Source organism: Sporosarcina sp. NCCP-2331 (assembly GCF_023707945.1).
GTDB lineage: Bacteria > Bacillota > Bacilli > Bacillales_A > Planococcaceae > Sporosarcina > Sporosarcina cascadiensis.
Genome location: NZ_BRCD01000009.1, coordinates 1 through 115,343 on the forward strand (window position 1 = coordinate 1; position 115,343 = coordinate 115,343).

Here is a 115,343-nt window from a genome sequence, read left to right on the forward strand (position 1 = left end):
AGAAGAATGGAGAGGGTAAGAAAATGAAAATTCTCAAAAACTTGCTGGTTTTTGCACTGGTCATAATCGTTGGAGGTGTTTTAACAGGGTGTGGTAATGAAGCTTCTGGTAAAGGGGATCAAGAAGCTGTTGAAATTCGTATTGCGAATGACAGCGGCACCGAACATCCGGTAAATAAGGCATTAGCTGAATTCAAAAAATCGGTAGAAGAAAAAAGTGAAGGCAAAATAAAAGTGAAAGTCTTCCCGGCTGCACAGCTGGGAACTGTGACAGATGCTATGGAACAAACTCGCCGTGGAGATATTGACATGAGCTTTGGAGCTTCTACTCTCTTTGCGCAATCAATACCGGAATTTGCTATATGGGAAAGCTTTTATTTATTTGATGATGCAGCACACGCTCATAGAGTATTCGACGGGGAGGCTGGGAAGAAGCTATTAGAGCCTCTTGAAGCAAAAGGACTTACGGGTCTTGGTTTTATGGAAATCGGCTTCAGAAACTTCTCCAATAATAAGCGGCCGATCGAAAAAATGGAAGATCTTAAAGGTTTAAAAATTAGAGGATATAGTCCTATTCAAATTAAAGGATGGGAGTCGCTTGGCGTTTCGTTGACAAACCTGGCTTGGCCGGAAGTATTCACTTCTCTCCAACAAAATTTGATTGACGGTCAAGAAAGTGCGACCACAAGTTTCTACGAGATGAAGTTTTTTGAGGCACAAAAGTATTGGTCTTTAACAAATCATATTTATACAGACTTCCTATGGTATGCCAACAAACACTTCATGGATGGTTTATCGAAAGAAGATCGTCAGCTAATTGAAGAAGAAGTAAAAGTAGCTATTAATCACGAAAGAGAGCTAATAGCTGAAGATGAAGAAAAAACATTAGGTTTGTTGAAAGATGCAGGAATTAATATTAATGAAGTCTCTCTTGAAGAGAGACATAAAATGGGTGAGGTTATGAACGCAGCTGTTAAAAAAGATATTATCGATAAAACAGGACAAGAACTTTATGACTTTGTCATGGAACAAGTAGAAGCAGAAAGAAAATAAAGAATGAGGTGAAATGATGGCATGAGAATCTCGTTTTCACATGGCATCATTTTTTATTGACGATTGGAGGAGTTGAATAGAATGAGTACTGCTTATAGATGGCTGGACAGAAACTTTGAGCCAATTGTCATGGCTCTGCTGTTTTATGTAATGACAACCATTGTTACACTACAAGTTATTTTAAGATTTGCATTTAATTCAGGTTTTTCGTGGGCTGAAGAATTGGCGAGGTTTTTATTTGTCTGGCTCATGTATTTTAGTATTTCATATGCAACTCGTAATAATAGTCATATTAAAATCACTTTCTTAGTAGACAAGTTGAGTGAAAAGGCGAGTAAAATAATTGCAGTTGCAGTAGATATTTTATTCATGGTATTTGCTGTTATTGTTTTCATCGCAGCATGGAATATTTGCCAGTCCATCTCTGAATTTCAAGATAAAGCAGTATCGATGAATGTTTCAATGAATATTTTATATGGCGCCGGACTTGTAGGATTTGCGTTAATGATTATTCGGTTGATACAGGTGCTCATTTGGAAAGTATCCAATTTTTCTGCCCCTATGGATCGTTTTACGAATGAAGGCGGTCTCTATTCAGGCGCAAATGAAGTAATGTTTTCCCCGAAAGAACAACCGGAGAATAATGGAGGAGAACAGCAATGACGATACTCTTATTATTTGGCAGTTTTATTTTATTTCTATGCCTCTCTGTTCCCATTGCGATTGCTATTGGCCTGGCGTCGACAGTAACGATTCTGGCTGTTCAGCCTGTCAGTATGGAAGCTTTTACGCAAACAATGATGCAATCACTTAATTCGTTTCCGTTGATGGCAGTACCGCTCTTTACGTTTGCGGGTGACATCATGGGGAAGGGCGGGATCTCTCGCAGACTCCTTAATGTGTCCAGTGTGTTTTTTGGCCGCATGACGGGTGGACTTGGGGTGATTTCTATTGTGACCTGCCTATTCTTTGCTGCTATTTCAGGGACAGGTTCAGCAACGGTTGCGGCAATTGGCTTAATCATGATACCTGCTATGGTGGCGAGAAATTATGATAAGACATTTGCGGCTTCATTAGTCGCTACAGCCGGCACGGTCGGTGTATTAATTCCCCCCAGTATACCGATGATTATTTATGCGGTCGCAGCAGGTGTGTCTGTTACTGGTATGTTCAGTGCGGGTGTAGGACCGGGCGTATTAGTCGGGTTAGCTTTAATTATATACGTTCTTTATTATGCCAGGAAAAATGATTATAAAGGAGACGAGCGTACCTATACTTTAAAAGAAGCGCTCGGAATTTTTGTAAATGCGATTCCAGCATTATTAATACCTGTCATTATTTTGGGTGGGATCTATGGCGGAATATTTACGCCAACAGAAGCAGCCGCCATTGCTTGTTTTTATGGGATTATCGTAAGTGTATTTCTATATAAAGAAGTGAAAATTAAAGATCTTCCTCAAATTGCTTTCCGTGCGTGCTTGCTCTGTGCTCCGGTAATTATTATTATTGGAATCTCATCAGGTTTCGGATTGATTCTCACGATTACTGAAGTTCCAACAGCCATTGCAGACTTCATCTTAAGCATATCAGCGAATAAAATCGTTATATTACTTCTAATTAATATTTTATTGTTAATTGTAGGTACTTTTATGGAGACCAATGCAGCAATCATTATTTTAACACCAATATTATTGCCGATCGTTACGACATTAGGTGTGAATCCAATTCATTTTGGTTTAATTATGATCTTGAACTTGGCTATCGGGTTCATCACTCCTCCTCTGGGTGCGAATTTATTTATGGCAGCCCAGATTAGTAATACCAAGTTTGAGTTGTTAATGAAAGCTATTATTCCTTGGATCATCGTAATGATTATTGTGTTATTGCTAGTTACTTATATCCCGGCGATCTCTTTATTTTTACCTAAACTGCTCAATATTCCGGTTTGATTTTTTATACTGACTTAAAGATATGAAATCATCATGCCAATAGGACAGCATAGAATTTTATGCTGTCCTATTTTTATTCAGTTTTCTTTAGGCATTCAGACTTGCATGTTTTGCCTCGACGAGAGGGCCGCCGTTTTTTAAGTACTTTTCTACGCCCTCAGCTGCACGGTAGCCAAGCGCTCCAATCGTAGCCGTCGGGTGATGACCTGCAAACTGTGGAAAAGCGGAACCGCCGACAACGAACAGGTTTTCCATATCCCACATCTGCAAATAATTATTAACGGCAGAGGTGGCAGGATCAGCTCCCATTATGACACCGCCGGCATAGTGGCCGCCGTCGTACACGTGGTCAAACTGTTCAGGGTAGGAATCGGGGTCTATAATATCCGCACCCATTTCTTTCATGATTTCTGTACATTTTTCGATGCCGAACTTCGCGATATTGCGATCTTGGTCAGTATACTGGAACGTCACACGAAGCAGCGGATCTCCATACTCATCTTTATAGGTAGGATCCAAATCTAAATAATTGAACCACCACGACATAATGGCAGGTGTGTACCAGACCCGCAAATTGCGGTATGCATAGTGTATAGAGTTTTTCTTGAACTCGGGTCCCCATTTGGGTGTACCGTCGGGAACATGGTTGCTTGCAATGGCTGCATCTCCGTATTGACGGATCTCAATACCACCTCCGTTAATGAAATCCAAATCTGTGTGATCAAAATTGTCGCCTGCAAAATCACTCATAGCAGCACCTAATGCACCGGCTCCCATGTACAAATTAAACTTTTTATCTTCGAAATAGCCTCTTGCTCCCTGAAACGTAATATTCGTCTGTGCGTTAAAATTACGTCCTATTGTGCCTTTGCGCGTTTTGGGGTCGTATTGCTGACCGATTTCCGACAGCATCAAGAGGCGGTTATTGGAAAACGAGAAGGCGGCCAGGACGACGACATCAGCTGGCTGTTCAAATTCTTCTCCTGTACGGGTATCGGTATATAGCACACCTGTCGCTTTCCCGCCACTATGCAGAACGCGGCGCACTTGGGAATTTGTCCGAATTTCACAGTTATTCGTTTTCAGTGCGGTTGGAATTACTGTCGCCAGCGGATCCGATTTCGCACTGAAATCACAGCCGTATTGCGTACAATAGGAACAAAACATACAAGCATTCATCGCTTCACCGTCAGGGTTTGTATAAGCCTGTGACAGGTTTCCTGCGGCAACTTGATATGGATGGTAGCCCATTTTCTTTGTTGTATCCTTAAATAAACGCAGGGCGGGTGATTCTTTCAGTGGCGGATTCGGATAGTCACTTGAACGTTTGTCACCCAGTGGATCGGGCTCGCCAGAAATACCGGCTGTCTTTTCCCAACGGTCATAATACGGTTCCATTTCATCATAAGTGATACCCCAATCTTGAATCGTCATGCCCTCAGGTATCTTATTTTTTCCGTAACGTTCGATCGTTTTCGAACGAATTTCAAAGTCATACGCTCTCCAGCGGTAAGTGGCCCCTGCCCAGTGAACACTTCCGCCGCCCAAATCCGTTCCTGCCATCATTTCTTTACGTGTGCGGACAGGCAACGCTGTTTCGTCCATCGTAACTCGGGATGTAATCGTTTCGCGAGAAAGATTTTGCATTAATTCGTAACGGTTTGTATAGCGAAGTTCGTCTTTAACCCCGATATAATCGGACCGTTCCTGTTTTTTTCCTCGTTCTAACAGCACAACTTTATGACCGGCTTTTGCCATTTCAGCGGAGACAATACCACCTGCCCAGCCGCTGCCGACTACGACAACATTTACTTTTTCTAATTTCTTTACCATAGAGATTCCTCCTTCTTAGTGTCCTTGATAACTGCGCAAACTTTCCGGTTTCATCACAATAAAGTCTTTCTTATCAATACCATCCGTATAGCCCATACGGGGACCGGGAAATTCCTTCATCCGCCAGGCTTCCATATTGCGATTGCCGCCGTATACCGGGTCTGCGTAAGTCCCTTCAATTGTCGTCTGTAAGAGAAGGTTAAAGAATGTCTCAGAAGATACGCCATTCATCTTGCCTTTCCCTTCATTAAAAAGCTGAAGAATTTCATCTTGCTGTGAAGCCTCTAATTTTCTGAAGTTGGTCTCAAATTTTTCTTGTGCCGTCTGTTCAAGGGCCCGAAGTCCTTCCGTGAAAATCTCTGCTCTTGTCATAGGAGTTTGATATCTTGGTGTAGGGGCAGGCACTTGCGTCTCTGCGTTAGGTCCCTGTTCATCCTGTTGACGATCTTTATCTTCATAATTCGCTTTCTCAGCATTCTGCGGGAACGGACCGCGCATATACTCTTTCGCATTCGTGCCCCATTCGCCGGAAAGTTGGCGGTCGATAAAGTAGGGAACGCCCAGTTCAATTGCACCGGGGCCCAGATCATCTTTCGGGAAGATTCGTTCAGTAGCAGCAGACAGGATTTCAAAATCTTCACTGCGGCTGAAGAACGTCCGCGCTTCCAGTAAGTTTTCTGTTGATGCTTCATTCCCTGTAGTTGGCTTTTTAACCTGGTTAGTTACCAATCCGCCCAGTAATGAACCACCTACTAAACCGCCGGCTACCAAACCGGTATTCTTCATAAAGTTCCGGCGGCTCATTCCTTTTTGTTCCGTTTCAGGCTGTTGTGGTCCTGTCACTTATATCTCCTCCTCATGAATGTCGGGTTACACAATTTTTCCAATCAACTAGGAGTCATCTTGTGGTGATTTAGCTGAAACTATACCTGTAAGTTGAAATTTATACAGAAAAAAACCCCGGGCTGTCCAGGAATGTCTGGAAAGCTCGGGGATTACTTATTTACGTAAAAAATGTTTATTTTGTAGTATCTGTGCTGTCAGGTGTACCTGTATCGCCAGTTGTGCCTGTGTCACCAGTCGTGCCGTCTGTTTCAGCGTCATCGTTCATATCTACATCCAAATCCACATCGTCATTAGGTGTTGTATCAGCAGGCTGGTCGATATCTACATCATCATTATTGTCAATAACCGGATCGTCATTATCGTCACCGCAAGCACCCAGTACGCCTATAGACAATATTGCCGCTGCGCCTACTTTTAGTAAGTTGTTGTTTTTTAATTTTGTAAGATCCATGAAAGATCTCCTCCTCTGGTTGAGTAATTGCTATTCGCTTCTAGACTAACAATAGCCGAATTCAGTGATTGTAAACCTGTTAGAAGGAAAATGGGACATAGGTATGATAGTTCATAAACAGGAAAATGAAACCGATGTAGTTTATGTCTTGTCTTAAGGATGAGAAAGAAAAGGCGGTGAGATGTTGGAGAATTCGCAAGGTGAAGCGGAGAAGTGGCTGCGGAATTTGATGGATAGGTATGGGAATCGACTGACCGTTCTGTGGAGTGAGAAGGAAGACAAGGAGTCTCGGGACATGGTGAACGACAGTAAAGAGGAAGTCTACGCGTATTTCCGCCATTTTAATGAAGGAGTCTTTCATCGGACGGGAAAAATTGAAGGAACTGTTGAATTCGAAGCTGCTGAAAAACGGGATGTGCGGAGTATATTTAATTTGATTCAAAATAAAAACGGTATCTGGTAAGTTGCGTTTATGCCGATACAATAAAGGTGCCTTGGAATCAATGTTTTATATATTCAAGAAGGGATTGTGGCAAACAGTGATGAACTAGGTGTAAATGGTGCAATTAAATTTATAAAAAAGAGGTGCAGTATGCCAATCATTCAAGTGCAAGTTTTAGAAGGAAGAAACGTAGACCAGATCAAAGGATTAATTGTCGATATCACGGAAGCGGCTGTCAATAATCTGGACGTGAGACATGAACAGGTCCGAGTGGTCGTAACAGAAATACCTGATACAAATTGGGGAGCAGGCGGATCGACAATGAAAGAGATCAAGGCGAGACGCCAATTATAAAAATGTGAAAAAAGCGAACTGTCCATCGGGCGGTCCGCTTTTTTACTTATAAATATAATCCGTCCGCATACATGGCGGTTAAAGTATTAGCGATTTCATCAATCGAAGCCGTATTGGTTTGGTTTACAACTTCCCATTGATAGTTTTCATTGGCAAAGAACCAGAAGCGTGCAACTAAATTCGCCTGGAGGTCCGTCCGAGCCAGTCCGTACGATTGCGAATACGAAATGTCTCTCGTAATATAATGAATATTTGCCTCGCGTATTTCGTTCCACTTCGAGTTCACAGCTGAAGACAGACCGATTGCTTCCGAAAATACTCTCATGATTTGATGATTTTCATGCGCCATATTCAAAAACATATGAACTTGCTGATGAATCAAACCTTTCGCTTCCTGTTTAGTAATAGGAGTGAACGGCATGTTCGCCATGTCAAGAAACTGTTGCATTACGTCTTCTATCAGCATGATTAGAATATCATCTTTCCCGCTGAAATGTACGTACGCTGTGCCGTATCCCGTCTTTGCTTTTTTGATGATTTGTGTAATGGTTGTTTTTTCAAAACCATTTTCATAGAAAAGTTCTTTAGATGCTTCAAGCAAGCGTTTCCTAGTCGCGATGGATCTCAAACTACGCCCATCCGTAACTTCCTCTCGTTGCATCAGACAGCCCCTCCTTCACTTCGGGATTTGTACTCATTGTATCGTATAGTAATTCTTCCGACAATGGAGCAATGAATTCATTTTAAATCAACTTAACCGAAAAAGAAGATATTGACACAGTGTCAACTACATACTAATATTAAGTAAATTCTGATTATTGGAGGCGCATACATTTATGGATAACAAAGGTGTAATCACTAGAGAGAAAGCTAGAGAGTTTGATGCACAAGACGAGTTTCAACAGTATCGCGAGGAATTCTTTTTGCAGCCAGGTCAAATTTATATGGATGGTAATTCGCTTGGACTGATGTCAAAGCGGGCAGAAGGGAAAGTATTAGAGCTCATGGATTCATGGAGGACTCTGGCAATTCAAGGCTGGACAAAAGGAACCCATCCTTGGTTTTACCTCCCTGAAAAGTTAAGTGAAATGTGCGCACCCCTCATCGGCGCGGACAGCAAAGAAGTGATGATCTGCGGATCGACAACGAGCAATATTCATCAAGTCATCTCTACGTTTTACAAGCCGGATGGAAACAAGACAAAGATTGTGGCTGATGAATTGACATTTCCTTCAGATATTTATGCGCTTCAAAGTCAAATTAAACTGCAGGAATACGACCCGGATGAACATTTGGTTCGTGTGAAGAGCCGGGATGGGAAAATGATCGAAGAGGAAGATATCATTGCTGCCATGACGGATGATGTAGCTCTTGTTTTCTTGCCGACTGTATTGTATCGAAGCGGACAATTACTAGATATCGAACGGTTGACGAAGGAAGCACACAATCGAGGAATTCAAATTGGTTTCGATGCTTGCCACTCTATCGGGGCGGTATCCCACCAATTTAGTGATTGGGGTGTGGACTTTGCCGTCTGGTGTAATTATAAATATTTGAATGGCGGCCCGGGATCTGTAGCAGGTCTATACGTAAACAAAAAGCATTTTGGCATCACCCCCGGACTGACAGGCTGGTACAGTTCCAAGAAAGATACACAATTTGATATGAGCCATACATTGGATGTGGAAGAGTCAGCTGGCGCATTCCAAGTCGGAACGTCACATATTTTAAGTTTAGCTCCGCTCATCGCTTCGTTCGAACTTTTTGCCGAAGCGGATATTAAAAAGATACGAACAAAATCTCTCCATATCACCCGCTTCATGATGGAATTAATTGACCAAGAATTAGATGGGTTGGGCTATTCAATCGGTAATCCAACAGACGATGATCGCCGCGGCGGACATATTTGTTTGGAACATGATGAAGCAATTCGAATTTGCAAAGCATTGGTTGAAGAGGGAATCATTCCAGATAACCGTCCGCCAAATATTATCAGACTAGCACCTATTGCTTTTTATACCTCATATGAAGAAGTCTTCGACACAGTGCAAATTCTTAAGAAAATTGTACTTGAAAAACGATATGAACAATATGGGAAAGAACGTAATGTCGTGTCATAAAAGAAGATGAGGGGGAAAAGGGATGGGTAAAAAAGAAGCAGATTTTCAAGATATCATTGAACGGGAGAAGGGCCTGAACCGCAGTTTAACTACAGGTCAGCTGGCAATGATTGCGATTGGAGGAGCAATAGGGACGGGGTTGTTTCTTGGAAGCGGTTTAGCCATTGGTTTGGCGGGACCCAGTGTAATTGTGAGTTATGCAATCGGTGCTTTAATTGCGCTGCTGTTGATGGGATGTCTCTCTGAAATGACAGTGGCCCATCCAGTGACAGGCTCATTCGGGGCCTATGCAGAAAAGTATATTAATCCATGGGCTGGATTCTCTGTACGTTATTCTTATTGGTTCAGTTTAGTATGTGCCATTGGAACGGAAGTCACGGCTGTAGCAGTATACATGAAGTATTGGTTTCCGACAGTACCGGCTATCGTTTGGATTCTGCTGTTTGCGGCAATTTTGATGTATGTGAATGCCACTACCGTTAAGATGTTCGGAATTGTGGAATATTGGTTTTCTTTTATCAAAGTCGTGGCTATCACAGGTTTCATTATCTTAGCTGCCTACGTCATAGTAGGAGCGGATGCGACTTCTTCCATTGGAATTCATAACTATACAGCCGATGGCGGATTCTTACCGAATGGTTTTTATGGCATGTGGATTGCGGTCTTTATCTCGCTTTTCAGCTACTTAAGCATTGAAATGATTGCGGTGAGTGCCGGTGAGGCAAAAGATCCCGAAAAAGCGGTTCCTATTGCTTTGCGTTCCGCAGTTGTTCGTTTGATTGTTTTTTACTTAATCACTCTTTCGTTGATGCTGATGATTGTTCCCTGGAATATGGCGGGTGCCGATAAAAGCCCTTTCGTTAAGGTTATGGAAATCGTCAATATACCCGGGGCTGCAGCTATCATGAACTTCGTAGTATTAATTGCGGCATTGTCGGCTATGAACAGTCAGCTATATATCTCTACAAGAATGATGTTTTCTTTATCGCGGGGCGGATATGCTCCTAAAACTTTAGGAAAGCTGAATAAGAAGTCTGTACCATCCAGAGCATTGCTAGTATCAGTAATTGGTATTGTGTTCGCGACATTCTTTACGGTCGTGAAACCGGACACTGCATTCGTCACCATGATTTCATTATCAAGTTTCGGGGCAATGTTTGCCTGGTTTATGATTTTTGTCACTCATCTATTTTTCCGAAAAAGATGGGATGAATCGAATGGGAGAAAATTGCCAGTTCGGATGATCGGCTATCCATACCTCACTATTTTTGGGGCATTATTGCTGGCCGGTGTTGTATTGTCGACCTGGTTCTCTCCTGACTTCAAAGCCACTCTTCTGTTAGGATTCCCATGGTTGCTGTTCATCACGATTTGCTACTTTATCTGGAAACGCACGATAGGTAAACGAAAGCTCGAAAATCCAGAGCTTGATGAAAAGGCTGAGTCTTGATGTGGAAAATAGAATAAAAGGTCTATCTCCTAAATGAAAAGCCCAACTTAATCCCAAGATATAACTTGATTGAAAAAAGTAAATCAAGTTATATTTTTTCCTGATAAAATCGCTAACTTGATAATTTGCTAATTATTGAAAAAGTTTCATAATGTGAAATTTGGAGCTTGTTATATAGGGAATACCCTCGTATACTTCTAATTACTACTTAAATATGACAAATTGTAATACAGCGAGCTATAGAATTTACCAAACAGGAATACCGCTGACAGATTGACAAATGGAAATTATTTCACTTTTTATTGAAAGCGTTTACACGTTAGGTTTCTAATCAAGATTGCATCCAGCCGGAGAGGAGAAAAAAACGTGATAGAATCTGTTAAAAAGGCATGCTATATTATCAGTTGTTTTTCCAGTGAGGAACCAGTTCTGGGGAATGCAGAGATTGCAGGAAAACTGGGGATGAGTCCTAGTACGACCCATCATTTAATCAGTACATTATGCAATGAAGGTGTATTGATGAGGGACCAGGATAGACGATACCGTTTAGGATGGAAGTTGCTGGAATGGAATAACAATGTAATGTTTCAACAAGATATATATGATAAGGCTATTCCTCTTGTCAAAGACTTGATTAGCAGATTTACGGGCACTGCTCATATCGGGATGTTCGATAAAGGAGAAGTAGTGTTTGTTTTAAAAATCTCTTCTCAGGCAGCGTCACCTATTCACACATATATCGGTTCGCGAAAACCCGCGTATGCAACTAGTACAGGAAAAGTATTGCTGGCTTACAATAATAGCTATCTAAAAGAGACTATCGAAAGAGGACTATCATCGCAAACTCCCAATACAATTACAGATATAGATAAGTTAAAGGAAGATCTGCAAAATGTAAGAGAACTGGGCTATTCTATAAGTAATAATGAGAATACTACGGGCACTTATGCAATTGCTGCACCTATTCTATCATATTCAGGCAAGACTATCGCTGCTGTGAATCTAGCGGGCCCAGTTTCCTATATGCAAGGAAGCGACCAGCAAATGATTCGACGAAGTGTGATTAAGACGGCTGACTCCATATCCAAAGAACTAGGATATATAGAAGTGTAATGTAATGTATTTCAGTAGAAGTAATGGTGAAGGGAGGGGAACAGGAATAGATAGGTGTACTTATTTAATTGCAAAAGAAGAGAGTAAATTTTTAGAATGAATTTACGGAATATTGGGATTAGTTTAAGAAAAAAAGGGGGAGTTTTTAATGACGAAAAAAAGTGGATTTTACTTTTTTATCATGACAATCGTAACAGCATTGTTTTTAAGTGCATGTGGCGATGATACGGATGAGGCTAAAGCAGAAGATACAGGTAAAGCAGGAGATGCAGGCCAGACGTATAACTTTAAACTTGCGCATATTGCGCCGCCTGATCACATTTGGAATGAAACCGCTGAAAAATTTGGCGAGGAATTAGAAAAACGCTCAGACGGGCGGATGAAGCTTGAATTATATCCAGGTGGACAGCTCGGTGGCGAGCCTGACATGGTTCAACAGTTGGAGACCGGTTCATTGGATTTTGGATTTATTACAACTGCTTTCCTGACTTCAAGATCAGAAGCGTTCAGTGCATGGTTTGCACCTTATCTGTTCGATTCTTATGAAGCGGCATTCGAAGCGAAAGATTCAGATATTGCAAAGAAGCTCTTGGCTACACTCGATGACCAAGGCTTACGAGCGAAGAATTATTTCTTCTCCGGAAATCGTACGATGATGTTCAGAGAAAAAGTAGAATCACCTGCAGATATCAAAGGACTTACTTTGCGTGTAACTCCAAGTCCCGCATTACAAGACTGGTATCGATTGTTAGGTGCTAACCCGGAGTCTATTTCATTGCCGGACGTATATCAAGCAGCGCAAACAGGGGTAATTGATGGCATGGAGATGGACTTAGATGCAGCGGTCACATCGAATTTCAATGAAGTAACCGGTTTTGGTGCACTGACAAATCATATGGTATGGCCTTCGGTCATGATTGCAAGCGGTAAGAAGTTTGATGCAATGCCTGAAGAGGACCAAAAGATTATTGAGGAGGCAATGGCTGCGGCTTCAGAATACGGAACAATGAAACGTGCTTCTCTAGAGGAAGAATATATGGATACTTTGAAAGATAGGGGAATGGAATTATATGAAATGGACGAGTCTTTGTTCGATCCATACAAAGAAGAATATGATGAGCAATATAAAGCCAAGGATCCATTAATCAAAGAATTTATTGAAACGTTCCGTAAATAGGGGGAATGCGCAGTATGAACAAGCTGAGCAACTGGATAGAAACACTTGAAAAATTTATGGCAATGATCTTGATTGCTGCGATGACAATCATTATTGCGGCTGCCGTATTGTTCCGTTACTTTTTAAACGCCCCTATATTTTGGGCAAGTGAAGCAAGTATTTTCATAATGGCATGGGTTACATTTATCGGGGGGAGTTTGGGACTTAAATATAAGTCCCAGGCTTCTGTTACCTTTTTGGTAGATCGACTATCAGATAAGGGGAAAAGATACTTAGAAATAATTTCTTATATAATTATTCTAGTGTTTATTGGAATCTTACTATATTTGAGTTATCAATGGCTGGGGTCCGTTTCCAACCAAACCTCATCTTCTATGCGAATTCCTATGTGGATACCATATGCTTCGGTCCCGGTAGGTCTGAGTTTCGCATTTATTCATTTATTGACTCACCTGGTGAATTTGTTTAAGACACGGCAGCAAGGGGGACAAACGACATGATGTTTGTTGTCATTTTACTATTTTTGCTGTTTCTAGTGATTGGTATACCGATTTCGCTAGTATTGGCGATTACATCCCTGAGCTATTTGCTTCTTTCCAATATGACAACACTTATGAGCTCGGCGCCTCAAAAGATGTTTTCGGGAATCGATAATTTCGGACTTTTAGCCATCCCGCTATTTATGTTGGCGGGAGAGTTAATGAATGGCGGGGGAATTACGACACGGCTCGTATCATTTGCAAAAGTGCTGATTGGTCATTATCGTGGAGGTTTAGCATATGTAACGGTTATTGCAAATATGTTCTTGGCGTCGATATTAGGATCTGCCAATGCGCAGGCTGCCATGATGAGTAAGGTTATGGTGCCTGAAATGGAAAAGGAAGGTTATCGTCGAGATTTCTCTGCAGCGATTACGCTTGCTTCTTCTATAGTGGCTCCGGTCATTCCGCCAAGTATGTTATTTATCATTTATGGTACTTTGACAGGCGCCTCCATTGCTGATTTGTTTATGGCTGGTGTGATCCCTGGTATATTGCTTGGGGTTGGTTTTATTATCGTAATTGGATTCATGAACCACAAACAACAATTTCCCAGAAGTGAGAAAGCGACGTTTCAAATGATCGTCAAATCATTTTTGCGGGTACTGCCTGCCATGTTAATTCCTTTTACTATCATTTTCGGTATTTTAGGCGGTGTCTTCACACCAACTGAGTCAGCGGCTATCGCATGTGTCATTGCGTTCATTATAGGGCTGGCATACCGAGAATTAAAGTTAAAAAGTATGCCAGAAATCTTGGTGAATACGGTTGTCAATACAGCAACGATTTCGTTCTTAATCGTCACAGCCAATTTATTCGGTTTCATTATAGCGTATGAGCAAATACCTCAAATGGTGGCAAACTCTATGCTTGGATTGTCAGAAAATCCATTAGTCTTTTTGCTGCTGGTTAATATTTTCTTATTACTGATTGGTACCGTCTTAGACGGCATTGCGGCATTGATTATTTTAATCCCTGTCATGCTGCCATTGCTTGCTACATATCAGATCGATCCTGTACATTTCGGAGTAATTGTATGCATCAACTTAACTATTGGTCTACTAACACCACCGGTAGGAACAGGGTTATTCATCGTTTCTTCTATAGCTAAGGTGAAATTCGAAGATCTCATAAAAGCCATTATGCCATTCTTAGCAATGGCGATCCTCGTGTTGCTCATACTGACGTATTGGGAAGATGCTGCGTTATGGATTCCAAGCCTATATAAAGACTGAAAACGTTTAGAGAGTTCTCTAAACGTTTTTTAAAATTAAAAAATTTTCATTAAATATTCTCACTATTTCATATAGTGAAATATGAAGATGGTGACAAAATGATGGATTAGGTATATTACAGATAAGTTAATTGAAGTGAAGACGAGAAGAGCTGAAAAGCTTCCTAATTAATTTCTCATAAGTTTTTTAAAAGGATGAAATGAAAGGGCTTACAAGTCTTCATGTATCAAGGAAGAAACCACCATCATACTATCAACATATAGGAGGAATACACAATGGGTATTAGAACAGGTGAAGATTACATTAAAGCAGTCAAATCACGTCAGCCGGAAGTATATTTAGGAGGTCGCCGCATTACTAACTTAGCGGATGAGCCTGTTTTCAAGCAACCTATTAAAGAAATGGCCAGACTATATGATTTACAGCATGATCCGAAGTACCAGGAAGAAATTACACATGTGTGTGAGGAAACAGGCGAGAGAGTAAACAATGCGTTTCTAATGCCTAAAAGCGGAGAGGATCTACAGGCGCGCAGAAGATTGTTTGAAGTGTGGGCAGAAGCGACTTTTGGTCTGATGGGACGTACTCCCGATTTCTTATCGACTGTAGTGACAGCAATGGCGGGTAACGATTGGTTCTTCAGACAGTATGGAGAGCGATGGGGAGATAATATTGTGAACTACTATAAATATATACGTGACAATGATTTATTCTTGACTCATGCTATTATTAATCCGCAGAATGACCGCAGTAAAGCTTCCAATGAACAACAAGACGAGTTTACGCATTTAGGCGTTGTGCGCGAAACAGAAGAAGGCTTAATTGTTCGCGGATCTAAGATGTTAGCAACACTTGCTCCTGTGACAGATGAAGTAATTATTTATTCGTATCCAAGTTTCAAGCCTGGTGATGAAAAATATGCAATCTCATTTGCTGTTCCTATCGACACACCAGGACTTCGTATGTATTGCCGAGAAGAAACACAAAATGGTATGCGTTCTGCCTGGGATCATCCGCTTGCCAGCCGTTTTGAAGAAATGGATGCAGTGCTTGTGTTTCACGATGTGCTTGTGCCGTGGGATCGCGTATTCATCAATCAAAATGTAGAAGCTGGAAACTTATTATATCCTAAAACAGGGATCAACTTGCAACCTTCCCATCAGTCAGCTGTACGCGGCTTAACGAAGATTTCATTTGCAACGGAAGTTACATGTGCAGTTGCAGATGCTGTGGGGGTCGATGGATTCCTGAACGTGCAAAACCAATTGTCAGAACTGATTCAAGGGGTCGAAACTATTCGTGCTCTAGTACGTGTTGCCGAGCAAGAGTATGTTATAACGCCTTATGGAGAAGCGCTTCCTGCAATTGTGCCGTTAGAAACAATTCGAGGAATTTTGCCGACACTATATCCGCGTGCAATGGAAATTCTGCAGACTATTGGAGCAGGCGGATTGTTGATGTCGCCAACAGGAGCAGACTTTGCAAATCCTGAAACAGCCGAAGACATGGCTAAATACTATGGTGGACGTTCAGGTGTATCGGCTGAACAGCGCGTGCGTCTATTTAAGCTAGCTTGGGACCTGTGCGGAGAAGCATTCGGTCAGCGCCTTGTTCAATATGAGCGCTATTATTCCGGAGATCCGGTTCGTAAATTGGGTATGTTCTATAATACACATAAGCGCAATAATCCAACATATGAAATGGTGGACAAAGCATTGAAAGATTCTTTGGAAATGACGAAAGATACAGTAGTCAACTAATTTAAGCAGAAATGAAAAAAGCATTATCAGGTAAGCAGATTTTACTTTGATAATGCTTTTTCATCTATTGTTTAACACGACAGTTATTAGAAGAATGTCAATTCAGTAGTTAGATCCGGTGAAGTACAAATGAGCTTATGCTATACTTTCTATGGATTGATATAAAAAGAATTATTTTTAGGGAGAGATAATGATGAATAAAGAAGAAAAACAACAAGTATTTAAAGACATCATGGGGAATTATCCGACAGGGGTAACAATTGTCACGACCACAACAGGAGATGGGGTGCCGGTCGGATTGACGGTTAACTCATTCGCGTCTGTTTCTCTGGACCCGCTTATGCTGCTATGGTCAATTGATCATAGAGTCTCTTCGTTAAAAGAGTTTACTGAAGGAGGAAAGTTTGCTGTGCATGTCTTAGCGGGGGAACAATCCGAACTTTGCAAAACATTTGCGAGCAGCCATGAAGACCGTTTCAGCACTTGCGGATGGCACCAGTCGGAAAATGGTCTGCCTATCATCGACGGCGCCTTTGGTGTGTTTGAATGTAAGACATTCAAAGCGATTGAAGCAGGAGATCATACCGTATTAATTGGGGAAGTTGTGGACTTAAAAGTGGATAGCTCAAAAGATCCTATGCTGTATCACCGCAGAGTGTTTGGTTCGATACCGGCGGAGTTTTATTCGGTGAAATAAATACGTTAATAAGTAATCCTGTTCAAGAACTTAAAAGGCTCTACGTCGAAAACTGTTCTTGACTAAAAAGAGTATAAAAACCACGCATGTTGATTCAAAAATTATACAAGTCGGCTGTGATAGATTTTCTGTTGCTATTTCAGTATCTCTCTAATATACATCTCGGCGACCTCTTCAGGAATTACAGATAGCAGACTCGTAATGACACGGACGACCTTGCCCACGTAGTCGTGGGACTGGACGACGCGATGCCGTTTTTGTGGTACTCCCAACGTGCAGGTGAAATCGACTGTCACGCTGCCTTGAAGCAATTCTTCCGGTTCAGTTGAATGTTGTCCTTTAATTTACAAATGCGTGGTTTAACTCCACCGTCTTTAGACGGTATCAGCTTTTAGCCTTGCCTTTATTTGTCCATACTTTACAAGAGGTGAGAAGTATGGACGGGTACAGAAAAAGCAGTCATGTTGTATTTGACATCAAGTATCATGTGATCTGGGTGACAAAATACCGATACAAAGTGCTTCATGGTCCAATCGCAGTTCGAACGAGAGAATTGATCAGACAAGGCTGCGAGGCAAGAGGGATTACCATTTTGCAAGGAAGCGTTGGAATGGACCACATCCATTTGTTGTTGTCTTGCCCTCCCAGTATGGCACCCAGTAAGATGTTACCGTATTTGAAAGGTAGATCTTCCCGATTGCTGCAGGATGAATTTCCAGAATTAAAGAAACGATATTGGGGCCAGCACTTATGGGCAAGAGGCTATTTTTGTGCGACCGTAGGAACGGTAACGGAAGTAATCATTCGGAATTATATTGCGAATCAGTTCAACGAGGGAACAGACGAGATGTTCAAGATTGACGAATGAGTCTAGTCTAGATTCAAGTATGCTTAAGCTTAGGAGCTATGAGCAGGGCTTTAGCCTGTCATACGACTTTAGTCGTCGACATTCATGTCAAAATCTACCTGCTTTAGCAGGTGGTTGTTTAAGCAAAATACGAAGTCCAAGGCATTTTCCAGATAGTCATCGTCCTTGTCAATTGAGAAATAAGTCCGGTCGCCCATAAGAATAAACGTGGGACTTCCAGTTCCTTTCCGATCGGACCATCATGTTTTAAGCTGGTCGCTTCCACAACTCTAACAGGCATTCCCGTGTCGTTCGTAAAACTGACGTGCATCTTGATTCCTGGCAGTTCTCAGTGATGCAGGTCCCAAGGTAAACAGGTTTGTGGTGAAATTAGTGAAGAGAAGCGACTTTGGTACTTTTAATTTCTTATGGGTATATCGGTTCGACTTGCCGATGATCACTTCCAACACTCGCTTCATGATAGGGGAATCGAATGTCTTAGTATGCTTGGAAGGATAGGAATTGTCCTCCAGCACTCTCGCTTCGGTCAGCCGCATGCCGCATACATTTCCACTTGTCCGCTGTCGAACGAATCAGATAGGAAAGCAATATGGAAACCGTGCATTTATGGGTTTTTTCCTCATAATGAAATTCTTCAAGGAGTACTTTTTAGTACCTCCATAAAGCAAGTTTTATATCAACGTCCGAAGCCGGATATTCTTCACCATAAGAGATGCCTAGTTTTGTAAATGTTGGTGTGGTAACTTATTTTTTACAAAAACATCTCTTTTTTTATTTATTTAATTGGAGTAACTTGGTTAATCAACACGCATGGTACACCCCAATACTAATCGCATTACCGGGAATTACTCGAATTATCTTGCTGCTTTGAAGGGACCTTTGGAGGGGTATTTAAATAAAAAAGGAAGTCCTCCTAATGTAAACGAGCACATTAACTCAGCCTTCTATTTGCACTTTAATTCAGAAGGAAATCTGCGCTATCGTGCTTATTTGTGCACGTACTTTCAGATTATGCAAATACCTTCCACGATATTTCAGCATTATTGGGATGAAAAATGCCCCTAAAAAGGGGCGTCTCTAGACATATAGCGTGATAAATGGAGCCTTACCCGATACACTTCTTTCATATGAAGAATAAAGACCACCTCACCAATCAAAATAACACTCCAATCTTCATCATCTGAATCCACTTCTTTATAGAGACAGGCGGAATAATAATGTTCTTTTATCCGCAGTTCGAATGGGTACCCTTGCTCAAGCCAGTAAGACTGCTGCCCAATCCAGACACGCCATTCGTCTAGTCGATGATCATACACCATAATCCCGAGCTTCATGTCAGACCACCATCCTCAATGGCCAATTGGACAATCTCCTCATCAACCTGCTCTTTCTTCAATTGATAACCGAACAATAGGCTATTAACCGTCAGTATATTGATGGCCCTAGGCCATCCTTGGGAACGCAGGGCGATAGCTTCTATAGCGCTTTCTGTAAATATCGGCATTTTAGCACCAGCCAAATCCATATGGTGCTCTATGTAGCGTGTCACTTCCTCCCTCGTTAACGCCTGAATCTCATAGTTCATAATGAAGCGTTGAGCGAGTGGACGATGGTGATTGAGTTTCAATCGCGTCTTTAGATGGGGCAAGCCTGATAAGACCAGAATGAAGGGATTTGTTGAATCCATCTGAAAGTTAAACAAGAGCGCGATATCCTGAAGAAACGCATCTTTTGCCATGTGCATCTCATCTAAAATAAAGACCGGGGTGATCTTGCGCTCTGCTGCCATTCGCTCGATCCCTTGTTGCATTTGCCGAAACAAATCTACTTTACGGAACTTCGGTTCCTCACCCAACCCATAGGCTAGCCCGCGATAGAAATCCATGACCCCACCTGTCGATAGCGGGAAGTAGATGACGTGATATAGGGCTGGATGTAATGATTCTTTAAATGACCGCAAAGTGAACGTCTTACCCACCCCGGGGTCTCCGATCAGAAGACCGATGCCCTTTGACTTTTTCAGATAGTCCAATCCACGAAGTGCCTCCTGATGGTTGGTTGATGGAAACGCATCCGTTGAAACAATATCTTTAGAAAAGGGATTCTGCGCCAACGAATAGAAAGACTTATACATCCGTATCGCCCCCTTTATCTGCTAAGGATAAGGAAAATGGCGAACGGACACGTTTCACATGGGCGTTATCCTCCTTATTGACAAGGATTGCTTCGGCTACTCTTTTGTCCTCTTCATAGATATAGACACCTTTCTCATCTATTCTGATATCAATAGAATACCCGATAAAGCGATGGGGTACTTCATAGAGTTTTCGATTCAATGTAATGGTGCTGTCGGCCCTTACTTTCCGTTGCTCTCGCTTCAGAAAGAGGGTATCCAGCAGGGTAACGTCCTCTAAAAAGGTCAATTGCTCTAATTGGGCTGAATAGACTTCATGCGGGGTTTTCCCGTCAAGAGAGGCATGCACCTTTCTGTGGTAATCCTCTTCCAACCAACGCCAGAATCGCCCATTCAATTCTTCCACAGTCTTCACGGGATATGTTTTCAGTAAGGGATAAAACCGGGTTTGCGCCGTTTTAAAAAACCGTTCAATTTTCCCCTTGCTCTGAGGGGCGTAAGGCTGTGTGTGGGCTAATGTGATACCTAATTGAGCGCAAGAGTATTGTAAGGTTTCCGAACGATAGATTTTTCCATTGTCCGCGTAGATGACCCGTGGTTTCCCTCTTCTAATCAACGCTTCTTTTGTGACCACCCGTAATCCATCGAACTTCTCTGACGTAAAGAATTGCCCGTAGGACACAAGCCGGGAACAGTCATCAATGTAGGCGATGAGGAAGGTCTTCACACTTTTGCCTTCACCGGACAGATAAGGGCCATGTGACAAGTCAGCCTGCCAGAGTGTATTGACTGTGTCATGGGCAAAGCGCTTTCGTTCAGGTGTCGCTAGAATGCTCTTCCCTGTAAGGTTGTGTTTTTTTAACAACCGGTTTATAGTGGAGTATGATATTTGATGTTTGTTTATCTCTCCACGCTCAATCAGTTGTTCGTAGAAGGCACTGACCGGCATGTGGAGAGATTTTTTTCGTATTTCCAAGATTTGCTCCAAATCATCGGGCGATAATCTTCTCGAAGTCCCTCTGTCGGCCCGTTTTTTCGGTTTTAATGCATCAAATCCATGTCGACGGTAATAGAGCAGCCATTCCTGCACGGTTTTTCCTGCGACTCGGCGATCTCCATAATAAGGAACGGAGTGAACTTTCCCTTCCACCTCACTTAAATAGGTTCTGACGTCTACTTGTTCATTCAATAGTGGCTCAATCAGTCCATACCGAAATAAAGCCACTTCATTTCGTACGTTTTCATTCATGGAATCTTCCTCCTTTTAATAGAAGGACGACCGGTCATCCATGACCTCTATTCTACTTTTGTCCTCATCGACTGGCTATGAAAAAGTTATGTGGGAACGCAATGAGTAATTTTCTCATGAAAATATGCTACAATTAATTTGCCATGAAATATGTTGATAAGTGACCCCAGGTCCTTCGCAAGAAGGAGGATTTGCCAAAATCCAGGATCATTTTCACGTGTTTTGTGGCTTCTTTCTGTCTATCGTTAGAAACACCCATCTGGAAACCATTTTGTACGAAAAAACTATGTATCCAGTTCCCAGTGGTAAGAAACCGTCGTAGATGGAATCGTATCAGCTGCCGCCCTCCATTCACTTCCTCCTTCGCAAGCATGCGGCCAACCCGGCCGATAATCGTATGTACAGTATGTTGGAAATACGGAATCAAAAAATCTGGCAGGATGGAGATGCTTATCTTACATACCAGACATTTCAAACGGCAGATTGGAATCCTAACTGTCAGCACCTCGGTGATCCCGTAACGCCAATAATAGCCATTCCGATGAATATTCCCGTGCCCTGTATTTTGAAAAATCATAGTGCAGAGTTTTGCAACGAGAAGTACACAATGTTGCAACTTGACATGGAGCCTCTGTGAGCATGATTCTCACGCCACGAAACCAGCCACAACAAGGGCTGGCTGTGCCGAGACAGGCTACCATGCTCACCTCTCCATGTAAAGTTGCAACGCCTAATTTGAGTGCAATACTATGTACTTTCATTTTGCACTATACATGCCCCATGCTTTTGCAGTTAGGACACTCGTTAAGTACTGGAAATTCGTTTGTTATGCTCCTGTCCGCATACTCTTGTAAATCAATTCCAAAGTTATGTGATATCAACGTAAAAAACTCCCCTTTGTTAATATGCAAAGAATTTAGCACATTATCTCAGAAGAGTACAGCCATTGACCTGGAGGATTTTGAACAAATCAATTGTTTTTAAGAGGGAACAAAGTGGTCGTTTACACTCCTAACTGTGTATGAAATTGGTTAGGGGGCTTTTTTGTGTTTTACAATTAATTTATTATGTGAAATGCGACCGTTTCAAAATAACAAGCTATGTTAATCCAATGGGATAGGTCATAAAAAGCCAAACTGTAAAATAGTTAACGGCGGTAATTTAATTCAATGTTAAGATTCAATCAAAGGCTGGCAATCAGTCATAAACTAAAATTCATAGAGGGAGTGTGCTGTATGAAATATATTAGCTTCAGTTATCGGAATATTGCAAGTTTTGGTGTATTAACGGATGTTGGTGTCATTGATTTAAAAAAGAAATTTAATAACGAATACAATGACTTAAAGTCGTTCTTAGAGGGGAATCGAGCAGAAGAATTAGAAATTAACACAAAGATTGCAGACTATAAATTGGATGAGATTAACTTATTACCAGTTATCCCAAATCCCACAAAAATTGTTTGTGTTGGTCTGAATTATCATGAGCATGTTAAGGAAGTGGGCCGCGAAAAATCCGGATATCCCATTATCTTCTTAAGGGTACCAGACTCACAAGTGGGCCATCAGGAAGAAATTCTTCTACCGAAAGAATCCAATGATCTTGATTACGAGGGAGAAATTGCAATAGTAATCGGTAAGAAAGGAAGACGCATAAAGGAAACAGATGCTTATGATTATATTGCTGGATACTCTTGTTATAATGATGGATCTATTCGAGACTGGCAGCTTCGTACTGATCAGTGGGGACCTGGTAAAAACTTTGATAAAACAGGAGCTTTTGGACCCTGGATGGTCTCTAGAGACGAGATTAAAGATGGGGAAGCTCTCACTTTGGAAACGAGAGTAAATGGGGAAGTAAGGCAAAAAACGACCACAAATTTGCTGATCTTCCCAATACCAAAATTAATTTCTTTTATTTCTACATTTACAACCCTTAATCCTGGGGATGTAATTGTCACGGGTACACCAGGAGGAGTAGCTCTCAAACGCGACCCGCAAGTCTTTTTGAAGGAGGGAGATGTTGTAGAAATTGAGGTTAGCAAAATCGGAACCCTACTTAATAAAGTGAAAGCGGAAGTTGTTTCAACCAGCCATGCCATATAAGGAATATAAGCTGTGGCATGCAAAGCCCCGTTTTTAAACTAATCCGGAGAAAATAGGAGGAGGATTTATTATGATTAAACCCAGCAAACTTGGATATGCTGATCTGGCAGCTAGAGATATTGATGCTATGGAACATTATTATACCGAAATAATTGGTCTTACATTAACAGAGAAAGGAGAGGATGGAAGAAGGTATTTCAGTACGGGACTTGACCATCATAATATTATTTTAACCCCTGCAGATAAAAGTAATTTGGTAGGTATGGGTTTTCAAATGGGGCCTGATGTATCACTGCACAAATTAAAAGAGGCAATCGAACAAGAAGGAATTGATGTTCAACTAAAAAATGATGCACAACCAGGAATTCCTGAAATGCTAGAATTGAAAGATCCTGATGGTTTCCTTGTTCAACTTTACAATGAAATCAGTATGCCTGCACCACGATTTAAAAAACACGGAATTGTTCCAAATAAATTAGGGCATTTAGCATTAGGTGCAATGGATGCCGTAAAGACAGCGAAGTTCTATGAGCAGATATTGAAGTTCCGATATACAGACCGGATTGCTGATCGAGCAAATTTTATGACATGTAACAGGGACCATCATGTACTGAACGTCTCTAATCTTGGCAAGCATATTGGAAAGCCTAACTTGTACCATATTGCGTTTGAACTTAGAGATGCTAGCCATCAGTATGACAGTCTTGATCTCTTAGCGAAAAATAATATTCAAATTCTATGGGGACCTACCCGCCACACGGCAGGGCACAATATAGCGGCTTATCACCACGATCCAGATGGCAACCTTGTTGAACTGTTTATTGATATGGATCAATTGATACCTGAGCTTGACTACTTCGAACCTCGTCCATGGCATGAGGACTTTCCGCTGAAAGCCAGATGTTGGGATGATAATGTCGCATGGGGAACGAGATTTGAACAAACATTGTTTGATTATTCATTGAAGAAGTTTGAGGAAGTTTCAAAATGATTTATTAATAATACTATCAATACAAATGGTGTGCTCGTTTTGATTGTAATAGGTGAACTTGCTTCTTTGACAAGAGTAAAATACCTCAAAGGGTGGCAGAGATAATACTAGTTGTGAATATTCTCATTATCAATATACTTTTATTTATTCCAAGGATATTTTTCAATACCATGGTTATTCTGATTACTGTCATTCCAATATTCTCTCGAACTGTAGTGGCATAAGGATATGATCCCGTCTGGTTTGGAATCATGGTGACAATCAACACAGAAATAGAAGCAGTTACTCCGCCAGTTGGCTTTAACTTATTTGGAATGAAATCTGTAATGTCAGAGGTGAAAATATCTTAGGTTATCTTAGGTTCGCCTTTATTTATTAGGCCATTAGTTGTCAGATTGATTTTAATTATTTTGATTCCTGAAATCGCTTTGTATTTACCTTCATTGAAAATGGGCTGAGTATCCCATCAATAGTCTAGGAGGATTAAATGAATCTCTTATTAATATCTAAGTCATTGACGGAAAATAAAATTTCACCTGTGGAATTAATTAAACCCTGATTATTCATCAATTAATAGAGAATCCCACTCCAAAGTGTATATATCGGCTTTAGAGTGGGATTCTCTTTTCACCTAAAAGATGAAAAAAGAATCCAATTCTGATATGGTTATTGCGACTAAACAAAAACACCACAGAAAGGATTATTATGATGCCTACTTTAACGCAAAACGTCCTACATTTCAACCGTTCGATTAAATTATCCAATGACGGAGGAGAACTTTTCTCCGACACTGGCAACGTGATCTTCCGGGAGTTCGATGAGAAATTGGGGTTCTCCCAAACCATCGCAAATCATCTTCAGCTCGCCGATGAACGCGCGTTCTGCATCCATGAAAACGACGAACAGATGTAAACGAGCACTTTGTTCCCTCTTAAAAACAATTGATTTGTTCAAAAATCTCCAGGTCAATGGCTGTACTCTTCTGAGATAATGTGCTAAATTCTTTACATATTAACAAGGTGGAGTTTTTTATGTTGATATCACATAAGTTTGGAATTGATTTACCAAAGTATGCGGACAGGAGCATAACAAACGAATTTCCAGTACTAGGGGTTTAATGAACAACTTACAATCCCATACAAATAAAGGATTTGACGCCCTTATTATCGAAATAAGTGCATACTTGAAAAAATAAAAACAACTACTGAACCGCCTAGGAGGACATGTCATGTATGAACATAACGCAAACCAAATGATCTTGCCACACGAATTCTTTTTGCCGTTCGGAGGGCACTTGAACCCGGATAAACGTTAGGTTCGCATGGCCTCTGTCATTCCTTGGACCGACTTGGAGCAAGCATATCTGGAGACGCTTGGCGATCCTAATCAGGGGAGTAAGGCATACACGGTGCAACTTGCACTTGGCGCGCTGATCATCAAGGGACGGCTTGGCTTAAGTGATGAAGAAACCGTGGAAGCGATTACGGAAAATCCCTATATGCATTATTTGATTGGACTGCACGCTTTTCAGGAAACACCGCCGTTCCATGCTTCTTCACTGACCCATTTCCGCAAGCGTTTCAACACAGTTCTCGTGAGTCAACTGAATGAATCCATCACAGCAGCCCATGGGAACCCGGCGGATCCCAAGGATTCAGATGACTCAGATGATGATGGGCCGAAGGGCGGAAATGAAAGCACAGAAACGAAGCCCGAGTCTTCGCACCCTAAAGAGGATGCTCCTGTCTACAAACAAGGGAAACTACTGATCGATACCACTTGCGCCCCTTCCGATATTGCGTATCCGACAGATATCGGTCTCTTAAATCAGGCAAGGGAAAACTCGAAACGATGATTGATACGTTACATGCAGAACGCCCTCCTGGCTCAAAAAAACGCGTACCTATCGCCGGAAAGCACGGAAGGAATATCTCGCCTTATCCAAGTAGCGGAAACCTGGTTAAGAAAAAATCCAAGCCGGTCTAATAAAGTGTACCCTTTGTAAAGGACAATTTCAAAAAATTCTAGGCTGTTTGTTGAAGCTGTTGTCTGTATTTTGCAGGCGGCAGCTTTTTCAAATTTTATTGACCTCGATAATGATTGTAGTACGTCATATAACTCTTAATCTCTCGTCTCACTTCTTCTAATGTCTCGCAATCTTTTATATTGGTTTCATCCTTGAAGTGACCAAAAAATGATTCCTGAGGGGCGTTATCCCAAAAGTTTCCCCTACGTGACATCGATCCCTAACCCCATTTTCTTTACAGCTGCCTGATATCTGGGATTCGTATAATGGAATCCTTGATCCGAATGTATAAAGGTATTTGTCAGTAAATGACGGTGTTTCTTTTGTTTCTGAAGGGTATTCATGGCGACATCGAGGCCTAAAGAAGAAAAGATTTCATAGGCTAATATCTTCATTCGTTTGGGCGTCTTTAATCATTAATCGTTGACAAGTAAGCGCGTTTTCCATTTCCATACGTCAAATAGGTGATATCGGTCAATAATACCTTTCCAGCTACCCCCTTGCTTACACTCGCGTTGTAACGTGTTTTCACAAGTGCGATGCTCTTTCGTTGCCTTCGCCATACGCCGTGCCGGATTGGCCTTGCGGATCGGACAGATGATCTCAGATTTCTTCATAATACGGCGAATACGTTTTAGGTTGTACGTGATGCCATACTGACTTTGAAGTGTCATTTTAATTTGGCGTGCCCCTTTTTTTCTTCCTCGAAAATGATAGGCCCGTAAAATGATTTCCTTTACGGCTTCATCTGCCTGTTCTTGTGTTGCGCGTCCCTGTTTAGATTTCTCTTCAAAGTGCTTATAATAGCCTGAACGGGAGACCTCCATGATTGCGCATAAGTAGCTCACCAAACGTGCTAAGTTATATTTTCGGATGGTGGAATGGATAAGTTCATATTTCAGCACCGTTTGGATTGTGATTTCTTTTTCATCATCTGCCTTTCGAGTAGATCGAGCTTTTTTAACAGTTCATTCTCCGCTTGTAATAAGCGATTCTTCGCTTCCAACCGTTCAATTTTTTCTTCTGTTGTTAGATCACGTTCTATTGAGCGACCTGAATTGGTCTTTCTTGTATCCTGTAAGCCCTCTACACCACTTTTTCGGTAGGCGGCACGCCAGCGCTTTCCTGAAGATCTCACCCGTTTTATCCCGATTAAATCAGCATCTAAGCCGGCCTCCTCGAAAATCTCCCGTGGCAGTCTCCCTTTTTCATTCTTCGCAATAAAATGACGTTTAAATTCGTCGGTATACGTGATGGATTTGTCACTAACTGCCTGTACGTTGGGATTGCATTGTAATTGTTCTTGTTCTCTTGTGGTAAACAATCGTTCAGTCATCTTCATCCGCTCCCACATCGTTTTTTCTTATTATAAACAAAAGTACCCTATAGGATAGACTTTTTTCAAAGTGTCTATCGTTTAGGGTACATTTTATAAAAGGACAGCTTTCCTATGTCCCAAACGGTCTTCGATAGAACGGCTATCGCTTCCCAAAAGGATGGTTTGCTAACGGAACAGCTCCTGGATGACCAGCAGGTCTTTGTACTGTGTTCGTGTCAGCTGATCGGGTCCTACTTCATTCGACAGGTCCTTCACGTACTTTAGGTTCCGGCTATCTATTATAAGAAAGATTTATCGTGCAGCAATGTAAATATTTCCACCATTTAACAGGCCTTTACAATTACCTTCAACTGCGCTTTACCAATGTAGTGGTAGATGGAAAAGTAATATGATTTAATTCTAACAGCTCGTCACTATTTTGTGTGCAATCCGCCACCCTCCCAAACAATAGTCTATGTAACGGAATAACCCTTTGCCGGAATTTTTTAATTGAAATTGAAGCAATTGTAGTAAGGAATGATTACAATGTTGTCTAAGTTAATAGTAGTGGGACGAAGGTGCCTGTCCATCATTGGATATTCACCAGTTTTGATTAAGATACGGGATCTTCATCTAGATAAAGCATAAGTTTATTTATATCTAGGATAAATATATAACCTTGACGATGTTCAATCATCCTCTTTTCTTTCCACTCATTAATTACTTTATACACGGTAATTCTAGATGTCCCGATAAAGCGTGCAAGTGTGATTTGACTAATCTTTATTTTCGTTTCTCCTTTTTGTCTGTGCAGCTTGTACAAAAAGTGTGCAAGTCGATACTCAGCAGGTGCATTTAGAATGGTGGTAGCTTCGGCCAATAGCCGTACTTTCATTATCAACGAATCCATAAAGATGCTTGCTGCCTCGGGAAGATCCAAACACAACTGGTTAAATTCATCTTTCGAGAAAAAGTAAAGTGTTGAAGGGGCTGTGGTGACTGCGGTAGTAAAATAAGGATTCTTATAAAATCCCTGTTCACCCAACAGTCTTCCAGGTATTACATAATCGATATCCCTTTCATTTCCTTGGCTAGACAACAAACTAATCTTCACTTCTCCTTTTGAAAGATAATAAAATCCTTCACCAATCTCTCCTTGGTGAAACAATGTCGTATTTTTCTCAAACTTTCTTTTTAGTCCATAACCTTCTAAGATAAAATTTTCCCAACTATGTTTTTGATTGAACATTGTCTCCCACCTCTGCTTATAGTAAAAATTAAAAGTGAATTATAGACTGTATTCACTTTTATATTATCATATAATACTGATATTTCAATATTGTCTAACACTATCTTAGATTGTAAGAGGGACGGGCTTTTGTTTGATATTCATATCTCAAGCATGGCAAAAGAATGTTTGTGAAGCGGAATACGATAATCTATGAGCAAAGCACAATCGGAAAAGAAGTTTATATATTTGTTGAGGCGAAGATTAAAATCAGCACATAGATGTATTTAAACAGTAAAGAAAGGATTATTGAAATTCTAGGGAATGGACAAGTTTTTGGTGAACAGATACTACTTACAAAGAAAAGAGGGAAGCTACGCATAGAAAATCCTGTATATTTAAAGGTATAAGTAAGTAATTTCTTTTAGTGTAAGAGATAAGGCAAGTATATTAGCACAGAGAGAATAGGAAAGTTTAGAAAACGTTAACGAGTTAACGGAATACATAGACAATTTAATATAAGATAAGGATGTGGAGGGAAAAAGGCTTAAGAATTATAAAGCCTTAATTTTAATGATGACTTAATAACGATTTTTTTGAGGGGAGAGAATTGAATGGCTATAATTGAATAAAATTGAGCGCATTGACGCTTTTAATGAAAAATACTGTGGCATACCAATTCTTTAAGGCAAATCATTTCAAATTATAATCAGGTTATCGCATCTTAAGGCACAGTGTCTCAATGAACCTGAAATATCTGGTTTTGATTAATGAACAAAGTTTTTGGTTAAGCAAGATAAGAAGTTAACAATGAACTTTTTTGTCAAAACAATTCGGAGGTGTGAAGAACTTGTCCAATGAAACCTTACATGAAGAAGATGGAAGAAGTGGAATGCCGGTAAAAGCCGTTGTAGCAGCAACATTTGGAACTATTATCGAATGGTATGACTTTTTTTTATACGCCACCGCCGCCGCGTTAATTTTTCCTAAGCTTTTTTTCCCTGAATCCGATCCATATATTGCTACAATATTATCTTTTACTACTTTAGCAACCGGATTCCTTGCGCGTCCTTTAGGGGCCATCATCTTTGGGCATTTTGGTGACCGTATAGGAAGAAAAACTGCATTGGTAATCACACTTTGGATAATAGGCATCAGTAGTACTATTATTGGATTACTCCCGACTTACGAAACTATTGGAATTTGGGCTGCAATAGCATTGGTTACTATGCGAATATTCCAGGGGATAGGTGTAGGTGGAGAATGGGCTGGGGCTGTCTTATTATCTATGGAATGGGGAAGCCGAAAGAAAAGAGGATTTACCGCTAGTATGCCCAATGCAGGCGTAGGAGGAGGTATGCTGTTATCCTCTGTAGTAGTGGCGTTATGTATGTATTTCACAGGAGATAATTTTTATGTTTGGGGTTGGAGAATTCCATTTATATTAAGTTTTGTTCTATTAATAGCAGGAGTAATTATCCGTAGTAAGATTACAGAAACGCCATCATTTCAGCGTGTCACTGATGGAAATCAAGTGGCAAAGGCTCCAGTTTTGGAGGTGCTTAAGCTATATCCGAAGCAGGTTTTATTTGTAGGGATGGCAAAGTTCTCCGAACATGTTCCTCACGCGATATTTGCTACTTACATGATTACCTACGTTACAGGTAATTTTAATATTGAATCTAGCTATATGGTTAATGTAATCGCTGTCGGAAGTTTTCTTTCGATTTTTGGTATTCCCTTATTTGGACATCTTGCCGATAAGTTTGGCATTAAAAGGATGTACATTATGGGGATTGCAGTAAGCTTTATATGGGCATTTCCTTATATAGGGTTAATTTATACAGAGATACCTATTTTAATTTTGCTTGCTACTATTATTTTTAACATGGCACACAATATACAAGCTGGGGCTCAACCAGCACTAGTGGCTCAAGCCTTTCCAGCACATCTTCGTTATAGTGGAGCCGCATTGGGAACTCAGGTTGCTGCGGTTTTTGCGGGAGGTATAGCTCCGTTGGTCTGTACCTATCTTATTCACACGACTGGAACACTTTACTCTATTGGAGCCTATATAGTGATTTCAGCGATGATCGGTGCAACAGGTACTATTTTACTTAAAAACCTATCAAGTACAGCAGATACAATTGAAAAGAAAGAGATAGAGAAATCGAAGGGATCTATAAGCATCATGTAAATGGTATGAAGATTAAAAAACTGCTGTCTCAAGTTTCATAAATCAGTGAATAAATTGGAGGGAATATGTTGGGACACTCACTAAGCGACAAGGCATGTATTATAGGTGTCGGTGAAACAGAATTTGTTAGGGGAACAGATAAACCTTTAGCTAGACTTTGTATTGAGGCATCACTTAATGCGTGTAAGGATGCCGGAATTCATCCATCGGAGATTGATGGTGTCATATCTCCTTGGAAATTCAATATTCGCCACGAGGAATTTGTTCATGGATTAGGAATGAAGGAACTTAAATTTAGTGGCCGCTTTGAATTGGGAGGGGCGAGTTGTATAGCTGCAATACAAAGTGCAGCTTTGGCAGTTGCCGCCGGTGTTGCGGATTTTATTCTTGTGGCTACTGGACAAAGAGGTTATTCGTCAGGCCCGAGAACAGGTGCAGGAGAATCAAGCATTTTAGATTTAAACAATGAATTTATGCCCAATGTCGAATATCGCGAAAACTTGGAATACCCTTATGGTTTAAGTGTTCCGTTACACTATTACTCGCTTCATGCGAATAGATGGATACATGAATATAATCCTGATCCAACTGGTATGCAGATTGTGGCGATGACCTGTAGGGAGCATGCACAATTGAATGAGAAAGCTTATATGAAAGGGCGTCCGATGACAGAAAAGGACTACCAAAACTCACCTATGCTTGTGGATCCATTTCGTCTTTTTGACTGTTCTTTAGAAACTGATGGGGCAGGAGCGGTAATTGTAACCTCACAAAAAAATGCCCATCGTTTTAAAAAACCAATATATATTGGAGGAATTGCTGAGGGACATCCGACTTATCCTGATGATTTGGCAACTAGACCCGACATACTGGATATGGGTATCACTCATGCTGCTCCGCGTGCATTCGATATGGCTGGCGTAAGTCATGATGACATTGATTTTGCAGAAATCTACGACTGTTTTACCTTTGTTCTACTAAGACAAATTGAGGAAATGGGATTTTGCTCACGCGGGGAAGCACCAGAGTTTGTTAAAAATGGACGCATAAAATTGGGCGGGAAATTGCCAGTAAATACACATGGTGGATTACTATCACAAGCACATGTTGTTGGGATTAATCATGTAGTCGAGGCTGTATACCAGTTAAGAGGTGAAGCAGGGGAAGCACAGGTTAAGGATGCCAAAATTGGTTTAGTAACAGGCTATGGAGATCTCAGTGATGGTTCTATTGCTATTTTACACAATTAAAACATATTACAAGTCATGTGGAAGGGAGTTTTAACATGGATACTACCGGAGTTTTATATCGACCAATACCAACAAGTCATAATGATAGGGATTGGGATTTATTTGCCCCTTTTTGGGAAGCAACCCGGAGCGGGAAGTTGGTAGTACAAGAATGTACTGTAACCAAAAAGAAGGTTTGGCCCCCCAGATTTGTCTCACCACATTCCCCAGGTGCTGATCTTGTATGGGTACCTATTGAGGGAAAGGGGAAGGTCTATACATTTAACATTGTTTATAGAGGTTTTCTTACCTATTTTGATGAGAAGGTACCCTATGCGATGGTTGTAGTTGAGTTAGAAGAAGGTGTGAGAATGTTAGGCAATGCAGTTGGAATGGATCCTACTAAGGTCCATTGTAATATGGAAATGGAAGCGGTTTTCGAAAAAGTTGATGATGAGATATTGGTGAATTGGAAACCTGTTGAAAGGGGTTAATATGTTATGAATAACGAGAAAGAAGTACTTAATGGAATTCGCGTTTTAGATTTTACATGGAGTGTTTCCGGTTCCACAACAGCAAGGATTCTAGGATCTCTAGGTGCTGAGGTGATAAAAGTCGAATGGCCGAAAAATCCAGATTTTATGCGTTTCTCTATGTATGCTGAGGGAGATAAACCAGGACTTAATAATGGGGCTTTCTTTAATAATTTAAATGCAGGTAAAAAGAGTTTGACTCTTAATGTTAAATCAAAACGTGGAATGGAAATTGTTCACGAATTACTAAAAAAATCAGATGTTGTATTAGAAAATTTTAGTGCAGAAGTTTTTGAAAAGTGGGGGCTGGATTATAAATCTTTGGAAAAAATCTCCCCGGGAATTATTTATATGAGTATATCCGGATTGGGACACACGGGTCGGAAAAAAATGTACGGAACCTGGGGGCCGACAGCTGCGGGTTTAAATGGTATGACGTTCATTTCTGGACTCCCCAAAACTCATCCAGCTGGCTGGGGATACTCGATAATGGATGTTGTAGCAGGCTATGCCGGTGCTTTTAGTGTGTTAACTGCTCTCTATCATAAAAAAAGAACAAATAAAGGTCAATATATAGATATTTCCCAAGTAGAAGCGGGATTACCTCTGGCCGGTGCCAACCTATTGGATTTTACCGTGAATCAAAGATCGTCGAAAAGACCCGGATTTCCCCCTGGTAATCGCGCCATTACTTCTATCGAATCACCTGAAAACAACTATCGAGGAAAAGTTGGCTGCCCTCACAACAGTTACCGCTGTAAAGGTGGAGGAGATAATGACTGGTGTACAATTGCAATTTTTTCCGACAAGGAATGGAATGTTTTTAAAAACGCTATTGGAAACCCGGAATGGGCAAAGAATGCAAAGTATGATAGTTTTGAAGGCCGATTAAGAAATCAAGATGAACTTGACCGGAATATCGAGCTATTTACAATTGAAAGTAACAAATACGAAGTAATGGAACTTCTTCAAAGTAGAGGGATATCATGTGGAGCTGTACAAATGAATGAAGATTTAATGGAAAAAGATCCTCAACTAAAGGTACGTAGCTTGTTTGAGAGGCTTAGTCATCCATTACTGGGTGAACGAAACTTTGTAGGTATCCCAATAAAAATGTCAGAAACGCAACCCTATTTGCATAAATCAGCACCTTTAATGGGAGAAGATAATGGATATGTACTAAGTGAAGTTCTTGGTTATAGTAATGACGAAATAAATGACCTGGAGGACAATGGTATTTTATGGCCTAAAGATATGCCGAAGGATGAATTTAAAGAAGTCAGATCATTATGGTAAGGAGGATGATGTTTTATGAAAAGAGCGTTAGAGGGCATCAAAGTCTTAGAAATTGGAGATCAATTAACTCAGTTTACAGGTAAAATGCTGGCGGATATGGGAGCGGAAGTTATAAAGGTGGAACCCCCTAATGGAGTTGAAGCGCGGCAAATAGGTCCTTTTTATAACGATGAACAAGACCCTAATAAAAGCCTTTACTTTTGGCATTACAATACATCAAAAAAGTCTATAATTCTTGACCTTACTAAAGAATCAGACAGAGAAAAGTATATTAATTTATTACCTCAATTTGATGTGGTACTAGAAGATTTCATGCCTGGCACATTAAAAGAATGGGGGCTTGATTTTGATACGTTATCTAGTAAGTATCCGGCATTAATTATTTGTTCAATTACACCGTTTGGGCAAACAGGACCGTGGAGTCAATATAAAATGTGTGACATTACCCAATTAGCCCTAGGAGGAGTAATGGCTGTGAATGGCTATGATGATGTGGAAGGAGCGCCACCAATTGCTCCAACAGGAGGGCAAGCAGCCAACATGGCCGCAAATTTTGCTGCTATAGGAATTGTAAGCGCTTTATTCCATAGAGATTTTGGACAGGGGCAGGGACAACACTTAGATATTTCTGTTCATGATTGTGTAACCGTCTCGACTGAAATGTCCATTCCCTATTGGGAATACCAAAAAGCACATGTGAAACGTCATACAGCCCGCCACGCTTTGCCAAATAAATCGAGCAGATGGATTTTTAAATGTAAAGATGATCGCTATATTCTTTGCTTGAATACTTATCTGGATGAAAAACGCTGGAGAGAAATAGTCAAGTGGCTTGCTTCAAAAGGGATGGAGGGGAAATTAAGTGATGAAAGATATGTAGATGATAATTTCCGTGCAACAAAAATGAATACCATCTGCGACGTATTAGAAGAATTTTGCTTAATTCATGAGTCGGAATATATTTTTCATTACGCGCAAAGTATTAATTTGCCATGGGCTGTGATTCGGGCTCCTGAAGAAATGCTGCAAGATCCTCATTTGACTGAGGATCGCAAAGCTTTTGTGAATGTTGAGCATCCAGAATTAAAGGAGACATTTCAGTACCCGGGAGCCCCTTATAATTTTAATAAGACTCCATGGGAGATTTCATCGAGACCGCCTATGCTAGGTGAGCATAATGAAGAAATAGAAAATCAATATGCGAGTGACAAAGTTTTAATAAAGAATCATGAATAATAAACTGTGTTATAAATAATCAAAGACTAAAATCTAAATTTAAACTCCACATTAAAAAACTGCCTAATTTGATACATACCCCGAATCTTGGACACTTTAAAACAAAAATCCTGATTCGGGGTCTTTGTATGTTCTCATACTTAAACCCTGTTTATTATCGACTTCAAGAATTATAACGAAAAATTAATAAATCAGTGGGATAAATTCCAATGTAAGCGTTATATTTTTTGGTAGTTGAAAGAAATAATAGCGTGATATGTTAATAGTTTAACGGAATGGTCGGGAGAGGCTAGGTTAGAATGGTTTTGTAGGTAAAAATGATCCTATTAAAAGGAAGCTATAAGGAGAGTGTAAAACTTATGAGTATATCAGACATAACCATTATGGAAACTAGTAAAGAACAAGAAGCAATGGCAAAGAACGATTATACAACAGGGACTGCTTTTTTAGAAGCTTTACAAGAAGCAGGTGTTTCTTATATTTTTGCTAATTTGGGTAGTGATCACCCATCACTGATTGAGAGTTTGGCACAAGCACAAAAAGAGAATAAAAAACTCCCGAAATTAATTATTTGCCCACATGAAATGGTGGCGATGAGTGCAGCGCACGGCTACGCGCAAATTACAGGGGAACCACAGGCGGTGATTGTTCATGTTGAATGCGGAACGCAAAATATTGGCGGAGCTATTCATAACGCATTTAAAGGAAGAGTACCCGTGCTTGTATTCGCCGGTGCGTCCCCTTATACACAGGAAAACGAATTGACGGGAAGCCGAAACGAATTTATTCACTGGATCCAAGACGTATTTGATCAGCGAGGTATTATGCGAGGATACTCAAAATACGATAATGAGATTCGCACTGGTAAAAATGTTAAGCAACTCGTTCACCGTGCACTCCAATTTGCGAAAAGTGATCCGCCGGGACCTGTATATCTGATGGGACCACGTGAAGTGATGGAAGAAAAGACTGAACCAATTACAATCAATCAAGCCCTTTGGGAACCAATTTCCCCTAGCGCGATTCCGCCAAGTAGTATTGCGGAACTAGTAGAGGATTTAGTAAAAGCCAAAAACCCACTAGTCATTACATCGTATTTGGGAAGAAATCCGGAAGCGGTTAAGGATCTAGTTCAATTAAGTAAACGCTTAGCCATTCCTGTAATAGAATCTGTATCGAATGCGATGAATTTTCCAGCCGATAATCCAATGCATTGGGGTCACCAATGGAATACGGCGGGACAAAATGAGCTATTGGCAAAGGCAGACTTTGTTCTTGTTTTGGATAGTGATATACCGTGGATACCTATGAAAAATAAACCCGCTGATGACGCGACAGTATATTATATTGATATGGATCCACTAAAAGAAGAAATGCCCCTATGGTATATTCCTTCGAAGCGTTTCTTTAAAGCGGATACACAAGTGGCATTAGAACAAATAAATAATTACCTAGATGGCACGAGTCAAGTAAATGAAGAAATGATCGCAAAACGTTGGAAGAAAAACTCTGAAATCCATGTGCAACAAAGTGAAAAGAACTATCAATTAGAAAAAGTGACCGAAGATGTAATTACTCCAGAATATCTAACTGCTTGTGTTAGGGAAATTATCGATGAAGATACGATTGTATTAAATGAAGGCATATCCAACTTCCAGACCATTTGTACTCATATTGGCACAAAAAATCCCGGGACACTACATGGGAGTGGGGCAGGCTCGTTGGGTTGGAACGGTGGAGCGGCTATCGGTATGAAGTTAGCTAACCCTGATAAGACAGTTGTGAGTCTGACTGGAGATGGTTCTTTCCTCTTCAGTATTCCTTCTGTCGTTCATTGGATGGCTAAAAGATATAATACACCCTTCTTGACTGTCATTTATAATAACTCGGGTTGGAAATCCCCGAAACTCTCTACATTGGGTGTTCATCCTAACGGTGTGGCGAATGCAATGGATCAATTCCATGTGAACTTTGATCCACCGGCAGACTTGGCAAAAATTGCTGAAGCTGCAGGAAATGCGCACGCACAGACAGTGAAAAAACCTTCCGAGTTGAAGAGCGCTTTACGGAAAGCCATCGGGGCTGTAAAAGAAGGACGTACTGCTGTAGTGGATGTCTATATCCCGTCTGTTTAATTGAAGTGTTAATAGATTATATTATAAATAAACTTTTAATTTTGAAAATATGTTAATAGATTAACAGGAAAATTGAGAAGTTTCGTATAATATAAGTATATACCAATGATTTCGCTCTTCTATAATTTCTGTAATGGCTTCTTAAACTACTTTTTGGGGGTAATATGATGAATATCCAGTCACAGGAAGTAAATAAAATGCTCGATCCTCCGTTGGAATTGTTAAGTAAAATGCTCGATAGTGTTGTAAATGATTCTATTATGGTGATTGATTTGACCCAAGTGCTAAATGAGAAAACGCCAGTCATTGATCTCCCTGAACCATTTATAAATACGAGCCGTTTTCAAATGAAACAGCTATCTAAATATGATGAAACAGGGCCTGTATGTTATTGGAACGACCTGACGTTAGGAGAACATTGCGGTACGCATTTTGATGCACCGAACCATTGGTTTTCGGGAAAAGAAAATGATAGTATCGACACGATCCCAACAAAGAACATGGTTGGCGAAGCACGAGTCATTAATATAAAAGAGAAATGTAAGAGGAATCCTAACTATTGCTTAACGGTGGAAGACATAAAGGAATATGAGGAAGAGCATGGTGAAATACCAAGACATTCTTGGGTACTACTCCATACGGGATGGGCAGAATATATAAATGACCATAAGTTTTTAAATATAAATAAAGAAGGCTTATCAAACACTCCAGGTTTTACGCCCGAAGCTTCCAGGTTCCTTGCTACTGACCGGGATATTCTGGGGGTTGGTGTGGAAACTGTAGGAACGGATGCGGGTATAGCCCAGACATTTGATCCTCCTTTTCCTAGCCATCACTATATGCATGAAGCCAATAAATATGGCTTGGCACAGTTAACAAACTTGGACAAACTCCCACCCAAAGGAGCTATCCTTATCGCAACCCCTTTAAAGATAATGAATGGGAGCGGGAGTCCAGTTAGAGCGATTGCGTTAGTAGGAAACAACTGAAGAGATTGTAAATGGTAAATAGGTGTTTTCATTAGTTATCTATGCAACGCAAATGGGATAAAAAAATTGATGGGGGAGATTTATATGAAAACGATTAGCAAAAGTAGTACGACCATTAAATTTGAAACGCAATATGGTCCTTTTATTGATGGTGAATTTGTAGAATCATCAAATGGATATATCGACTCTATTAATCCTGCAACTGGCGAGCTATTGTCCAGAATAGCAAGAGGTGGAAAAACAGAGGTTGACGAAGCCGTCAGATCTGCCAATATTGCATTTGAAAGCTGGTCTCAAGTATCTGTCGAAGAACGTTCGGCATATCTTCATAAAATCGCGGATGCATTGGAGGAAAACAAGGAACGGTTTTGTATGATCGATTGCCTTGATACAGGTCGTCCAATTCACGAACTTTCCATGGATTACGGTATTGCTATTAGTCAATTTCGATATTTCGCTTCGGCAATTTTAATGTTCGAGGGTACTTCAAGGCCTATTACAAACGGTCAACTGATCGTACAAAAAGATCCCTTAGGTGTATGTGCTCAAATCATTCCTTGGAATGTACCTATGATTATGGTATCTTTCAAACTTGCTCCAGCCCTTGCTGCGGGAAATACTATCGTGATGAAACCTGCTGAAGATGCAAGTTTATCCACATTAGAACTTGCAAAGATTCTGAAAGATATTTTGCCAAAAGGTGTTGTCAATTTTGTCCCAGGTTATGGTATTGAAGCTGGAGAAGCACTCATGAATCATTCTGATATCCATAAATTATCCTTCACAGGCAGTGTAGGTGTGGGTCGTCTAATTGGTAAAACAGCAGGTGAAAGGCTTATGCCGGTCACGCTTGAATTAGGTGGGAAATCTCCACATATTGTTTTTCCGGACGTGGATATTGATAGCGCCGTTGAAAATGTTACATTTGGTTACTGTTCCTTTAATGGGCAAAGTTGTATTCTAGGCTCCCGTTTATTTATTCACGATGATATTTATGACGAGTTTATAGAAAAGTTGGTAAAAAGAGCAAAAGAAGTCAAAGTGGGTGACCCGACGGATCCATCCACAAGAGTTAGCTCGCTTATCAATGAAAAACAAGGAAAAAGAGTATTGGGTTATATTGAGATCGCTAAAGAGGAAGGCGCTAAATTGTTGGTAGGAGGAAATCGCATAACTGTTCCTGGCAACGAACATGGGTATTTTATTGAACCAACTATTTTCGAAGCGACAAACCATATGAGAATTTCGCAAGAAGAAATCTTCGGACCAGTTCTTACTGTAATGCGATGGAATGATATCGATACGGTCATCAAAGAGGCAAATGATGTAGAGTTCGGGTTGGCTGCGGGTATCATGACAAAGGATTTCAAAGCTGCAATTGCGACTGCCCAAAAGCTACAAGCCGGCAGTGTCTGGATTAATCAATACTTTAACTTCCAAACAGGTGCTCCATTTGGAGGCTTTAAAAATAGCGGTTTAGGAAGAGAATATGGTAAAGAGGCACTGGATGAGTATACGCAAGTTAAAACGATTGCAGCAAATTTCGATCCACCACCAACAGGTTTTTATAGCTAATTTCACTTGATCGGTGATATAGTTTATATAATGAAAAGGGGAAACTGTGTGATTTGTTTCCCCTTTTTTGATTATATAAAATCACTAGCGTCGCATTAAAACTAAATACAAATTGATAGAAAACGTAATACTCTGTAATTAAAGCCAAGCACAAAAAAATCCTTTATAATGGTGGGCAGGTAGTAACCTATCAAAATCCAAAATAAGGGACTCACACATGGATAAGATTGACACGAAAAACAGCATTTGAGCAATGGGCTGCCCCTATTTCCAACGAATTATTTGAAGATCAGGTAAAAGCCCATTGTCTGGACTACTATACAAAAAATTTGTATATGGCTTCGTTTACAAAATTACTATTATATGCACAACTTCATTAAACAGAAAGTGCCATCAGTGATAGTGTCTTTTCGGGAGAACTGCAAGAAGCCACGAGTTTGGATTCCATTAGTTTCTCCCAACTAGGAAGAAGTTTGCATCAAATTCCTACGGATTTCTTTACAACGTCTTTGAAAATTATTGATTCGAGTACTTTGCCATTGAATCTGAACAATCACCGTTGGGAGACATTCCGTAAAACCAAATCAGGCATCAAACTGCATCTGAGACTCGTTTTCATGGAAGATGAACGATTCGATCGGATGAGGGATATTTCTTCGCGTCCCGTTTGCGTAAGAATGCGGTGGTACGCCCACTCGAGCGCTTTGAACTGCCAGAGAATTCATCAGTGCAATCCGACGGAATGGTGGTCAGCGGTACTTCACAGAACCGTTCTGAAAATGTGTTTCGTCTCCTTCAGGTGCCTGATTCCAAAGAGAATCAATTAAACCTGCTCACTAATTAATTTTATTTGTCCGCAGATGAAATTGCCGAACTGTACAAGTCTCGTCGGGCCATCGAACTGTTCTTCAAATGTATGGAACGGCATTTGAATATCAAGAAGTTCTATGGTCAAAGTCAGCAGGGGGTACATAATCAAGTATACGCCGCTATGATTGTATATTGCTTGAACGTACCCGCGCAGTTAAGGACAAACAGTAAGCGAACGTATTTACCGATCAGTCGTTATCTGAAGGCATCCTTATGGAAATCAGCACATATATGGCTCCGTAAAATCGAAGGAAAAAGCGTAACGTAACGTTAATGGTTTGTTTCTGTTGCCCTAGTCAAAAGGTATGGTAAAAAGTGGATGTTTACTACCTGTATACTGGTGTTTTCGTTTTTTTTTTTTTTAGCCAGAATTAATAGTCGGAATAATGAATACAAAATTAAGCAACGCTAGTGATATAAAATGATCTAAAGATTAATACTTCACAAGTAATCAATTAAGTCTTTCCTTTAGATTCCTTTACATTCCTTTTGATTTGATAGAACTATTGAAAAAACACCTCGTTCACACTATCATTCTTAGGCCAGTTCCACAGCCCTTCAGTTAAATTATACTTTGAACCGTAGGGTAGCAGGAAAACGAGCTCTAGCTGACTGTTTTTCTCCAAGAAGGGTTTGAACACTTTGGTATGATGCGGGCATTATTAAGAATGACCACAATAGTGCTTGCCGAATTGACCTCTAGATATAAGATCTTTAAGGAATCTCTGGAATGCCTGGGCGTCCGCTGTCTTCTTTCGGTGATGGGGATGTAACCAGTAATACCGCCATCTTTATACGCATGCCAGAAGACTGAAGAGAAAAAATCTTTCCAGATAAAGCTTGATAAAATGAGTCGTTTATACATCTGCTTATTCGATGCTTTACGCATGCCTTCAACATGTTTAATTTTGCGCACTTTATTCTTGGAGAGATCATCCTTTTCTTGTTGTTTATCCAACCTATACCAGAAAAGGATAAGTTGGATTAGTTGTTTATCCTATATATAACTAGGATTCAGGACCTGACATGGTATAAAAAGTACAAGAGGGAGGGGCTTTTGTGGATAATATATATCTCAAGCATGGCAGAAGAATGTTTGTGAAGCGGAATACGGTGATCTATGAGCAAGGAACTACCGGAAACGAAGTTTATATATTGGTTGAAGGAAAGATTAAAATCAGCATGGATGTATTTAACAGAAAGGAAAGAATTATTGAAATTCTAGGGAATGGACAAGTTTTTGGTGAACAGATATTGGATCAAAGTTCTTATTTTTCATCTGCTTGTACTTTGGAAAACTCTGTAATATACCAATTTGATTACAGTAAGTATCGGGAGTTGATGATAAAAGATAAATCTTTCCAAGACCTGTTTTATAACTCCATGATTACTAAATTAAAACATTTGGGAAATATCATCCAATTGAAATCACTCTCAGCAGAAGAACAGTTAGCCAATTCCCTTTTGGAAATCAGTTGTAAGTACAATAGTAATGAAATTCCTCTCAATCAACAACAGCTGTCCAACTACACTGGACTAACACGAATTACGATTTATAAAATCATAAAGGAATGGCAGGAGTGTAATCTACTTACAAAGAAAAGAGGGAAGCTGTGCATAGAAAACTCTGCATATTTACAGAGTTATGTAAGCGTTTTCCTGTAGTGCTAGAAATAAGATAAGTATAATTAGCGCAGAGAGAATAATAAAGTTCAGAAAATGTTAAAGAGTTATCAGAGCATATAGACAGCTGAATGTAAGATAAGGATGTGGAGGGAAAAGGCTTAAGAATTTATGGCTCTTCACCAAAACATGTGCTTGACTAGTCGCCATACACAATCCATTCGAGATTGCACTCCAGTAAAATTGTCTCTTTATAATGCACTGGATTGCGTGTGAAAAAGTGGCGACGTTGTAAAGATTTAATCAAATTATTTTTCTCTTCCACCGCTGCGTTGGTGAAGCGCAATTGATGGTAATTACAGATTTCAGCATGCCAATTCTTCATGGTTTTCAGGCAGTCTTGGATTGCTGGATGGTCAATCACTTCTCCTTGTTGGAGCCATTGCGTATATCCAGTCAGTGCTTGTTTATACGACGAACTACAGTCATACCAGTCAATGAACGCCTCTTTCCACTGATAGACTTGACGTAAAGTCGAGTCGTATGGTAAGAGCCTTTCCAGTATCCTCATTTCTTCACTCGTCAGCTGGTCGTTGCGTTTACCGAGAATTCGAAAGTGCTTTTTTAACTCCTTTTTCGCGAGGGGAGCCAAATCTTTTTGAAGAGATATTCGAACGAATTGCAGCGCGTCGGTGACATAACGGTTGACATGGAAACGATCTGAAATCCGAATCGCTTCGGAAAAACAGGTCTTCGCAAAGGTATGGTTGGCTTTCGCAAGGTCCATGACAATAGCCTTTGGAGCCAACGCGCAAAGGGATGGCTGCGCGTGGAAATACGTTTCCAATTCGTTGAGGGTGCGTCCTGGAATGATGTCTAAGAATGTACTGTTCCGTAAGTCGTGTAAACCTGTATTATACGTATGCCCTTTTCGAATTGCGAAATCATCTATTCCTAGCACGAGATTCTGACACTGCTCTGCCTTCTCTTGGCATGCTTGTTGAACAAGTGCGGCAGCAGTTGTTTTCCACATATGTATGACACGTGCCACAGTAGAGGCGGGTATTTCCGTCACGCATGCGGTATGGGTAATCGTCGAGCGAATCGCTTGTTTCGGCAATGTGGCTTCGAACGCTTTTGTATTGCGCTTTTTCGGGGCAACGAAGGCGTAATCCCAAACAAAAGAAGCCATACATTCTTTACAGGAAAGACGAATCGCGGGCAACTTCAAATACACATGGCAGCCAAATGCATCCAAATGACGAACCATTCGTGTGTAGCTCGTACCCCGTCGGATGGTGCAGCTCGAAGTACAGATAGGGCAAGGCTGCAGGTGGTCCACAGGAATAGCTTCAATAAAAACTTGACCTTCTACTTTTTCAGTTGTAACAATTTTTAACTGTGGTAAATCCCACAAATTTCCAGGATCATAATGCTTTAACTTTAATGGCGACTTACTATTTTGATTTGATAGATCCTTTGAAAAAGTACATTGTTCACAACATCATTCTTCAGCCGATCTCACAGCACTTCAGTTAGATTAGGCTTCGGGTGTAGGGTAGCGGGAAAACGAACTTCTGCTGAATGTTTTACTCCAAGAAGGGTTGAAACGGCGGCTTTAATATCTTTGTGCTAAAGTCGGTTCTACCAGATGCTGAGTTATCAGACACTTTAAAAGGCTCTATCATATTTATGGATCCATTAGTTATTGGTTTGATTTTATTTATTCTGTTTTCAGAAATTGTTCTTTACTTACAAGAAATAAGAAATAAGAAATAAGAAAGGGAAGAGTCTTCGGCTCGTGCTGTTCCCGCAGGAAGAGCCGGAACGAAGAACGGCTTCTGCGATTAAAGCGCAGCGTTATGAGCACATCTTTGCATTTCGCCGCCTTCCACTTAATCAACTTAGCATTGCGTAAATTTGCTGTCTATGCTGCAAACTTAACTCATCATATATAGAAGAGAAATTCTGACTATTTCACATGGTGAAATAGAGATGTGGAACGATGTATGCGTTTTCATTTATAATGATAATACAGCTAGTAATGAAAGAGAGGGTGTTGTGTTTGGTGTACTTCTAAACTCTGAAGGGACAAAAACATATTCATTGTCTAGCAAGAAAAAATAAAAACTAAAATAATGGAGGGTTTCAAATGACAACTTCAACAATCAAAACTTTAAAGGCGTTCAACCTATTACAGTGGATCGAGGACAATAAAGATGCGCTGCAGCCACCAGTCAACAACAAGGTTTTATGGGAAGATTCAGAATTTATTTGTATGATTTTAGGTGGGCCAAACAGACGGCGCGATTTTCATGTGGACCCTTCTGAAGAATTTTTCTATCAAATAAAAGGCAGCTGCTTTGTTGAAGTGATCAACTTTGAAGGCAAACGTGAAGTAGTGGAAGTGAAAGAGGGGGAAGTATTCATGCTTCCAGCTATGATGCCGCACTCCCCGCACCGTATTGCTGATACGTACGGACTTGTAATTGAGCGTAAACGCGATCAAGGTGAACTGGAAGATTTTGTTTGGTTCTGTGAAAACTGTGACCAAGAGATGCATAAAAAGACTATTCAACTAACTGATATTGGAACACAGGTTAAAGCGGCAATCGAAGAGTTCAACGGCAGTGAAGAATTACGTACATGTAATCATTGCGGTCACGTAATGTCTGAAGAAGTAGGGTTGTGGAAATGAGAGTAGACTTCCATACACATATCATTCCTGAAGATATTCCTGACTTTGTGGAAAAGTTTGGCGGCGGACGCTGGCCGACTTTAGAAAAAACATGTTCTTGTGGAGCCAATATTATGGTGGAAGGTAAAGTCTTCCGTGAAGTGACAGATCAAGTGTGGAGTCCTGAAAAACGTATTGAAGACATGGATGCGGAAGGCGTGGACATTCAAGTCTTGTCTCCAATCCCTGTGACATTTTCTTATTGGGCAGATGGCAAACAAGCTGAAGAAATGTCAAAAATCCAAAATGACTTTATCGCAAAGACGGTTAAACAGTATCCAGATCGTTTTATCGGTTTGGGAACGGTCCCTTTGCAAGACGTGGAAGTATCCATTCGTGAAATGGAAAGATGCGTTAAGGAGCTTGGATTGAAAGGCATAGAAATCGGAACCAATATCAATGGAAAGAACTTGGACGATCCTGATTTCACGAAGTTCTTTGAAATGGCAGAAAAGTGGGAAGTTCCTTTGTTCGTACATCCATGGGAAACACTGGGCGGGGAAAGAATGCCGCGTCATAATTTCATGTATACAGTAGGAATGCCAAGTGAGACGGCGTTGGCTGCTGCGAGCTTGATCAACGGAGGCGTAATGGAAAAGTTTCCGAAGCTGAAAGTTTGCTTTGCACACGGCGGGGGCTCCTTCCCGTATATCTTGCCGCGGTTAGACCAAGGCTGGAAGGTTTGGCCGCATTTGAGACAGACGAAAGAACTGCCTAGCTTTTATGCAAAGAACTTTTACTTTGATTCTTTGAATTATGATCCGTTAAATCTTAATTTTATGATAGATCGCTTTGGTCATGAAAAAATTGTGATGGGCTCTGACTATCCGTTCCTGCTGCGGGAAATACCGCCGGGTAAAGTGGTTGATGACACGGTGAATCTATCTGATGAACAAAGAAAAGCGATTCTTGGTGGAAATGCATTGGAGTTCCTCAACATATCTGTAAAGGAAGAGATGAAAAAATGACGCCTGAAGAAAAATTGAAAGAGTTAGGATTGGAACTGCCTCCATTACGTCCTTCACATGGAGACTATGTACGATGCGTACGAACGGGAAACTTATTATTCACTGCCGGACAGGGCGTAGATCAGTACCACGGAAAACTGGGAAGAGACCTGACTGTCGAAGAAGGATATTTGGCAGCCCAGCAATCGATGTTGAACTTAATCAGTGTAGTGAAAGAAGAAATTGGTGAACTCAGCAAAGTGAAGCAATTCGTGAAAGTTCTAGGCATGGTCAACAGCACAGAAGATTTCACGGATCAGCCGAAAGTGATGAACGGTGCTTCTGACTTAATCGGCAAAGTGTTTGGTGAAAAAGGAAAGCATGGACGGTCGGCAGTTGGAATGTCGCAGCTCCCTAACAATACTGCAATAGAAATTGAGATGATCATCGAGATTGAAGACTAGGAGGAATACCGTGGCCAAAGAATTAGTAGCGGACAACACGACTGTCCAGGATGCTAAACTATTTATTGACGGACAATATGTAGATGCAATTTCAGGAGAAACATTTGATACGATCAATCCGGCAACCAACCAAAAACTTGCTACAGTCGCCAAGGGCGGAGAAGAAGATGCCAACCGTGCGATCGAGGCGGCACACAAAGCATTCACAAGTGGAATCTGGAGTAATATGCCGGTTGAAAAACGTTCAGAAATCCTTTGCCGTATGGCAGATTTGATTCTTGAAAATGTGGAAGAACTTGCGTATGTAGAGACATTGGATGTCGGAAAACCAATTCGTGAAAGCCGTGAGTTCGATATTCCGCGTGCCGCATCTAACTTCCGGTTCTTTGCTGAAATGGCGAAATATATGGTGCACGAGCATTATGACATGGCAAACCATATGTCCTATGTACAATATGCTCCGGCAGGTGTAACAAGTTTGATTATTCCTTGGAATCTACCGTTCATGCAAATGACGTGGAAAGCATCCGCTGCACTCGCGGCCGGAAATACAGTCGTCATCAAACCGGCCTCTGATACACCATTAAGTGCAGTATTGCTTGGGAAGATTGCGAATGAAGCCGGTTTACCTCCAGGTGTTCTGAACATTATTACAGGTCCGGGAAGTACAGTTGGAACTGTTATGGCGAAGCATCCATATGTTCAGCGAATTTCATTTGTTGGCGAATCAGAGACAGGGAAGACCGTTATGCGTAATGCTGCGGAAAACCTGACACCAGTTTCATTGGAATTAGGCGGGAAGTCAGCAAATATCGTATTTGAAGATGCGGATTTGGATGAAGCGGTCGAAGGATCGATCGAAGCGATCTTCCGTAACCAAGGCGAAATTTGTCTGGCAGGTTCACGAATTCTGGTTCAAGAAGGAATCTACGAAAAGTTCCTTGAAAAGTTTGTGGCAGCAGTGAAAAACATTAAAGTCGGCGATCCGACAGACGAGTCTACAGATATGGGAGCGCTTGTTTCAAGAAGTCATTTGAAAGAAGTTGCGGACTATGTCCAAATCGGACTGGATGAGGGAGCCAAACTTGCTTACGGCGGTAAATTGGTAGAAGCTTTGCCTGAAGGCAACTTTTATGAGCCGACAGTACTATATGATGTAAATAATAAAATGCGTGTCGCACAAGAAGAGATTTTCGGGCCGGTACCTGTCATCATTCCTTTCAAGACAGAAGAAGAAGCGATTGATATTGCTAATGACTCTATCTATGGATTAGCTGGAGTGGTTTGGACGAATGATCTTCGACGCGGCCAGCGTGTAACGTCTCAAGTACACTCAGGCTTACTATGGGTAAACTGCTGGTACGTCCGTGATCTGCGTACTCCATTTGGAGGAGCAAAAGCAAGTGGAATTGGAAGAGAAGGCGGCCGCCACAGCTTTGATTTTTACACAGAGGCGAAGACTATTACAATTAAAAAATAAAACGAACAGCGAAAGGTGGCATTGCGCCCGCCTTTTGTTGTTTTCGAGCAGGAGGAGGAAGTACCTTGTCTACTAAAATTGAAGAGTATGCATCAGAACTATTAGAAGCTGAAAAAACACGCGAAGGGATTGCCCCTTTGACGGAAAGAGACAGCTCGTTAACAGTGGAAGATGCTTATTATATACAGCTGGAAATGGTGAAGCAGAAATTGTCTGAAGGAAGGACGATCATCGGCAAAAAAGTAGGTCTTACAAGTGCAGCGATGCAAAAAATGCTGAATGTTGATGAGCCGGATTACGGTCATCTTTATGATGATATGGAATTGAGAAATGAAGCGGTAGTCAAAGTGGATTCAATGTTGGCGCCAAAAGTTGAAGCGGAAATAGGTTTTGTATTGTCTGAAGATTTAGCTGGACCTAATGTAACGTTTCTGGACGTCATGATGGCTACGAAATATGTTGTGCCGACGATTGAAATCATAGACAGCCGGGTAGCTGATTGGAAAATTAAATTAATTGATACAGTTGCAGATAATGGATCGAGCGCAAAAGTGGTGGTCGGTGATAAGCAATCTACGTTGGAAATGCTGGATTTGCGAACAAATAGTATGGTGCTCTATAAAAATGACGAGCTGATTGCAACAGGCGCAGGAGCTGCAGCGCTTGGTCATCCCGCACATGCTGTTGCCTGGCTTGCGAATAAACTGCATGAATTCGGCATTTCATTGAAAAAAGATGAATTGATTTTACCCGGAGCGCTGTCAGGAGCAGTTGTAGTGGAAGCAGGAGACACGATTAAGGCGGATTTCGGTCCTGTCGGTGCTGTCACTGTACACTTTGAATAAATACTACGCTGGTAGGAAGGGAGTATGACGATGGAAAAAATAAAAGCAGCCATCATCGGTTCCGGGAATATCGGAACTGATTTAATGTACAAACTGGAACGCAGTGATGTTATAGAGTTAACAGCTGTTATTGGAATTGAGCCAGAATCTGATGGACTGAAGAGGGCGAAAGAGAGAGGTTATCAAACATTCTCTACTGGAATTCAAGCAATTACCGACAATCCTGAAATGGCAGACATCGTGTTTGATGCAACTTCTGCCAAAGCTCATCTTCATCATGCGGAAGTACTGAAGAGCTTAGGGAAGCTGGCAATCGATTTAACACCTGCAGCCATTGGACCTTTCTTTTCGCCGGCTGTAAGCAATGGAGAAAATGCAGGTGAGCTGGATAACGTCAACATGATTACGTGTGGCGGACAGGCGACGATACCCATTGTGAATGCCATCAATAAGGTAGCGGATGTTACATATGGAGAAATCGTAGCGACTATCTCGAGTTTGAGCGCCGGTCCCGGGACACGCGCGAACATTGATGAATTTACGATTACTACACGCAGAGGAATTGAAGAAGTCGGCGGAGCGGATAAAGGGAAGGCATTGATTATCTTAAATCCTGCTGATCCGCCCATCTTAATGCGAGATACGATTTATTGTGAAGTGAAGAATATGGATGAAAAAGCGATTCAGGAATCCATTGAAAATATGGTGGCAAAAGTGAAAGAGTATGTGCCTGGATATCGTTTAAAGCAAGCACCGCTATTCGAAGGGAATGTCGTCACCGTTTTTGTAGAAGTGGAAGGGGCCGGCGATTACTTCCCCGAGTACGCGGGGAACCTTGATATCATGACAGCGGCAGCTACGCGTGTAGCGGAAGATTTTGCCCGGTCGATGCAGGAGAAAAAGTCGCTCATCTAATGAAGAGGAAGGAGTAACGCACATGACAAAGAAACCAATTAAAATTACAGAAGTTTGCTTACGCGATGGAAGTCATACGGTAGCGCATCAATTTACCGTCGAACAAGTACGAAATGTTACCCGAGCTTTAAATGATGCGGGTATGCATTATATAGAAGTAAGTCATGGAGACGGCCTTGGAGGCTCTACTGTCCAGTATGGAAAGTCCTTAGTCAATGAAATGGAATTAATTGAAGCTGCAGTTGATGAATGTACGGATTCAAAAGTAGCAGTCTTGCTTATTCCGGGTATCGGCACGATGAGTGAACTGAAACAAGCACATAAATTGGGCGCGGGTCTTGTGCGGGTAGCAACTCACTCAACGGAAGCGGATGTATCTGCACAGCATATCAGTCAGGCACGTGAACTTGGAATGGAAGCTTTAGGATTTCTGATGATGGCGCATTCGGTGCCTGTAGATAAATTAGTGGAGCAAGCGAAACTGATGGAGAGTTATGGAGCGCAAGCCGTTTATGTAACCGATTCAGCTGGCGCACTGCTGCCTCATCAAGTGAGTGAACGAATTAAAGCGCTGCGCGGCTCGTTGGATATCGAAGTCGGTTTCCATGCACATAATAATTTATCATTGGCTGTCGCGAACACATTGGCCGCTATTGAAGAGGGAGCCACCCGTATTGACGGCGCGGTACGCTGTCTGGGGGCGGGAGCCGGCAATACGCAGACGGAAGTTTTGCTGGCGGTAATGGACCGCATGGGTATGGACGTAGGGATTGATCTTTACAAAATGATGGATTTAGCTGAGGATATTGTCGGACCGCTGATTCCAGGTACACAGGAAATTAAGAAGGGCAGTCTGGTGCTTGGCTATGCCGGTGTATACTCGAGCTTCTTATTGCATTCGGAACGGGCAGCAGCCAGATTTGGTCTGGATCCTCGTGACATCTTAATGGAACTGGGAAGAATGAAAGTGGTCGGCGGACAGGAAGATATGATTCTGGATGTGGCCGCTGAATTGGCAAAGAAGGAGAAAGCGGGGGTATCACTATGACAGTACTGACTGATCGTGAAAAAGAAATTGTAGACTATTTATATACAGCAGAGCGTGATGCCCGGGAGGTTGTGAAGGTCACGGATAAATATCCTGAGCTGACAATTGAAGAAGCATATGTAATCCAAGATCGTTTGTTGGAACATCGTCTGTCTGAAAATAATACGAAGCATGTTGGTGTAAAACTTGGTCTTACGAGTAAGGCAAAGCAAGTCATGATGGGGGTTGACCAGGCAATTTATGGTTATCTTCATGCAGATATGCTGGCAACGGAATGGGAGCCGGTCAAATACTCCGAATTGATTCATCCGAAAGTAGAACCTGAAATCGCCTTTTTATTGGGTGAGGATTTAGAGGGCGAAAATATCACTGCGGATGATGTGATCAAGGCTACGAAATATGTGGCACCTGCACTGGAAGTAATCGACAGCAGATATAAGGATTTTAAATTCACATTAGTGGATGTGATAGCTGATAACTGTTCGTCCATTCGTTTTGTTGTCGGCAGTAAGTGGATTTCACCGGAATCCATTGATTTAGGTGGTATTGGAATGGTCATGTCCAAAAATGGCAGAGTGGAGCAAACGGGTTCAAGTGCTGCTGTACTCGGTCACCCTGCTGAAGCAATTGCCTGGTCAGTCAAAGAGCTGAGCAAGCGCGGAAAAGGATTAAAGAAAGGTGACATCGTACTAAGTGGAGCGATGTCTGAAGCAATTTCATTTGAATCGGGTGATTCTGTTGTTGCGCAGTTTGATGGATTAGGCAGTGTTTCAATGTTTTGTAAGTGAGTGATAAAAGGAGAGTGCGCTGATTGCCAGCCCTCTCTTTTTCATTATAAAAGTTAAAAGAGATGATTGGCATGGCGAGTGTGAATTCAAAAGGACAAACATTGCAGACAGCTTGGAAAATGCTGATCTGGCTATTGGTTGCTCAAGTTATGGTGTCATTTGTCGGCCGAAGTCTGGCGCCTTTGACGATATTAATCGGTAAAGATTTATCTCTTTCCCATACACAGATTGGATTGTTGCCGGCTGCTCTTTTTCTGGGACAGTCATTGGCTGCGATTCCATCAGGGTTATTGGCAGACCGCTTGGGATCAAAGAAGCAATTATTTGGAACCGTGTTCTTACTTGGAATCAGTTTTATTCTTATAACGCTTACAACTCACTTTTACTTATTGCTGTTTGCTGTAGTGGTCGGCGGGGGTGCGTATGCTGCGATGCATCCTACAACGAATAGGGGAATTCTTTATTGGTTTCCGCAGCACAGCAGGGGTACAGCAATGGGCATTAAACAAATGGGAATTACAGCAGGTTCTGCATTGGCTGCGCTATTATTATTGCCTGCAGCTAAAGAAATTGGCTGGCGGCCGGCGTTATTCATCAGCTGCTTAGTTTTACTGGCTGTGGGCGCATTAGTAGCATACTACTATCAAGACTCAGCGCAGTCTATAACCAAAAAATCTACTCTGTCGAATAAAAGTGAATTCTGGAAAGATCTTCGAATGGTTTTGAATAATAGACAGGTTCTTTTATTGAGTATCAGTGCGATGGGTTTGCAGGGGGCGCAATTATGCCTCACGACGTACATCATCTTGTTTGCTTTCGAAAAGTTAGAGATGACACTTGTTTTAGCGGGGCTTTTACTCGTATTGGCTGAAGTGGGAGGCTCTATTGGCAGAGTCGCGTGGGGGGCAATCAGTGACCGGTTCTTTGCCGGTAACCGAATGATCATCATGTTCTTTGTTACGATTCTGACAGGGATTTGTGCAATAATTTTTGCGATGCTTCTTCCTGCTACGCCGTTATTAGCCGTTCTAATCACAGTCTTCATCTTTGGTTTTTCCGTATCCGGTTATAACGGTGTTTGGATGACGATCATAGTGGAACTGGTTCAGAAAGAAAAGTCCGGGCTTGCTACCGGTGTCACTGTAACAATCAGCTCATGGGGTGTATTGATCATTCCTCCGCTATTCGGATATATTGTAGACACTAGCGGGACCTTCACATATGGCTGGCTGTATGTGGCTGTATTAATGATGGTTGTCGTTCTCGTACTCAAACAAACAACCAGTCAGCAACAAATGAAAGGAGGAGATAAACATGTCGACTGAAGAATTGGTTCACTTACCGGATTCGGCATTCATTCATCTATGCCGTCAAAAATACAAGGTGACAAACAGGGTGCATAGAATGATGGATTTGTTCTTTTGCAACTATGGTATGGAAGGCAGAACTGAAAGGCGCAGACACCTAATCTCCTTTCTGGAATACAATAGAATTAAATATAGTAATGATCATGAGTGCGTGGAGTCAGACTTGGAAATCCTGACAGAAGAATTGGAAGAGTATTTAGAGGATTCTTTTGTAGTGATGTATATGAGGGAAAGGGCATTTTCTATTTAAGTGCACCAGAGTGGTTTGAAGCTGTAAGCCGACGCGCAATCTATCAGGGGTACGGAGAAAAACCGCCACTTTTCAAGTGGCGGTTTAATTGTGTAATATCTGCTCTAATCATTTGCGCCGCGCCGTCTGGCAGATTCCGCATAGGCAGAAGAACGGAACCGCAAAACTGGATCTTCGCTGCATTCCAAGCCAGGCGTGGTAACTGTTGGATCAAATACCAGCTTCTCTGCATTGTCTGGACGAAGAGAGAGGAGTGTCAGGACGCCTGCTTCAATCTTTCTTCGGTTGCTGGGCCAGGCGATTGCCGGATTATCAACCGGATCTCCGGATTCTGCAAGCTGAATGAGCAGCCGGAATTGAATAAGCTCTCCAGACTGAACTTTTTTGATAAGAGTGCTTTCCATATCTGTTCCCTCCATATTGCTTTCATTAGAAGTCACAGGCTGCCATTCAAATCGTACGGCCTGTTTTTGCTGTCTTTCATTAATTAGGTAATAAGTGTGGAGGGCATAGTAATGAAGCGTTTCAAAGTTTTTAAAAGGTTTCAACTTTCTAAGAATGGTTGCGAACGCCCTGTAATCTGCGTCATGCAATAGAAAATCCAAACGTTTTGACCAATCGCTTTTGTCACGTTCAAAAGTCTGCAACAAATTTATGAATTCTTCTGGTGTTTCGCTGATAAAGACAGGTATATTGGCCATCGTCAAATTTGTAAAGGTATTAGCAGTTAACTGAAAGCGGACTGCCATGCCTTTTATCGGATTCATTTTTTTATGTGGATTAGGTTTTGTGGAACTGTGGGAAAAGCGTACGATTGCAGAGACTTCTTTTTGCTGTAAATGTGCTGCTGTTGTAAAAGGTTCCGCAGCCCCGGTAGGCTGGAATTTTGCGTCAAAAGCTAAACCGACTGCATGTGCCCGGCGCAAATTGTTTTTTACCTGAAATGCTGATTCAATGGTGTTGATCGCACCAATTGCAGACAGTGGATTATGATCCTGCATTCTCATCGCTCCTTTATATATCAACATACCCTGATGTGAAAAAAATAATCGGTTAAAAAATCGAGAAATGGGGAATATAAGCTGTAGAACATTCAGAATGGAGGAAAATCAATGAAACGGCTTTTTATTACCCTTATTTTAATTATGGCTTTAAGTCTGGCGGCCTGCGGTTCCGATGAAAAAACGCCGAACAGCAATGAAGGAACGAACAGTAATTCGTCAAACCAGACTGAACAGACAGATGGCACAATGGACACCGGTGAACAATCGGATGCGGCTGCTGATCAGGGCGGCACTTCCGGTACTGCAACAGATTCGGGTACTCAAGCTGATACGAACAAAGATCAAATGCAGGCAGATATGGATCAGCTTACATTTAGAGAAATTGATATAGAAATTTCATATGGAAAAGACAGCGAATATGAAGCGGAAATTGACCAGGACGATGGACAGCCAATTGAAGCTAAAGTAGAAGATGAAGTAAATGGTATGTACTTAAAAGGTCAGGAAGCATTTGATGATTTATATCCAAAAGTGAAACAGCTTGATTTGACGAAAGACAGCCCTAAAGAAGAAACGATCAATCAAGTATTGAAAGCATTTGATCTGAAAGATGATTATGAAAAGTTTGAAGTTGAAATTAAATTCAACGATGGGAGTAAATTGGATATTGAGGATCGAAAATAAAAGACGAGCAGCGTTCTCCTTAGAGGCGCTGCTTTTCTTATATTCAAATATAATAAATAATCAATGCGATGAGCATAAGTACAAATGAGGGAAGTCCCGCCAGGAAAAACCAAGCGGGGCTTGCTGGCAGGGTTTCCGAAAAGGGCCGCATGGACTCAATGGCTTCTTTTTGCCCCTTGCGTGCCAGAACCTTCCGTGTACTTTGCATAAAGAAATCAAAGAAGCCCGTACGGATAATATACATAACAGCACCAATAAACAGCGTGAGAAAGCTGATGAAAAAAGAGGTGTTGATATAATTGAGCAAGGACAACTTATCAAAGAATACCCAAATAGAAACAAAAATTACTATTTGGGTGATAAAAAAAACAATAATAGTAGATTTCATATAAATCCTTCTTTTCTTCTTTAATTACATATCTAGCTTCTATCATACAAGAATAAACGTAATAAATATAGAATTTACGCAGAAACTTTAAAATTAAGATAATTTCATTGTTAGCGTTTACATCTATAAATTTTTCTTGTATAATGAAATAGCTAGTTCTTCAAACAAACATAAAGGGGAGGTCAATGATTTGAAGAGTAAAAAGTGGTTTTTACTAATGGCACTGACATTGGTGCTGAGTATGTTCCTGGCAGCTTGCGGCGGAGACAAAAAAGAAGAAGACAAGCCTGCAGCAGAGCCGGATAAAGATGAGGGAAAGACAGAGAAACCAGCAGAAGAGGCTGGCGAGCCGGACGCTGAACAAGTATTGTACTTGGAAGAGTCCGCAGCAATTCCGTCTGTTGACTCAGCTATAGTTGAAGATCAAGTTGGGTTTAACGTGTTGAACAACATTAACGAAGGTCTTTACCGTTTGAACCAAGATAATATTGCAGAACCTGCAATGGCAGCTGAAGAAGCTGAAGTAAGTGAAGATGGTTTAACTTATACATTTAAACTTCGTGATGCAAAATGGTCAGATGATACTCCTGTAACAGCAGATGATTTCGTATATGCTTGGCAGCGTGCAATCGATCCGGCAACTGGTTCACCTTATGGACCATTCATGATGTCTGGCGTAGTGAAAAACGCGACAGAAATCTCTGAAGAAAAAATGGAAGTGTCTGAGCTAGGAGTTAAAGCTGTAGACGAAAAGACATTTGAAGTATCGCTAGAACGCCCAGTGCCTTATTTCTTATCTCTAATGTCATTCGGAACTTTCTATCCGTTAAAAGAAGAGTTCGTAACATCTAAAGGTGATGCGTATGCAACAAACTCTGAAGGACTTCTATCAAATGGACCATTTGTTCTAACTGATTGGGATGGAACAGGCGACAGCTGGACATATAAGAAAAATGAACACTATTGGGATGCAGAAACTGTGAAGCTTGGAGAAATTCATGTTAACGTTGTAAAGGATCCTGCAACAGGTGTTAAGCTTTATCAAGATGGAAAGTTGGATTGGACGAGAGTATCTGGTGACCTTGCTATGCAGTATCGCGATGATCCAGAAGCAGTAATCCAACCTGAAACTTCTGTATTCTACTTTAAATTCAACCAAGAAAAAGGTGGAGAAAAAACTCCTCTTGCAAATGTAAACATTCGTAAAGCAATAGCGAAGTCTTTTGAAAAAGAAGACATGGTCGACGTGGTAATCGCTAACGGTTCACTAGCTGCAAATTACTTGGTACCTACCGAGTTTGCATTTGATGAAAATGAAAAAGATTTCCGTGATTTAAGTGGTAACCATCTTGAGTACAATGTAGAAGAAGCACAAGAACATTGGAAAAAAGGGTTGGAAGAGTTAGGCGTGGACTCTCTTAAACTAGAAATTTTAGGTGGCGACACTGAACTTTCTAAGAAAATGGACGAGTACTTTAAGTCTCAACTTGAAGGAAACCTGGAAGGCCTTACTATCTCTTTGAAAGAAGTACCGTTTGCAGTACGTCTAGAGTTGGATACTAATCAGGACTATGATATCCAAGTATCTGGATGGGGACCTGACTTCCAAGATCCAATTTCATTCTTGGATCTATTCGTAACTGATGGAACTAACAACTTGATGTCTTACTCTAACCCGGAGTATGATAAGTTAATCGAAGACTCAAAAGGCGATCTTGCACTTGAGCCTGAAGCACGATATGAAGCATTCGCAAAAGCTGAAAAGATTCTCCTTGAAGAAGATGCAGCGATTGCACCAATTTATCAACGTAGTCTGGTAATTTTACAAAAACCATACTATAAAGGCTTAGTTTCCCACCCGTTTGGTGCTGACTATAGCTACAAGTGGGCTTATATCTCAGGTAAATAATAAGCTTTGTAAGTTTCATATGGGAGAGTATATGGGAGATTTTTATTCCATATACTCTCTTTTTAGTAACGAACAATAGTTGTAATATTTTTAAGATAGTTTCTATTGAAAATACACCAAATATTTGGTTGCATATAAAGTAATAAACCCCTGGAGGTGTGATACAACATGGTTAAGTATATTGGAAAACGTATAGTATATATGTTCATAACGTTGATTTTAATTGCTACGGCCTCTTTCTTCCTGATGCAGACATTGCCAGGTTCGCCCATTGCTTCTTACAGCAAGCTGAATGATACACAAAAAGCGATTGTTGAGAAGAAGTACGGGATTGATAAGCCAAAGCCTGTTCAATATGCAATATATATGAAAAATTTAGCAAAAGGTGATTTAGGCACATCCTTTGCATTTAAAGGGAAAAGCGTGAATGATCTACTCGCTTCAAGACTGAAACCTTCATTAATCTTGGGAGCGCAAGCGATGGTCTTTGGGACTCTCGTCGGTATCCTTTTAGGTATGCTTGCTGCACTGAAGCAAAATACTTTTTGGGATTACGGAAGCACCTTTGTTGCGATACTCGGTATCTCCATTCCATCTTTTGTTTTCGCTGCTTTGTTGCAATATTGGATTGCTGCTGAATGGCACTTATTACCGGTGGGTCTGTGGAATGACGGATGGAAATCAAGTGTCCTGCCATCGCTTGCACTCGCTATGGGACCGCTTGCCCTATCGGCACGGTTTATACGGACTGAGATGATAGAAGTGTTGAGTTCAGATTATATTACATTGGCAAAGGCGAAAGGTGCAAGCGGTTTTGATATTGCATTTAAACATGCACTCAGAAATGCTTTAATTCCTTTAATTACAGTGCTCGGGCCATTGGCTGCAGGACTGGTTACAGGATCGCTTGTTGTTGAACAGATCTTTGCTATTCCAGGAATAGGGGAACAGTTTGTATCGTCCATCATGGTAAGTGACCATGCGACAATTATGGGGACGACGTTAATGTTCTCGGCGTTTCTGATTTTTATTATTTTCATCGTGGATATTTTATACGGAGTCATCGACCCTCGTATCCGCTTGTCAGGAGGTAAGTGATAATGCGTAATGAATTCGAACATGAAGAGCTTCCTCAAGAGGATTTTGAGCGGATTACGATTGACAGTGATCAGGCAGAACGGATTGAAAAACCGAGTCTGAGTTTCTGGCAGGATGCATGGCTGCGTCTTAGAAAAAATAAAGCTGCGATTGTCAGCATGGTGGTACTTGTTCTTTTAATCATTATGGCGCTGATCGGTCCGTATTTGAATGGACATGCAGGGGATACACAAAATCTTCGGCATGCCAACTTGCCGCCTAAAGTGCCTGGCATTGAAAATATGGGTATCATGGACGGGGTAGGAAATTTAGCCGGAAAAAAAGTGGATTTATATGAAATGAAAAAAGTGGACGAATACTATTGGTTCGGTACAGACGGACTCGGACGTGACTTGTTTACGCGTCTATGGGAAGGTACACAGATATCTCTGTTCATCGCGTTCGTCGCGGCTGCCATTGATATGGTAGTGGGTGTTGCGTACGGTGGAATCTCAGGCTACTTCGGCGGCCGGACGGATGACATCATGCAGCGGGTCGTCGAGATATTGATCGGAATTCCGACCCTGATTGTGGTTATTCTGATGATCATGATTATGGACCCGGGAATTACCGCAATCATTATTGCGATTTCCATAACCGGATGGATAGGAATGTCACGGATCGTACGTGCGCAGACTTTGAAATATAAGTCACAGGAATTTGTTCTTGCATCACGGACATTGGGTTCGAAAGACGGCAAGATCATTACCAAACACTTATTGCCGAATATGCTCGGGATTATTATCATCAACACAATGTTTACGATTCCGAATGCGATTTTCTTTGAAGCATTTTTGAGCTTCATCGGGATTGGACTTCAGCCGCCTGCTGCTTCACTCGGTACACTGATCAATGATGGCTTTAAAGTGATGGAACACCAGCCGTATGTTTTGTTGTTCCCGGCCCTTGTCATCAGTATTTTAATGATTGCCTTTAACTTGATAGGTGACGGACTGCGCGATGCACTTGATCCAAAAATGAAAGACTAAGAGGAGGAGAGCAAGTTGACAAAGATTTTACAAGTGAAAGACCTCGAGCTTTCCTTCCATACTTTCGGAGGAGAAGTGAAAGCGATCCGCGGCGTGAATTTTGATTTGAATAAAGGGGAAACACTCGCCATCGTGGGAGAGTCGGGTTCAGGGAAATCCGTAACGACGAAATCCATTATGCGTTTGCTTCCCGCGCACAGTGCTGAATATAAAAATGGGGAAATTCTGTTTGAAGGAAAAGACTTAACGAAAGTTTCCGAGAAGGCGATGCAGAAAATACGTGGAAAAGATATTTCGATGATTTTCCAGGATCCGATGACTTCACTGAATCCGACGATGACGATCGGCAAGCAGATCATGGAGCCGATCCTTAAACATCAGAATATGAATAAATCGCAGGCTCGTGAACAAGCGATCAATCTGCTAAATCTGGTGGGCATACCGAACGCGGAAAGCCGTTATAAAATGTATCCGCACCAGTTCTCGGGCGGTCAGCGTCAGCGGATCGTTATTGCAATCGCTCTTGCCTGCAATCCGAAAATCTTGATCGCAGATGAGCCTACGACTGCACTAGACGTAACGATACAAGCACAAATTTTGGAACTAATGAAAGAAATCCAGAAGAAAATTGACACAAGTATTATCTTCATCACACATGACCTCGGGGTAGTGGCAAACGTTGCTGACCGTGTAGCTGTCATGTATGGCGGAAAAATCGTAGAAATCGGAACGGTGGATGAAATCTTCTATAATCCGCAGCACCCGTATACATGGGGCTTGCTCAGCTCGATGCCGTCTATGGATCTGGCGGATCAGAAGCTGTATGCGATCCCGGGTACTCCGCCTGATCTGCTGAATCCGCCGGCAGGGGACGCGTTCGCATTGCGCAGCGAGTATGCGATGAAGATTGATATGGAACGCCAGCCGCCATTCTTCCGGGTAAGTGACACGCATTATGCGGCGACATGGCTGCTGCATCCTCAGGCACCGCAAGTCGAACCGCCGGCGGTTATTATCGAACGGATGAAAACTTTCCCGGGCAGCCGCTATTATGTCGATCAGACAGGAGGGAATGTGTGATGACAGACCATTTAATTGAAGTGAAAAATCTTAAACAGTATTTTAACGCTGGCAAGGCTTCAGAAGTCAAAGCGATTGATGATATCAGCTTCTCCATTAAGCGCGGTGAAACATTCGGTCTCGTTGGTGAATCGGGTTGCGGCAAGTCTACTACAGGCCGGACGATGATCCGTCTGTACGATGCGACGGCAGGCCAGGTTCTATATGACGGTGTGGATGTTCATGCACCAAAGAGCCAGAAGGAAACTCATGCGTTGAACCGTAAAATGCAGATGATATTCCAAGACCCTTATGCTTCACTGAATCCGCGTATGAAAGTAATGGATATTATTGCGGAAGGGCTTGATATTCACGGTCTGGTGAAATCGAAGAAAGAGCGCAGGGAACGTGTCATCGAACTGCTCCAGACAGTCGGATTGAATCGTGAACACGCAGAACGCTATCCGCACGAATTTTCAGGCGGTCAGCGTCAGCGTATCGGTATTGCACGTGCGTTAGCGGTAGATCCTGAATTCATCATTGCGGATGAACCAATCTCTGCCCTGGACGTGTCGATACAAGCGCAAGTTGTCAACTTGCTGAAAGAACTTCAGGAAGAAAAAGGCTTGACCTATTTATTTATTGCCCACGATTTATCGATGGTCAAGTATATCTCTGACCGAATCGGCGTGATGTATTTCGGGAAGTTGGTGGAAATGGCCCCGGCAGATGAATTGTATCGGAATCCGATGCATGCCTATACAAAATCCCTGCTGTCCGCAATTCCGCTTCCTGACCCGATCTATGAACGTTCTCGTGTACGGCATCCATATAATCCAAAAGATCATCAATATGGTCCGGATGAAAAAGTCGAATTCCGCGAGATCGCACCTGAACATTTTGTGCTGTGTTCAGAAAAAGAGTTCGTGGCAATGCAGGCAGCACGCGTCTGAATATAAAATAGAAGCCCTCTGCAAATGAGGGCTTTTTCTCATTAATCTATTTTTGACTGCTGTCTCGCTAAATTACGAACTATTCAAATTTATTATACAAAACATAGTGAACTATGCTAGGATAAATGAAAGATTGTAACCTTAAGTGAGGGCGTGATCTATATCAGAAATTTATCAGATTCAGTACAGAGACAATTAATGCAGGAAATGCTTGACGGCAGCAGGGTTTCTGCGATAGTAACCGATCCTGCACAGACAGATAACCCTATCATTTTCACTAACCGTACATTTGAGAATATGACGGGATATACTCAGGAAGAAGCGCTTGGACGCAACTGTCGTTTCCTTCAGGGAGAGGAGACAGATCATTCGTCTGTCATGAAGATTAGAAAAGCGATCGCAGAAAGAGTACCTATCACATTAGTAGTGAAAAACTATAAAAAGAACGGTACACTTTTTTGGAACAGATTGAGCATTCGTCCAGTTATGATAGAAGGAGCACGCTATTTTATCGGAACACAGACAGATGTTTCTGTTCAGTACAGACAGATAGAAGAGCTCCAGTGTAAAGATACTGAAATTGAACGGCTGATGCTGCCGATCATGATGATTGATGATAAACTGGCTGCGGTTTCGCTTGTTGGCCAGATGAATGAAGAACGATTCAGCTTATTGATTGAGAAGCTGAGTGGGTTTGTCCATGTAAATGAAGTGGATCATATGATGCTGGATATTACAGGGCTGGATTGGCAGGAAGGGACACCGATTGATCGTTTACTGGAGATTCAGCAAATATTGGAACTGATGGGAAGCTGTCTCTATATAACAGGAGTCTCACCAAAACTTGCCCGCAATCTTGCGATGAATAAAAATCCAAGCCAGGTTATCAAGACATTCTCCAGCATTCAGCAAGCTATTTACTATATTCGGGTTAAGAACGGAAAGTAAAATAAGCCTTCAGCGCAAACTTGTAACGCTGCGCTGAAGGCTCTTTTTACATATGAAGCTGTGCTTTTACTTCTTTAAGCTGTTCAATATGCCGTAATTCATGGTAGCCTACAAATGGAATCCACTGTTTGAGATTCATCTCGCCGAATACAGGATGCGGATAAGACTTAACCTCGAGCTGTTCTTCCGGTGTACTCTCAGACAAATGACGCAGCGCTTCGTGGGTGGCCGATAATTTGGCCTTTAATTCCTCAAGCGTTGCAAAATCTTCAGTGGGCACTGCAAAATCCGGTGCCTCCACTTTAGTGGAACGGTTGACGGTCAGTTCAATAGGTTTATCTTGAGCCAAGTTTTGTTTGTCTGAAGCGAGCTGTGATTGAATTGTCTTGGTCACTGCGCCTTCCATCAGGTAGAGGTGCTGCAGCAGCTGTTTGATGGACCATCTGTCTTCTGCGGGCTTTTGATTGATTTGCTCATCGGATAGCTCATTGACTTGTTTGTATAACTCTTCTCGTGCTCGATCATTGATATTCATCTATATCACTCCTTTAAAAAAGGATACCATTTAGTATGTGAAAATACTTCTTTGGACTATCAGGAAGGCGGAGTAAATATGAAAATTCATTCACCGAAAGTTTCAGAACAATTAACACCGGCAACGTGGCAGGACCTTTGGAGTGAGGAAGATCCATTTTTGCAAAATCGTATTATTATCGATTCAAGTTTGGATGGTGAGACACTGGAACGTGTTCAATTAACAAATATCATCGTAAGAAATTGCAGTTTCCAGCATGCGTCTCTTCCCGATCTGTTCATAACGGACGTGCGTTTCGAGAATTGTGATTTTTCAAATGCAGATTTAAGTGGCGTCAGCATTCACAGGGCCAGCTTTCGTAATTGCAAGATGCTGGGCGTGAACTTTACCGATTCACGTTTCACGGATGTATCATTTCAAGAATGCATCGGAAATCTGTGTGCTTTTGTTCATGCAAAGTGGGAGCGTGTATTGTTCGAGAAGTGTCAGCTGAAAGACGTGGACTTTTTTGATTGTAAATTAAAAAATACAAAGTTCGCGGGCTGTAATCTGGATCAGGCCAGTTTTGACAGTACACCATTAAAGAAAGTAGAAATCAGAACGTCTGAATTTGAAAGCATGACTGTATCAATGAAGGACTTGGAAGGCTGCATCGTCTCCGTACCGCAGGCTGTGCAATTTGCAGCGATGATTGGGCTGGATATCCGGGATGAATGACTGGACGGCTTTAAGCTGTCCAGTTAAGACTTATTCTGTTTCATGGCAACCGCTGCAAGTATAGAAAATATGATGGCAACGGCTGCTAAATAGAGAATACTGAACAGCGATGAAGTAAGGGAGCCGCTTATTTCATAAAATACCCCCATGTCTAATAGAAATTCTTGCTTGGCGGACACTGATGCTCCGGCGAATGCTTCAGCTATTGGCTGCTCCATTAGAATTTGCCGGAATAACGCAGCTGAATGGGATGTGGGGAATAACGTAATGATGGTTTGTAAGTATGCCGGGAGATGTCCGATGGGAATATAGATACCTGCAAGAAATCCAAGCAGTGTTCCAATTACCGTACTGGCTGCAGCGAAAGCTGTAACCGTTCTGAAAAAAGAGACGAGCAGTAAGATCATGGAACTGCTTGTAATCACCGATAAACTGATCACTCCAATTACCTGAACAAATTGAAATATGGTCAGCATTTCTTCCCCATTTAGAAAAAAGACGATATTTGCAATGAAAAGAACGAGCAGAGACATGAAGAAACCGATAACAATAGAACTCATGACATAGCCGCCGAAAAGTGATGACCTTTTAATTGGAGAAGCATAGAAGTCCAGATAGGCGTCTGTAGCGCGATCTTCTACCATAACCCCGAGGGCACCCAATGTTGTAGTAACGGAAGTGACAGCTAAAATTCCGGCGAAAATCCATGACAGCAGCAGCCACTTTTTAGCAGGGAAATCGGGAAGTCCGTCTGCGATTAAGTTACCGAGAAATGTTCCGTACAGCACGACAAGAATGATGACGGCAAGCAGGGAAAAGAATAACGCACTTTTATCGCGAAAATATAGCAGTAAATTACGCTTCGCAAAAATCATCATTTTCCGTTCCATCCTTTCCGTTATGGATTTGAATAAACACATCATCCAGACTGGACTGCTGCACTTCAAATGAAGCAATCAGCTGCTCATATTTTGCTAATAAAGCAATTGCTTCCGTTGTTCTTTCCAGTTGAATCAGGAAAGCACCGTGATCATCACTAAAGACTTGCCGGTCTGCCTGTAACTGTCTGCGGAATTGCGCATGATCTTTTGCCGTGATCATTAATCGATCGACTGAGTACTGTGCTTTCAATTGGTTAGGTGTTCCTTTCGCTATAATTTCTCCTTCTTTCATGACGACCACAAAATTTGAGTTAGCTGCTTCTTCAATATAATGTGTAGTTAAAAAGACTGTCATATTGGTCTCTCGCTGCAAATTCAGGATCGTATTCCATATCTGCTTACGATTCTGCGGATCAAGACCTGTCGTCGGCTCATCCAGCAGCAGAATTTTTGGCTGATGCAGCAGGGCTCTTGCAATATCGACCCTTCGCTTCTGTCCTCCAGATAACTTCCCATAGCGCCGTTTCATAAGCGAAAAGATATCGACAGTTTCAGCAGCACGGACGATGGCTTCATGCCTTTCCATTTTATTCATCTTATACAAACGGGCACGGCAGTCTAAATTCTCCTGGACTGTCAGTAAAGGGTCTAACAGACTTTGCTGAAACACAATGCCAATTTCATTACGTATCGCTTCGTCCTCCTTTCCGACCAGCAAGCCGTTGATCTTCACTTCTCCAGCATCGTGTTTCAAAAGAGTCAGCAAGATAGAGATGGTGGTAGACTTGCCTGCCCCGTTGGTGCCGAGAAAAGAGAACAGGCTGCCTTCCTCCACAAAAAAACTGACATCTTTCACTGCATCCACAGCGCCGTACGATTTGTATAAGCGATGCACTTCAATAATTTTAGACATTCGAATCCCTCCGTCTTTGACTGGCGATTGCCTGGTTAATTGCTTTTTCAGCCATTTTGTTATTCATATAGATCATCAGGATGACAAATGAGTAGGCAAATATCCCGCACAGCGCAACAGTTCCAACATAAAAAGCTGTGAAAGGATACATATGAAAAATCGCACCGGCAAGTATCAGTACCGCAAGAACACAGATCAGTTCAATCAAATGAACAACCAACGGCTGATCGACGGGGAGTTTATGGGACAGGAAGATCAGCAAAGTAATAAGACAGGAATTGATGAATAAATAGCTGGCGGTTTCCTCTGTCAGTGGCGGGAAGATGCCGAGCAGCCTGAACAGAAAATAAAACAGCGAGCTGAAAGTAAAGGCGAAACATGCTGCGCCCAGATAGATTATTATGCGGTTCATTCATGCCACCTCATCCTAAAAAATGTTTTCGAAAAGATTTTACATAATGCCGATTTATAATAGCTTTTTCACCGTTTATTAGGTAGGCTTCGAACCGGCCGTTGAGCAAAGCTTTTACACTCTCAATCTTTGCTATATTAACGATAAAGTTTTTACTGATTCTCATAAATCTCATTTCTTTCAGCTGCTCTTCAAGTTCATATAATTTCTTGCTGCTCTCAAAGACGTCATCATCTGTATAAAGAAAAACTGTATCATTCACTGACTCCATATAAAGCAGCTGATCAGAAACCAACGGATAAGTGACACCATCCTTCTTTCCATAAATAGAGTGCATCATTTGGTTAATCTGCTGGACCAAGGGCGACACGCGTTCATCTTCTTCAGGGCAATTAATGATTATTTCGATATCCGTAAAATCGTTTGATTCATTTACTTTCAGCCTAATCTTAATCACCTCGATGTTTTAATCTTTGAAGAATCGTATCATTTCCTATGATGAAGAACAATACAATCCGGGTGTCCTGCATTTTGACACGGGTAACTTGCATACAAGGCAAAATTTATATTTTTATTGTTGAATTGTTCTAATTAATCTATATTGACTTTCTATTCCATCAAACGTAACATTAGTATAATGGAAGATACATAGGAGGAAACGAACATGACAAATGAACTTCAACAGGCGATTCAGCTTCTGAAACAGAAACAATGGGTGGATTTGACACATACATTTGGCCCGGAGTCACCACATTTTTCTGCCTTTGATGCAGCGGAATTTACAACGTTATTTAATCATGACGATGGATTCTTCGCGCAGAGCTTTAAATTCGCAGGTCAGTATGGAACACATATAGATGCACCCATCCATTTTGTGCGAGATACGCGTTTTCTGGATGAACTCGAACTGAAAGAATTAGTATTGCCGCTAGTCGTCATGGATTTCTCAAAAGAAGCGGAGAATGATCATGATTTCACAGTGAACATCGAGCATATCAAATCATTTGAGGAGCGGCACGGACGCATAGAAGCAGATACATTCGTCGCTTTGCGCACGGATTGGAGCAAACGCTGGCCGGATAATGAAAAGTTTTGCAATAAAGATGCAGAAGGAAATAACCGGATACCCGGCTGGGGCTTGGAAGCACTGGAATTCCTATTTAATGAACGTAAAATCCGGGCAGTCGGACATGAAACATTCGATACGGATTCTGCTGCAGATTTTCAAAAACACCAGGCACTTCGCGGAGAATACTATGTACTGGAGCAAGATACATACCAGGTCGAATTAATGACGAATTTAGATCAGCTGCCTGCTAAAGGAGCAGTCATCTTTAACATTATGCCGAAGCCTGAAAAAGCGTCTGGCTTTCCGGTACGGTCATTCGCGATCTTACCGTAAAGGGAAAAGGAGGATGCGGTATGTTCACACATCAAGTAACAGAAGAGATTTCATTGAAGTTATTAGTGCATAAAGATGCTGAAGAATTATTTGCACTGGTAAACGCGTCGAGAGAAAACTTGCGGGAATGGCTGCCGTGGGTGGACTCCATGACTGATTCAGAACAGTATGGCCCGATTATTGAAGCCTGGCTTCAGCAATTTGCCGAAGAGGATGGTTTTCAGGCGGGTATTTTATATAATGGAAAACTTGCAGGAATGGCTGGTTTCCATTCAGTGAATTATGCGAACCGGCAGACGAGTATCGGGTACTGGCTTGCAGAAACATATCAAGGCAAAGGGATCATGACTGCAGTCGTCAGGGCACTATTGGATTATGCATTCGAAGAATACGATTGTCACCGTGTAGAAATCAAGTGCGGCACAGACAATGAAAAGAGCAGAGCGATTCCAGAGAGACTGGGATTCATGGAAGAAGGAGTCATTCGTGACGGTGAATTTCTCTATGATCACTTTCATGATCTGATCCTCTACAGCATGCTTGCAGAGGATTGGCAGCAACGTAAAACAGCAGAATAGATAGGAAGTAATTATTGCGGTATCCTGTAACTAAGGATACCGTTTTTGCATGTTAAATTAGGCTGCAGCGAAACGTTTTGGATGGGAGTGCAGGAGTATGCTTACTGCTCAAGAAATCGAGAAAGAATTGACAGCAAAACATCGCCTGGAAACCGCAACATTTGGAATGGGCTGCTTTTGGGGCCCTGAGTCCTTGTTTGGCAGTTTACCGGGTGTTTTTCGGACAAGAACCGGTTATACAGGAGGTACAACCCCGTCTCCAACATACCGGACGTTAGGTGATCATACCGAAACAGTGGAAATTGATTTTGATCCGGATATCATTTCATTTGAAGAAGTACTGATGTATTTTTGGCGCCATCATTATCCGAACCGGGACGAATATAAAGGACGTCAATATTTATCTTCATTGCGCTACCATAATGAGCAGCAGCTGGAAGTCATTGATCAGGTGAAGAAAGTCATGGAGGCAAAGCTTGGGGACCCGATTGAAACTGAAGTTACGAAGCTGGACCGGTTTTATTTAGCGGAAGAGCGTCATCAGAAATATTATCTGAAGCGCTATCCGGGCGTGCTCGATCAATTGGCTGAAATATATCCGGCAGCTTCCCGATTAACTGATTCAATATTCGCTGCAAGACTGAATGGATTTGTCAAAGGGTATGGCACGAAAGAACAGATAATGAACGAAATAAAACAGTGGAAAATCACTGAAGAATCGCGTGGACATTTGATTCGGCAGTTTCTTCAGCTGAAGTGGTAAGATAAGTTTGAATTTGCACTTTTTCTTCTTGTAACTTCCCGAACTGCTTGCTATGATGTTCAAATATCAACCTAGATTGGACGTAGGAGAGAGTATTATGAAAAAGGAATCTATCACGCTGGGACTGCTGCTGACGAATTTACTGATCGCGTTTTTAGGGATCGGTCTGGTAATTCCAGTAATGCCTACGCTAATGAATGAATTGCATATATCAGGTAAGGTAGTCGGATATATGGTCGCGATTTTTGCGATGGCTCAGCTGCTTGTCTCACCTGTTTCAGGGCGCTGGGTCGATACAGTCGGACGGAAAAAGATGATTGTCATCGGCTTGATAATTTTTAGTGCATCAGAGTTTTTGTTTGGAATTGGACAGACGCTGCCTGTGTTGTTCGTGTCGCGAATTCTGGGAGGCATCAGTGCTGCTTTTATCATGCCCGCAGTCACGGCTTTCATTGCCGACATCACGACAATGGAGACGCGGTCGAAGGCGCTTGGTTTTATGTCGGCAGCCATTTCTACCGGGTTTATTATCGGACCGGGTATCGGAGGGTTTCTAGCGGACTTTGGCACCAGGGTGCCATTCTTTTTCGCAGGAGGACTTGCACTGTTCGCTGCAATTTTTTCGCTGCTGATGCTGCGGGAGCCTGCACGGTATCAAGAGGCTGTAGCGGAGGATGAAGAGAAGCCGGGGATCAAGCGGATATTTGCACGCCGTTATTTTATTGTATTCGTCATCATATTAATCCTGTCTTTTGGTCTGGCTTCATTCGAATCAATCTTCAGCTTGTTTGTAGATCATAAATTCGGTTTCACGCCTAAAGATATAGCGATTATAATCACAGGCGGCGGGCTCGTGGGGGCACTTGCACAAGTTTTGCTGTTTGATAAACTGGCGAGATTGATAGGAGAGAAACGACTGATCTTCTTCTGTCTCGTTTTTTCAGCAGCCTTGGTTTTCATCACAACCTTTGTGCAAAGTTATTTTGCAGTTCTCGCCGTGACAATCATTATCTTTGTAGGCTTTGATTTAATTCGCCCTGCTGCTACCTCCTACTTATCGAAAATTGCAGGAAATGAACAAGGGTTTGTCGGCGGGATGAATTCAATGTTCACCAGTATCGGAAATGTGTTCGGACCGGTAATTGGCGGAGCGCTGTTTGACGTGGATGTCGACTATCCATTTTATTTCGGGGCATTTGTCCTGCTGATCGGTGTCGGATTGAATTATTTATGGATTAAACGGACACCTGCCTACAACCCGAATATTTAAGAGACAACTCAGGAGTGATGATAAGTGACGACAATTGGATTCATACGGCATGGACAGACAGCTTGGAATAAGGAAGGAAGGGTGCAGGGAAGCTCAAACGTTCCATTAAATGAGGAAGGTATAGAGTCGGCAGAAAAACTGGCGAATCGTCTGGCAGATCAGCAGTGGGATATGATTTTCACAAGTCCGATGAATCGTGCAAAACATACAGCAAAATTGATTGCCTCTCGAATGCCGGATGTGTCAGTCGAAGAAGATAGCCGCGTGCGGGAAAGAAGCAGCGGGCTCATTGAAGGAACCACAGAACAAGAACGTGTGCAGAAGTGGGGACCCGGCTGGCGTGGGCTTGATATGCAGTTTGAGTCTGCAGAGAGCGTGATTGCCAGAGGGCTTGACTTTGTCGAAGAACAGACCAACATCAATCCAGATAAAAGAATTCTTGTTGTAAGTCACGGCAGTTTTATTAAGCGAATGATTGCGGTGTTATTGGAAGATGAACAATATGCAGTGACGATTGAAAATACATCGCTGACTGTAATAGAAGTGGAAAATAAAACATGTACGCTGCTGAATTGTACAGCGCATTTAACGGGAGGAGCTAATGGAGATTGAGTATGAATTGACGGAAGAAGATGTAGTTGCTTTTAATTTATATCATGTGAAAAATACCAAAGTCGGAAAAAATTCATTGCAGTGGCAGCGGTATATTTCCCCCTTGATCTTTTTATTGTTTGCTTATTTCCTGTCGTTATTTACAGATATGGCAAAGGGGCCGTTGTTTGCAACGTTTGCAGTGACAGCAATTGCATGGGTAATTTTATATCCGAAGTATTTCTACTTCCATATAACAAGGCAGGTAAGAAAGATGCTGAAGGAAGGGAAGAACGACGGATTAGTTGGTGAGCACAAGATGAAGCTGAATAAAGCGGGAGTAAGAGACACCACGTCCGTTGGTGAAACGAACATTCAATGGCCTGGTGTAAAGCGATTAATTGAAGACGCTGATTACATTTATATGTACACGAGTACTGTCAGTGCCTATATTTTACCTAAACGTGACCTGTATTCTGTTGAAGGTTTGAAATCATACATAGAGAAACGTTTGGAGAAAAACTGATTATTTCCCCAAACGGCGATATTTTAAGAATGAAATACTGCAATAATTCTTGCAAATAAACAATTTTACAGTTGAAACGGCGGTCTTCTTGATTGCGTTGCTTTAACGTCTTGAAAACATTCCGTAACAAGCACTCAATGAGTCGTGTATTTGTCTTAGTGAGCCCGGGAAATCACATGAGTCGTCAGGATACCATTTATCGTTTGTTTATGTCTGGTTTCATTTCACGTAAGCCGATCCTCATTGCGGCAATTGCGCTGGTGACATTTAAAATTACTGCAATCCCTAAAAACAGCCACTTCACTATATCAGGAAGGTCCAGCATGATTGCTAGAATCAAAAATGTAAAACCGACTGCCAGCATGACTAAATAGATAGCTAATTTCTTCGGCAATGCGACTCCACCTCTCTTATTTTGTCCCCTTATTGTAGCATGAAAAACTAAATGATTTTTCATGAGCAAGGTTTTAATATTCTTACTTAGGGAATAATACACACAAAATAACAGACAGGAGTGCAACTAATGACAAAAAGCTATGCGGACCAATCAGGAAATCAAAATGAGAAGGATAAAATGCCGTCTGAAGTAGCAAATGATGCGGCAAGAGAAGCAGAAAAACAAGTAGATGAGATAAAGAAAGAAGCCAGGGAAGAAGTAAAGAAGCAAAATAAGGAATAAAGACAAAAAGCGATTATTTCCCCGGAAATAATCGCTTTTTTTACATTGCTTATTCATTGAATAAATGATGCAGCATCCGGTCTTTATCATCAAAAAACTGTTTCATGATTTGATAATGACTCGTTTCTTCCAAGGTGGTGATTTGCGCACCTGCCTCCGTAAATTCAACAATTTTTGCTTCTGGATAAGCCAATAAAATCGGCGAATGTGTAGCGATAATGAATTGGGAGCCTTCACTTGCCAAATCATGAATGCGGCTCAGCATGGCAAGCTGGCGCATTGGTGAGAGCGCAGCCTCGGGCTCATCCAATAAGTAGACTCCGTTCCCTCTGAACCGGTGAACGAAAGTTGCCCAAAAAGATTCCCCATGGGATTGTTCATGCAAAGATACGCCGCCGAAGCCGTCAATAATTCGCGGACTTGGTCCGGGCGCACTGTCCAGCTCCTCGATTGTTGTCGCCAAGTTATAGAAAGTCTCGGCACGCAGGAAAAACCCGTCAGTCGGCCGGCTTACTCCTTTGATCATCGTAATATATTCCTCGAGCACAGAATGCGAATCATAGGTGGAAAAATTAAAGTTCAAAGAACCGCCTTCCGGATTAAATCCAGCAGCGACGGCCGCACCTTCCAGCAGTGTTGACTTCCCCATACCGTTTTCACCGACAAAGAACGTCACTTTTGGATGGAAATCCAACTCATCCAGTGTCCGTATACTGGGCAAGTCAAACGGGTACACATCAAATGAAGGAACGGACGCACGTTTTAAGCGCATACCTTTCAAAAATTGTTTATTCAGCATGCATTTCACTCCTTTTGATGATTCGGTTTCAGCTGATAAGCAACTTCACAGCACATTGTCCCGTAAATTGTTAGACTAATTGTAACATGTGAAAGGGAGCGGGTTGAAATGGAAGAAAATAATTATTTATTAGCAGGAAAGACTGCAATTGTCACGGGGGCGAGCAGCGGAATTGGAGCTGCCATCGCAAAAGAATTGGCGAGTGAAGGAGCAAATGTTGTCTTAGCAGCCCGCCGTGCAGAAAAGCTTGAGGAAGTTATGCAGGCAATCAAAAGCAACGGTAACGGAAAAGCACTTGCTGCAGTAACCGATGTTGCCTGTGAAGCTGAAGTGAGATCATTAGTGAACCGTGCTGAAGAGGAATTCGGTGCAGTTGATATATACGTCAATAATGCAGGTCAGATGCTGTCAGCTTCTGTACGCGACAGAGAAGTGGAACAGTGGGAGCGCATGATAGACGTTAATATTAAAGGAGTACTGTACGGAATAGACGCTGTACTTCCGGGCATGACAGAACGTGCCAGCGGTCATATTATTAATATTGCCTCTGTGTCCGGGTTTGAAGCGACGAAGAAGAGTACAGTCTACAGTGCCACTAAATTCGCTGTACGTGCTATTTCGACTGGGTTGGAAAAAGAACTTGCTCGGACGGGCGTGCGTGTCACAAATATATCACCGGGAATGGTGGATACCCGTTTAAGTTCAGGCGTTTCAGACAGAAAGAAATTGGAAGCGGAAGATATTGCCAAAGCGGTCGTATACGCAGTGACACAGCCCGACTATGTGAATGTGAATGAAATTACTGTGAGGCCTGTTTAAGGAAGGAGATCTGTTCATTGGAAAAGAAAATTGTGTTCTTTGATTTGGATGGTACATTATTTACTCGCGACAAAAAAGTATTGGAGTCAACGAAGCATGCCTTAAAAGCATTGCAGAATAAAGGAGTTTACACGGCCATTTGCACAGGGCGTGCGCCGCTGATGTTTGAACGGCTGCTGGATGAACTGTCATTTGATTCATATGTGTCGATGAACGGACAGCATGTAGTCTGTGAAGGAAATGAAATCTTCTCAAATCCTATGAAACAGGAAGATATGGTGAAACTGACGGAAATGGCGAATGAAAAAGGCCATGGACTGACGTATTCGACGTTCGATACATTCGTTTCCAATGCATCAGAGCATCCTTTAATCACGGATAGTACAGCTCGGTTAAAGATTCCTTATCCACCGGTCGACAGCAAAATCTTTATTGATTCGGATGTCAATCAAGTACAACTTTATTGTCCCGAAGAAGAAACGGAAGAGTATATCAAGCTGTTTGGTGACCATACGTTTATCAGATGGGATAAAACGTCAGTAGATATGTTGCCGGCGGGCGCTTCAAAAGCAATCGGTATTCAAAAGATGCTGGAACATTTGGATATCCCTATCGAAAACAGCTATGCATTCGGAGACGGACTGAATGATTTGCAGATGATCGAGACTGTTGGCACGGGGATTGCGATGGATAACGCTATTTCTGAGTTAAAGGAAGTCGCTGATCTGATCACTGATTCCTGTGATGATGATGGGATCTTAAAAGGGTTAATGAAAGTTGGTCTGCTGGAAGAGGATGAAGTGCCTTCACTGCAAAGAAGCAAGAAATAAGTAACATACTTCATTAAAATCTGCAAATCTCATTCTTGACAATTATGTGAACACCCTGTATGTTTAGTTGATATACAAATTCAAGAAATATTCAATTACTCAATCTACATATGGCGGTAGGTTGGCATACAACCAGGGAGGCTTCATTTAGAATGAAACGTGAAAAGCAATGCCGGGAATCAAGAGTTGTGAGAACGAGCAGGATTTTCCCCAATGACGTCAACAATCATAATACTTTGTTCGGCGGGCGTTTAATGAGCGATATAGACCAGATCGCATCTATTTCTGCGGCGCGTCACAGCCGGGCTGATTGTGTTACAGCTTCAATGGATTCTGTAGATTTTCTGCATCCGATCCGTCCTTCTGATTCTGTTTGCTTTGAATCCTACGTAACGTGGACCGGGAAATCTTCAATGGAGATTTTTGTGAAGGTTATTGCAGAAGACTTGGCGACGGGTGATTGTAAAATCGCAGCCACCTCTTTGCTGACTTTTGTTGCGCTGGACGAGAATAAGAAGCCGCTGGCTGTTCCGCAAGTCATTCCAGTGACAGAAGAAGAAAAGTATTTGCACGAAACGGCTCCGCAGCGCGCTGAAATCCGTAAGATGAGAAAACAGCAAAGTAAAGACTTGGCCACCGTTTTGACGAATAATTATCCATGGCATGAACCTGTACAGGTGAATGCATAAAAACCCCAGTCAACAGTAAAATAGTTGACTGGGATTTTTTTATTCAGCGTGTATAAAAAGTTAAGCGACTGTACATACTGAAGATAGATAGGATGTTCTCTGTTTCTTTTTGGAGGATACCTATCTTTTTTCATTCTACAATAGTAAGAGTGAATTCCAGGTCAGCTTTTAAATGTTCTTCCATTAACTTACTTGCTAATTCAGGTTGTCGCTGTTCAATTGCATCGCAAATTTTGATATGTTCTTCAATCAATAAGGGACGCTCATGAATGACGACAGTTTTACTGAATAGATAAATGATTGCCTGCATTTTATCGACGGTATCTATCATGATGGGATTTCGACATTCTTGAACGATGAGATCGTGAAACTCTTTATTCGCCTTCACGGTACCATCCGTCTCACTCGTCTGTGCAAGTTGAATGGAACTTCGCAAGTCCGCAATACGTTCTCCGGTCATATAGGAAGCCGCCATTTTTGCTGCATAACTTTCAATCAGGGTGCGCATCTGGAACATATGGCGCAAGTCTTTTTCACTTGGTTTAATTACTTTCTTGCGTTTTATTAAACCCTCCTGTTCCAAACGGCGGATCGCTTCACGAACAGGGGTGCGGCTTACGCCGATCTCTTCAGCCAGCTGCACTTCTACTAATTTCATCCCTCCAGGGTACATACCAGTAATAATTTTCTCCCGTATTGTTTCGTAAGCTATTAGTTGTGCACTGCGTGAAGTTATTTCCATTGCCTGTCTCCTCCGTTTCTTATAAACAGTATACAAGAGAATACCTCCAATTGTGTAATCGTATTCATTAATCGGGTAATTGTATACAAGTCAGAAAACTTATTGTATAATATACACGTTCATTGGTAATTACAAAAGAGGAGTGAGCCAACATGAAAGTAGGATTTGTCGGGTTAGGAATCATGGGCCGTCCAATGGTCTTACATATAATAGAAGCAGGATTTGAAGTAAAAGCATACGATTTGAATGAAGAAGCACGAAAAGCCGCAAAAAATGCAGGGGCTGTGGAAGCGGTTTCTCCAAAAGAGGCTGCCGAAGGAAGTGACGTGGTCATTACGATGCTGCCGAATGCAGCGATTGTACGTGACGTATTATTCGGACAGAACGGTATAGCGGGTGTATTGAAGCCAAATGCTATCGTCATTGATATGAGTTCTGTTTCACCTTCAGACTCCATCTATTGCGCGGATCAGCTAAAAGAAGTCAATGTGCGATTTATCGATGCACCTGTCAGCGGAGGTGAGCCGAAAGCGATTGACGGCACATTGGCCATCATGGCCGGAGGGGAAGAGTCCGCACTGCATGAGGCGCTGCCTGTTCTCCAATCAATGGCGGCAGATGTCACACATGTCGGAGGTCACGGCAGCGGCTCCACTGTAAAATTAGCCAATCAAATCTTAGTGAATGTAACGATTGCAGCCATGTCGGAAGCGGTAGTTCTCGCTTCGAAATCAGGCGTTAATATTGAAAAAATGTATGAAGCGATCCGTGGGGGACTGGCTGGCAGCACGGTGCTGGATGCAAAAATCCCGCTTATACTGGAGCGGAATTTCCAGGCTGGCGGACGAATTGACATTAACATGAAAGATCTGACGAATGTGGTAAAAGCCGGTCATGATATCGGTGTGCCGATGCCGCTGACAACAGACGTATTGGAAATGTTCCATGCCTTGAAAACAGACGGCAAGGCGGCAGATGATCATGTCGGACTAATTCAGTATTACGAAAAATTAGCGAACTTCGAAGTACCGCAAGGGGGGAAATGAATTGCAGAAGCGTATTGAACAACTTCCTTCATATGATGGGAAGCTTCAGAGGCTATGGGAAATAGAACGTGCTTCATTTGAGCAGAAAATCATTGTACTTGATGATGACCCGACCGGTGTTCAGACCGTCTACGGTGTACCGGTTTATACGGATTGGTCTTTGGAAACTATACAGGCGATGTTTCAGGAGCCGCGTCAGCTTGTTTTCCTTTTAACGAATTCACGGGCATTCTCTGTTGAAGAAACGACTAAAGTTCACAAGCAGATTGGTGAAAGAATCGCAGCAGTCTCTAAAGAAATGAATCAGGATTTTGTGCTCATCAGCCGAAGTGATTCTACCCTCCGCGGACATTTCCCTCTTGAAACAGAAGTTCTTAAAGAAACTCTGGAGCAGCAAGGGGCATATGAAGTGAACGGAGAAATCTTAATACCGTTTTTTAAAGAAGGCGGCAGGGAAACGATTGATGATGTACATTATGTGAAGCAAGAAGGCCGCTATATACCTGCAGGCGAGACGGAATTTGCCAAAGACCGGATGTTCGGCTTTACGAAAAGCAATCTGAAGGATTATATTGCGGAGAAAACAAATAATGAGTACCCTGCAAATTCGGTGCTGTCGATTTCATTGGAAGAGTTGCGTGCACTGGATTTCGCATCAATTGAAGAGAAATTAATGCGTCTTGAACAGTTCGAAAAAATGGTTGTCAATGCAGTGAGTGAAGAAGATCTGAAAGTCTTTACTATTGCTCTGATTCGCGTGCTGCAGCGCGGCAGGCACTTTTTATTCCGTACTGCCGCCTCATTTACAAAAGTAATCGGTGACATTTCCTCCCGTCCTTACTTAACAGCGGAAGAGCTTATGAAGCAAGAATCCGCAACAGGCGGCTTAATCTTAATCGGATCACATGTACAAAAGACGACAGATCAGTTGAAAGAACTGCAAGCATTGGATTCAATTGATTTTATTGAATTTAATTGTCAGCTTGTAGTGGATAACGGCCAGTTTGATGAAGAGATAGAACGTGTCCAGCAGCGAATCAATAAGAAGGTTGCGGAAGGCATTACAGTTTGCGTTTACACTTCGCGCAGTCGTATTGATTTAGGAGCAGGAAGGCAAGAAGAAGAGCTGGCTTTATCTGTGAAAATTTCAGCAGCAGTTACTCAATTTGTACAACACTGTGATCCTCAGCCTGCATTCGTCCTGGCAAAAGGCGGTATTACGTCAAGTGACGTAGGAACAAAAGGGCTGGCAGTGAAAAAGGCTGAGGTGGCGGGCCAGATTGCTCCAGGAATACCTGTATGGAAAACAGGGGAAGAAAGCCGTTTTCCAGGCATTCCCTATATTATTTTCCCCGGAAACGTTGGAGAGTCGAATACATTGCGCAACGTTGCGGAAATTTTACTAAATAGGGATTGAGGTGACGGCATGGTAGAAGGAAATATGCTCATTATTATTTTTCTGCTGTCATTGGCAGCGTTGTTTTTCATGATTTTAAAATTGAAAATCGAGCCGTTTGTGACGTTAATTATCGTAGCATTTGTGACGGCATTGGTGCTTGGTTTTCCGCTGGCGGATATACCTGGCGTCATTACGACAGGGTTTGGTAACACGCTGATCGGTGTCGGGATCTTGATTGGCCTGGGAGTTATTTTTGGTCAGTTCTTAGGCGTTTCGGGAGCGATTGAGAAAATTGCGGAAGCAGTCCTGCGGGTATTCGGTATAAAACGTTCGGCAGCAGGTCTTTCTTTAACGGGAATCGCCGTTTCCATTCCTGTATTTTTCGATGCAGCTTTTGTTATTTTGAGCGGCTTGGTAAAAAGTTTAGCCAGACGCACAGGGATATCTATTGTAACGTTTGTGACAGCTCTCGGCGTAGGTCTGATCGTTTCACACAGTATGATTGCGCCGACGCCGGGCCCGCTTGTTGTAGCAGAAAATACAGGGGCAGACCTCGGCCTGTTTATTTTTTATGGCATAATCTGTGCAATTCCTGCTACAATGATCGGCGGTTATTTTTATGGAACATTCATTGGGAAACGAATTAAAACAACGCCTGAAGAACTGGAAGAGGATATTGTGGTTCCTGAGAAAGTGGAAGGACAAAAAGAAATCTCAACAGGCCTGTCATTTTTCATGCTGGGACTTCCAATTATTTTGATTCTATTAAACACTGTTACAGATTTATGGCTGGAAGAGGGAACGGCATCTAGAATTCTGGGTTTCATTGGAGATAAGAACGTTGCACTTTTAATCAGTGTGATTGTTGCATTGATTGTGCTGAAACCATATATTCATGTGCCGTACAATACGTTATATGATGAAGCAATCAATTCTGCAGGAATGATTATTCTCGTTACCGGTGCAGGCGGTGCTTTCGGTGCGGTCATCAATCAAAGCGGCATCGGCGATTATTTGATTGAGACGATGCAGGGCTGGAGTATTCCGGTACTTGTCCTGGCATTCATTTTTTCTCAAATTTTACGTGCTTCACTCGGATCAGCGACTGTTGCACTTGTCACCACGTCTTCCATACTCGGACCCATGACAGCAGAACTCGGCGTCTCTCCCATTTTGCTTGGGCTGGCCATTTGTGCCGGCGCCATCGGGTTATCACTACCAAACGATTCTGGTTTCTGGGTTGTCAATAAATTTGGACGCCTAACGATTCCACAAACGATTCAGGCCTGGTCAATTGGTGGATTTATCGCAGGACTATCAGCGCTTGGCATGGTGTATCTGCTGGATTTACTAAGCGGATTTTTACCGGGATTATAAAAGAAGAATTGCAAGTCACTCTTTGTTGAGCGGCTTGCTTTTTTGCATTGACAAATAAAAACATGTTTCTGTATGATAGCAAAGTGCAGAAGGAGGAACGAAATGTACGTTAAACGAGGAAAAAAATAAAAGCGCCAGAGCCGGAGAAATCAGAATCACAATCTCTCGCAGACGAGGTGGAGGAGTATCGAAATGTTCGGCGGATGCCTCCCGATCGCTGTTGCCCGATTGAAATCTTGAATCCTAAAAGATACAGGAGACTGTATAACCAAAGGATCAAGAAGGCAAACATACGAATAAGCGGAAAAACACTTCCAGGGTGAAGTGTTTTTGACGTTTTTCAATTGGAGGGAATCTTATGTGCGGAATTACGGGATATATCGGTGATCAGCAGGCAACAGCTATTTTATTGGAAGGATTAAGGAAATTAGAGTACAGGGGATATGACTCGGCAGGCATCGCGCTGCAGACAGGCCAAGGCACAATCGTTTTTAAGGAGAAAGGCCGGATAGCAGATCTTTCGAAAGCAGTAGATATGGACGTACAGTCAACTGCCGGCATCGGCCATACCCGCTGGGCAACACACGGCGTGCCTGACCGCAAAAATTCACATCCTCATCAAAGTCAGTCAGGGCGGTTCACACTCGTGCATAACGGAGTGATTGAAAACTATCTTCAGGTGCAGCGTGACTTTTTACAGGGCGTCAAGATGGCATCGGATACGGATACAGAAGTGATTGTGCAACTGATTGAGAAGTTATCCAATGAAAAAGCCTCAACGGAAGCTGCTTTTCGCGAAGCGTTAACGTTACTTCATGGGTCTTATGCGATTGCCATGCTGGATGAACAGGATCCAGATACATTGTACGTTGCGAAAAATCGAAGTCCATTATTAGTCGGGGTCGGAGCAGATTGCCGGGTAGTTGCCTCAGATGCGATGGCCATGCTGCAAGTGACGGATCAGTTTATTGAACTGTATGATGAAGAGATCGTTTTATTGCGAAAAGATGGGTTAGAAATATGCAAACTGGATGGAGAACGGATTGAACGCGCGCCTTACACAGTGCAGTTTGATCAAAGTGACTTGGAAAAAGGGACGTATCCGCATTATATGCTGAAAGAAATGGACGAACAGCCGACAGTTATTCGTAAAATCGTCGATGCTTATTCCAATGAAAGTGGCAGACTTGCGATCGATCCGAAGATTTTGCAGGTTATTCAAGAGTCTGACCGGCTTTATATCATCGCAGCCGGGACAAGCTATCATGCCGGATTAGTCGGTAAACAATACTTTGAGAAGCTTGCGGGTATCCCCGTAGAAGTTCATATTTCCAGTGAGTTTGGCTACAATATGCCGCTGTTATCGAAGAAACCACTATTTTTATTCATCACACAATCCGGTGAAACAGCCGACAGCCGACAAGTATTGGTGAAAGTAAAAGCGCTTGGCTATCCGACGGTTACCATGACGAATGTGCAGGGCTCGACTTTATCAAGGGAATCTGATTACACTTTACTGCTGCACGCGGGTCCAGAAATTGCGGTCGCTTCCACAAAAGCCTATGCGGCACAAGTGGCGGTTCTTGCGATCAGCGCCTTTGTATGCAATGAGAAAAGTTTTGATTTGAAGAAAGAACTGTCTATCGCTGCAAATGCGATTCAAACTGTACTTGATTCAAAAGAAGAGATGGAGAAAATCGTGGAAGAGACCTTGACAGAAACACGCAATGCTTTCTTCATCGGTCGAAATCTTGATTTTTATGTCAGCTTGGAAGGCGCGCTGAAATTGAAAGAAATCTCCTATATACAAGCGGAAGGGTTTGCAGGCGGTGAATTGAAGCATGGTACGATTGCCTTAATTGAAGAAGGAACGCCTGTATTTGCTTTGGCAACACAGCATGATGTCAGTCCAAATATACGGGGGAATGTGAAAGAAGTTACGGCCAGAGGCGCCAAAACAAGCATTTTTTCTATGGAAGGAATTCAAGAAGAAGGAGATCGTTTCGTGCTGCCTCATGTCCATGAGTTGCTGACACCGCTGGTTGCTGTGGTTCCGTTTCAGTTGATCAGCTATTATGCCGCGTTACAGCGCGGGTGTGATGTGGATCAGCCAAGGAATTTAGCGAAGAGTGTCACAGTGGAGTGAGAGAATAAGAGCGGAGTGTATGTATGGAGATCGATTATTTGGTCTTTTAGTTGGATAAATCACGAAATGTTTAACAAGTTTACTTACTGGGAATAAATACAAAAGGTTTATTAAATATTTAATTAATAAATCAAACAGTACTACAGAAGGGAATTGATTCAGTTGAAGAAGACAGGTCGATTTGCAGCAGCATTGCTCATGGCTGGCGTTTTGGCAATTGGCGCCAACTCCACTGTAAATACTGCGGAGGCAGCATCCGCGAGCTCAGGAATTGGATCAACTTCCTTGGGCAGTGATTGGAAAAGTGGACAAACTGGATTCGAAGCAGGGTGTGCTTTGTCAGAGTGGCTCGGCTGGTTTAAATGCCATCCATCACAAGTTTCTTGGAAGTGATTTTTATTAGCTGCTCGAAACTGCCGAATGTACATTAGAATAAACTATGTGCAAAATATCATTTATCAGACAAAAAGGTTGCTGTGTCAGCAGCCTTTTTGTTTTGGCCATTTTTAGTGAGTTAAAATTGAATGATCCCAGATGAAGAAGTCTTAATCATTGGAGAATATCTCATTTCTAGTTGTTGCCGTGAACACTCACAGTCTATAATAAGGAGAAATAGCATTTTCTAATAATTTTAATGAAGAGGTGTACATGATCGAAACAGATTTCAGTTTTAATTGGATTAAATTCATAGCGTCCGTCCTATCTTATACTGTTATCATTTTCATTGCTGTTAGAATCTATATGAAGCAGAACGTTAAACCGGGGCTGTGGGCAGTCCCTCTGGTTTGGATTGCCGGCCTGTTTTCATTTTCAATCGATATGAATTGGTTTGATATGCCGCTGAAGCTGGCGATATTGCCGTTAGGTCTGTGGATCTTATACTTCTTTATGAAAAATAAGGAAGGCCAGTGGGAGCGTTACAGGAGTTTTGCCTGGCTCGGTTTTTGGGCAAATTATATCTTTTTGGCAATGGCGCTGCTTTCTGTTCCCTTCCACCAATGGGTTTATCCAAAGGAACAACTGTCCACTTATATAACAGAGACCGAGGGTGCATCGCTGATTTCAATTCATCCTGCCGCTAAAGAGGGACAGCAGTTTCAGCCAGAGAAGTTTTTGAAACAACTGGATGTAATGAAGAGCGAAAAAGTGATGAATGACGAATGGTATACAAGGTTCTATTTGGAGACGGAAGCATCTAAAAGAAGCGAACGATTTCCTTATTTTCTGAATGGCACTCATCCGAAGCGGGGAAGCGGCATGCAGCCTATGATTTTTATAGAGGATGACAGAAAAGGGATGTTGGTAACCACATCAGCACGTCAGCTGTATTTCCGTTCGAGTGAATCATTCATTACGGGTGGAGACCGCCGATGACAAAAAAGAAAATATGGATGTTTTCGATGGGCTTGCTGCTTGTAGTGTCACTCAGCTCATTTTACTGGTTTTATCTCGCAGAGCCTGCCGCTTTTCCGGAAGATAATCAATTGATCAATGAAATGAACCAGATATTCCCGCAAGCTGCAGTAGAAGTCATTCAGGATAAGATTCATGCAGATGACCGCCATGTTGCCGTACCTTTCATTTCAGAAAAACAAATGTATGGTTTGAGTTATTGGACTTGGAAAAAGCATAAATGGCAAGTGGCGCATATCGATCTGGGCGGAGAGCCAAAAGTGTGGAAAGTGGAACCGCAAGATCCTTCCAGCTATCATTTTGTTTGGAACATCTCACCTGCTGAAAAGCTGAGCGCAATTCAGTTATATATGCTTAGGGATCGGAGCCACTGGATGTCTGAAGAAAAGGAAACGTATGAGCCAGGAGTGCAAATGGAGTGGACTGTTTTACTTCAGGATCAGCCATATGGATTAATGCCATTGCCTGACGGTGGCGTGAAAGTTCTGGATGCCTATGTTAATGTCAGTGGAGCGAGGAAGCCGAACTTATTTTTTGATCACATGTTTCCGGAACAGGAAGTCTATTTTAGCTGGATCGCCAAAGATGGCTCAGGCAACGAAGCGTTTCCAACGAGTATAATGAATAATACCAGCTATTCTGCCAGGAACAATCCAGTGGATTACATGCTCATTTACAGCGAAGATCAGCTGGAGCTGCCAGATAGGGAATGATGAGATGATGAAGAGAAAAGTACTCTATACAGCCGCTGTGCTTGCCGTATTGGCATATTTCATTTGGTTTCAAAATAATTCAATCACAATAACTCAAACTGAAATCAGTTCTTCCCATATTCCCGAAAGCTTTGACCAATACAAAATTGTGCATCTGTCTGATCTGCACAATAAAAGTTTCGGGGAAAATCAGCAGAGACTGGTGCGGAAAATTAAAAAGCTACAGCCAGATGTTATCGTATATACTGGTGATCTTATTGATTCTAATAGAACAGGGGACGAGGCGAGCCTGATTTTAATGAAAGAATTGACGGACGCTGCACCTGTATATTATGTATCAGGCAACCATGAATGGTGGTCGGGTGCGTTCAGTTCGCTGGAGAGTTCATTGGAAGATATAGGGGTGCAGATTTTACGAAATGAGCATGAAGTATTGGAAAAGGGAAATGACAAAATTTTTATTGCTGGAATTGATGACCCGGCCCATGACGGAAGCCGTGCAGAAAGAGAGACGGCAGAAGCGGATATCGCGAAGTCGATTGACGGGCTGGAGAAAGACAGCTTTACTATTCTGCTGTCTCATCGTCCAGAGATGCTTTCTCTCTATGCAAAGTCTGATTTCAATATAGTTTTTGCCGGACATGCACATGGGGGACAGGTTAGAATTCCTTTTATCGGCGGACTGGCTGCACCAAATCAAGGTTTATTGCCGGAGTATACGGCCGGAAAGCATGAATTGGATCAAACCATGATGGTGGTCAGCAGAGGGCTTGGGAACAGTATTATCCCGATGCGGTTATTCAACCGGCCGGAGATTGTGGCGGTCACGCTGTCCACAGAAGAAGATAGATGAATTTGAAAGCGGGGAGAACTAAAAATGACAATTAACAGAATCACGCCTGAAGAATTATACAGTAAAATGAATGCGCAAGAAGAGCTTGTACTGGTGGATGTGCGCGCTGCAGAAAAATATAATGATTTTCACATTTCGGGATCAAGCATAAAAGGAATGAATATCCCTAAAACAGAAATTTTCAAGATAGAAGACGGGACAGAACATAATATTTCCGAAATGCCTCGGAATAAAGAGCTGATTATAACCTGTACCACCGGCAATTCAGCAGCAAAGTGTGCCAGCATCCTTTCTGAAAAAGAATATGATGTGGTCTTGCTGGAAGGCGGAATTACTGCATGGCAGGAATATTTGAGCAATGAATCGGTCGTTCGAATGTGGGAGAAATTCAAAGCTGGCAATCCCGAGGCACCAGGGAGTTACGAAGCGTGGGCTTTCGGAGATTCAAAAGAGATGGCAGATGAGCTGGCGGAGCTGGTATTGACAGGTAAAAAGACAGGCACCGCTTCGAATTATCTGTTGTATGAACTGGAAAACGAGCCGCTGGCGCATGTCGGTCTGCACAATATTATTCTGAACGGGGAAGGACAGGCAGTCGCTGTGGTCGTAACGACATCAGTTGAAGTGATTCCGTTTGATGAAGTGACGGAGGAGCATGCGCATTCGGAAGGGGAAGGCGATTGTTCATTGCGTTACTGGAGGGAAGTCCATCAAGATTTCTTTGAAAGAGAACTGAAAAGTGTCAACGGGGAATTTCATGACAATATTCCTGTGGTCTGTGAGAGATTCAAATTGGTTTATCAAAATTAGTCTAGTGGAAGGGGCGTGAAGCAATGAACGGCAAACGGTTTGAAGTGGTAGAAAAACAAGGAAAGCTGGAAGTGTTTCAAGTTATCAGGGATAATCAGACCGGCGTTCTATATATGTCTCACAGCGCAGGATATGGACTCGGGCTGACTGCCCTGGTCGATCAGGAAGGGAAACCATTGCTGGACGATGAATATATAGAATCGAAATTGTGAGTAGGAAAGACGGATGCCGGTTCATTTTAAGGGAGACCGGCATCGCTTCATTTATACAAAATGTAGCGCAGCCGATAGTATTCACGGCAGAAATTAGGGAGGCTGTATAGTATGGCTGCTATAGGGCAGATCGGACATGGCGTGGCGGAATGGAATGATCTTGGTAAGGCGCATGGTAAATCATATGCCTGTTATTAAGCATAAGCAATTTATCCACGCCCCAATAGAATTATGTTTTGACCTTGCAAGAAACGTAGATGTACATATGGAAACTACTGCTGAAACTAAAGAAAAAGCAATTGGCGGAGTTACGAAAGGGCTGCTAGAAAAGGGAGATATCGTCACGTGGGAAGCTACTCACTTTGGTATTAAACAAAGGTTAACAGCAAAAGTCATTCATATGGAAAAACACACAGTTTTTGTTGATGTTATGGTAAAAGGTGCTTTTAAATGCTTTACACATACCCATCAATTTGAGGAAAAGAAAGACGGGACAGTAATGATTGATATATTTGATTACAAGTCTCCATTTGGACCAATTGGATTTATCGCAGATAAGTTATTTTTGGAAAAGTATATGAGAGACTTTATAATCTCCCGTGGTAAAGAATTGACAAGAATTGCGGAGAGCGCTAATTAGTTTGTTCAATTACGAGCGTGAAAAGGAATAGGTTCTATGCTGTAATTGAGTGAAATTACTGGAGTTTTTTTGAGGTGGAAAAAGTGTTCAAATTACTGCTGAAACGATGTAAATATAGATTCATTTTTTCTGTTTTAGCGTAATTTTGAAAGTGCTTTGAAAAGGTGGCGTTCAGTTTGAATTTACAACAATTAAAGTATGTATTGGAAGTAGCGAGTAAGGGATCGATAAATGAAGCGGCAAAAAGTTTATACATCTCCCAACCAAGATTATCGAAAGCGATTAATGAATTAGAAAAGGAAATTAAAATTCCTCTATTCATTCGAACGAATAGAGGAGTTACTGTTACTAATAAAGGTTCGGAATTTCTAGGTTATGCCAGACAGGTATTACAACAGTTTAATATGCTTGAAGAAAAATATTTAAGTGAAGAACCAGCTAAGCAGCACTTTTGTGTTTCAACCCAGCATTATACTTTTGCAGCCAATGCTTTTGTGGAACTTGTAAAAGAATTTGGGGCTTCTGAATATGAGTTTATACTTCGAGAATCGAAAACTTATGAAATTATTGAAGATGTGAAAAATCTACGAAGTGAGTTAGGAATAATCTATTTAAGTAATTATAATGAATCTGTATTATTAAAACTGTTAAAAGAAAGAAACTTAACCTTTTCAGAACTATTTACTGCAAAACCATATGTATTTATAAGTAAAAGACATTCATTGTCCAACAAAGAATCGATTAATTTGGATGAGTTAGATGAATACCCATGCCTTTCTTTTGAACAAGGAGAATACAATTCCTTTTACTTTTCAGAAGAAATTTTAAGTACAAGAAGTGTGAAGAAAAGCATCAAAGTAAGTGATAGGGCAGCTATTGTAAATTTTATGATTGGTCTCGACGGTTACACCATTTCTTCGGGAGTTTTTCCTAAGTATCTTCATGGGGATGATATTATTGCTGTTCCCCTTAATGTAGATGAACTTATACGTGTAGGAATAATACAGCATAGAGATGTCACGTTATCGCGACTTGGTGAAATATATGTGGACGCATTAAAAAAGGTTGAACAGGAATTATAAATGAAAATTTGTTTTCCCATTCAGTTTGCTATAACTTTTAGTTATATCAGGATATGGCTTTTAAGTATTATGCTATATCAGCGAAACTCCCTTATAATTATGGATGTTGATGATTTATATTGGAGAGTGAATGTTGTATGGGAATTCAAGTATTGTTTTCATTTGTTATCTACGCACTAATAAATGCTTTTACACCGGGTCCGGGTAATATTCTGGCATTAAATACGATGACGAATTATGGATGGAAAAAAGGAAAGCCTTTATACTTCGGGATCTTTGTCGGTTATTTTTTTGTACAAGCGTTATGTGCCTTCTTTATTTTTGGATTAGACAACTTAATAAATCCAATTATGAAAGTACTTACATATGCGGGAGTTATTTATATTTTATGGCTTGCCTATGGGGTTGCAATCAGTAAGCCTGACAATAAAAAGTCTGACAAACAGCCCTCTTTTTGGATTGGCTTTGTCCTGCAAATTGTTAATGTAAAAATATTTTTATTTGGAATTACCGCATTAACAGGATATATTACACCTTATTACTCATCACTGGGGACGCTTTTATTCTTTGAAATGATTATTGCGACAGTAGGTACGATTGCTACCCTGACTTGGATATTTTTCGGCGGGTTATTACAAAAGACATATTTCAAACATTATCGAGTAATAAATATTATATTGGCGTTATTACTTTTGCAATGTGCGGTTGCACTTTTATTACTGTGACGGGTTGCGTTAATCTAAACGGGATTGACACATATTTGTTGAAGTCTTTAAATTAATGAGGACAATAAGTGAAAGAACATTAAAATTGGAACAAGACTATCTTGAAATTGGGTCTTCCGTAATCGGGCCGGTTTTAGGAATAAAGAGATACGGCCAATCGAACTCTTTACAGTTCGGATTGCTTAAACTATGTGGAAATAGTTCTGATAAGTAAATGTAATCACAGTCATTTGTAAAACAAATACTGCAAATTTTTTATTTGGAAATAGGACAAATAAAAACGCACAGGCTCAAAAGTCTGCGCGTTTTTCTGTCTTTTTTTGTTTTCAATCCGTTTTCTGAATAACATGCTGAATTGCTTGTTATTTCACGGGATGCCAGCAGTTTTTTCCCGTCAACCGAACTCTGTTCTTCAATCAGGCTAACTTCAACTGCTTACTTTTCAATTGGAAATAACGGCAGCTTCTCAAGGAAGATAATATCTTCACGGTCGGCAGCATCGCCTTCTGCTAAAATAGCAGCTTTTGCCACGATATTAGCACCCGCACTATCCACGAGTTCTGCAAGGGCGCGCAGGGATTCACCTGAGCTGATTACGTCGTCAATCAATGCGACGCGTTTTCCTTTAATGAATTCCGCGTCGAGTCGGTCAAGGCAAAGAAACTGTTCTTTTTGCGTGGTGATGGAATTCACTTTAGTAATCAGCGGGTCTTCCATGTAGGCTTTAACAGATTTCCTGGCCACGATATAGCGGGGCATGCTCAGATGTTTGGATAACTCATGGACAAAGGGAATCCCTTTTGCTTCCGCTGTAATGAGTACATCAACGGCTGGTAACTTTTTTGCCAGTTCAGGCGCTGCCATACATACCATCTCTGTATCGCCCAGAAGAACAAAGCTCGCGATGCTCAGTGAATCGGAAATCGGTATGATCGGAAGTTCTCTTGTTAACGAAGCCACTTCAAGTATATATGTTTTCAATTCATTCATCCTCCATTAAAATCCAAACAGATTCATTAGAAATTGTACAATGATTCCGGACAGCATGCCGAGAAACGGATCCGTAATAGCAGTGACGACCATCGTAATGCCGCCGACGATGCCATTTTCAGCGCCTTCACCAGTCAAAGCCATAATCGCATTTCCCGGTAAAGTGACAATCGCACCGAGTACGAATAAAAAACCGGCAATTGAAGCGCTCGGTACAAACTTTCCAATTTTAGGCAGCAGCCCTGTAACTAAAACGATGGCCATCAATACCATCATCAAGATGCCCGACCAGACGGCATGCGGGGCGCTGGCTGTAGCGGAAATGACGATCTCAACGGGAGCACCGCCAAACAGGGAGGATACCATATCCGCTAAACTGCTGATCATCGTGATGACGTCAACGTTAACATCTGCTCCGGCGATTTCTCCATTAATTTTACCAAATGCAATATTCGCCCCGATATTCAAGCAAACCATTGCAAGTGCTCCGCGTATAACTGCGGGATTAACTAGCAATTTTTGTAAATGAAATCCTTCTTTCACTGCAGGACGCTCCGTAATTGCACGATTCTTTGTCTTCATAAATGCGTAGACGATACTCGATAAGATAACGGATGCAGTAATCGTGTAGACTAAATCCTTCGTTGCAAAATAGACGATCAATGCGCTAAACATGGAAGTCAGACCTACAATACGATCTGCTTTTGCCATATCCCAGGCTACTTTAGACAGCATCAGTCCCACTCCTGCCATCATACCTGTCGTAATGACAGGCCCAATCCAATCAATGACGGATTCCAAAATACCGAAGAGTCCGATCAGAAATAGAATGGCAGCCCCGAAAAAAATCATGGAGAGGCGCTCTCTCATATTTTTCCCCATCGTACCAGCCAATGTGATGGTTTCTGCTTGGTAGGAAATTACTGCTACATTGCTTGTAGCTGCATTTCCGAAAGCTCCGACCATAAACGCAAGCGCTGTAGGTATGGACGCAAAGCCGAATGTCAGTGCCAGCAGACCTTGCGGCAAAGCATTCAATACTCCGCTCAGTGCTGCCAATATATCTTTCCAAATATCCATCTTGTTCTCCTTTTCCTACGCCGCCGTATACGGAAACAACAAAGTAGACAAGATCCACAACTAAAATAAGATAGGGGCATCCCAAATAAATTGGAATGCCCCCATGTAAATAAAAGAAATGTACCAGCCATAGTAGAACAATTAAGGTTGTTCCGTAGAGACTCCCGAACCAGATTATCGGGATTATACAGGGGTAATGGAATATTGTTTTCGACTATAAAAATAGCATACTGCACGTCTTCGCACAAGTGAAGAAAATGTGAATTTAAAAATCAAGAGTCTATCTTGATAGGCTCGAATCCTTCTTTTTCTTCTGCTGTCAGGTCCTTCTTATCAAGAAAGATCCATTTTTGCAGCGGCTCTTGAAAACGCGGCATCAATCTTCCGAGAATTTTTCCGATAAAATATGCTGCAGCTATCGTACCGATCCCAATGGAACCAAACGATCGAATGAAAATTAAGCAGACGACGCCTGCAATGACAACATTCAGCAAATCGCTGCTGATTTTCGCTTTACTGAATTTCATTTTGAAACGGTCGCTGATAACATATGTCAGTGCATCGTAAGGCATCAGCGTCAGTTTCGCTGAGAAGTAGAACAGCAAACCTGCCGAAATGATATAGAAACTGATTCCCAAAAAAGCCAGTCGCGCCAAAAGAGTTTCAGGCGCAGGGATTATCTGGACGAGAGCTAATGTTGCGTCCATAAAAAAACCAAATAAAAATACAATGAGTAATTGTACTCCGAACTCCCGTAACTCGATTCGTTTATTTAGGATAACCTGAAAGATGATAAATAGGATATTTGCCAATACTGTAGTGATACCAATGGAGAGTCCTGCTGATAAAGAGATGGCATAAGCCAGTGAAGATACAGGAGATACGCCGAGGCTTGCCTGAATGGAGAAACTGACGCCTAAAGATAATAAAAATAGCCCTGCTACATATAAAGTAACTCGCTTTGTGATAATTTTCATAAATGGGATAAAACCTCTGCTTTCGTAAACTCTATAGACTCATTTTATCATGGAAACAATGATATGAATAATATATAATAAATAGTAACGACATATGAATAAGATATGATGGAGTGATGACCATGGATATTAGACAGCTTCATTATTTTAGGGAAATCGTAAATCAGGAAAGTATTTCAAAAGCTGCAGAAGTTCTTCACATAGCGCAGCCGCCTCTCAGTCAGCAATTGAAGAAAATGGAGACGGAACTGGGGACTGTATTAATTCACCGCTACCGTCAAAAATGGGAGCTCACTGAAACTGGAGAAGTGCTCTTTCAATATGCAGAAAGACTGCTGTCCACTATGGAAGATATTAAGCAGCAAATCGAAGAAATTGAACAAGGCAGTGCCGGTACTCTTAAGATTGGCGTGTCGTCGGCTTGTTTGAGCTTGCTCGTTGACTATGTCAGCATGTACCGGGAGAAATTTCCGAATGTTAAAATCAGTATTGAGAAGGGTAATTCAGAAGAACTGCTGAGAAAACTGAATCGAAAAGAAATTGAAATTGCCCTATTGCTTCGTTTAGACCACAGTGAAGACTATTTTGTGAAGGCATTGGAAAAACAGGAATATGTAGTAGTCAGTCCGCGCGAGTGGGGAAATGTGTTCTCATCCGATCAAGTGACATTTAAGGAGATCGGGAACCATCCATTTATTATGCTTGGCGCAATGGAAGGGCATTCGTATTATGAGAACATTCTAAGGGCCTTTGACGCAGAGGATGTGACACCTGAGATCGTGCTTGAAAGTAAGGATTTGACGACCGTAATTGCAATGGTAAGTAAGGGGCTGGGTCTGTCCATTATTCCGAGAGTAGCGTATGCGGTGCCAATGGAACAAGTGAAAATTTATGAATTAAAACAGTTTGATTTCCGTGTGGAGCCCGTTTTGATCAAAACAAAAGAGGAAAGGGTTTCAAAAGCCGCTTCGCAATTCTGGGAATTGGTGGATTCATTATTTGAAGATAAAGGACAAAGAAATTAAACTGATTGTTGGCTTTTGTAGCATCGTAATATCGATGTTATAAAAGTTTTTTAATGATTGAAACATATGTTCCTTTGTGTTAGAATTGATTGAATAATAAGATAATGTTGTTTTTGTAAATGATTCAACAATATGAGGGAGGTGCAGATGCGTAAATGGGTGCCTTATATATCATGGAAAAACCATCTGATTATGCTGAACGCACAGTGGATCAAGATGGTCTTTGGAAGAAAGTTATTGGTGAGTTATTCGAAGACTTTTTACTTTTTTTTGCTCCAGACTTGTATGAGCAAGTAGAGTTTACTAAAAAACCGGATTTTCTTCAACAAGAATTGTTTCAAGAAGTTGCAGACAGGAAAAAAGGTCGTCGATCAGCAGACCAATTGGTGAAAGTATATCTCATAGAGGGAGGAGAACAATGGATTCTTATTCATATTGAAGTGCAAGGCGTGAATGAAGAAGATTTTTCTAAACGTATGTTCCAATACTTCTATCGCATTTTTGATCGATATGAAAAGAAGATTGCGGCCTTGGCTATTATGACTTCTCCTTATGAAAATAATTATCCGAAAAGTTTTCAATATGATTTTTTGGCACAACGCTTAATTATGAGTATACTATTTGTAAAGTATTTGATTATGATGACGATATGCTGCGTCATTCCGATAGCTTGTTCAGTAAAATTATTTTGGCGGCAAAATACTTGCATAAAACAGATAATGAAGAACAGAAGCGTTATGTTTTTAAAAGCCAGCTTATGAGAGAATTAATTCGCAACCAAAGCTATTCTCGCCTGTCAGTACAGGCCGTCTTGCATTTTGTCGATTATTTGCTGAAGCTTCCGAAAGAACTCGAGCAACAGCTATTCCAATCTATTTACCCGCTACTTGGAGAGGAGAAAAAACTTATGGAACTATATAACAAGGACAACGCCTCGCCCACAATTTATAATGCCTTTGATTTGGAGAGGATACAAGGCAGAGAAGAAGGTATACTGGAAGCGCGAAAAAGTATTGCTCGCAATTTGCTGAAGCAAAAATTAGCGTTAGAGGCGATTATCGCTGCTACTCAGCTATCGAAAAAGGAAGTTGAAGCATTACAAAGCGAATTGCAGTAAAAAAGAACCGCCAACATTTGAGATAAAGTAAGTATGGCAACCAGTAAATTTTTGTTTCAATATATAGACAAAGCTAGAGCGCTTACAAATAGTGCTCTAGCTTTTACGTATTCTATAATATGCAAACTTAACTTTTACTAGTAATTGGAAATTTCCTCCCTCGTTATTTCACCAGCCAAGTCCAACCGTCAACACACAGCACACACCCTTCCTGTCCGTATATTTCAATTGAATCCCGTCAGGTGTGTAATGAGATTCAACAGTAATTGTTTCATCAACAGACGCGACCAGTTGATCCACTTTCGCTTGATCGGATTGCTGAGCAGCCTCCATTAACTCTTTTGCGAATTCTGGTGACTGCTGAATCTGGGTGAGCAATAATTCCGATTGTTTTAGAAGCTGATGAAATTCATTGGCAGAAGATTGAAACCTTCTCGTATCAATGGGTGGATAATGTCCCGTATCATTTACAGCTTGTGCGGGAATGGACGCCCATAAAGGATAGAAAAGGTGATGAAAATAAGGATGACGGTACATTGTTAAGCCTCCTTTTCAAGAACTCATTCCCATATGTTATGTAATTTTCTCTTCATACATGTTAGATAGCCAGCATGTTAGTTATCGACGATAAATGGGTATCTATAAGCAGTAGATAAGTATTGTAGGAGTGATATAACAATGGCTGGTGTGAATTTAGCGGTAATTTATTACAGTGCGACCGGTACGAATTATCAAATGGCGAAATGGGCAGCGGAAAGCGGCCGGCAAGCTGGCGCGGCAGTTAAAGTATTGCGTGTTGAAGAGTTGGCAACTGAAGAAGCAATCGATTCCAATCCAGCGTGGAAGGCACATGTAGAAGCGACGAAAGATGTGCCTGTTGCAAAAGTGGAAGATCTGGTATGGGCGGATGCAATTATATTCAGTATGCCGTCCAGATTCGGTAACGTACCTTCACAGATGAAGCAGTTTTTAGATATGACCGGCGGTATATGGTCTAAAGGCAAATTGGTTAATAAAGTCGTGAGTGCAATGTCTTCAGCAGATAACCCTCACGGCGGACAGGAATCAACGATTAAAGCAATCTATACAACGATGATGCACTGGGGCGCAATTATTGCAGCGCCAGGATATTCAGACCCTTCACTTTTTGAAGCGGGCGGGAATCCGTATGGTGCAAGTGTGACAGTGGACACAGAAAATCACATGATTGAAAAAGTGGAAGATGCAGTCAGATATCAGGGTGCACGAACCGTCACGATTTCTTCCTGGATTAAGCAGGGCCACAGTCGTTGGAATGAGTAAAACTCTAAAAAGCCAATCAGATCGCTGATTGGCTTTTTTCTGATTCTTTCGTACGTGCACGCTTTTCTGTATAAATTACGAGTTGGATACTTCCCTCGTAAAGTAAGATCATTGGCACCAAAACGATGAGCTGACTGATGAAATCCGGGGGTGTAATCAGTCCGGATACGACAGCTAAAACGATATAAGACCACTTACGCACTTTCTTCATCGTCTCGCCTGTCAGCAGCCCGATTGCTGCCAAAAACAGTGTGACCATTGGTAATTCGAACAGCAGCCCGATCGGCATAGTCGTCAGTAATAGGAATCGTGCATACTCCTGCGCAGAAATCATCACGTCAAAATTCATTGCACCGAGTGAAATTAAGAAATTATAACTCAGCGGATTGACGACGTAGTAGCCAAAAACTAATCCTCCTGCAAATAAAATAAACATAAAAGGCGAGTACAGGCTGAGAAAACGGCTTTCCTTTTCATTTAGCCCGGGCTTTACAAATTGCCATAAAAAGTGACAGACAAAAGGCAGAGCTAAGCCGAATGCAATTGCTGCTGAAATCGACATATAAAACGTAATAATTTCCAACGGGCTCAAAACAATGAGTTTATGCCCTTTTGTTACATACGGAAACCACTGGTTGATCGTGCTGAACACACCGAAGAAAAAGACTAAAAAAACAACCGTACTCTTAATCAGTTGCTTTCGGAGATCGGTTAAATGTTCTACAAGCGTCGGTTCCTTTTTATTAGTGGGATTTGTCACTTCAGTCGTACTCAGTTCATTTGGGGGTTTTTCCTGTGTGTTGGCTGTCATTTATTTCACCTGCTCTTGTGTCTCAATTTTCTTCGGCTCCTCCTCGTCATCCATAATGTCCTTCGCAGATCTCTTGAATTCTGCTAACGTCTTCCCGATTGCCGCACCGACTTCCGGCAATTTACGGGGCCCGAATAAAATCAGGATAATGACCAAAATGATAATTAATCCCGGAACTCCGATGGCTGCTAAATTCATCTATAACTCCTCCTTCCTGAACTGAAAATCGATGCTTTTACTCATCTTGGCCAATTTACCTCCATCTAAAACACTTGAATTAAAATATATTTGTAAATAATTATGCAATGTCAAGGAAATAAAGTGTAAAAAGTCCTTCATTTATGATTAAGTTCCTTTCAAAAAGGACAGCCTAATCTACAGCGAATAATATTCGTATGAAGGAAGTGATCGGCTTGGATGAAACGGAAAAACCTGCAGCACTTTTATATATCAACCGGCTCGCTAAACAATTGGCACCTTCTGCTGATGTTGTGAAAAAGACGTTGAAAAGAAAAGACGAGACAGTTCATTTACTATTTTTAAAAAGCGTTGTCGATATGATGCAATTACAAGAGATCGTCGTCAAACCGTTTTATGAAATTTCAACGGAATATAATTTTTCCGAGTACATTCAATCATTGCCTTATGAGACTGCCATGCCGACAGGGGACGAAGAAGTGCTGATTGAAATCACTAAGGGAAACGTCTTTGTGATGATTGGTAAAGAAATGACCTTACTGGAACTTAAGATGGTGGCGGCTAATGCTGTACAAGAGGCAAAAGTAGAACAAACGATTCACGGACCGATCTTAGGGCTCAGTGAGAGTCTTGAAACGAATCTAAACTTGATGAGGCAGCGCTATCATCAGCCTTCCTTAATTATCGAAACGATGCAGCTGGAGGATTGCTCCAATCGGTCTATTGCCCTGTTGTATGATAAAGAACGTGTACGTCCGGGGCTTTTGGAAAACATAAAAAAACGTCTGCAGTCACTAGATGTGGAGCTTGTTCAGGCCAGTGCAGATTTGCAGTATTATATTAATAATAAAAAACGCAGTCTGTTTCCAACAAGTCTGTTGACCGAACGGCCCGATCGTATAATTCATAATATGGATGCCGGGAAAGTGATCATCATGGTAGACGGCAGTCCAAACGCCATCATTGCACCAATTGTGTTTTTTGATCTGATGATCTCAATGGAAGATAACTACTATTCTTTCTGGGTCGTCAAGTCCATTCAATTTTTGCGATATGGCGGATTGTTTGCCGCAATTTTTCTGCCGGCCATTTATATCGGAGTAACTTCATTCACACCGGATGTACTTCGGACAGAACTGGCGTTGACAGTGGCTGCAAGCCGAATCGGTGTGCCCTATCCGTCGTTTGCCGAAGTGTTCTTCATGCTGATTTTTATCGAGTTGCTGACAGAAGCAAGTTTGCGGCTGCCCACGATGGTCAGTGCCACAGCCACAACAGTCGGCGGGTTGATTTTAGGCACTGCTGCTGTCGATGCAGCCCTGACTTCAAATATTATGGTTATCGTGGTTTCTCTCGTGGCAATTTCAACCTTTGTCATCCCCATCAGTGAATTAAGTTATGCCGTAAGAATATGCCGTTTTCTGCTTTTGGTTTACGCTACATTATTCGGATTGGCAGGGGTGCTTTTAGGATTGCTTGGATTGATCTTATACCTGGCGAATAAAGACAGTATGGGGGAACCGTATTTGCGGATGTTCTGGCAGAGCAGGCGTGAAGAATTAAAGGTGGAGCAGAAATGAGCCGCTTTATCTACTTTTTGATTATTTCCAACATGGTAGCCAATATTATCGCGTCTATACCGAGGATTTTGCTGTCCGAAAGTGAAGATGGGGCAGTTCTATCAATGATCCTTGCTTTGTTCTACGGTGTCTTTGCAATTTGGGTGCTCATCAAATGCCTTCAGGCTTTTCCGGGTAAAAGTGTACCTGAACTATTCAGCCTGTACTTGAGTAGGTGGATAGGTACCCCGGTTCTATTTATTCTCGGCGTCATTTGGTATATTGCGGGACTCCAGACACTGATTGCTTATGTTGCGATCCTATCACGCTTTCTTACACCGGAAATGTCAATCTATGTAATCTTAGCATCGTTCGTTCTAATCCTTACATTTGGCATTCTTATGCAGAGCCGCAATGTGTTATTTTCCTTGGAACTAATATTTGTAATCCTATTGCCTTTCGTGTTCTTTTTTATCATGAAAACATATTTCACTGAGCAACTAGATTGGGATCAAGTAAGTCTTGCATTGACACATACACATAAAGTTCCTTCCTATACGACTTTCGCGGCGGCGGCATACTTATTTATCGGTGCGTTTGACTTGGTTATTTTCAATTCATTGATGAAAAAGAAATTGGTATTCAAATGGAAGCAGGCTCTTGTTATTTTTCTATTGGGTTTATTCATCATGACGACTACCTATTTGATCCCAATCGGTATTTTAGGATTCGACAAGATAGAGGATTTCATTTACCCATGGGTTTCTACCAGTGATTCCATGCGAATGAAATTTGGAGTCATTGAACGTGTGACATTTCTCTTCTTATTGAATTTTCTGGCCATAGCATTTTTGAATATCTTTATTCATTGGCATGTGGCTTATAAGCTTTTTCAAAGCACATTCGGAGTGGATAAGCTGCCTAAAGGGAAACGGAAAAATTATAGTAAAGCTATAATGGTCACAGTATTTTGGTCGGTTGCTGTTTTCTTTACGGTGCAAGAAACGGAATACGATTTATTTCTCTATACCGGATATTATTTTAATTCTCTTCCGGTTGTTTTCAGCGGACTTACAGTTCTGCTCATGATCGTAAACAGGAGGGCGAAACGTGGAACATAAGAGCTCCTTTGCTATCAAGTTATTCGGTATGGTTTTTATGTTAAGTACGGTGATTCTGTTATCGGGCTGTGCGTTTAAGGACATTGATAAACGGTTATTCGTTTCAGCGATTGGTGTGGATCCTGCTGCAAATGGAGAAGAAGGGTATAAAGTGACGTTAAAGGTGGCTTTACCGTTTGGTGCGATTAAAGAAACAACGAAGCCCAATTTTACGTACTTATCAAAAGAAGGGGAATCCATTGGCGAAATAATTAGGATGCTGGAAACGCATGCGGATAAAGTATTAGAATTCGGTCATATGAAGACCATTGTAATTCATGAGGATTTGCTGACAGACCATATGAAAACCTTTATGGATTATTTTATCAGGCGTGGTGACATCCAGTTTATTGCTTATGTAGCAGGAGCAAAATCATCTGCTGAGGAAATATTAAAAGTTCAGCCGGACACAGAGGCGCCTGCATCGGTGTCTATGTTCAATTTCTTTGGGACGGATGGAACAGAAAGTCCTTATATTACGACCACATACTTATTCCAATTTCGCAGAGATTTTTTTACCGAAGGGTTGAATGCTGTTTTGCCTTTAATAGAAACAAATAAGGATCAAACAGAATTAATTGTTAATAAAACCATCGTAGTCGATAAGAAAAAAGATCCGCTTACACTTGATCATGATGAGACGAAATATTACAATACGCTGTTTAGAGGCGCAAATGGTTTTTCCTATAAAGTAAAAAATGGTGATAAAAGACTTCTTTTGAATATCAGCAGAGTGAAGATGAATTACCAAATTATAACAAATAATAACGTGCCTCAAGCAATCGATATGGACGTTAAGATGGTTGGAGTAATCGGTGAATCAGATAAGACTCTTTCAATAGCAAAGTTGGATGAGTATAACCATTTTGCTTCAAAAGAAGTAAAGAAGAAAATACTTGGGCTGCTTAACAGGATGCAGGAACATCAAGTAGATCCCTTCGGATTTGGCCTGCATTATCGGGCAACACGTCTTAGCCACGATCATTTAGCAGAAACATGGCGACAGGCATATCCCGATTTGAAGTTTAATGTGAATGTTGAAGTGAAGCTTCAAAGCACAGGAACGATTCAATAAAGTGTAACTTTGTTAGACTTCTGTGTTTTTTAAAAAAACATAAAAATACCCTATAGGATAGACATTTTTAACATGTCTATCTTACAGGGTACATTTTAAAACGATTTTTGTGTTTTTGTCCTATTATTTACGATTATTACGGCGTTCGTTGTTCTGGTTATTATTGTCATTGTTTTGATTTTGACGCTTTTGGTCAAAGTTGAATTCTTCTCCAAACTCCATATTCTCTGCCTGGTCGTTTTGACGCTGTTTGTTGTTCTGCTGCTGACGCTGGTTGTTCTGGTCTTGACGCTGACGATCGTTTTGTTTACTCATTGTATGCACTTCCTTTTTGGTTGTTAGATGCTATGACATCTACACCTGTAGATTGTGCAAATAATGAAGTCTTATGAGTGGTAAAAAATGCTGCATTGCACCATAAAAAAAACTCCGCTATGCAAGAATGCATAACGGAGCCTCAATCAGCTCATGTTAAATGAAGCGGAGGAGGGATAATCCAGCCTTTTGATTTGTTCAACTCCAGCAATTTTGCTCCGAATGCCGTCTTTTCCATATGGCATTTCGCGAACATGACCGCAATGTCTTCCCGGATGCACTGTCCCATCGCCATACTGCAAGAAACGAGACCTTGCCCGACATTGATGGAAACCGCTGCACTGATTTCGGGATCCATGAAGCGTGCGCCGGCAGGAATTTCTTCCGGATTTGCTTTCGGTCTTTCGGGCAGAGCGGGAGGAGGCGTAACGCCATTCGCTTTCAGTAATTTTCCGAATTCCTTATTCTCTGCTTTCATCATCTTGACTGCCTCTTCCAGCAAGTTGATTAAATCTGCATCTTCGGCATGGTTGATAAAGGCTTCATAGCCGCTGACCAACCCGTTGTTAGCACCTATGAAAGACCAAACAGCCGTCACTTCCCCATAATGCATTGGTTCATCTTTTGGATTGCCGTCTAAAATACCCAAGAAACCCACTCCTTACATCATATTGGTTTTCAAGAGTAGTTTCTGCGGAAATCCATTATTTATGCATTACTTTTTATAAGTTGTCACAAAAGAAGCTCTTGGAAAGATATTCGGGCGCTGATCGACACCTTCTCCTGCGCCGCGTTTTGCATGCGCTTTTCCGTAGGCTTGCGAAGTTTGCCAGTTGGTAAATGATTCTTCGTCTTCCCACATTGTCAAGATTACATACGTATCCGACTCAACTGGACGCAGCACACGAATCGCTACGAATCCTGGTTCCGCTTCGATTAAACGTGCCCGGTTATTAAAACGCTGTTCAAAAATCTCCCGTCCGTCTTCAGAAACCGGTATATTATTCAGAACTGCAAAACGGCCGGAAGGCAAGTCACCGCTCTGATCCAGGATCTCATATTCAGTAGCATCGTCTAAGTCAGTCGCCTCTGCTTCCTGCAGCACTAATACTTCCTCGTCGTTATTTAATAAAAGCGCGCGGGATTCTTCCGGCAGATTGCCTGCTTCTCCGAGTGGCGCTGTCCATGTAAACAGTTTCATAATACTTCACCTCATCTGCTTCCATTTTATTTATTATTGAATAGTATACCTGAAGTTTGAAAAGGCTTTCAATGAATAAGAAAATGAAGTCTTCAGTTTAGGTTAAAAGAGAGCGGGAAGAATGTACAAGCAATTACCTGATACAGCCCATTCAACGGATAAATACTTAAGCTTGCTGCAGTGCTGCACAGTTAACGGAACACAAAAACACCTTCCGGGATGGAAGGTGTTTTCTGTCTTTATAGAAGCCGTCTTTGCCGTAGTTTAGTCATAGAAAGTTTTAAACCACCACTTCTCCAAGTGGGTGTTTGCGGAAAACGTTCCTGTATGTCCGGATTGCTGAAAAGGAACCCGGCATGCCATTCCCGTTTCGTAATAAACTCCCTGTTACAGCTTAAAGGTTAAAACTTAATGTACATACGAACAATACAGCTTGTAAATCTATAATACACCCCGCTTCCTGATAATGCAATGGAGAATATTTCCTGTGCATGAAACCAAACGTCTCGCATAAACGTATAGAAAAGAAACGGTGAGGGGCGGAGTTATTATGGAAACAAATGATACGTCTTTGGAAAAACATGAGCTGGCAGTAAAACAATCACATGAAATCACTGCTTTGAATTCTGAAGTGGAAGAATTGCGCAAAGAGGTGAAGCAGCTTCGCGAAGACATCGAATTAATTGATGTCTTCCAAAAGAAACCTATGGTAACAACAGAAATGGTCCAAACAGTAGGCGGTTTAATTATCGCAGCACTTGTCATAATTGGAATATTTTTTTAAAGCCGCCCATCCAATATGGTACTATAAAAGTATCAGGAATATAGACAGGGGTGGGCGTGTTGAAAAAGGCAGTGACGGTCCAGGCGAACACGGTAGAAGAAGCGATCCAGCAAGCGTTGGCTATGCTGGGTTTGACTAAGGAACAGGTCGATGTAGAAATACTGACGAATCCAGGCAGACGTCTGATGGGTTTGCGTAAAGTATCTGCTGAAGTGACTGTGACAAGTAAAACGCAAACGGAAGAAAAATCCAAAGTAAAACCGGTGCTTACGAAAATTGAAGAACTTGCGAATTTATTGGATGATGCAGATACAGGAACAGTCTTTGCCTTGAAAAGTCAGTCAGCTGGTTCCACAGTTCAAACTGCTTCGCAAACAGAAACAAGCGGCGTTAGAATTCACGAAGGTGAAATCCAATTTCGTTTCGCTGGTGACCGGCTGCCGTCCATTATTCCAAATAAAAATGCACCACTCTACATAAACGGCGAATTACAGACGGAGCCCGCGTTGATTCAGCCGGGAGACGAAGTGACTTTAACAATCCAGGATGAAGTCATCGCACCAAAATTCACGATACAGCTGATGGAAAAAGATATGATTGCCTTGCTGTCATTCACACCGGGCAAAAAGATTCAACGTTCATTGGCAGATACTTCTTGGGCTCAGCGTATTGCGATACAAGTGGAAGAAACAACTGAATTCACTAATGATTTGAAAGCACAGGATATCGTAAACGAACTGAAGATGATGGGCGTTCAGCAAGGACTGCTGTTTCCGGCTATTAAAAAAGTGACGGAAATAGATAAACCTTATGAACTGATTGTGGCAAAAGGAGCACTGCCGGCGGAAGGAACAGACGGCGATCTGGAAGTGCACATACGTTACGAAGAATTCGATCCCGACAGTGAAGAAAAAGTAGACTTCCGTGAAATGAATGCCATTACGAATGTCAAAGAAGGACAAGTGATTGCGACTCATATATTGCCAGTGCCCGGGACGCCCGGCAGAAGTTTATTGGGCAAGGAAATTCCAGTGAAACCTGTTCGTGATATCACACTGCGGTTAGGGAAAAATGTCAAGCAGGTTGAACAAGAACTTGTGACGCTGATTTCTGGAAAGCCTGCACTTGAGTGGCGGGAGAAATTAGTGAAAATTGAAGTGAATAATGAATTTAATCATCCGGGGGAAGTTGATCTGGAAAGCGGGAATATCCGTTTTGAAGGAGATGTCCGAATTGGCGGAAACGTGATGCCTTCTATGTTTGTCGGAGCAACAGGCGGCGTCTATATAGGAGGATCTGTGACAAAAGCGACAATCCATGCAATGAAATCGGTATCGGTTCGGGGGAATGTGATGTCCTCGACAATCAGCGTCGGCAAACAAGAGGCAGCAATCGGTGAATTGGTTAGTCTGATGAAGGATGTTACGCATTTACTGGTGCAGATTAAAGATGCGATAGATCAGATCTTTGTCATTCGTGGCCAGGGGGAAGCCGATTTGAGTCCGTCTGAATTGAAACGGCTGATTTACTTGCTGATGGAGAAACGCTATGCGCAGTTTGAAGAACTAAACAAACAATTTATCCAAAAAGTCCGTGAACAAGGCGAGTCAATTGACGAGGAATGGAAAGAAGTGGCAAAACAACTGTCCGATGTTTTCATTAATCCGCTGAATGAAAATCTGCAGAATATGATAGATTTTGAGCTGTTAATTGAAAATGCGCAGATTCTTGTCCAGTTATATGATACCGAAAGTTCCCCTCAGACCAGACTGAGTGTTCCGTACGCTATTAACAGCACGCTGTACAGCAATGGGCATATTGAAATCAGTTCCAAGGGTGTTTATAACAGCAATTTGATTGCGGCACAGACGGTTTCAATTAAAGGCGTATGCCGGGGCGGCGAAATTTCCGCGCCACTGGAAATAGTAATGCAGGAAGCGGGATCGGAAAGCCCGGTGAAAACAGTGATTCGCACAAGTGCGTCAGGAAGGATTAAGATTGGCAAGGCCTATGCAGGAACAGAAGTGCAGGTAGGTACACGCAAACATGTTTTCACAAAAGACGGAACCAATATTACGGCGCGTTTGGATAACGATGGAGAACTCGAGCTTAGCTGACCGATGTTTAGATGTTTTGAACGGTGGAATAGCAGTACTAGAACATCTAATAAGGAGTGGTAGGCAATATGGCTAAAATTGTAACTGTACTGGGAGATATGTTTGAGGACTCAGAATATACGAAACCGGCAAAAGCTTACAAAGACGCGGGTCATGAGGTAGAAGTGATCGGGGCGGAAGCAGGCTCTGAAGTAACAGGTATGAAGGAAAATACAAAGGTCAAAATTGACAAAGCTATCGATGATGCAAGTTCATCAGATTATGACGCATTATTTATCCCGGGCGGCTTCTCGCCGGACATCTTGCGTGCTGATGAGCGTTTCGTAAAATTCGCCAAGGAATTCATGGATGCAGATAAACCTGTGTTTGCAATCTGTCACGGACCGCAGCTGCTGATTACAGCGAAAGCACTTGAAGGACGAGATGCAACCGGCTATAAATCAATCCGCGTAGATATGGAGTATGCGGGTGCGAAATATGCGGATAAGGAAGTAGTTGTCTGTCAGAATCAACTCGTAACGAGCCGTCAGCCTGATGATATTCCAGCATTTAACCGTGAATCACTGAAATTGTTGGAAAAGTAATATGTACAAGTACAGACCGTCCAAGGCTAACGCCGGGCGGTTTTTTTGTGCTGTCGGGCATATATACTGACAAATTCCATACAACAAAAATGCTCTTTCCACTCGAATGAAAAAGATTCTCATTTCTACTTGAAAATAGTTCTCAATAATCGTATGCTTAACGCAGCAGATTAGCTGGAATTCATTTTGAAAGGTCGGAATCTTGAATGTATAAGTTGGTTACATTGGCAATATTTGCAGGTGTTGGACTCGGTGCCGCAGCCGGATTTTCTTTTGGAAGCAAAGAATGGGCAGGCATGCTGGCGGGTATTGCGGCGCTTGCTTTTATCGCGATCCCGGCCGCAGTTGTTTATTCAGCAGAAAAGAAGAAGATTCAACAAGCACAGTAAATTAGCAGGAGGCATCCATGGGGTGTCTTTTTTATATAAAAAAATTCCTCCCATGCAGTTACACAAGAGGAATCAGCATTATTTTACTTTCATACCTTCGACTATTTCTTTCGCTGCGTAAAGAGCTTGTTTGACATCGGCAATCAAGTCATCGATATCTTCTACACCTACTGAGAAGCGTAAGAGGCGGTCATCTACTCCTCGCCGGTTTCGTTCTTCCAAAGGAATTGCCATATGTGTCTGTGTCGTTGGATACGTAATGAAGCTTTCTACACCGCCAAGACTTTCTGCGAATGATACCAGTTTCATACTCTCTAAGAACGGGCTGATCCAATCACTGTTTTGCACGCGAAAGGACAGCATTCCGCCTATCCCTGCATAGAGTACGTCAACGACCAGAGGCTCCTTTTCCAGATAGGCAACCATTTCTTTGGCATTTGCATCATGCTGTTTCATGCGTAAATGCAAAGTCTTCAGTCCGCGTACAACAAGCCAGGAATCAAATGGGGAAAGGGTTGCTCCGATTGAATTGTGATTCTCAAACAGCTCTTCGCAGAGTGCTTCCCCTTTCGCCACGACAAGACCTGCGAGTACATCATTATGTCCGCCGATATATTTCGTGGCACTGTGAATGACGATATCTGCGCCGTGCTCAATCGGTCTTTGGAAATAGGGTGTCAGGAAAGTATTGTCTACGATTAACAGCAAGTTATGTTTAGTTGCGATATCTGCGTAGGTTTTGATGTCAATATTCATCATAAGCGGATTAGTCGGCGTTTCTAAGAAAATCGCTTTTGTGTTTTTATTGATGGCTGCTTCTACAGCCGAAACATCCTCAAATGTCAGATAGCGGGATTTGACTTGATACATATTTTCGTACTGCTCGAATAAACGGTACGTACCGCCATATAAATCTTCAGGTGCCAGGATTTCATCTCCTGATTTGAATAAAGAAAGAATCAGCTGGATTGCCGCCATCCCCGAACTGCAGGCGAATCCCTGGTCGCCCGATTCCAGATTAGCGATTCCGTCTTCCAAAATTGACCGTGTGGGATTCTTGGTCCGTGAGTAATCATATCCTGTCGACAATCCAAGGCCTTCATGGCGATAAGCTGTCGATAAGTAAATCGGCGTATTAATCGCGCCGGTTTTTTCGTCACTATTATTCCCCAGCTGGACTAATCTTGTCTCTAATCCGTTGTTTGTCATGAATATTCATCCCCCTTAGAAAAATAAAAAAAAGCCCTCTTCATTTCGAATAGGCCCTCGAACTTACTAGTTTGTTTTTCGTATTCTCATCTTCAAGGCGGTATCACCCTTGGAATTAGCACCATGCCATAAGGCTGGTTGCTGAGACTTCTTTGGGCCTATCCCTCCGTCTCTCTCGATAAGAATATTCACAATATAAGCAAAACTATTGACAGATTCATTCTATCATGCGGTAACAGCAGATGCAAGCATACTTGTAAGAGCGGCAGTGTTTTCTCGTTCACCTCAAACTTTTGCTATACTGATAGATAATATACAGCAAATGAAAGGGGAAGTTTATTTTGGCTTGGAGCTATGTAGCGCTGGCTGCGGTAGTAGAGATCTTCTGGGTCGTTGGCTTACGCTACTCCGAGACTGCACTGCAATGGACAGGAACCGGTGCAGCGATTATTTTTAGTTTTTATTTTATCATCAAGGCATGTGAAAAACTGCCTTCAGGGACAGTGTATGCTGTATTTACAGGATCGGGTGCTGCGGCTATTTTATTAGTCGATATCCTCGTCTTTCATGCAGGCTTCACTTGGATTACGCTGTCATTCATCGGGCTCATTGTGATCGGCGTTGTCGGTATTAAATTGACGACGGATGAAGCGGAAGGAGGCAGCTGACGATGGCTTGGTTTTACTTGGCAATCGCCAGTCTCGGTGAGATTTTTGGCGTTATGTGCATTAATTATTATTTACAGAAACGCACAGTGAAACGGCTGCTGCTGATCGTCGGTGTTTTTGGTTTTGGTTTTATATTTCTCTCGCTGGCGATGCGTGAAATACAGATGAGTACGGCCTACGCGGTGTGGACCGGGCTTGGTGCAGCCGGTGCTGTGCTTGCCGGAATTTTGATATTCAAGGAATCCGCAAGTGTGAAAAGATTATTCTTTTTATCATTGATTATCATAGGTGCTGTGGGATTGAAATTATTTGGTTGAACGGAAGGCAGTGAGCGGGATGGTTTATTGGACGCGTTTTGAAGTAGAAGACGGCTGTGTGACACTGGCTGCAAATGAAAAGGGAGTCTGTTATATCGGACTTGCAGAGGACAGCGAAGAGCGAATGAAGGAATGGCTGTTTAAACAGACAGGCGTGGTGGAAATGAGAGAAGATACTGACAGATTAGCTGCAAGTGCTGTTGAAATAAAGAAGTATTTATCTGGCGAAGCACAACAATTTGATTCGCCGATTGACTGTATCGGCACGCCATTTCAACTGACTGTATGGAAAGCGCTGCGTGCGATTCCCTATGCGAAAACGGTTACCTACTCAGAGATAGCAGAACAGATCGGACGTCCTGCCGCTGTCCGTGCAGTCGCATCCGCAATTGGAAAAAACCCGCTTTTGCTGATGACTCCCTGCCATCGGGTCATCGCAAAAGACGGAAGCCTGTCCGGTTATCGGGACGGCCCGCAATGGAAAGAACATTTGATTCGTTTAGAGCAAAATACGCTCGGCTCCTCTTATTGACAAAGAAAAAGACTGTGCTACACTGTAGTTGTTCGACAATTCAATAATCATAACTAGGGGTGTCCGGCGTGACTGGACTGAGATGGAATGACTGTATGCATTCCGAACTCTTTGGACCTGATCTGGCTCGTACCAGCGTAGGGAAGTTTTCATTTTTCAATCAGCGTGTTTATTTATGCGTTTTTGAAGACCAGGTCCTTTTACGGATCTGGTCTTTTTTGTCGCTGATTCCCTTTACTCGGATGGAGTCATGGTCTGCCCTCAAAAAGGAGACGATGACAAAATGAAACAAACGACAGAAGAGATTCACATTCACAGCTGTTTTCCGGCCAGCAGCAAAGTTTATATCCAAGGCAGCCGGGAGGACTTGCGCGTACCGATGCGGGAAATTCAATTATCGCCTACCGTGACGGATCAAGGGGAGTTTCCAAATGAACCGTTTCGCGTCTATGATACGAGCGGAAAGTACACAGAAGCAGGCTATAAGGCCGATATTCAAAAGGGACTTCCAGCCATTAAGAAAAATTGGATTGAGGAACGCGGAGATACGGAAGAATACGAAGGGCGGCAAGTGCAGCCTCAGGATAACGGGTTTCGTTCATTGGAACAAATGAAGAATGATGCACAGTTTCCATTGCTGAAGCGTAAGCCCTTGAGAGCGAAAAAAGGTCAGAATGTTACGCAGATGCATTACGCAAGAAAAGGAATGATCACCCCGGAGATGGAGTTTATAGCGATTCGTGAAGGCGTAGAGCCGGAGCTTGTGCGCGATGAGGTGGCAAGGGGCCGGGCGATCATTCCGTCCAACATTAATCATCCTGAAGCGGAACCGATGATTATTGGCAGCCGCTTCCACGTAAAGATCAATGCAAATATCGGAAATTCAGCGGTATCCTCCTCGATAGCAGAGGAAGTGGAGAAGATGACGTGGGCAACTCGCTGGGGTGCAGACAATATCATGGATTTATCGACGGGAAAGAATATCCATACAACTCGCGAGTGGATCATCCGCAATTCACCTGTGCCGGTTGGAACGGTTCCTTTATATCAGGCACTCGAAAAGGTGAATGGCAAAGTCGAAGATCTATCATGGGAAGTATTCCGCGATACATTGATTGAACAGGCAGAGCAGGGTGTCAGCTATTTCACAATTCACGCAGGAGTGCTGCTTCGTTATATACCAATGACAGTGAATCGCGTGACAGGTATCGTCTCGCGCGGCGGTTCAATCATGGCGCAATGGTGCATGCTGCATCATGAAGAAAGTTTTCTTTACACACATTTTGAGGAAATCTGTGAAATTATGAAACAATATGATGTTGCTTTTTCACTTGGAGACGGCTTGCGTCCCGGATCGATTGCGGACGCCAATGACGAGGCACAATTCGCGGAGCTTGAAACGCTGGGTAAATTGACGAAGATTGCCTGGGAGCATGATGTGCAGGTAATGGTTGAAGGACCGGGTCATGTACCGATGCATTTGATTAAGGAGAATGTCGATAAGCAAATGGAAATCTGTCAGGAAGCCCCTTTCTATACATTAGGTCCACTGACAACAGACATCGCGCCGGCTTATGATCATATCACGTCCGCAATCGGCGCGGCGATGATCGGTTGGTTCGGAACGGCGATGCTGTGTTATGTGACGCCGAAAGAACATCTCGGACTGCCGAATAAAGACGATGTTCGGGAGGGTGTCATCACGTATAAGATTGCCGCACACGCTGCAGACTTGGCAAAAGGTCATCCGAATGCGCAAAAACGCGATAATGCACTGTCAAAAGCGCGCTTTGAGTTCCGTTGGAGAGATCAATTTAATTTGAGTTTGGATCCTGAACGTGCAATGGAATATCATGATGAAACGCTGCCGGCTGAAGGTGCGAAAGTCGCTCACTTCTGTTCGATGTGCGGACCGAAATTCTGCAGCATGCGTATTTCACATGACATACGTAAATATGCAGATGAAAACAGTTTGGAAGAGAAGCTGGCGATTGAACAGGGAATGCAGGAGAAAGCGGAGGAATTTAAAAAAGCCGGTGCAGAAATTTATCTTTGATGAGGAGTGGAACAATTGTCTGCAGTAAAACAGTTAGTCCGTCATATAGCTGTACAACGCCACGGTCTGCGTCATTTAGAAGAACAACTGCACCGACTGCAAACGGAATGTACTCATGAATATAAGGAAACTTTATCGCATAGAGAGTGCCGTATATGCATGAAGGTGGAGAGTATTCATTATTAAGAACGATAAATGCAAAACAAAAAGAGCCGTTATGGGCTCTTTTATTATTAATTGCTATTATGATGGCTGACGTAATGTTTCTCCGGATAATGTTTGTTTATCTGTCGCCATTTTGAAAATGTACGCCGCCGCGATGGCGATCGCAATGATCAGCCAGATATTCAGGAAGCCATGGATATATGCCATTCCAAAAAAACCAGCGGTCAATAAATAGTAACTGAGCGGGAATAGCACACGTCGGATCAGCAATCCTTCTTTGCCGATCAGTCCTACCGTTGCAGAAGCGGCAACCACGTTATGCACACAGATCATATTTCCGGCTGCGCCGCCGACAGCCTGCATAGCTACAACAATACCCGCCTGTGCTGTATCGAGCCCTATATTGCCGGCTGTACCAAACTGGAACAGAGAAAACATCATATTACTGAATGTATTGCTGCCTGCGATGAATGCGCCGAGTGCTCCGACAATCGGAGCAACGAGCGGCCAGAATTCTCCAGTGATGACAGAGACACTTTCCGCCAGCACAAGCGGCATATTTTGCCCGGCGAGTGCCGCATTATCCACTGCGACTTTGCCGGCAGCAAGAGATGTATTCAAGAAAACCTTGATCATCGGCACGGCAAAAATTAAGGCAACACCGGCAGTAACAGCAGTTACAAATGAATTTTTCCAGGCCATTGCATATTCTTTAGGCTTCATCCGGTGCAAGAAGTAGCCGAATAATGAAGCGATGATGAAAAAGAAGCCCGGAAGGAACAAAGGAGTCGATACAGTCGTAATACCTGAACCAAATGTGTCTTCAAATTTCAAAGTGAGCGCAGGGTGTTTCAATAAATTTGTTAAGGGTTCCATCGTTCTAGACAGGACAAGTAAACCGGCCAGCACGACATACGGCATCCAAGCGTTCAGCATGGAGATTTTCCTGCTCTCTTCAAATGGTTTGGCTGCTTCGTGATTCAGCTTGCCAAACCAATTTTCTTCCCACTGTGCACGAGGCGGGAAATCAAACGTGTCCTCTGCTTTCGGCATAAACAGCCCTTTGCGAGCTGCGGGCACAACAATGAGTAATGAAATCAATGCACCGAGTAAAGAAGGGAATTCAGGCCCAAGAGTAATTCCAATCAAGAAGTAAGGTATGGTGAAGGCCAATCCCGCAAAAAGAGCAAATTTCCATACTTTAAATCCTTCACGGTACGACTTGGCAGGACTGAAGAACCGAGTTAACAAAGCTGCCAGGAACAACGGAATCAACGAGCCGACCACGCCATGAATCAATACGGTGTTGGCGGTGATTTGCAGCAGATACTCCGGAAAAGTCATTCCGACTTTGTCCAGTGCAGCCATTACTGCAGGCTGATCCCCCAGCCCCGTGAATACACCGATTTGGATGGGAGTTCCAATAGCCCCGAATGAAACAGCGGTACTCTGAATAACGAGCGACACCATAACGGCGGCCAGTGCAGGAAAACCGACGGCAACCAAGAGAGGTGCAGCGACCGCGGCCGGTGTTCCGAATCCAGAGGCACCTTCTATAAAAGAACCGAATAAGAACGCGATGATGATAGCTTGGATCCGGCGGTCAGGAGAAATTGATATGAAGCCGTTGCGAATCGTATGGATCGCGCCGCTTTCTTTTATAGTGTTGAGCAGCAGCACCGCTCCAAACACGATGAATATTACTTCCAATGCAGTGATCAGCCCATTAAATGCGGCACCCGCAACAATATTTCCTTTTGTTCCCCAGACGAAGATGGCAATGAGTGCAGTAACAACAAGAGCGATTGGCATAGCGCGGCTTGCCGGCCAGTTTAAAAAGACCAAGAATACTAGAATTGTAACAATAGGCAGCAGAGCAATGAGTGACAGAACGAGTAAGCTCACAATAAAAAACCTCCTTTTGATTTGTGTCAATACTTGTAAAGCGCTTACAATTTACATAAGGTCATTGGGTCATCTGATGACCCAATGACCGTTAACTCTTTTCATGATTATATAGAGTGTTATAATAAAAGACAAGTAGTTATTTGCGTTTTCTGAAAACTAATTTGTTCTAACGTTCTAACCTATATTCAAACATTATGGATTATAATATAGGACAGAGACAGGAGTGTGGACTGTGGAATATAAACAAATCAAGCCTAAAAAGATATATGAAGAAGTAGCAGAAACGATAGTGAATTTAATTCGCTCCGGTGAATTAAAGCCAGGTGATAAATTAGATTCAGTTCAGCAGCTGGCTGAGAATTTTCATGTCGGGAGATCGGCAGTAAGAGAAGCGCTCACTTCCCTGCGTGCAATGGGTCTGATTGAAATGCGTCAAGGTGAAGGGACATATGTTCTTGAGTTTTCATCTGATGACCTGACTTTCCCTCTTCACAGCGCGATGCTGATGACTGAAGAAGACGTCTTTCATCTGCTGGGTGTGCGGAAAATACTCGAGGCCGGCGCTGCATATGCCGCTGCTGAAAAACGTACAGAAGAAGATCTGTTAAAGATGGAAGCGGCTTTGAATGAAATGAAACAGCATGCAGGAGACATTCTGCTTGGCGAGAAAGCAGATTTGGACTTTCATTTCGCAATTGCCCATGCCAGTGCCAATCCTATTTTGGTCAGTCTGATGAACCATGTGTCCGGTCTGATGGGTGAATCGATGCGGGAGACCCGGCGGATCTGTCTCTTTACGGAGACGGCAACAGTTGATCGTTTACATGAAGAGCATGAAGCGATATTCCTGGCTATTAAGGATGGATTGTCCGACACAGCAACTAGGCATATGCAGGCTCATCTGCAAAACGTAGAATCGGTTTTATCAACTTATATGCGTTCATTACAGAAATGATTTTATTCACCCGTTATTCGATCGGGTGAATTTTTTATCAGAAAACATAGTAAACAGCTATTAAATTCAAAAGATTTATAGTATGCTATGAAATAAGTTAAGTCATCTGATGACCTGTTGACTATTGTAATTTACTAAGAAGAGGTGAATGAAAATGAAAGTCAGTTTGTTTATTACATGCCTGGTAGACATGTTCTATGCAGAAGCTGGAAAAGACATGACGGAAGTATTGGAGCGTCAAGGCTGTGAATTATCGTTTCCAAAAGGGCAGATATGCTGCGGGCAGCCGGCGTATAACAGCGGATATGTAGAAAACTCTAAATCAGCCATGAAAAACATGATCAAAACATTTGAAAGTGCAGAGTATGTAGTGACGCCTTCCGGATCTTGCGCTACGATGTTCAAAATGTATCCTGAAATTTTTGCAGACGAGCCGAAATGGAAAGATAAAGCACAGGAACTTGCGGATAAAACCTATGAATTCACTGAATTTCTGGTTGATGTGCTGAAAGTTGAAAATGTTGGAGCGAAGTTAACGGGAAAAGGTACCTATCATCCATCCTGTCATATGACGAGATTGCTGGGCGTAAAAGAGCCGCCGAAGAAACTGCTCGCTCAAGTAGAAGGACTGGAAATGATTCCTTTGCCGAACGCACACAATTGCTGCGGGTTTGGCGGCACCTTCTCGGTCAAGATGGGGGATATTTCGGAGCAGATGGTCGACGAGAAAGTAGACAGTGCCATGGTGACAGAAGCGGATTATTTAATCGGAGCAGACTGCGGCTGTCTGATGAATATCGGAGGCCGTGCAGAGCGGACAGGTAAGAAAATTCGTGTCATGCACATAGCGGAAGTGTTGAATAGCCGCGAATAATAGTGAAAAGAGGTGAAGCTTTATGTCAATGAAGTTCAGCACGAAAAACTTTACGGATCGCACGAAGGACAATATATCAGATGATTTCATGCGGCAAGCTGTGGCGGGTGCCCAGGAGCGATTGCACGGACGTCGTCTGGATGCGGCAGAAGAGCTCGGGAACTGGGAAGAATGGCGTTCACACGGAGAAGAAATCCGGCAGCACGTATTAGAAAATCTCGATTTTTATCTGCACCAGCTGAGTGAAAACGTGTCACAGCGGGGCGGCCATGTATTTTTTGCTAAAACGGCGGAAGAAGCCAGTAACTATGTCCGTGAAGTAGTGGAGAAAAAAGAAGGCAAGAAAGTCGTTAAATCCAAATCCATGGTGACAGAAGAGATTAATTTGAATACGGTTCTGGAGGAAGCCGGGTGCGAAGTAATCGAGACGGATCTGGGAGAGTACATTCTTCAGATAGATGACCATGATCCGCCGTCACATATCGTAGCACCTGCTCTCCATAAAAACAGAGAGCAGATACGTGAGGTGTTTGAAGATAAACTGGACTATAAAAATACGTCCAAGCCGGAAGAACTGGCTCTTCATGCACGGGAAAAGCTGCGGCAAGAGTTTTTAGCGGCAGATATCGGAATCACGGGCTGTAACTTTGCAATTGCGGAAACGGGATCGATCAGTCTGGTGACAAATGAAGGGAATGCGCGTTTGGTGTCTGCATTGCCGAAAACACAGATTACTGTCATGGGCATGGAACGCATTGTACCGTCTTTCGAAGAGTTCGAAGTGCTTGTCAGTCTGCTGACGCGCAGTGCGGTCGGTCAAAAGCTGACAAGCTATGTTACAGCATTGACCGGGCCGAAAGGTGAAGGCGACGCGGATGGTCCTGAAGAATTTCATTTAGTCATTGTGGATAATGGACGTTCTGAAATTTTAGGAACAGAATTTCAATCCATCCTGCAATGCATCCGCTGCGCAGCATGCGTCAATGTTTGCCCGGTATACCGGCATATCGGCGGGCATTCCTATGGTTCGATATATTCAGGACCAATCGGGGCAGTGCTGTCACCGCTGCTCGGAGGGTATGATGATTTTAAAGAACTGCCTTTTGCCTCTACGCTCTGCGGGGCCTGTACAGATGCCTGTCCAGTAAAAATACCTTTGCACGAGCTGCTGCATACACACAGACAAATCATCGTCGAAGAAGAAGGGCGGGCTCCTATTTCAGAAAAGCTCGCAATGAAAGCCTTCGGCATCGGCGCTTCTTCCAATCCGTTGTATTCGATGGGTTCTAAGGCGGCATCAACCGCAATGAAACCATTTACGAAGAATGAACGGATTTCAAAAGGACCGGGACCGCTGAAAGAGTGGACAGATCTTCGGGAATTTCCGGCGGTCGGCAACACCCGTTTCCGAGACTGGTTCTACGATCAGAAAGGGGGCAATTAATCATGACAGGCACCATTCAGAATCGTGAAGCATTTCTCAGCGGTATTGCGTCTCAACTGGGCAGAGAACAGAAAACACAGGTGAAGAAACCTATATGGAAGCATCAGCCGCAACGAGCAGTATTAGCAGGTGCATCTGCAGATGAGCTGCTTGATGTCCTGCGGAAACAGTGTGAGCATATTCATACGGAATTAATTGAGACTAAACTGGCGGACCTTTCGGAAACCTTAGACAATGCGGTCAAATTATATGGCGGAGGCCCGCTGTCGCTTTGGAAAGATAAACGTTTTGAAGAATATGGGCTTATGCAATTAATTGAAAGTGACTGGCCAGCAGAAAATATAGAAGTTCATACATGGCAGGCTGAACTTGGGGGGCGGAATGTGGAGCTTGCCGAGCAAGCGAATATCGGCATCACCTTCAGTGACATGACCCTCGCC

At 42.1% G+C, this 115,343-nt stretch carries 121 protein-coding genes, 1 other RNA gene, 2 pseudogenes and 3 riboswitches (1 of these 127 running past the window's edge); of the genes and pseudogenes, 89 read left to right on the forward strand and 35 right to left on the reverse strand.

The window, feature by feature from the left end; translation table 11 throughout:
• The 3 genes from NCCP2331_RS06765 to NCCP2331_RS06775 all read left to right on the forward strand — a co-directional run.
• Positions 1-1,052 (forward strand): TRAP transporter substrate-binding protein (locus NCCP2331_RS06765; RefSeq protein WP_251669532.1); only part of this gene is annotated, 1,052 nt, incomplete at its 5' end.
• An 81-nt stretch (positions 1,053-1,133) separates the two neighbouring features.
• Entirely contained in the window at positions 1,134-1,715 is a 582-nt protein-coding gene (locus tag NCCP2331_RS06770; RefSeq protein WP_251669534.1) for a TRAP transporter small permease, read from the forward strand.
• Positions 1,712-3,001: a TRAP transporter large permease gene (locus NCCP2331_RS06775; protein ID WP_251669536.1), complete on the forward strand. Its 1,290-nt coding sequence runs from the start codon at positions 1,712-1,714 to the stop codon at positions 2,999-3,001. The genes NCCP2331_RS06770 and NCCP2331_RS06775 overlap by 4 nt, the downstream gene beginning before the upstream one ends.
• An 87-nt stretch (positions 3,002-3,088) precedes the next feature.
• Here the strand turns inward: NCCP2331_RS06775 and NCCP2331_RS06780 are convergent, their stop codons facing one another.
• The 3 genes from NCCP2331_RS06780 to NCCP2331_RS06790 form a co-directional block, all read right to left on the reverse strand.
• Complete coding sequence (locus NCCP2331_RS06780) at positions 3,089-4,834, reverse strand: GMC family oxidoreductase (RefSeq protein ID WP_251669538.1); 1,746 nt, start codon at positions 4,832-4,834, stop codon at positions 3,089-3,091.
• Positions 4,835-4,849: 15 nt separating this feature from the next.
• Positions 4,850-5,677, reverse strand: a complete 828-nt coding sequence (locus tag NCCP2331_RS06785; RefSeq protein WP_251669540.1) for a gluconate 2-dehydrogenase subunit 3 family protein — start codon at positions 5,675-5,677, stop codon at positions 4,850-4,852.
• Positions 5,678-5,852: 175 nt separating this feature from the next.
• Positions 5,853-6,131, reverse strand: coding sequence for a hypothetical protein (locus NCCP2331_RS06790; protein ID WP_251669541.1), 279 nt, complete (start codon positions 6,129-6,131; stop codon positions 5,853-5,855).
• Between the two features lie 181 nt (positions 6,132-6,312).
• Here NCCP2331_RS06790 and NCCP2331_RS06795 point away from each other — a divergent pair, with 181 nt between their 5' ends.
• Together NCCP2331_RS06795 and NCCP2331_RS06800 are read left to right on the forward strand one after the other, a co-directional pair.
• Entirely contained in the window at positions 6,313-6,594 is a 282-nt protein-coding gene (locus NCCP2331_RS06795; RefSeq protein ID WP_251669542.1) for a hypothetical protein, read from the forward strand.
• A gap of 66 nt (positions 6,595-6,660) precedes the next feature.
• Entirely contained in the window at positions 6,661-6,927 is a 267-nt protein-coding gene (locus NCCP2331_RS06800; protein ID WP_376776803.1) for a tautomerase family protein, read from the forward strand.
• A 46-nt stretch (positions 6,928-6,973) separates the two neighbouring features.
• Here NCCP2331_RS06800 and NCCP2331_RS06805 read toward each other — a convergent pair whose 3' ends face one another.
• The gene (locus tag NCCP2331_RS06805) at positions 6,974-7,588 is read right to left on the reverse strand and encodes a TetR/AcrR family transcriptional regulator (protein ID WP_251669544.1); all 615 of its coding nucleotides are present in this window, start codon (positions 7,586-7,588) and stop codon (positions 6,974-6,976) included.
• A gap of 175 nt (positions 7,589-7,763) precedes the next feature.
• On the opposite strand from NCCP2331_RS06805, the gene kynU reads away from it, so the two are divergent.
• From kynU to tnpA, 9 genes are all read left to right on the forward strand, one after another.
• The gene (gene kynU / locus NCCP2331_RS06810) at positions 7,764-9,047 is read left to right on the forward strand and encodes a kynureninase (protein WP_251669545.1); all 1,284 of its coding nucleotides are present in this window, start codon (positions 7,764-7,766) and stop codon (positions 9,045-9,047) included.
• A gap of 22 nt (positions 9,048-9,069) precedes the next feature.
• A complete protein-coding gene (locus tag NCCP2331_RS06815) occupies positions 9,070-10,497 on the forward strand; it encodes an amino acid permease (protein WP_251669546.1) in 1,428 nt (475 codons plus the stop codon).
• A 366-nt stretch (positions 10,498-10,863) separates the two neighbouring features.
• Positions 10,864-11,610, forward strand: coding sequence for an IclR family transcriptional regulator (locus tag NCCP2331_RS06820; RefSeq protein WP_251669548.1), 747 nt, complete (start codon positions 10,864-10,866; stop codon positions 11,608-11,610).
• 148 nt (positions 11,611-11,758) lie between these two features.
• A complete protein-coding gene (locus NCCP2331_RS06825) occupies positions 11,759-12,787 on the forward strand; it encodes a TRAP transporter substrate-binding protein (protein WP_251669550.1) in 1,029 nt (342 codons plus the stop codon).
• Between the two features lie 14 nt (positions 12,788-12,801).
• Positions 12,802-13,287, forward strand: a complete 486-nt coding sequence (locus tag NCCP2331_RS06830; RefSeq protein WP_251669552.1) for a TRAP transporter small permease — start codon at positions 12,802-12,804, stop codon at positions 13,285-13,287.
• Entirely contained in the window at positions 13,284-14,561 is a 1,278-nt protein-coding gene (locus tag NCCP2331_RS06835) for a TRAP transporter large permease (RefSeq protein WP_251669554.1), read from the forward strand. The genes NCCP2331_RS06830 and NCCP2331_RS06835 overlap by 4 nt, the downstream gene beginning before the upstream one ends.
• Positions 14,562-14,836: 275 nt before the next feature.
• Positions 14,837-16,321, forward strand: a complete 1,485-nt coding sequence (locus NCCP2331_RS06840; RefSeq protein WP_251669556.1) for a 4-hydroxyphenylacetate 3-hydroxylase family protein — start codon at positions 14,837-14,839, stop codon at positions 16,319-16,321.
• Between the two features lie 190 nt (positions 16,322-16,511).
• A complete protein-coding gene (locus NCCP2331_RS06845; protein ID WP_376776804.1) occupies positions 16,512-17,018 on the forward strand; it encodes a flavin reductase family protein in 507 nt (168 codons plus the stop codon).
• A gap of 436 nt (positions 17,019-17,454) precedes the next feature.
• Positions 17,455-17,886 carry an IS200/IS605 family transposase gene (tnpA, locus tag NCCP2331_RS06850; protein WP_251669557.1) on the forward strand — a complete coding sequence of 144 codons (432 nt, stop codon included), beginning with the start codon at positions 17,455-17,457 and terminating at the stop codon, positions 17,884-17,886.
• A 1,061-nt stretch (positions 17,887-18,947) separates the two neighbouring features.
• Here the strand turns inward: tnpA and NCCP2331_RS06855 are convergent.
• Genes NCCP2331_RS06855 through NCCP2331_RS06865 form a run of 3 tightly spaced genes read right to left on the reverse strand, consistent with a single transcriptional unit; the run spans position 18,948 to position 21,269 of the window.
• Positions 18,948-19,220 carry a DUF5348 domain-containing protein gene (locus NCCP2331_RS06855; protein WP_251669558.1) on the reverse strand — a complete coding sequence of 91 codons (273 nt, stop codon included), beginning with the start codon at positions 19,218-19,220 and terminating at the stop codon, positions 18,948-18,950.
• Entirely contained in the window at positions 19,217-20,020 is an 804-nt protein-coding gene (locus tag NCCP2331_RS06860; protein ID WP_251669559.1) for an ExeA family protein, read from the reverse strand. The genes NCCP2331_RS06855 and NCCP2331_RS06860 overlap by 4 nt, the downstream gene beginning before the upstream one ends.
• On the reverse strand, positions 20,013-21,269 hold the full coding sequence (locus tag NCCP2331_RS06865) for a helix-turn-helix domain-containing protein (RefSeq protein WP_251669560.1): 1,257 nt from the start codon (positions 21,267-21,269) through the stop codon (positions 20,013-20,015). The genes NCCP2331_RS06860 and NCCP2331_RS06865 overlap by 8 nt, the downstream gene beginning before the upstream one ends.
• A 1,235-nt stretch (positions 21,270-22,504) precedes the next feature.
• On the opposite strand from NCCP2331_RS06865, the gene NCCP2331_RS06870 reads away from it, so the two are divergent.
• From NCCP2331_RS06870 to NCCP2331_RS06885, 5 genes and pseudogenes are all read left to right on the forward strand, one after another.
• Positions 22,505-23,371, forward strand: a complete 867-nt coding sequence (locus NCCP2331_RS06870) for a fumarylacetoacetate hydrolase family protein (protein WP_251669561.1) — start codon at positions 22,505-22,507, stop codon at positions 23,369-23,371.
• A 70-nt stretch (positions 23,372-23,441) separates the two neighbouring features.
• Entirely contained in the window at positions 23,442-24,362 is a 921-nt protein-coding gene (locus NCCP2331_RS06875; protein WP_251669562.1) for a VOC family protein, read from the forward strand.
• Positions 24,363-24,598: 236 nt separating this feature from the next.
• Positions 24,599-24,712 (forward strand): annotated as a pseudogene (locus NCCP2331_RS18470) (TRAP transporter large permease subunit); the annotation flags it as partial.
• A gap of 358 nt (positions 24,713-25,070) precedes the next feature.
• Positions 25,071-25,274: a transposase gene (locus NCCP2331_RS06880; RefSeq protein ID WP_376776805.1), complete on the forward strand. Its 204-nt coding sequence runs from the start codon at positions 25,071-25,073 to the stop codon at positions 25,272-25,274.
• 409 nt (positions 25,275-25,683) lie between these two features.
• Positions 25,684-26,217, forward strand: coding sequence for a transposase (locus tag NCCP2331_RS06885; protein ID WP_251669564.1), 534 nt, complete (start codon positions 25,684-25,686; stop codon positions 26,215-26,217).
• A gap of 226 nt (positions 26,218-26,443) precedes the next feature.
• On the opposite strand, the gene NCCP2331_RS18435 is transcribed toward NCCP2331_RS06885, so the two are convergent.
• The 5 genes from NCCP2331_RS18435 to NCCP2331_RS06895 form a co-directional block, all read right to left on the reverse strand.
• A complete protein-coding gene (locus tag NCCP2331_RS18435) occupies positions 26,444-26,602 on the reverse strand; it encodes an IS3 family transposase (RefSeq protein ID WP_309296362.1) in 159 nt (52 codons plus the stop codon).
• Positions 26,592-26,783, reverse strand: coding sequence for a hypothetical protein (locus tag NCCP2331_RS18440; RefSeq protein ID WP_309296363.1), 192 nt, complete (start codon positions 26,781-26,783; stop codon positions 26,592-26,594). Before NCCP2331_RS18440 ends, NCCP2331_RS18435 begins: the two co-directional genes overlap by 11 nt.
• Before the next feature lie 21 nt (positions 26,784-26,804).
• Entirely contained in the window at positions 26,805-27,236 is a 432-nt protein-coding gene (locus NCCP2331_RS18445) for an IS3 family transposase (RefSeq protein WP_309296364.1), read from the reverse strand.
• Positions 27,237-27,286: 50 nt separating this feature from the next.
• A complete protein-coding gene (locus NCCP2331_RS18450) occupies positions 27,287-27,724 on the reverse strand; it encodes an HTH domain-containing protein (RefSeq protein ID WP_309296365.1) in 438 nt (145 codons plus the stop codon).
• 595 nt (positions 27,725-28,319) lie between these two features.
• Positions 28,320-28,955, reverse strand: a complete 636-nt coding sequence (locus tag NCCP2331_RS06895) for a Crp/Fnr family transcriptional regulator (RefSeq protein WP_251669566.1) — start codon at positions 28,953-28,955, stop codon at positions 28,320-28,322.
• A gap of 829 nt (positions 28,956-29,784) precedes the next feature.
• On the opposite strand from NCCP2331_RS06895, the gene NCCP2331_RS06900 reads away from it, so the two are divergent.
• The 10 genes and pseudogenes from NCCP2331_RS06900 (at position 29,785) to NCCP2331_RS06945 (ending at position 42,659) form a co-directional block, all read left to right on the forward strand.
• The gene (locus tag NCCP2331_RS06900) at positions 29,785-31,131 is read left to right on the forward strand and encodes an MFS transporter (RefSeq protein ID WP_251669568.1); all 1,347 of its coding nucleotides are present in this window, start codon (positions 29,785-29,787) and stop codon (positions 31,129-31,131) included.
• A gap of 65 nt (positions 31,132-31,196) precedes the next feature.
• On the forward strand, positions 31,197-32,381 hold the full coding sequence (locus NCCP2331_RS06905; RefSeq protein WP_251669570.1) for a thiolase family protein: 1,185 nt from the start codon (positions 31,197-31,199) through the stop codon (positions 32,379-32,381).
• A gap of 35 nt (positions 32,382-32,416) precedes the next feature.
• Positions 32,417-32,854 (forward strand): Zn-ribbon domain-containing OB-fold protein, encoded by a 438-nt coding sequence (locus tag NCCP2331_RS06910; RefSeq protein WP_251669579.1) that lies wholly within the window; start codon positions 32,417-32,419, stop codon positions 32,852-32,854.
• A 6-nt stretch (positions 32,855-32,860) separates the two neighbouring features.
• Positions 32,861-34,189 carry a CaiB/BaiF CoA transferase family protein gene (locus NCCP2331_RS06915; RefSeq protein WP_251669581.1) on the forward strand — a complete coding sequence of 443 codons (1,329 nt, stop codon included), beginning with the start codon at positions 32,861-32,863 and terminating at the stop codon, positions 34,187-34,189.
• 15 nt (positions 34,190-34,204) lie between these two features.
• Positions 34,205-35,425 (forward strand): CaiB/BaiF CoA transferase family protein, encoded by a 1,221-nt coding sequence (locus NCCP2331_RS06920; protein WP_251669583.1) that lies wholly within the window; start codon positions 34,205-34,207, stop codon positions 35,423-35,425.
• 359 nt (positions 35,426-35,784) lie between these two features.
• Positions 35,785-37,560, forward strand: a complete 1,776-nt coding sequence (locus NCCP2331_RS06925; protein ID WP_251669585.1) for a thiamine pyrophosphate-requiring protein — start codon at positions 35,785-35,787, stop codon at positions 37,558-37,560.
• 164 nt (positions 37,561-37,724) lie between these two features.
• Positions 37,725-38,549 carry a cyclase family protein gene (locus NCCP2331_RS06930; protein ID WP_251669587.1) on the forward strand — a complete coding sequence of 275 codons (825 nt, stop codon included), beginning with the start codon at positions 37,725-37,727 and terminating at the stop codon, positions 38,547-38,549.
• An 84-nt stretch (positions 38,550-38,633) separates the two neighbouring features.
• Positions 38,634-40,124, forward strand: coding sequence for an aldehyde dehydrogenase family protein (locus tag NCCP2331_RS06935; RefSeq protein ID WP_251669589.1), 1,491 nt, complete (start codon positions 38,634-38,636; stop codon positions 40,122-40,124).
• 221 nt (positions 40,125-40,345) lie between these two features.
• A pseudogene (locus NCCP2331_RS06940) lies at positions 40,346-41,262 on the forward strand (transposase).
• Positions 41,263-42,053: 791 nt separating this feature from the next.
• Positions 42,054-42,659, forward strand: a complete 606-nt coding sequence (locus NCCP2331_RS06945) for a Crp/Fnr family transcriptional regulator (protein WP_251669590.1) — start codon at positions 42,054-42,056, stop codon at positions 42,657-42,659.
• Between the two features lie 157 nt (positions 42,660-42,816).
• On the opposite strand, the gene NCCP2331_RS06950 is transcribed toward NCCP2331_RS06945, so the two are convergent.
• Positions 42,817-43,959 carry an ISL3 family transposase gene (locus tag NCCP2331_RS06950; protein ID WP_376776806.1) on the reverse strand — a complete coding sequence of 381 codons (1,143 nt, stop codon included), beginning with the start codon at positions 43,957-43,959 and terminating at the stop codon, positions 42,817-42,819.
• 810 nt (positions 43,960-44,769) lie between these two features.
• On the opposite strand from NCCP2331_RS06950, the gene NCCP2331_RS06955 reads away from it, so the two are divergent.
• The 10 genes from NCCP2331_RS06955 to NCCP2331_RS07000 all read left to right on the forward strand — a co-directional run bounded on the left by NCCP2331_RS06955 (position 44,770) and on the right by NCCP2331_RS07000 (position 53,458).
• Positions 44,770-45,315, forward strand: coding sequence for a 3-hydroxyanthranilate 3,4-dioxygenase (locus NCCP2331_RS06955; RefSeq protein ID WP_153722759.1), 546 nt, complete (start codon positions 44,770-44,772; stop codon positions 45,313-45,315).
• Positions 45,312-46,322 (forward strand): amidohydrolase family protein, encoded by a 1,011-nt coding sequence (locus tag NCCP2331_RS06960; protein WP_251669662.1) that lies wholly within the window; start codon positions 45,312-45,314, stop codon positions 46,320-46,322. The genes NCCP2331_RS06955 and NCCP2331_RS06960 overlap by 4 nt, the downstream gene beginning before the upstream one ends.
• A complete protein-coding gene (locus tag NCCP2331_RS06965; RefSeq protein WP_153722760.1) occupies positions 46,319-46,765 on the forward strand; it encodes a RidA family protein in 447 nt (148 codons plus the stop codon). The genes NCCP2331_RS06960 and NCCP2331_RS06965 overlap by 4 nt, the downstream gene beginning before the upstream one ends.
• A 10-nt stretch (positions 46,766-46,775) precedes the next feature.
• Positions 46,776-48,245 (forward strand): aldehyde dehydrogenase, encoded by a 1,470-nt coding sequence (locus NCCP2331_RS06970; protein WP_251669593.1) that lies wholly within the window; start codon positions 46,776-46,778, stop codon positions 48,243-48,245.
• 65 nt (positions 48,246-48,310) lie between these two features.
• Entirely contained in the window at positions 48,311-49,090 is a 780-nt protein-coding gene (locus NCCP2331_RS06975) for a 2-keto-4-pentenoate hydratase (RefSeq protein WP_251669595.1), read from the forward strand.
• 30 nt (positions 49,091-49,120) lie between these two features.
• Positions 49,121-50,005 carry an acetaldehyde dehydrogenase (acetylating) gene (locus NCCP2331_RS06980; protein ID WP_251669597.1) on the forward strand — a complete coding sequence of 295 codons (885 nt, stop codon included), beginning with the start codon at positions 49,121-49,123 and terminating at the stop codon, positions 50,003-50,005.
• Positions 50,006-50,027: 22 nt separating this feature from the next.
• Complete coding sequence (gene dmpG, locus NCCP2331_RS06985) at positions 50,028-51,053, forward strand: 4-hydroxy-2-oxovalerate aldolase (protein WP_153722764.1); 1,026 nt, start codon at positions 50,028-50,030, stop codon at positions 51,051-51,053.
• Positions 51,050-51,841, forward strand: coding sequence for a 2-keto-4-pentenoate hydratase (locus NCCP2331_RS06990; protein ID WP_153722765.1), 792 nt, complete (start codon positions 51,050-51,052; stop codon positions 51,839-51,841). Before dmpG ends, NCCP2331_RS06990 begins: the two co-directional genes overlap by 4 nt.
• Positions 51,842-51,912: 71 nt before the next feature.
• Positions 51,913-53,166: an MFS transporter gene (locus NCCP2331_RS06995; protein WP_228551101.1), complete on the forward strand. Its 1,254-nt coding sequence runs from the start codon at positions 51,913-51,915 to the stop codon at positions 53,164-53,166.
• Positions 53,156-53,458, forward strand: a complete 303-nt coding sequence (locus NCCP2331_RS07000) for a hypothetical protein (RefSeq protein WP_153722767.1) — start codon at positions 53,156-53,158, stop codon at positions 53,456-53,458. Before NCCP2331_RS06995 ends, NCCP2331_RS07000 begins: the two co-directional genes overlap by 11 nt.
• A gap of 104 nt (positions 53,459-53,562) precedes the next feature.
• On the opposite strand, the gene NCCP2331_RS07005 is transcribed toward NCCP2331_RS07000, so the two are convergent.
• Positions 53,563-54,459: a catalase gene (locus NCCP2331_RS07005; protein WP_194841164.1), complete on the reverse strand. Its 897-nt coding sequence runs from the start codon at positions 54,457-54,459 to the stop codon at positions 53,563-53,565.
• Between the two features lie 111 nt (positions 54,460-54,570).
• Here NCCP2331_RS07005 and NCCP2331_RS07010 point away from each other — a divergent pair, with 111 nt between their 5' ends.
• Positions 54,571-55,146 (forward strand): YusW family protein, encoded by a 576-nt coding sequence (locus NCCP2331_RS07010; RefSeq protein WP_153722769.1) that lies wholly within the window; start codon positions 54,571-54,573, stop codon positions 55,144-55,146.
• A 43-nt stretch (positions 55,147-55,189) separates the two neighbouring features.
• Here the strand turns inward: NCCP2331_RS07010 and NCCP2331_RS07015 are convergent, their stop codons facing one another.
• Positions 55,190-55,534, reverse strand: coding sequence for a DUF3899 domain-containing protein (locus NCCP2331_RS07015; RefSeq protein WP_153722770.1), 345 nt, complete (start codon positions 55,532-55,534; stop codon positions 55,190-55,192).
• Positions 55,535-55,724: 190 nt separating this feature from the next.
• Here NCCP2331_RS07015 and NCCP2331_RS07020 point away from each other — a divergent pair, with 190 nt between their 5' ends.
• The 6 genes from NCCP2331_RS07020 (at position 55,725) to ytvA (ending at position 62,529) form a co-directional block, all read left to right on the forward strand.
• Positions 55,725-57,443 carry a peptide ABC transporter substrate-binding protein gene (locus NCCP2331_RS07020; RefSeq protein WP_153722771.1) on the forward strand — a complete coding sequence of 573 codons (1,719 nt, stop codon included), beginning with the start codon at positions 55,725-55,727 and terminating at the stop codon, positions 57,441-57,443.
• A gap of 168 nt (positions 57,444-57,611) precedes the next feature.
• Positions 57,612-58,541: an oligopeptide ABC transporter permease gene (gene opp3b, locus NCCP2331_RS07025; protein ID WP_153722772.1), complete on the forward strand. Its 930-nt coding sequence runs from the start codon at positions 57,612-57,614 to the stop codon at positions 58,539-58,541.
• A 2-nt stretch (positions 58,542-58,543) separates the two neighbouring features.
• On the forward strand, positions 58,544-59,569 hold the full coding sequence (gene opp3C, locus NCCP2331_RS07030; protein ID WP_153722773.1) for an oligopeptide ABC transporter permease: 1,026 nt from the start codon (positions 58,544-58,546) through the stop codon (positions 59,567-59,569).
• 15 nt (positions 59,570-59,584) lie between these two features.
• On the forward strand, positions 59,585-60,649 hold the full coding sequence (locus NCCP2331_RS07035; protein ID WP_153722774.1) for an ABC transporter ATP-binding protein: 1,065 nt from the start codon (positions 59,585-59,587) through the stop codon (positions 60,647-60,649).
• A complete protein-coding gene (locus NCCP2331_RS07040) occupies positions 60,649-61,581 on the forward strand; it encodes an ABC transporter ATP-binding protein (RefSeq protein WP_153722775.1) in 933 nt (310 codons plus the stop codon). Before NCCP2331_RS07035 ends, NCCP2331_RS07040 begins: the two co-directional genes overlap by 1 nt.
• A 198-nt stretch (positions 61,582-61,779) precedes the next feature.
• The gene (ytvA, locus tag NCCP2331_RS07045; RefSeq protein WP_153722776.1) at positions 61,780-62,529 is read left to right on the forward strand and encodes a YtvA family blue-light photoreceptor; all 750 of its coding nucleotides are present in this window, start codon (positions 61,780-61,782) and stop codon (positions 62,527-62,529) included.
• Between the two features lie 46 nt (positions 62,530-62,575).
• Here ytvA and NCCP2331_RS07050 read toward each other — a convergent pair whose 3' ends face one another.
• Positions 62,576-63,064, reverse strand: coding sequence for a DinB family protein (locus NCCP2331_RS07050; RefSeq protein ID WP_153722777.1), 489 nt, complete (start codon positions 63,062-63,064; stop codon positions 62,576-62,578).
• A 78-nt stretch (positions 63,065-63,142) separates the two neighbouring features.
• On the opposite strand from NCCP2331_RS07050, the gene NCCP2331_RS07055 reads away from it, so the two are divergent.
• The gene (locus NCCP2331_RS07055; RefSeq protein WP_251669599.1) at positions 63,143-63,781 is read left to right on the forward strand and encodes a pentapeptide repeat-containing protein; all 639 of its coding nucleotides are present in this window, start codon (positions 63,143-63,145) and stop codon (positions 63,779-63,781) included.
• A gap of 23 nt (positions 63,782-63,804) precedes the next feature.
• Here the strand turns inward: NCCP2331_RS07055 and NCCP2331_RS07060 are convergent, their stop codons facing one another.
• Genes NCCP2331_RS07060 through NCCP2331_RS07075 form a run of 4 tightly spaced genes read right to left on the reverse strand, consistent with a single transcriptional unit; the run spans position 63,805 to position 66,444 of the window.
• Positions 63,805-64,659, reverse strand: a complete 855-nt coding sequence (locus tag NCCP2331_RS07060) for an ABC transporter permease (RefSeq protein WP_251669601.1) — start codon at positions 64,657-64,659, stop codon at positions 63,805-63,807.
• On the reverse strand, positions 64,637-65,575 hold the full coding sequence (locus tag NCCP2331_RS07065) for an ABC transporter ATP-binding protein (RefSeq protein ID WP_251669603.1): 939 nt from the start codon (positions 65,573-65,575) through the stop codon (positions 64,637-64,639). Before NCCP2331_RS07065 ends, NCCP2331_RS07060 begins: the two co-directional genes overlap by 23 nt.
• On the reverse strand, positions 65,568-65,987 hold the full coding sequence (locus NCCP2331_RS07070; RefSeq protein WP_251669605.1) for a hypothetical protein: 420 nt from the start codon (positions 65,985-65,987) through the stop codon (positions 65,568-65,570). Before NCCP2331_RS07070 ends, NCCP2331_RS07065 begins: the two co-directional genes overlap by 8 nt.
• A gap of 10 nt (positions 65,988-65,997) precedes the next feature.
• Positions 65,998-66,444: a LytTR family DNA-binding domain-containing protein gene (locus NCCP2331_RS07075; protein WP_251669608.1), complete on the reverse strand. Its 447-nt coding sequence runs from the start codon at positions 66,442-66,444 to the stop codon at positions 65,998-66,000.
• Positions 66,445-66,651: 207 nt separating this feature from the next.
• Between NCCP2331_RS07075 and NCCP2331_RS07080 the strand changes: the two genes are divergently transcribed.
• The 6 genes from NCCP2331_RS07080 to NCCP2331_RS07105 all read left to right on the forward strand — a co-directional run bounded on the left by NCCP2331_RS07080 (position 66,652) and on the right by NCCP2331_RS07105 (position 71,117).
• Positions 66,652-67,389: a cyclase family protein gene (locus NCCP2331_RS07080; protein WP_251669609.1), complete on the forward strand. Its 738-nt coding sequence runs from the start codon at positions 66,652-66,654 to the stop codon at positions 67,387-67,389.
• A gap of 20 nt (positions 67,390-67,409) precedes the next feature.
• Positions 67,410-67,967 (forward strand): GNAT family N-acetyltransferase, encoded by a 558-nt coding sequence (locus NCCP2331_RS07085; RefSeq protein WP_153722784.1) that lies wholly within the window; start codon positions 67,410-67,412, stop codon positions 67,965-67,967.
• A gap of 97 nt (positions 67,968-68,064) precedes the next feature.
• Entirely contained in the window at positions 68,065-68,730 is a 666-nt protein-coding gene (gene msrA / locus NCCP2331_RS07090) for a peptide-methionine (S)-S-oxide reductase MsrA (RefSeq protein ID WP_153722785.1), read from the forward strand.
• Positions 68,731-68,827: 97 nt separating this feature from the next.
• Positions 68,828-70,000 (forward strand): MFS transporter, encoded by a 1,173-nt coding sequence (locus tag NCCP2331_RS07095; protein ID WP_251669611.1) that lies wholly within the window; start codon positions 68,828-68,830, stop codon positions 69,998-70,000.
• A gap of 24 nt (positions 70,001-70,024) precedes the next feature.
• Positions 70,025-70,612 (forward strand): histidine phosphatase family protein, encoded by a 588-nt coding sequence (locus NCCP2331_RS07100; protein ID WP_251669613.1) that lies wholly within the window; start codon positions 70,025-70,027, stop codon positions 70,610-70,612.
• Entirely contained in the window at positions 70,602-71,117 is a 516-nt protein-coding gene (locus NCCP2331_RS07105) for a YcxB family protein (RefSeq protein WP_153722788.1), read from the forward strand. The genes NCCP2331_RS07100 and NCCP2331_RS07105 overlap by 11 nt, the downstream gene beginning before the upstream one ends.
• 196 nt (positions 71,118-71,313) lie before the next feature.
• On the opposite strand, the gene NCCP2331_RS07110 is transcribed toward NCCP2331_RS07105, so the two are convergent.
• On the reverse strand, positions 71,314-71,511 hold the full coding sequence (locus tag NCCP2331_RS07110; RefSeq protein ID WP_153722789.1) for a hypothetical protein: 198 nt from the start codon (positions 71,509-71,511) through the stop codon (positions 71,314-71,316).
• A 129-nt stretch (positions 71,512-71,640) separates the two neighbouring features.
• On the opposite strand from NCCP2331_RS07110, the gene NCCP2331_RS07115 reads away from it, so the two are divergent.
• Positions 71,641-71,796 (forward strand): hypothetical protein, encoded by a 156-nt coding sequence (locus tag NCCP2331_RS07115; RefSeq protein WP_153722790.1) that lies wholly within the window; start codon positions 71,641-71,643, stop codon positions 71,794-71,796.
• A 49-nt stretch (positions 71,797-71,845) separates the two neighbouring features.
• Here NCCP2331_RS07115 and NCCP2331_RS07120 read toward each other — a convergent pair whose 3' ends face one another.
• Complete coding sequence (locus NCCP2331_RS07120) at positions 71,846-72,595, reverse strand: AAA family ATPase (protein ID WP_251669615.1); 750 nt, start codon at positions 72,593-72,595, stop codon at positions 71,846-71,848.
• Positions 72,596-72,703: 108 nt separating this feature from the next.
• On the opposite strand from NCCP2331_RS07120, the gene NCCP2331_RS07125 reads away from it, so the two are divergent.
• The 3 genes from NCCP2331_RS07125 to NCCP2331_RS07135 all read left to right on the forward strand — a co-directional run bounded on the left by NCCP2331_RS07125 (position 72,704) and on the right by NCCP2331_RS07135 (position 74,933).
• Complete coding sequence (locus NCCP2331_RS07125; protein WP_153722792.1) at positions 72,704-73,414, forward strand: SDR family oxidoreductase; 711 nt, start codon at positions 72,704-72,706, stop codon at positions 73,412-73,414.
• Between the two features lie 17 nt (positions 73,415-73,431).
• Positions 73,432-74,244: a Cof-type HAD-IIB family hydrolase gene (locus tag NCCP2331_RS07130; protein ID WP_251669617.1), complete on the forward strand. Its 813-nt coding sequence runs from the start codon at positions 73,432-73,434 to the stop codon at positions 74,242-74,244.
• Positions 74,245-74,396: 152 nt separating this feature from the next.
• On the forward strand, positions 74,397-74,933 hold the full coding sequence (locus NCCP2331_RS07135; RefSeq protein ID WP_153722794.1) for an acyl-CoA thioesterase: 537 nt from the start codon (positions 74,397-74,399) through the stop codon (positions 74,931-74,933).
• 130 nt (positions 74,934-75,063) lie between these two features.
• Here NCCP2331_RS07135 and NCCP2331_RS07140 read toward each other — a convergent pair whose 3' ends face one another.
• Complete coding sequence (locus NCCP2331_RS07140) at positions 75,064-75,675, reverse strand: GntR family transcriptional regulator (protein ID WP_251669618.1); 612 nt, start codon at positions 75,673-75,675, stop codon at positions 75,064-75,066.
• Between the two features lie 152 nt (positions 75,676-75,827).
• On the opposite strand from NCCP2331_RS07140, the gene garR reads away from it, so the two are divergent.
• The 13 genes from garR (at position 75,828) to NCCP2331_RS07205 (ending at position 88,091) form a co-directional block, all read left to right on the forward strand.
• Positions 75,828-76,721, forward strand: coding sequence for a 2-hydroxy-3-oxopropionate reductase (garR, locus tag NCCP2331_RS07145; RefSeq protein WP_251669625.1), 894 nt, complete (start codon positions 75,828-75,830; stop codon positions 76,719-76,721).
• A 1-nt stretch (position 76,722) separates the two neighbouring features.
• Positions 76,723-78,138 (forward strand): four-carbon acid sugar kinase family protein, encoded by a 1,416-nt coding sequence (locus NCCP2331_RS07150; protein ID WP_251669627.1) that lies wholly within the window; start codon positions 76,723-76,725, stop codon positions 78,136-78,138.
• A gap of 9 nt (positions 78,139-78,147) precedes the next feature.
• A complete protein-coding gene (locus tag NCCP2331_RS07155; RefSeq protein WP_251669629.1) occupies positions 78,148-79,497 on the forward strand; it encodes a GntP family permease in 1,350 nt (449 codons plus the stop codon).
• A 358-nt stretch (positions 79,498-79,855) separates the two neighbouring features.
• Positions 79,856-81,643, forward strand: a complete 1,788-nt coding sequence (gene glmS / locus NCCP2331_RS07160) for a glutamine--fructose-6-phosphate transaminase (isomerizing) (protein WP_251669631.1) — start codon at positions 79,856-79,858, stop codon at positions 81,641-81,643.
• 162 nt (positions 81,644-81,805) lie between these two features.
• A complete protein-coding gene (locus NCCP2331_RS07165) occupies positions 81,806-82,036 on the forward strand; it encodes a hypothetical protein (RefSeq protein WP_153722800.1) in 231 nt (76 codons plus the stop codon).
• Positions 82,037-82,291: 255 nt separating this feature from the next.
• A complete protein-coding gene (locus NCCP2331_RS07170) occupies positions 82,292-83,017 on the forward strand; it encodes a hypothetical protein (RefSeq protein WP_228551102.1) in 726 nt (241 codons plus the stop codon).
• The gene (locus NCCP2331_RS07175) at positions 83,014-83,769 is read left to right on the forward strand and encodes a hypothetical protein (RefSeq protein WP_153722802.1); all 756 of its coding nucleotides are present in this window, start codon (positions 83,014-83,016) and stop codon (positions 83,767-83,769) included. Before NCCP2331_RS07170 ends, NCCP2331_RS07175 begins: the two co-directional genes overlap by 4 nt.
• A 7-nt stretch (positions 83,770-83,776) precedes the next feature.
• Entirely contained in the window at positions 83,777-84,622 is an 846-nt protein-coding gene (locus NCCP2331_RS07180; protein ID WP_376776807.1) for a metallophosphoesterase, read from the forward strand.
• Between the two features lie 24 nt (positions 84,623-84,646).
• Complete coding sequence (locus NCCP2331_RS07185; protein WP_153722804.1) at positions 84,647-85,432, forward strand: ASCH domain-containing protein; 786 nt, start codon at positions 84,647-84,649, stop codon at positions 85,430-85,432.
• 23 nt (positions 85,433-85,455) lie between these two features.
• Positions 85,456-85,644, forward strand: coding sequence for a DUF6440 family protein (locus tag NCCP2331_RS07190; RefSeq protein ID WP_153722805.1), 189 nt, complete (start codon positions 85,456-85,458; stop codon positions 85,642-85,644).
• Between the two features lie 184 nt (positions 85,645-85,828).
• Positions 85,829-86,284 carry an SRPBCC family protein gene (locus NCCP2331_RS07195; protein ID WP_153722819.1) on the forward strand — a complete coding sequence of 152 codons (456 nt, stop codon included), beginning with the start codon at positions 85,829-85,831 and terminating at the stop codon, positions 86,282-86,284.
• Between the two features lie 176 nt (positions 86,285-86,460).
• The gene (locus NCCP2331_RS07200; RefSeq protein WP_153722806.1) at positions 86,461-87,366 is read left to right on the forward strand and encodes a LysR family transcriptional regulator; all 906 of its coding nucleotides are present in this window, start codon (positions 86,461-86,463) and stop codon (positions 87,364-87,366) included.
• 137 nt (positions 87,367-87,503) lie between these two features.
• On the forward strand, positions 87,504-88,091 hold the full coding sequence (locus NCCP2331_RS07205; RefSeq protein ID WP_153722807.1) for a LysE family transporter: 588 nt from the start codon (positions 87,504-87,506) through the stop codon (positions 88,089-88,091).
• 435 nt (positions 88,092-88,526) lie between these two features.
• Here the strand turns inward: NCCP2331_RS07205 and NCCP2331_RS07210 are convergent, their stop codons facing one another.
• The 3 genes from NCCP2331_RS07210 to NCCP2331_RS07220 form a co-directional block, all read right to left on the reverse strand.
• A complete protein-coding gene (locus NCCP2331_RS07210; protein ID WP_251669633.1) occupies positions 88,527-89,072 on the reverse strand; it encodes a phosphoribosyltransferase family protein in 546 nt (181 codons plus the stop codon).
• A gap of 15 nt (positions 89,073-89,087) precedes the next feature.
• Entirely contained in the window at positions 89,088-90,161 is a 1,074-nt protein-coding gene (locus NCCP2331_RS07215) for an NCS2 family permease (RefSeq protein WP_153722809.1), read from the reverse strand.
• Between the two features lie 110 nt (positions 90,162-90,271).
• Positions 90,272-90,372: riboswitch (purine riboswitch) on the reverse strand.
• A gap of 61 nt (positions 90,373-90,433) precedes the next feature.
• A complete protein-coding gene (locus NCCP2331_RS07220; RefSeq protein WP_251669635.1) occupies positions 90,434-91,138 on the reverse strand; it encodes a YczE/YyaS/YitT family protein in 705 nt (234 codons plus the stop codon).
• Between the two features lie 122 nt (positions 91,139-91,260).
• On the opposite strand from NCCP2331_RS07220, the gene NCCP2331_RS07225 reads away from it, so the two are divergent.
• From NCCP2331_RS07225 to NCCP2331_RS07235, 3 genes are all read left to right on the forward strand, one after another.
• Positions 91,261-92,163 (forward strand): LysR family transcriptional regulator, encoded by a 903-nt coding sequence (locus NCCP2331_RS07225; protein ID WP_251669637.1) that lies wholly within the window; start codon positions 91,261-91,263, stop codon positions 92,161-92,163.
• Positions 92,164-92,336: 173 nt separating this feature from the next.
• Positions 92,337-92,924: an RpnC/YadD family protein gene (locus tag NCCP2331_RS07230; RefSeq protein ID WP_251669639.1), complete on the forward strand. Its 588-nt coding sequence runs from the start codon at positions 92,337-92,339 to the stop codon at positions 92,922-92,924.
• Positions 92,867-93,280, forward strand: a complete 414-nt coding sequence (locus tag NCCP2331_RS07235; protein ID WP_251669640.1) for an RpnC/YadD family protein — start codon at positions 92,867-92,869, stop codon at positions 93,278-93,280. Before NCCP2331_RS07230 ends, NCCP2331_RS07235 begins: the two co-directional genes overlap by 58 nt.
• A gap of 168 nt (positions 93,281-93,448) precedes the next feature.
• Here NCCP2331_RS07235 and NCCP2331_RS07240 read toward each other — a convergent pair whose 3' ends face one another.
• Positions 93,449-93,817 (reverse strand): YuzC family spore coat inner layer protein, encoded by a 369-nt coding sequence (locus NCCP2331_RS07240; protein ID WP_251669642.1) that lies wholly within the window; start codon positions 93,815-93,817, stop codon positions 93,449-93,451.
• Between the two features lie 141 nt (positions 93,818-93,958).
• Between NCCP2331_RS07240 and wrbA the strand changes: the two genes are divergently transcribed.
• Positions 93,959-94,582: an NAD(P)H:quinone oxidoreductase gene (wrbA, locus tag NCCP2331_RS07245; RefSeq protein ID WP_153722814.1), complete on the forward strand. Its 624-nt coding sequence runs from the start codon at positions 93,959-93,961 to the stop codon at positions 94,580-94,582.
• 16 nt (positions 94,583-94,598) lie between these two features.
• Here wrbA and tatC read toward each other — a convergent pair whose 3' ends face one another.
• Together tatC and tatA are read right to left on the reverse strand one after the other, a co-directional pair.
• Positions 94,599-95,393, reverse strand: a complete 795-nt coding sequence (gene tatC / locus NCCP2331_RS07250) for a twin-arginine translocase subunit TatC (protein ID WP_251669644.1) — start codon at positions 95,391-95,393, stop codon at positions 94,599-94,601.
• Positions 95,394-95,591 carry a twin-arginine translocase TatA/TatE family subunit gene (gene tatA, locus NCCP2331_RS07255; protein WP_153723474.1) on the reverse strand — a complete coding sequence of 66 codons (198 nt, stop codon included), beginning with the start codon at positions 95,589-95,591 and terminating at the stop codon, positions 95,394-95,396.
• Positions 95,592-95,797: 206 nt separating this feature from the next.
• Between tatA and NCCP2331_RS07260 the strand changes: the two genes are divergently transcribed.
• Genes NCCP2331_RS07260 through NCCP2331_RS07270 form a run of 3 tightly spaced genes read left to right on the forward strand, consistent with a single transcriptional unit; the run spans position 95,798 to position 99,385 of the window.
• Positions 95,798-97,171 (forward strand): spore germination protein, encoded by a 1,374-nt coding sequence (locus tag NCCP2331_RS07260; RefSeq protein ID WP_251669664.1) that lies wholly within the window; start codon positions 95,798-95,800, stop codon positions 97,169-97,171.
• A complete protein-coding gene (locus tag NCCP2331_RS07265) occupies positions 97,168-98,271 on the forward strand; it encodes a GerAB/ArcD/ProY family transporter (RefSeq protein ID WP_251669647.1) in 1,104 nt (367 codons plus the stop codon). Before NCCP2331_RS07260 ends, NCCP2331_RS07265 begins: the two co-directional genes overlap by 4 nt.
• A complete protein-coding gene (locus NCCP2331_RS07270; protein ID WP_251669649.1) occupies positions 98,261-99,385 on the forward strand; it encodes a Ger(x)C family spore germination protein in 1,125 nt (374 codons plus the stop codon). The genes NCCP2331_RS07265 and NCCP2331_RS07270 overlap by 11 nt, the downstream gene beginning before the upstream one ends.
• A gap of 123 nt (positions 99,386-99,508) precedes the next feature.
• Here NCCP2331_RS07270 and NCCP2331_RS07275 read toward each other — a convergent pair whose 3' ends face one another.
• The 4 genes from NCCP2331_RS07275 to ssrS all read right to left on the reverse strand — a co-directional run bounded on the left by NCCP2331_RS07275 (position 99,509) and on the right by ssrS (position 101,339).
• Positions 99,509-99,700, reverse strand: coding sequence for a hypothetical protein (locus NCCP2331_RS07275; RefSeq protein WP_153723470.1), 192 nt, complete (start codon positions 99,698-99,700; stop codon positions 99,509-99,511).
• A gap of 151 nt (positions 99,701-99,851) precedes the next feature.
• Positions 99,852-100,349, reverse strand: a complete 498-nt coding sequence (locus tag NCCP2331_RS07280) for a DUF3231 family protein (RefSeq protein WP_251669650.1) — start codon at positions 100,347-100,349, stop codon at positions 99,852-99,854.
• Between the two features lie 66 nt (positions 100,350-100,415).
• Entirely contained in the window at positions 100,416-100,901 is a 486-nt protein-coding gene (locus tag NCCP2331_RS07285; protein WP_251669652.1) for an antibiotic biosynthesis monooxygenase family protein, read from the reverse strand.
• A 241-nt stretch (positions 100,902-101,142) separates the two neighbouring features.
• Positions 101,143-101,339: non-coding RNA, 6S RNA (gene ssrS / locus NCCP2331_RS07290), on the reverse strand.
• 112 nt (positions 101,340-101,451) lie between these two features.
• Between ssrS and NCCP2331_RS07295 the strand changes: the two genes are divergently transcribed.
• The 4 genes from NCCP2331_RS07295 to NCCP2331_RS07310 all read left to right on the forward strand — a co-directional run bounded on the left by NCCP2331_RS07295 (position 101,452) and on the right by NCCP2331_RS07310 (position 104,775).
• Positions 101,452-101,685, forward strand: a complete 234-nt coding sequence (locus NCCP2331_RS07295) for a hypothetical protein (RefSeq protein WP_153723467.1) — start codon at positions 101,452-101,454, stop codon at positions 101,683-101,685.
• 59 nt (positions 101,686-101,744) lie between these two features.
• Positions 101,745-103,802, forward strand: a complete 2,058-nt coding sequence (locus NCCP2331_RS07300; protein ID WP_251669654.1) for a flagellar assembly protein A — start codon at positions 101,745-101,747, stop codon at positions 103,800-103,802.
• 68 nt (positions 103,803-103,870) lie between these two features.
• On the forward strand, positions 103,871-104,386 hold the full coding sequence (locus NCCP2331_RS07305; protein ID WP_251669656.1) for a type 1 glutamine amidotransferase domain-containing protein: 516 nt from the start codon (positions 103,871-103,873) through the stop codon (positions 104,384-104,386).
• 206 nt (positions 104,387-104,592) lie between these two features.
• Positions 104,593-104,775: a hypothetical protein gene (locus NCCP2331_RS07310; RefSeq protein ID WP_153723463.1), complete on the forward strand. Its 183-nt coding sequence runs from the start codon at positions 104,593-104,595 to the stop codon at positions 104,773-104,775.
• Positions 104,776-104,853: 78 nt separating this feature from the next.
• Here NCCP2331_RS07310 and NCCP2331_RS07315 read toward each other — a convergent pair whose 3' ends face one another.
• Positions 104,854-105,984 carry a methionine biosynthesis PLP-dependent protein gene (locus NCCP2331_RS07315; RefSeq protein ID WP_251669658.1) on the reverse strand — a complete coding sequence of 377 codons (1,131 nt, stop codon included), beginning with the start codon at positions 105,982-105,984 and terminating at the stop codon, positions 104,854-104,856.
• An 83-nt stretch (positions 105,985-106,067) separates the two neighbouring features.
• Positions 106,068-106,169, reverse strand: a riboswitch (SAM riboswitch).
• A gap of 156 nt (positions 106,170-106,325) precedes the next feature.
• On the opposite strand from NCCP2331_RS07315, the gene NCCP2331_RS07320 reads away from it, so the two are divergent.
• The 4 genes from NCCP2331_RS07320 (at position 106,326) to thiC (ending at position 109,557) form a co-directional block, all read left to right on the forward strand.
• Positions 106,326-106,652, forward strand: a complete 327-nt coding sequence (locus NCCP2331_RS07320) for a DMT family transporter (RefSeq protein ID WP_153723461.1) — start codon at positions 106,326-106,328, stop codon at positions 106,650-106,652.
• A 2-nt stretch (positions 106,653-106,654) separates the two neighbouring features.
• Complete coding sequence (locus NCCP2331_RS07325; RefSeq protein WP_153723460.1) at positions 106,655-106,969, forward strand: DMT family transporter; 315 nt, start codon at positions 106,655-106,657, stop codon at positions 106,967-106,969.
• Positions 106,962-107,501, forward strand: coding sequence for a methylated-DNA--[protein]-cysteine S-methyltransferase (locus NCCP2331_RS07330; protein ID WP_153723459.1), 540 nt, complete (start codon positions 106,962-106,964; stop codon positions 107,499-107,501). Before NCCP2331_RS07325 ends, NCCP2331_RS07330 begins: the two co-directional genes overlap by 8 nt.
• 45 nt (positions 107,502-107,546) lie before the next feature.
• Positions 107,547-107,662, forward strand: a riboswitch (TPP riboswitch).
• A 122-nt stretch (positions 107,663-107,784) separates the two neighbouring features.
• Positions 107,785-109,557 carry a phosphomethylpyrimidine synthase ThiC gene (thiC, locus tag NCCP2331_RS07335; protein ID WP_251669660.1) on the forward strand — a complete coding sequence of 591 codons (1,773 nt, stop codon included), beginning with the start codon at positions 107,785-107,787 and terminating at the stop codon, positions 109,555-109,557.
• 243 nt (positions 109,558-109,800) lie between these two features.
• On the opposite strand, the gene NCCP2331_RS07340 is transcribed toward thiC, so the two are convergent.
• Positions 109,801-111,627: an L-lactate permease gene (locus NCCP2331_RS07340; RefSeq protein WP_153723457.1), complete on the reverse strand. Its 1,827-nt coding sequence runs from the start codon at positions 111,625-111,627 to the stop codon at positions 109,801-109,803.
• Positions 111,628-111,862: 235 nt separating this feature from the next.
• Here NCCP2331_RS07340 and NCCP2331_RS07345 point away from each other — a divergent pair, with 235 nt between their 5' ends.
• The 4 genes from NCCP2331_RS07345 to NCCP2331_RS07360 form a co-directional block, all read left to right on the forward strand.
• Entirely contained in the window at positions 111,863-112,585 is a 723-nt protein-coding gene (locus NCCP2331_RS07345; RefSeq protein WP_153723456.1) for a FadR/GntR family transcriptional regulator, read from the forward strand.
• A gap of 154 nt (positions 112,586-112,739) precedes the next feature.
• Entirely contained in the window at positions 112,740-113,459 is a 720-nt protein-coding gene (locus NCCP2331_RS07350; protein WP_153723455.1) for a (Fe-S)-binding protein, read from the forward strand.
• Between the two features lie 22 nt (positions 113,460-113,481).
• Complete coding sequence (locus tag NCCP2331_RS07355) at positions 113,482-114,903, forward strand: LutB/LldF family L-lactate oxidation iron-sulfur protein (protein ID WP_153723454.1); 1,422 nt, start codon at positions 113,482-113,484, stop codon at positions 114,901-114,903.
• A 2-nt stretch (positions 114,904-114,905) separates the two neighbouring features.
• Positions 114,906-115,343 carry the 5' portion of a LutC/YkgG family protein gene (locus NCCP2331_RS07360; RefSeq protein WP_194841215.1) on the forward strand. Its footprint extends 279 nt past the window's final position, so 438 of the gene's 717 nt are visible here — the first part of the coding sequence; its start codon is at positions 114,906-114,908; its stop codon lies beyond the right edge, outside the window.

Excerpts from the sequence above, each read along its gene's own strand:
- NCCP2331_RS06770 (WP_251669534.1), top strand. The coding sequence starts at position 1,134 with ATGAGTACTGCTTATAGATGGCTGGACAGAAACTTTGAGCCAATTGTC.
- NCCP2331_RS06775 (WP_251669536.1), top strand. The coding sequence starts at position 1,712 with ATGACGATACTCTTATTATTTGGCAGTTTTATTTTATTTCTATGCCTC.
- NCCP2331_RS06780 (WP_251669538.1), bottom strand. The coding sequence starts at position 4,834 with ATGGTAAAGAAATTAGAAAAAGTAAATGTTGTCGTAGTCGGCAGCGGC.
- NCCP2331_RS06790 (WP_251669541.1), bottom strand. The coding sequence starts at position 6,131 with ATGGATCTTACAAAATTAAAAAACAACAACTTACTAAAAGTAGGCGCA.
- NCCP2331_RS06795 (WP_251669542.1), top strand. The coding sequence starts at position 6,313 with ATGTTGGAGAATTCGCAAGGTGAAGCGGAGAAGTGGCTGCGGAATTTG.
- NCCP2331_RS06805 (WP_251669544.1), bottom strand. The coding sequence starts at position 7,588 with ATGCAACGAGAGGAAGTTACGGATGGGCGTAGTTTGAGATCCATCGCG.
- kynU (WP_251669545.1), top strand. The coding sequence starts at position 7,764 with ATGGATAACAAAGGTGTAATCACTAGAGAGAAAGCTAGAGAGTTTGAT.
- NCCP2331_RS06815 (WP_251669546.1), top strand. The coding sequence starts at position 9,070 with ATGGGTAAAAAAGAAGCAGATTTTCAAGATATCATTGAACGGGAGAAG.
- NCCP2331_RS06825 (WP_251669550.1), top strand. The coding sequence starts at position 11,759 with ATGACGAAAAAAAGTGGATTTTACTTTTTTATCATGACAATCGTAACA.
- NCCP2331_RS06830 (WP_251669552.1), top strand. The coding sequence starts at position 12,802 with ATGAACAAGCTGAGCAACTGGATAGAAACACTTGAAAAATTTATGGCA.
- NCCP2331_RS06835 (WP_251669554.1), top strand. The coding sequence starts at position 13,284 with ATGATGTTTGTTGTCATTTTACTATTTTTGCTGTTTCTAGTGATTGGT.
- NCCP2331_RS06840 (WP_251669556.1), top strand. The coding sequence starts at position 14,837 with ATGGGTATTAGAACAGGTGAAGATTACATTAAAGCAGTCAAATCACGT.
- NCCP2331_RS06845 (WP_376776804.1), top strand. The coding sequence starts at position 16,512 with ATGATGAATAAAGAAGAAAAACAACAAGTATTTAAAGACATCATGGGG.
- tnpA (WP_251669557.1), top strand. The coding sequence starts at position 17,455 with ATGGACGGGTACAGAAAAAGCAGTCATGTTGTATTTGACATCAAGTAT.
- NCCP2331_RS06855 (WP_251669558.1), bottom strand. The coding sequence starts at position 19,220 with ATGAAGCTCGGGATTATGGTGTATGATCATCGACTAGACGAATGGCGT.
- NCCP2331_RS06860 (WP_251669559.1), bottom strand. The coding sequence starts at position 20,020 with ATGTATAAGTCTTTCTATTCGTTGGCGCAGAATCCCTTTTCTAAAGAT.
- NCCP2331_RS06865 (WP_251669560.1), bottom strand. The coding sequence starts at position 21,269 with ATGAATGAAAACGTACGAAATGAAGTGGCTTTATTTCGGTATGGACTG.
- NCCP2331_RS06870 (WP_251669561.1), top strand. The coding sequence starts at position 22,505 with ATGAAATATATTAGCTTCAGTTATCGGAATATTGCAAGTTTTGGTGTA.
- NCCP2331_RS06875 (WP_251669562.1), top strand. The coding sequence starts at position 23,442 with ATGATTAAACCCAGCAAACTTGGATATGCTGATCTGGCAGCTAGAGAT.
- NCCP2331_RS06880 (WP_376776805.1), top strand. The coding sequence starts at position 25,071 with ATGCCTACTTTAACGCAAAACGTCCTACATTTCAACCGTTCGATTAAA.
- NCCP2331_RS06885 (WP_251669564.1), top strand. The coding sequence starts at position 25,684 with ATGGCCTCTGTCATTCCTTGGACCGACTTGGAGCAAGCATATCTGGAG.
- NCCP2331_RS18435 (WP_309296362.1), bottom strand. The coding sequence starts at position 26,602 with ATGTCACGTAGGGGAAACTTTTGGGATAACGCCCCTCAGGAATCATTT.
- NCCP2331_RS18440 (WP_309296363.1), bottom strand. The coding sequence starts at position 26,783 with ATGAAGATATTAGCCTATGAAATCTTTTCTTCTTTAGGCCTCGATGTC.
- NCCP2331_RS18450 (WP_309296365.1), bottom strand. The coding sequence starts at position 27,724 with ATGACTGAACGATTGTTTACCACAAGAGAACAAGAACAATTACAATGC.
- NCCP2331_RS06895 (WP_251669566.1), bottom strand. The coding sequence starts at position 28,955 with ATGTTCAATCAAAAACATAGTTGGGAAAATTTTATCTTAGAAGGTTAT.
- NCCP2331_RS06905 (WP_251669570.1), top strand. The coding sequence starts at position 31,197 with ATGTTGGGACACTCACTAAGCGACAAGGCATGTATTATAGGTGTCGGT.
- NCCP2331_RS06910 (WP_251669579.1), top strand. The coding sequence starts at position 32,417 with ATGGATACTACCGGAGTTTTATATCGACCAATACCAACAAGTCATAAT.
- NCCP2331_RS06915 (WP_251669581.1), top strand. The coding sequence starts at position 32,861 with ATGAATAACGAGAAAGAAGTACTTAATGGAATTCGCGTTTTAGATTTT.
- NCCP2331_RS06920 (WP_251669583.1), top strand. The coding sequence starts at position 34,205 with ATGAAAAGAGCGTTAGAGGGCATCAAAGTCTTAGAAATTGGAGATCAA.
- NCCP2331_RS06925 (WP_251669585.1), top strand. The coding sequence starts at position 35,785 with ATGAGTATATCAGACATAACCATTATGGAAACTAGTAAAGAACAAGAA.
- NCCP2331_RS06930 (WP_251669587.1), top strand. The coding sequence starts at position 37,725 with ATGATGAATATCCAGTCACAGGAAGTAAATAAAATGCTCGATCCTCCG.
- NCCP2331_RS06935 (WP_251669589.1), top strand. The coding sequence starts at position 38,634 with ATGAAAACGATTAGCAAAAGTAGTACGACCATTAAATTTGAAACGCAA.
- NCCP2331_RS06955 (WP_153722759.1), top strand. The coding sequence starts at position 44,770 with ATGACAACTTCAACAATCAAAACTTTAAAGGCGTTCAACCTATTACAG.
- NCCP2331_RS06960 (WP_251669662.1), top strand. The coding sequence starts at position 45,312 with ATGAGAGTAGACTTCCATACACATATCATTCCTGAAGATATTCCTGAC.
- NCCP2331_RS06965 (WP_153722760.1), top strand. The coding sequence starts at position 46,319 with ATGACGCCTGAAGAAAAATTGAAAGAGTTAGGATTGGAACTGCCTCCA.
- NCCP2331_RS06980 (WP_251669597.1), top strand. The coding sequence starts at position 49,121 with ATGGAAAAAATAAAAGCAGCCATCATCGGTTCCGGGAATATCGGAACT.
- dmpG (WP_153722764.1), top strand. The coding sequence starts at position 50,028 with ATGACAAAGAAACCAATTAAAATTACAGAAGTTTGCTTACGCGATGGA.
- NCCP2331_RS06990 (WP_153722765.1), top strand. The coding sequence starts at position 51,050 with ATGACAGTACTGACTGATCGTGAAAAAGAAATTGTAGACTATTTATAT.
- NCCP2331_RS06995 (WP_228551101.1), top strand. The coding sequence starts at position 51,913 with ATGGCGAGTGTGAATTCAAAAGGACAAACATTGCAGACAGCTTGGAAA.
- NCCP2331_RS07000 (WP_153722767.1), top strand. The coding sequence starts at position 53,156 with ATGTCGACTGAAGAATTGGTTCACTTACCGGATTCGGCATTCATTCAT.
- NCCP2331_RS07005 (WP_194841164.1), bottom strand. The coding sequence starts at position 54,459 with ATGCAGGATCATAATCCACTGTCTGCAATTGGTGCGATCAACACCATT.
- NCCP2331_RS07010 (WP_153722769.1), top strand. The coding sequence starts at position 54,571 with ATGAAACGGCTTTTTATTACCCTTATTTTAATTATGGCTTTAAGTCTG.
- NCCP2331_RS07015 (WP_153722770.1), bottom strand. The coding sequence starts at position 55,534 with ATGAAATCTACTATTATTGTTTTTTTTATCACCCAAATAGTAATTTTT.
- opp3b (WP_153722772.1), top strand. The coding sequence starts at position 57,612 with ATGGTTAAGTATATTGGAAAACGTATAGTATATATGTTCATAACGTTG.
- opp3C (WP_153722773.1), top strand. The coding sequence starts at position 58,544 with ATGCGTAATGAATTCGAACATGAAGAGCTTCCTCAAGAGGATTTTGAG.
- NCCP2331_RS07040 (WP_153722775.1), top strand. The coding sequence starts at position 60,649 with ATGACAGACCATTTAATTGAAGTGAAAAATCTTAAACAGTATTTTAAC.
- ytvA (WP_153722776.1), top strand. The coding sequence starts at position 61,780 with ATGCAGGAAATGCTTGACGGCAGCAGGGTTTCTGCGATAGTAACCGAT.
- NCCP2331_RS07050 (WP_153722777.1), bottom strand. The coding sequence starts at position 63,064 with ATGAATATCAATGATCGAGCACGAGAAGAGTTATACAAACAAGTCAAT.
- NCCP2331_RS07055 (WP_251669599.1), top strand. The coding sequence starts at position 63,143 with ATGAAAATTCATTCACCGAAAGTTTCAGAACAATTAACACCGGCAACG.
- NCCP2331_RS07060 (WP_251669601.1), bottom strand. The coding sequence starts at position 64,659 with ATGATGATTTTTGCGAAGCGTAATTTACTGCTATATTTTCGCGATAAA.
- NCCP2331_RS07065 (WP_251669603.1), bottom strand. The coding sequence starts at position 65,575 with ATGTCTAAAATTATTGAAGTGCATCGCTTATACAAATCGTACGGCGCT.
- NCCP2331_RS07070 (WP_251669605.1), bottom strand. The coding sequence starts at position 65,987 with ATGAACCGCATAATAATCTATCTGGGCGCAGCATGTTTCGCCTTTACT.
- NCCP2331_RS07080 (WP_251669609.1), top strand. The coding sequence starts at position 66,652 with ATGACAAATGAACTTCAACAGGCGATTCAGCTTCTGAAACAGAAACAA.
- NCCP2331_RS07085 (WP_153722784.1), top strand. The coding sequence starts at position 67,410 with ATGTTCACACATCAAGTAACAGAAGAGATTTCATTGAAGTTATTAGTG.
- msrA (WP_153722785.1), top strand. The coding sequence starts at position 68,065 with ATGCTTACTGCTCAAGAAATCGAGAAAGAATTGACAGCAAAACATCGC.
- NCCP2331_RS07095 (WP_251669611.1), top strand. The coding sequence starts at position 68,828 with ATGAAAAAGGAATCTATCACGCTGGGACTGCTGCTGACGAATTTACTG.
- NCCP2331_RS07105 (WP_153722788.1), top strand. The coding sequence starts at position 70,602 with ATGGAGATTGAGTATGAATTGACGGAAGAAGATGTAGTTGCTTTTAAT.
- NCCP2331_RS07115 (WP_153722790.1), top strand. The coding sequence starts at position 71,641 with ATGACAAAAAGCTATGCGGACCAATCAGGAAATCAAAATGAGAAGGAT.
- NCCP2331_RS07120 (WP_251669615.1), bottom strand. The coding sequence starts at position 72,595 with ATGCTGAATAAACAATTTTTGAAAGGTATGCGCTTAAAACGTGCGTCC.
- NCCP2331_RS07125 (WP_153722792.1), top strand. The coding sequence starts at position 72,704 with ATGGAAGAAAATAATTATTTATTAGCAGGAAAGACTGCAATTGTCACG.
- NCCP2331_RS07135 (WP_153722794.1), top strand. The coding sequence starts at position 74,397 with ATGAAACGTGAAAAGCAATGCCGGGAATCAAGAGTTGTGAGAACGAGC.
- NCCP2331_RS07140 (WP_251669618.1), bottom strand. The coding sequence starts at position 75,675 with ATGGAAATAACTTCACGCAGTGCACAACTAATAGCTTACGAAACAATA.
- garR (WP_251669625.1), top strand. The coding sequence starts at position 75,828 with ATGAAAGTAGGATTTGTCGGGTTAGGAATCATGGGCCGTCCAATGGTC.
- NCCP2331_RS07155 (WP_251669629.1), top strand. The coding sequence starts at position 78,148 with ATGGTAGAAGGAAATATGCTCATTATTATTTTTCTGCTGTCATTGGCA.
- glmS (WP_251669631.1), top strand. The coding sequence starts at position 79,856 with ATGTGCGGAATTACGGGATATATCGGTGATCAGCAGGCAACAGCTATT.
- NCCP2331_RS07170 (WP_228551102.1), top strand. The coding sequence starts at position 82,292 with ATGATCGAAACAGATTTCAGTTTTAATTGGATTAAATTCATAGCGTCC.
- NCCP2331_RS07175 (WP_153722802.1), top strand. The coding sequence starts at position 83,014 with ATGACAAAAAAGAAAATATGGATGTTTTCGATGGGCTTGCTGCTTGTA.
- NCCP2331_RS07180 (WP_376776807.1), top strand. The coding sequence starts at position 83,777 with ATGAAGAGAAAAGTACTCTATACAGCCGCTGTGCTTGCCGTATTGGCA.
- NCCP2331_RS07185 (WP_153722804.1), top strand. The coding sequence starts at position 84,647 with ATGACAATTAACAGAATCACGCCTGAAGAATTATACAGTAAAATGAAT.
- NCCP2331_RS07190 (WP_153722805.1), top strand. The coding sequence starts at position 85,456 with ATGAACGGCAAACGGTTTGAAGTGGTAGAAAAACAAGGAAAGCTGGAA.
- NCCP2331_RS07195 (WP_153722819.1), top strand. The coding sequence starts at position 85,829 with ATGCCTGTTATTAAGCATAAGCAATTTATCCACGCCCCAATAGAATTA.
- NCCP2331_RS07205 (WP_153722807.1), top strand. The coding sequence starts at position 87,504 with ATGGGAATTCAAGTATTGTTTTCATTTGTTATCTACGCACTAATAAAT.
- NCCP2331_RS07215 (WP_153722809.1), bottom strand. The coding sequence starts at position 90,161 with ATGGATATTTGGAAAGATATATTGGCAGCACTGAGCGGAGTATTGAAT.
- NCCP2331_RS07220 (WP_251669635.1), bottom strand. The coding sequence starts at position 91,138 with ATGAAAATTATCACAAAGCGAGTTACTTTATATGTAGCAGGGCTATTT.
- NCCP2331_RS07225 (WP_251669637.1), top strand. The coding sequence starts at position 91,261 with ATGGATATTAGACAGCTTCATTATTTTAGGGAAATCGTAAATCAGGAA.
- NCCP2331_RS07230 (WP_251669639.1), top strand. The coding sequence starts at position 92,337 with ATGGAAAAACCATCTGATTATGCTGAACGCACAGTGGATCAAGATGGT.
- NCCP2331_RS07240 (WP_251669642.1), bottom strand. The coding sequence starts at position 93,817 with ATGTACCGTCATCCTTATTTTCATCACCTTTTCTATCCTTTATGGGCG.
- wrbA (WP_153722814.1), top strand. The coding sequence starts at position 93,959 with ATGGCTGGTGTGAATTTAGCGGTAATTTATTACAGTGCGACCGGTACG.
- tatC (WP_251669644.1), bottom strand. The coding sequence starts at position 95,393 with ATGACAGCCAACACACAGGAAAAACCCCCAAATGAACTGAGTACGACT.
- tatA (WP_153723474.1), bottom strand. The coding sequence starts at position 95,591 with ATGAATTTAGCAGCCATCGGAGTTCCGGGATTAATTATCATTTTGGTC.
- NCCP2331_RS07265 (WP_251669647.1), top strand. The coding sequence starts at position 97,168 with ATGAGCCGCTTTATCTACTTTTTGATTATTTCCAACATGGTAGCCAAT.
- NCCP2331_RS07275 (WP_153723470.1), bottom strand. The coding sequence starts at position 99,700 with ATGAGTAAACAAAACGATCGTCAGCGTCAAGACCAGAACAACCAGCGT.
- NCCP2331_RS07285 (WP_251669652.1), bottom strand. The coding sequence starts at position 100,901 with ATGAAACTGTTTACATGGACAGCGCCACTCGGAGAAGCAGGCAATCTG.
- NCCP2331_RS07295 (WP_153723467.1), top strand. The coding sequence starts at position 101,452 with ATGGAAACAAATGATACGTCTTTGGAAAAACATGAGCTGGCAGTAAAA.
- NCCP2331_RS07305 (WP_251669656.1), top strand. The coding sequence starts at position 103,871 with ATGGCTAAAATTGTAACTGTACTGGGAGATATGTTTGAGGACTCAGAA.
- NCCP2331_RS07310 (WP_153723463.1), top strand. The coding sequence starts at position 104,593 with ATGTATAAGTTGGTTACATTGGCAATATTTGCAGGTGTTGGACTCGGT.
- NCCP2331_RS07315 (WP_251669658.1), bottom strand. The coding sequence starts at position 105,984 with ATGACAAACAACGGATTAGAGACAAGATTAGTCCAGCTGGGGAATAAT.
- NCCP2331_RS07325 (WP_153723460.1), top strand. The coding sequence starts at position 106,655 with ATGGCTTGGTTTTACTTGGCAATCGCCAGTCTCGGTGAGATTTTTGGC.
- thiC (WP_251669660.1), top strand. The coding sequence starts at position 107,785 with ATGAAACAAACGACAGAAGAGATTCACATTCACAGCTGTTTTCCGGCC.
- NCCP2331_RS07350 (WP_153723455.1), top strand. The coding sequence starts at position 112,740 with ATGAAAGTCAGTTTGTTTATTACATGCCTGGTAGACATGTTCTATGCA.
- NCCP2331_RS07355 (WP_153723454.1), top strand. The coding sequence starts at position 113,482 with ATGTCAATGAAGTTCAGCACGAAAAACTTTACGGATCGCACGAAGGAC.